Genomic DNA, 114229 nt, shown 5'->3' with positions numbered 1-114229 from the left:
GCAATGACGCCGGACCGGTACACGGTCTCGTTGCGGTCGTCGAACTCGCTGATGGCCTGGCACTGCCGGCCGTGGACCTTGACCAGGGCGTGACCGGAGTACATCTCCTCGACGTGTGCGCTCAGGCTGCCGGTGGAGTTCCACCGCCGTACGAAGTGCGGCTGCGCGCGCCGGGCGATGCTCCTCGTCACCAGCGCGGCCACGGGCACGGAGACGAGAGCGACGAGTGTGAGGACGGGGGAGACGATCAGCATCATCGTCAGGGTGCCGACCACGGTGAGAACCGCCGCGACGAGTCCGCCCAGTGACTGCTGGAGGGTCTGGGAGATGTTGTCGACGTCGTTGGTGATGCGTGACAGCACATCACCGCGCGGCTGCCGGTCGAAGTGGCTCAGCGGCAGCCGGGTTAGTTTCGTGGCTGAGCGCTCCCGCAGGCGGTGGGCGACGCGTTGAGAGATTTTCGTCGACAACTGGCCGCGGATCACGGCGAAGAAGACGGACACGAGGACCAAGGCGGTGACGACCAGCAGCAAACGGCCCACCGCGTCGTAGTCGACGCTCTGCGCGCCCGCCCCCTCGACGATGAGATCGGTGACCCGGCCGAGCAGCAGGGGCAGGGTCATGGTCGAAGCGATGGTCGCGATGCCTGCCAGAACCGTCGCGATCAGCAGCGCACGATCCGCCCGCATCTCCTGGAGCAGTCTCCGTCCAGAGGCCCGCAGATGCAGTGGCCTGTCCACGGGTGTGTCGGTCTTCCCTCTGCTCACGGCGCCTGCTTCTCGGTGAGCTGGGACAGGGAGATCTCCCGGTAGGTGGCGCTGGAGGCCATCAGTTCGGTGTGTGTGCCGACCTCCTCGACGCTGCCCTTGTCGAGGACCACGATGCGGTCGGCGTCGCGGATGGTGGATACGCGCTGGGCGACGATGACGACGGTGGCGCCGTGCAGAGTGGCTTTCAGGGCCGCGCGCAGCGCCTTCTCGGTGGTGTGGTCCAGGGCGGAGAAACAGTCGTCGAAGAGGTAGATGTCCGGTTGGGCGACCAGCGCGCGGGCGATGGACAGCCGCTGGCGCTGACCGCCGGAGACGTTGTGTCCGCCCTGGCCGATCGGAGTCCCGAGCCCCTGGGGCAGGGCCTCGACGAAGTGGCGGGCCTGAGCGGTCTCCAAGGCCCGCCAGAGACCGTCGTCATCGGCTGCGGGGTTTCCGTAGCGCAGGTTGGACGCGATCGTTCCGGAGAACAGATACGGCCTCTGCGGTACGTGGACGACGGCGCCGGCCAGGGCGGCAGGCGCCACGTCACGGACATCGACGCCGTTGACCAGGACGCGGCCCCGGTCCGGGTCGAACAGGCGCGGCACCAGATTCAGGAGTGTGGTCTTGCCGGCCCCGGTGGAACCGATGACGGCAACCGTCTCACCGGGGCGGGCCATGAGATCGACTCCGCGCAGTACCGGCTCGTCGGCACCGGGGTAGCGAACCTCCACGCCCCGGACGACCAGTGAGCCACCGCCTCGCGGGAGGGCTGCCGGCGCGGCGGGCGGCCGGACGCGGGTCTCGGTGTCGAGGACCTGTGCGATGCGCCGGGCGCAGACGACGGCCCGGGGCGCCATCATGAACGCCGTGGCGGCGATCAGCACGGAGTGGAGAATCTGCATCAGGTAGTGGAGGACGGCCAGAAGTGAACCGGCCTGCATCGCGCCGTCGTCGACCCGGTGCCCGGCGAACCACAGAACGGCGATGCTCGATCCGTCCGTCACCAGCATCATGGCCGGTTTCATGAGGGCCGTCAGCCCTCCCAGGCGCAGTGAGGCCTCGGTGAGGCCGGCGTTGGCGTCGGCGAACCGTGTCCGCTCGCGTTCCTCCTGAACGTAGGCGCGGATCACCCGGACACCCGAGATCTGTTCCCGCACCACGCGGTTGACCGTGTCGATACGACTCTGCAGGACCCGGGAGACGGGCCCCGTCCGCTTGATGAGCAGGAAAAGAACACCGGCCGGCACGGGCAGGATCGCCAACAGGAGCAGTGACGTCGGAACGTCATGGCGGAGGGCCAGGGCCAGACCCCCGACGCCCGTGACCGGGGCGACGGCCGCCGTCGTGAGCGTCGTGAGCACCAGCATCTCGATCTGCTGGACGTCGTTGGTCGTACGGGTGATCAGCGAGGGCGGGCCCAGACGGCCGACCTCATGGACGGACAGGTCCTGAACCTTGCGGAAGACCGCCGCGCGCAGATCGCGCCCCACCCCCGTCGAGACGCGAGCGCTGTAGTACACCGCGGCCACGGAGCACACGATCTGGACCAGGGTGACCGCGAGCATCACAGCACCGTTCCGCAGCACGTGGTCGCTGTCCCCGCGCGCCACACCGTTGTCGATGATGTCGGCGTTCAGGGCCGGCAGGTACAGCGTCGCGCAGGTCTGCGTCAGTTGCAGTGCCACGACCAGGGTGATGTCGCGGGCGTACGGGCGTAGACGTCTGCGTAAGAGTCGGAAAAGCATGGAAACCCCCCAAAAGAAGCCGTCGTTGCGACGACACTGAATGCCACTCAGGCGACTATGCCGCGTGAGGCAAAGTAAACCCAGTGGCATATTAATCCGAGAGGCGCAGGGCTACACTCGGCGGGATGGTGCCGGATCCCTCCCTCTCCCCCTCGTCGCGACTGCCGCTCCGCGAGCGCAAGAAACTGCGCACCCGCCATGCACTGGCGGCCACAGCACTGGAACTCTTCACGGAGCGGGGCTTCGACGACGTGACCCTGGGCGAGCTCGTCGACAGGGTCGAGATCTCCAAGCGGACCTTCTTCCGCCACTTCGCCTCGAAAGAGGACGTCGCGATCGCCGCCGAGGCGGAACTGTGGGACGCCTACTGTGAGGAGCTGGCACACACCGAGCTGGCCGGTTCCGTGGTCACGGCGCTGCATGCGACGCTCATCTCCACGATCAACGGCATGGGGGACGACTGGGAGCGGCGCTTCCTGGCCACGCGCCGGCTCATCGCGGGCACGGCCGCCCTGCGCGAGCGGAGCACCGTGCTGTCCTTCCAGGCGCAGGAACGCCTGGTCGAGGAACTGGAAAGGCGACTCGGCGTGGACAGTCGCTGGGACGTACGGCTGCGGCTCCTGGGCGAGTTCACGCTGGGCGCCTACCGCTGCGGGGCCAAGAACTGGTCAGCCGGGCGCGGCGAGGGGGGTGACACCGGATACGGTCGTCGTGTCACCCTCGCCCGCCGGGTGCAGGAGGCTTTCGACGGGATTCCCCACGCCCTGGACCTGACCGTCTCCCGCTGACCCCCGCGCCGCCGGAGAGGGCGAGAGGCTCCACGGCGACCCGGGGCCTCAGGGGCGGAGGAGCGCGGCTCCTCGGAACGCGTCAGGCCGGTACCCCGCGGCCGTGGCCCGGCAAGGTGTGCCTCATCCTGGACAACGAGAAGATCTCCGTACCCGGGGACCGGCCTCCGCGCGTCACCCTGACCGACGGGGCTGCCCGAAGCCGGCGGCGACGCCTTCGGCTCCCGGCAGGTGCGGCGCCTGCGCATCGAAACCCTCCCGGGCGCCTGTATCCGTCGCGCCCGTGAGGAAGCCGGCACCCCGGGTGGGCAGGACGGGAGGGCGCCTGGCTCCCGGGGCATACGGGGAACGGCTCAGGGACCGCGAGGTGGCGCTTCACCAGTCTCCAGGGTGCCGCCCGTCCGTCAGCATACCCTTACGCGACGTCAATGATGGGGGTGCCGGGAGGCACGTGCAGCCCTCTGTCTTCGCGGGGATTGGGCGATCGTTGTTCGCCTCTTGCCAGTCAACTCTTCCCTTGCGTTAGAGTAGTGTTGTTCGCCGACATAGTCGGTCCGCTTCCAAGAGCCGTTTCCAGGCGGGGCCCGCCCGGTCGTCCCGGTCACTGTTCGGGGGCGGAGGCAAAGCCGCCCGCCCGGGCTGCCCCGACCAGGGCGCCGCCGAAGAGCACGGCCGCGCTGACGTATTCCACACCTTGGGAGAGTCATGACCGCAGAGGTCACCCGCATCGAGATCGCCGGCCAACTGGCCGGACTCTTCACGAACGGTGCGGTGAGCAAGCACGACATGCTCATCGCTGCCGCCGGCGCCCGCTCGGAGGTCCTTCAGGTCCTCTCGGCGCTGCCCGACCGCCGCTACACCGAGCTGCGCCAGGTCTGGGAGGACCTGCCGCGGATTCCCGTCGGCGCTTGAGGGGGAGGGGCGAACCATGGCCTTGTTCATGCTCCAGTTCGCGAGTGGCGAGGACACCGTCATCGAGGCGGACGCAGCCGGGTGTACGGCCGCTGGAGAGATCGTGCTGGAACGCACTGAGCAGTACGGGCCCGCGGTCCGGCTGAAGACGTATCCCGCCGACTCGGTGACCGCGGTCTTCCGCCAGGCCCCGCTCGACGGCGGCGGCTACGGCTGGCTTCCCCAGCCCACGACCGGCACCTGGTGGTGCTACTGACGCGCCACGCCCCGTACGCCCAAGGGAAGGAACCTGATGGGGGTCTTTCTGCTGGAAATGACCGACGGCAGCGAGATGATCCTCACTGCGGGCCGCGCCACCCGCACGGAGACCGGCGACGTGGCCTTCGAGTACGTCGACGCCCGCGGGAACTGGTCGCCCAGTTGCACCGTTCACAGCGATCAGGTGAAGACCGCCTACGCGCGGCGCACCGGCGAGGACGGCCTGGGCCGCTGGGTACCGCAGCTGTCCGCGGGCCGCTGGTGGGCATACTGAACAGTACCCGCGGGGGTCATGCCGGTCTGCTGCCGAAGCTTGATCACGCCGGGGGAGCCGCGGTGAGGGGCGTCTGAAGGTGGAGGCGCAGGGCTTGTCGGCCCCGGCACGCCGTGCCCCCCGGGGGGCCTCGTGGACGTCGCATCGCGGTCAGGACATCGGCCGCCCGAACACCTCGACAGGCAGCTGCGACGTGTGGCCATGCCCTGGACCGTATCGGCATCCCCCTACATGGAGACGGAACGAGCCTGTGACCGAGCGACGACGAAGTACTACGGACGGAAAACCCGCCACGCCGCTTCCCCCGCAAGTGCGAGCCCTGCCCGAAGGAAGACTGCTGCAGTACTGGAGGCAACGCGAACGCCAGCATCTGCGCGATGTGTACGCCGGGCTGCGCATCAAGAAGTTTCCCGAGGACCTGCGCGTGCTCGAACACCTGCTGTGGCTCTCCCGCAGCCAGGTGGTCATCGAACTGGGGACGCACCTGGGCGGGTCCGCCCTGTGGTTCCGCGACCGTCTGCGCACCCTGGCCGCATACGGCCGAGTGCCCGAGAACATCCGCGTCGTCACCGTCGACCTGGCCCAGGACCGGGCTCAGGCGCTCCTTCAGGACGCGGACCCGTATTTCGCCAAGGACATCGTCCTCGTCGAAGGGGACATCACCGACCCCGGCGTCACCGGCGCTGTTTCCCAGCACCTTCCCGCCGACGCCCGGTGTCTGGTTGTCGAGGACACCGCCCATACGTACACCACCACCAGTGCAGCTCTGCGGCACTTCTCCCCATTCGTCGCAGCCGACGGTTACTTCGTCGTCGAGGACGGCATCGTCGATATTCCTCAGCTCTCTCCCCCCGGCCTGCCCGGTGGGGTCGTGCCGGCCATCCGCGACTGGCTCACCACGGACCAGGGACGGCATTTCCAGGTACGCCGAGACCTCGAGCTGTACGGCGTCACCTGCCATCCCCACGGCTGGCTCCAGCGCATCCGCCCCTGGCCCCCCGCGCCGTCACCACGGTGAGGGCATGCTCCTGACTCGCCTCTCAGGGCGCGGAGCGGCTTCGAACTCCGAGGGCGTGCCGGTCAGGGGAGGGGCAGGGACAGCGAGCGGTGGAGGTGGTAGCGCCCGCCGTGGGTGAGCCGTACACCGGGCGTGCCGGACATGATCTCGTGGGCCGTGTCGTGGTCGCCGGCTTCGCCGGCCTCCAGGTGTGCCTCGATGCCGGTCCACTCGGTGTAGAGGAGGACCCTGGTGCCGTCGGCACTGAGCAGGAAGTGCGCGGAGATCGCGCCGGGATGGCCGCCCGCCGCGGGCTGGACGGCGATGAGGCTGTCGACGAGGTGACGCTGCCGTTCGGGGCCGTCGACGTCGAAGGCGGCGGTGATCAGGCAGCCCGGAACGCGTGACTCGTCCTCCTCGGTCAGGCTGCGGTGGCGGCGGTAGTGGGGCGGGCCGGCGAGTGGGGCCGTGTAGCCGCCGCCGTGCAGGTACGCGTTGAGTGCCACGGTGTTGTTCCACTGGGCGAGCGTGAGTACGGTCTCGCCGTCCGTGCCGGCGAACCAGCTCACCGCGGCGAGGCCGTGTGGCGGGGGCACGCAGTCCAGTGCGTCCGCTTCCGCGTCGGTGACGAGCTGCTGCCGGTCGAAGTCTCCGGCATACCGGGTGCCGATCACGACGGTGCCGGTGCGAGCGAGGTCCGGGAAGGCGGTGGTGGTCAACACGGTCTCCCTGCGAGTGGGCGGCCGGGTCCCGACGATGATGCGGGGACGGGGCCATGGGCGTGAGCGGGGTCGTGGGCGGGCGGCCGCTTCATCGAGTTCTGCGGGGCAGGCGCCGGGTACGGGTGAGGGCCGGTGTCACATCACGCATTCGGCTTCGGTGTACCGCTCCTGCGGCACCGTCTTCAGCGTCTTCACGGCCTCCGCCAGTGGCACCATGACGATGTCGGTCCCCTGCAGGGCGGTCATCGAGCCGAACTCGCCACGGTGTACGGCATCCACGGCGTGCCATCCGAACCGCGTCGCCAGTACACGGTCGTAGGCGGTGGGGGTGCCGCCGCGCTGGACGTGACCGAGGATGACGGGCCGGGCCTCCTTGCCGAGCCTGCTCTCCAGCTCCACGGACAGCTGGCGGGCGATCCCGGCGAACCGCTCGTGCCCGTAGACGTCCTTGTCGCCCTCGTCGAAGTCCATGCTCCCGGGCCGGGGTTTGGCCCCCTCCGCCGCCACGACGATCGCGAACCGCTTGCCCGCTTCGAAGCGCTCACCGACCCGGGCGGCCAACTCGCCGATGTCGAAGGGCCGCTCGGGCACGACGATGGCGTGGGCGCCGGCGGCCATGCCCGCATGGAGCGCGATCCAGCCGGTGTGGCGGCCCATGACCTCCACGACCAGAACGCGCTGGTGGGACTCGGCGGTGGTCTTCAGCCGGTCCAGCGCCTCGGTCGCCACGCCCACAGCCGTGTCGAAGCCGAAGGTCACATCAGTGACCGCGATGTCGTTGTCGATGGTCTTGGGTACACCGACGATCGGCAGCCCGTTGTCGGAGAGCAGCCGGGCCGCCTTGAGAGTGCCCTCGCCGCCGATGGGGACGATCGCGTCGAGGCCGAGTTCGGCGAGGTGGCCCTTGGCGCGCTCGACGCCGTTGCGCAGGTGTTCGGGACGGACCCGGGAGGAGCCGAGGATGGTGCCGCCGCGGGCCAGGATGCCGCTGACGGCGTCGAGGTCGAGTTTGAGGTAGTCGCGTTCCAGGAGGCCCTTCCATCCGTCCCGGAAGCCGATGACCTCGTCGCCGTGGTCGACGACGGCGCGGTGTACGACAGACCGGATGACGGCGTTCAGGCCGGGGCAGTCGCCGCCGGACGTGAGGACACCCATACGCATAGTGTTACGGACTCCTGAAGCAGGGCCGGGCGGCCGACGGCGCGGTCGGCGCTCGCCCGTAGGCGGTCGAGGGGTGCCGCCGCCCCTCGGGGGAAGGAGGTGGCGGCACCTGGCGACGACGGCGGCCTGTCAGGGCCGCCTCGTAGCAACGATTGTCAATCTACCCTAACGTCAAGGTAGATTTGTAGTCCGGCAGGGACGCCGGACAGACGACGCGAGGCGGTGGGGCCGTGACCGGAAGGCTGATGCAGATCGGTGAGGTGTCCGAGCGTACGGGGCTGTCGTTGCGGACGATCCGCCACTACGAGAACGTCGGCGTGGTCGCCCCCAGCGAACGCAGCATGGGCGGCTTCCGCCTCTACACCGAGGCCGAGGTGCGCAGACTTGCGCTGGTGCGGCGAATGCGGCCGCTGGGCTTCTGCCTGGAAGACGTACGGGCCCTGCTGGAGCTCCTGGAGAAGCTGCCCGAGGACGGCGGGCCCCTGCCGGAGGACGACGGGCAGGCGCACGCGAAACTCGTGGCACGGTTGCGTGCGTACTGGGTCGAAGCGGACGCTCGGTGTGAGGACCTTCGCCGGCAACTGGGGCGGGCAGAGGAGTTCGCTCATTCCCTGCACGGCCACCTGGCCCGGGTCGTGGACGCTGTCACGGCAGCCGACCCCGTTGCGAAGACCGTGCGATGAGCGCGAGCAGCGGCTGTGCGGCTGTGCGGCGTCGAGGGCGGCCCGGAGACGTGGGTTCGCAATGATCAGTCCTCCGGACACGGGCCGGTGCGTGGCGCCCGGGGTGGCCGGCGTGGAAGGTGAGGGTCATGGCAGACGTGACGATGTGCCCCTCGTGCGGTGAGGACGAGGAACTGCGTGGTGAATCGGACGAGGGCGACATCAGGATCACCTGTCTGAGCTGCAACGCGCAGTGGATGCGCGGCGCACCGCGCTGTGCGAGCTGTGGCGGCCGGGACATCGTCCACCGTCCGCAGGCCATGACCCGCCACTCGCGCGGTACCCAGTTGTCCATCATCGGCTGGCGCGAACTGCCGCTGTGCCGGACCTGTGACGCCGGGGCGCTGGAGACCTCGATCACTCAGAACGTGCCCGTGCCGAGTGACTACGTCGCGGCCTGTCTGGGTGCGGTCCGCGGCCGGCCGGCGACTCCCGGGACGCCGCCGACCCCGCCCGCGTCCGCACCCAAGGCCACTCCGCCGTCCGCCCCGAAGCCCGTTCCCGAGGGGAAATCGGCTGCGCCGGCGAAGAGTTCACCGGCGCAGCGTACTTCGGCGCGTCCGCGGCAGAGTCGGCCGAAGACCATGCCCTCGCCCTCCATGGTGCCCACGGTCCGGCAGGCGATCGCCACCTTCATGACCGAGGCGTCCGGCCAGGCCGACGCCACCGCGATGCTGTTGCTGGGTACTCGCCTCGGGCCCCACAACCGGCTGAACGTGCTGGAGGAGGACGGCACGGCCGACCGGCTCGCCGACTGGTGCCACGGTCATTGGGGGGACGGCGGTGACGGTGCGCAGCGTGCCCTCGGCACGATCTGCCGCGCCATCGACTTCTGGGGTGCCCGAGGGTGGCTCGCCTCCGACCCGGCCGCAGGACTGCGTTCCCGGAACGACTGACGGTGTGGGGAGTCCGGGGCGGCCGTCAACCGGGCGCGCAAGATCTCACGACGGCGCACCGAAGGCCCTGCGGCGGAGGCCCGGGCTCCCACCCAGCCGCTCGATGCACGCTTCGGCGCAGAGCCCGGAGATCGCCCTCGTCGCCGTCCGGGACGAGAGGGCCGGCTTCCGGTGGTGGCGGATCGCATGTGGGGCAGGCCGGTTCGTGCGTCCGTTCGCCGGTCCATTTCCGGTGCTTGGTCGCCGCCCGGCACGCCCCCGCGCCCTCTGTTTCGAACATTTGGGCCGCTCCCGTGTGTGCGTTGCAGGTAGAAGGGGTCGCGCACATGGTTTACCTGCATTTCACCAGCCCGAACTCGCACTCTCTCCTAACGTCAGGGTAGAGTCTTGGGTGAGGGCAGCCGGGCTGTGAAGGGGCAGTCGAGGCGGTACCTCCAGAGCGTGGGCCCGCCCGACCGGGCCCCGTCGGATCCCCAAGACTTCCGGGCAACGATGCCCGACCGGCAGCCGTAGCGGCTGCTCCCTCATCCGGCAGGGCCCCCATCGAGGCCGGGCCGCCGGAGATTCCTCCCTTGTGGGGAGTCGAGTACAACGCGCGTGCGTCCGGCGTGGATGCGTGCGCCTGAACAGAAACGGTTGCATGTCTTCACCGCTGTCCCAAACTCCCAAGCTCCGCATGTCCAGGCCGGACTGGCTCGCCTCCCCGAAGGTCTTCCGCACCGAGGTGCTGGCCGGTCTGGTGGTCGCCCTGGCGCTGATCCCGGAGGCGATCTCCTTCTCGATCATCGCCGGGGTTGACCCGGCGGTCGGCCTGTTCGCGTCGTTCACGATGGCCGTGGTCATCTCGGTCGTGGGTGGCCGCAAGGCGATGATCTCGGCCGCGACCGGTGCGATGGCCCTGGTCATCGCGCCGCTGAACCACGAGTACGGCCTCGGCTACCTGATCGCCGCCGTCGTCCTCGGCGGTGTCTTTCAGATCGTCCTGGGCGCGCTGGGTGTGGCGAAGCTGATGCGGTTCGTCCCACGCTCGGTGATGGTCGGCTTCGTCAACGCGCTGGCCGTCCTGATCTTCATGGCCCAGGTTCCCGAGATGACGGACGTCCCCTGGGCCGTCTACCCGCTGATCATCGGCGGCCTGGCGCTGATGGTGCTGTTCCCGAAGATCACCAAGGCCGTTCCGGCACCCCTGGTGTCCATCGTCATCCTGACCGTGATCACCGTGGCGGCCGGGATCGCGGTGCCGAACGTCGGTGACAAGGGCGACCTGCCCTCCTCATTGCCGGTGCCGGGCCTGCCCGACGTTCCGCTCACCCTGGACACGCTGACCACCATCGCCCCCTACGCCTTCGCGTTCGCGCTGGTCGGTCTGATGGAGTCGCTGATGACGGCCAAGCTGGTCGACGACATCACCGACACCCACTCCAACAAGACCCGCGAGTCGCTCGGCCAGGGCGTCGCCAACGTCATCACCGGCCTCTTCGGCGGCATGGGCGGCTGCGCGATGATCGGCCAGACGATGATCAACGTGAAGACGTCCGGGGCCCGCACCCGGCTGTCGACCTTCCTCTCCGGCATCTTCCTGCTGCTGCTCGTGGTGGTGTTCGGTCCGGTCGTCTCCGACATCCCGATGGCCGCCCTGGTGGCCGTGATGCTCCTGGTGGCGTTCGCGACCTTCGACTGGCACTCCGTCCAGCCCGGGACCCTCAAGCGGATGCCGGTCGGGGAGACGATCGTCATGGCCGTTACCGTTGCGGTCGTTGTCGCCACCCACAACCTCGCCATCGGCGTGATCGCCGGCTGCATCACCGCGATGGTGATCTTCGCCAAGCGTGTCGCGCACCTCGCCGAGGTCACCGGTGTGGTCGACCCCGACGGGAACCAGGTCGTCTACGCGGTCACCGGCGAGCTGTTCTTCGCCTCGTCCAACGACCTCGTCTACCAGTTCGACTACAAGGACGACCCGGACGACGTGGTCATCGACCTGTCCGACGCCCACATCTGGGACGCCTCCACGGTCGCCGCCCTGGACGCGATCGAGACCAAGTACGCCCAGCGCGGCAAGAAGGTCACCATCACCGGCCTGAACAAGGCCAGCGCCGAGATGCACGACAAGCTGGCCGGCCAGCTCACCGGCAGCCACTGAGACCGGCCGCCCCCTCCCGCAGACCACGCAGAACGGGAGGGGGTGGTCCACTGTGTGCGGGCCGGGCCCGGAACCAAGCCCCGACCAGCTCCGGGCCCGTCCCGCGCGCATGCCCGTTGGACCGAGGGCCGTCTGTCCCGGCTCTGCGACACCGATCGCCCACGCGGTCGCGATGATGCCGCGGCGTACGCGGCTCCCCGCACGGGCCATCGCTCGGCCGGTCCTCCGCGGGTGGTGCACACCTGGAACCCTTGGAGTCCTGCCGTACGGACCACTGCGGCCGGCCACGCGAAAACACCTCGCAACCGCGGCCACCGGCTGTACGGCATCGCGACAGACTGGCCGCGGCCGGGCGTGAACAGGTGATGCGGCGGGCTGGGCGGCCCATTCGGTTTCCCCGACCGGGTCGACGCGCTGAGGGTGGTGGTTCCACCGATCGACACGGCGAGTGCTGCCTCTCGCCCTCCGTCCGCGGGTCCCTGGGCTTCGTACGCGGCTGAGGCCGTGGCGACCGGGAACGCGCACGGCTACGGCGCGTACACCTTGCCGAGTGACTTGTCCGTCAACCCTTCCGTAGCGTTAGAGTAGTGTCACTCGTCGACAACACCGTCGGCCTGCTTTCAAAGACCGTTCCCCGGTGGCGGCCAGGGTTGCGCTGGCTGCCGCTCGGGAACGGCGCCACAGCCGCCGGGCCGGGCTCCCGGCCCGCACCGTCGCTTTGTGCGCGGGTGAGCCGTCGGAGCTTCATCCGCTCGAGCGGTTGTCCACCTGCAGGCGGCGGTGGAGCGTGGTGGCGAAGTCCTCGGCCATGTCCAGACGGGCCCGCAGGGTCTCACAGCGTGCGTCGGTCACCTTGCGGTAGGAGTCCAGTCGCTCCCGCAGGCGCTGGAGTTCCTCACCCGCGGGCGGGTTCTCGGTGGCGGCGAGGCGGTCGGTGATATCCAGCAGGTCGCGCATCTCCTCCAGGGTGAAGTCCAGCGGCTTCATGCGTCGGACCACCATGAGGCGCTCGATGTCGGTTTCCGTGTACAGCCGGAAACCGCCCTTGCTGCGGGCCGAGGGAATCACCAGACCCACTTCCTCGTAGTGGCGGATGGTGCGCAGCGACAAACCGGTCCGCTCGGCCACCTCGCCGATCTGCATCTGCTGCTCGCTCATCGCCGAGCCTCTCTCTTGTCGTTCGCCAGATTTCGGAATGGTGAAATGAGTCCCTCCATGTGAGATCAATCACAAGGGCTTGGCGGGGTTTTGCCTGCGTTTCACAAGCCCTCCCTCTCAGTCTCCTGTGACGTCAGGGTAGGCTGCTGCCTGCTCGCCCCCGTCGTCCAGTCGGACGACAGGGGTGATGCTGCCGTAGTGCGGGCTCCGACCGGGTCCCGAACGGCCGCGAAGGCTTACGGGTAATGATGCCCGACCGGCAGCCAGAGGTTGCCGATCTTTCCGGCACTCGGCTCTCGCCTCGGCGCGGAGCCCGGCTGCCGGGGATTCCCACACCACTGCGGAATCGGTACGACGCTGTGCGTCCGGCGGCATGGACGCACACCTGAACAGAAACGGTTGCATGTCCTCATCGCTGCCCGCGGCCCCCGGGTTCCGTCTGTCCAAGCCCGACTGGCTCGCCTCCCCGAAGGTCTTCCGCACCGAGGTGCTGGCCGGTCTGGTGGTCGCCCTGGCGCTGATCCCGGAGGCGATCTCCTTCTCGATCATCGCCGGGGTTGACCCGGCGGTCGGCCTGTTCGCGTCGTTCACGATGGCCGTGGTCATCTCGGTCGTGGGTGGCCGCAAGGCGATGATCTCGGCCGCGACCGGTGCGATGGCCCTGGTCATCGCGCCGCTGAACCACGAGTACGGCCTCGGCTACCTGATCGCCGCCGTCGTCCTCGGCGGTGTCTTTCAGATCGTCCTGGGCGCGCTGGGTGTGGCGAAGCTGATGCGGTTCGTCCCACGCTCGGTGATGGTCGGCTTCGTCAACGCGCTGGCCGTCCTGATCTTCATGGCCCAGGTTCCCGAGATGACGGACGTCCCCTGGGCCGTCTACCCGCTCATCGTCGCCGGTCTGGCGCTGATGGTGTTCTTCCCGAAGGTCACCACGGTGGTCCCCGCTCCGCTGGTGTCCATCGTCGTCCTGACGGTGATCACCGTGGCGGCCGGGATCGCGGTGCCGAACGTCGGCGACAAGGGCGACCTGCCCTCCTCCCTGCCGGTGCCGGGCCTGCCCGACGTTCCGCTCACCCTGGACACGCTGACCACCATCGCCCCCTACGCCTTCGCGTTCGCGCTGGTCGGTCTGATGGAGTCGCTGATGACGGCCAAGCTGGTCGACGACATCACCGACACCCACTCCAACAAGACCCGCGAGTCGCTCGGCCAGGGCGCCGCCAACATCATCACCGGGCTCTTCGGCGGCATGGGCGGTTGTGCCATGATCGGCCAGACGATGATCAACGTGCGGGTGGCCGGAGCTCGGACGCGTCTGTCGACGTTCCTGTCCGGTGTGTTCCTGATGGTGCTGTGCATCGCCTTCGGACCAATCGTCTCCGACATCCCGATGGCCGCCCTGGTGGCCGTCATGATCATGGTGTCGGTGGCGACCTTCGACTGGCACTCCATCGCCCCGAAGACGCTCAAGCGGATGCCGGTCGGGGAGACGATCGTCATGGCCGTCACCGTCGCGGTCGTTGTCGCCACCCACAACCTCGCCATCGGCGTGATCGTCGGCTGCATCACCGCGATGGTGATCTTCGCCAAGCGTGTCGCGCACCTCGCCGAGGTCACCGGTGTGGTCGACCCCGACGGGAACCAGGTCGTCTACGCGGTCACCGGCGAGCTGTTCTTCGCCTCGTCCAACGACCTCGTCTACCAGTTCGACTACAAGGACGACCCGGACGACGTGGTCATCGACCTGTCCGACGCCCACATCTGGGACGCCTCCACGGTCGCCGCCCTGGACGCGATCGAGACCAAGTACGCCCAGCGCGGCAAGAAGGTCACCATCGTCAACCTGAACAAGCCCAGCGCCGACATGCACGGACGCCTCGCCGGCCAGCTGACCGGCAGCCACTGACCGGACCGGCCCGCCCTCTCCCGACCACGGACACTGCGGGGAGGGCGGTCGGCCCCCGCGTGGACGGGGCCCGCGACAGTGCCCGAAAGAACCGGAAACCGGTCCGCGTATCCGGTGCCGTGCCTCGGGGACGAGGAAGCGAACGTGAGGAGGAGCACTGAGCCGCACCGCCAAGCTTTTCCGTGGTCGAGCCGACTCCGCCGTGACGCCTCCCGGCCCCGCGTCCGGCGGGCGTTTCCACGGCTGGCGCATCGTCGCCTACAGCGCCCTCGCGATGGCGATGACCGCGCCCGGCCAGACCACCGGCGTCTCGGTCTTCATCGACCCCCTCATCGCCGACCTCGGCATCAGCCGCACCCAGGTGTCCACCGCCTACCTGACCGGAACCCTCGTCGGCGCCTGCGCCATGCCCATGGTCGGGCGGGCGGTCGACCGCCACGGCCCGCGCCGTGTGATCATCGTCGTGGCGGCCGTCTTCGGCACGATCCTGCTCGCCCTGTCCTTCGTCACCGGACTCGTCGGGCTGACGGCCGGATTCGTCGGCATCCGCATGGCCGGTCAGGGCGCGCTCTCCCTGGTGGCCACGACCACAGTGGCGTACTGGTTCGACAAGCGCCGCGGCCTGGCTCTCGGCGTCACCAGTGCCGTCGGCACCGCAGGGATCTCCCTCGCCCCCCTCCTGATCGAGCGCCTGGTCTCCGGATACGGCTGGCGCCAGGCATGGGCCATCGAAGGAATCGCCGTGTGGGCCGTCGTCCTCCCGCTCGCCCTGTTCGGCATCCGCGACCGCCCCGCCGACCTGAGCCAGCATGTGGACGGCATCCCCCCGGACGCGGACACCGACCCCGACGCCCCGCTGACCGGCTGGCCATTGCGCCGGGCCCTGCGGACGAGCGTCTTCTGGGCGGTCGTCGCCTGCCTGGCCGCCAGCAGCATGCTCACCACCGGCCTGAACTTCCACCAGATCGCCCTGCTCGGCGAACGCGGCCTCACTGCCACCGAGGCCGCCGCCAACTTCCTGCCCCAGACCGCCGCCGCCCTGCTCGTCACCCTCGCCGTAGGAACTCTCATCGACCGGTTGCCGCCCAAGGTCGTGCTGGCCGCGGCGATGGTGATCCTTGCGTGCGGTGTGCTGTCCGCCCTTCTGGTCTCGCCCGGCTGGACGGCGATCGGCTACGGCATCCTGCTCGGCGCCTCCGGTGGCCTTCTGCGTGTCGTCGAATCGGCGACCCTGCCCCGTTACTTCGGCACCGCCCACCTCGGTGCCATTCGAGGCACCGCCCACACCGTCACCATCGCCGCCAGTGCCTTCGGCCCGCTCGCCGTCTCCCTCGGCCACGACCTGACCGGCCACTACGGCCCCGCGCTCATCGCCCTCACCGCTGTGCCGGTACTGGCGGCCCTCGCCGTGCTCGTGGCCCGTGAGCCCGTGAGCGAGGGCTGACGCCCGCATCCCGGGGAACGGCCCCGTCCACCGTCTGTCGTTCATCCCGTCGTGCTCGCTGGGAACCGGGCCGTGTACAGGCGGAGGTACGTGCCGTCCCTGGCCGGCAGGTCGTGGTGGTTGCCCTGTGCGGCCAGGCCTCGGGCGCCCATGACGAGGATCATGTCGGCGCGCGGATGGTGGACCGGCGGCGGGACGGACACGGGTCTGTGCCGCGACCAGTGACGGAGACGTCTTTGAGGCGCTTTCCTCGACCAGCACGACCGACGGCACGGTGGTGCCCTCAAACCGGGGCGTCCTCCGGTTCGCGCCGCCGGGCCGTCAGTACCTTCACGGTCGTGCGGGCATGCTGGTCCTCGAACCGGACCCACCCGGTCGGCCGGCGACAGCCGCACGAAACCGGTCGGCGCATACCAGGGCTCCGTCGCGCGGACCCGCGGCAGCACTTCGCTGTCGATCTCCACGCCACAACTGGTCAGAAGCGTCAGCCGGGCCCTGCCGATCCGGGGCCTGCCGGCCCGGGTGAGCGTGCGCCACCACCCCCTGCGGACAGCGATCCCTTACCCCTCGAACTCCTGCCCGGTCACCAGGCCGGCCCCCTCGGATCCCGACGGCCAAGGGTACGACCGGCCGACCGTCTACCCTACTCTAACGTGACAGTAGATTCGACGCGGACATTCGAACCGGAGACGGCCTTGACGGACCTGCAGACGCGAGACGAAGAGCAAGAGCGGCAGTACCTGGCCGAGACGGTGCGCCTGCTGAAACGGGAACTGGAGCGGCTCGGCGCCTCCATCGACCGGACCGCCAGGACCATCCAGGAGCAGAAGGAGTTCATGTGGGAGAACTGGCGCGACATGGACTTCGCCGAGAAGGCGGCCATGCGCACCGAGGTCAACACCTCCGTCGGTGTGGGCGACAGTGTGGTGACGACGCGCCGTCACATGGAGCGCCTGCTGGAGTCGCCCTATTTCGGGCGCGTCGACTTCCGCAGGGCGGACGACGGAGATGGGAAGGGTCACTACATCGGCGTCCACGACTTCTCGGACCCGGAGACCCAGGAGATCCTGATCCACGACTGGCGAGCCCCGGTCTCCAGTCTCTACTACGACTTCGAGTCGGGTGCCGCGCACTTCGAGGCTCCGACAGGGACCGTCCATGGAACGATCACGGGTAAACGTCAGTACAAGATCGTGAACGATCGCCTTGAGTACATGTTCGACAGCGCGCTGACCATCGGCGACGAAGTGCTGCAGCGGGAGCTGAGCCAGTCCGCCGACGACAGGATGAAGAACATCGTCGCGACGATTCAGCGCGAGCAGAACGAGGTGATCCGCAACGAGACGGCGAAGGTGCTGATCCTGCAGGGCGTGGCGGGCTCCGGGAAGACGTCGATCGCCCTGCACCGGATGGCGTTCCTGCTCTATCGCTTCAAGGACTCCCTGTCGTCCGACAACGTCATGATCCTTTCCCCCAACAAGGTCTTCGGCGACTACATCGCAGGCGTCCTGCCCGAGCTGGGTGAGGAGCAGATCTCGGAGATCGACTTCGGGAAGATCGCCGACCGCTTCCTCGCCAAGGTGACGGAGTTCGAGACCTTCAGCGAGCAGGTGGTCAAGCTCCTCGACCGGGTGGACGAAGCGGCGGCCGAGCGGATGCGCTTCAAGGCGAGGCCGGAGTTCGTCACCCGGCTCGACGAGTGGCTCGCCGCTCGCGGGGACGAGGACTTCACCCCGCGGCAGATCGAGCAGAGGAACAAGCGCCTGTCGGAGCAATGGGTTGCGGAGGCCTTCGCGGCCTCGCGGGGCCTGCCCGTCTTCGCCCGGCTGGACCTGCTCGCCGAGAGCGCCGCGAGCAGGCTGCGACAGGAGGTGCTGGACAAGGGCGGCAAGTGGTCGGCGGCGGACAGCAACGGCATCCGCAAGCAGGTGCGCACCATGTTCCCGCACAAGGACGCGTTCGCCCTGTACAAGGCGTTCTACCAGGACCCTGGGCGCAAGGGCCTGTTCAAGCCGCTCAGCCGGAAGAAGATCGAGTACGCGGATGTCTTCCCGCTGGTCTACACCATGATCAGGACGTCCCGGCAGGAGGGCTACGGCCGCATCCGGCACCTCCTGGTGGACGAGATGCAGGACTACACGCCGATCCAGTACGCGGTGCTGCGTGAGCTGTTCTCCTGCAGGATGACCATCCTCGGGGACGCCAACCAGTCGGTGAACCCGCTCAGTTCCTCGTCGCTTCCGGTGATCCACGACATCTTCCCGGAGGCGGACTGCCTGGAGCTGTGCAAGAGCTACCGTTCCACGTCCGAGATCACGGATTTCGCCCAGCACATCTCGCGCAACGACAAGCTCGTCCCGATCGAGCGGCACGGGCTGCCGCCGCAGGTCGTCGCCGTCGCGGACCGGGAGGGAGAGGAGGCGGAGATCCTGGCGCTGGCCGAGCGGCACCGGCAGAGCGAGTACCGCTCCCTCGGCATCGTCTGCAAGACCGTCGCGCAGGCGCAGGAGCTGTACCGGGTCCTGTCGGCGGCGGGCGTCGAGCTGACCTTCCTCGATTACGAGAGCACGGAGTTCAACGCCGGCACGGTGATCACTTCGGCGCACATCGCCAAAGGGCTGGAGTTCGACACCGTGATCGTCCCGGGCGTGGACGACACGAACTACGCCAACGAGATGGACAAGTGCATGCTCTACATCGCCTGTACCAGGGCCATGCACGAACTCCACCTGACCCACAGCGGGCCGCTCTCGCGCTTCCTGGCGTTCACCGAACATCCCGGAAGCCGTCTCGGAGTTGCCGACCCCGAGACGGCCAGGACGCCCGATCGCAAGACCCCCGCACGAGTGGGCTGACCCCCGGCAAGGAGAGCGGTACCGGCATGTGCGTACCCCGCCTCAGGTGATGCTCGACGAACCCCTTCATCCACGAGCACAGAACACACTCGGACTGTCCCAGCACCACACAAGTGGGGCCGGCAGTCGCTGTGGGACGGTGATGACGAGTCTCCGTCCGCCTGGTCCTTTCCGGTGGCACGGTCCCCCTGGGGGAGAGCCTGGTGATCCTCGCGGTGATGTCCCTCGGCACTGCCGTCCACCGGGCTGAAAACGGTCGGAGCACTCGGAGGCACGTGGCCTGCACGGCCGTCGTGATGGTCGCCTGCGCCGTGACGAACGCCCGCGCCACGGCGACGTGGTCGGTCCCGGCAACGCCACCGCCCCACGCGCGGGCCACACCCTCTACGCCGGCCAGGCGGCCGACTTCCCTGTGCCCGCCTTCGTGCCGGAGTGCTTCGCCGTCGTCCACCCGGCCGACCTTTCCCGCTTCGAGCAGTTCCGGCGTGGCATTGCCCAGTTGAATGAGGAGGGCGTGGTCCAGGTACTCGCCTCCGGCCCGTACGGGGCCAAGCGCCGGTGCTCGCGACCGCGGGGCCGATGTCGTTCGGGGGCGTCAGCGCGCAGATGTCCGAGGCCTCCCCGACAGGCGACTCGACCATCTCGTCGCCGCCCACGAATAGGACTGCCGACGGCCTTGCCGACTGTCGCCGAGACCTTCTGAAGTGGCGCATGACCGTCGGCAGCGACCTGCGAGGCATGCACGATACCTCACGTGGTAGGAGAGTGTGCCATCCCCTGGCGGTCACCGGGCAGCGGTGGAGCACCTCCGTGGCGCTGCGGCCTTGGGAGCCGATGGAGCGAGCGGAAGGCGTGAGGGCTTGCCGAACCCCTTGGCAAAGCAAGGGTAAAGAGGCTGCTACGGTGTCTGATTGTCGGTCGCCTCGCTGTTCGGCAGGTGTTCCTGATGTCCCCGGTCGCTGAGTCGCGCCATCGCCACATGCCCTGTTTCCGTCGGCTTGGATACCGTCACCTGAAAATATCTCCCCTTACGAGAGGGACAACTTGTCGAACAGCGTTCCGAACGCCGTACCGTCCGCTTCCCGACCCCCGGAGCCGACGCCGATGCCAGGCGGCCCGTCTCCCGCCGGCAATGCGCGTGACGCGTTCTTCGACAACGCGAAGTACCTGCTGATCGTCCTGGTGGCCGTGGGGCACGCGTGGGAGCTCGTGGAGAGCACTCGCGCCACCAAGGCGCTGTACATCCTCGTCTACACCTTCCACATGCCGGCGTTCATCGTCATCTCCGGCTACCTGTCGCGCAGCTTCGCCGGCCGCCCCCGCCAGATCGGGCGGCTGCTCAGCGGCATCGTGGTTCCGTACGTGGTCTTCGAGACCGCCTACTCCCTCTTCCGGCGTCACGCCGCCGACGAACCCGACTTCGCCATCAGTCTGCTCGACCCCTTCCTGCTCACCTGGTTCCTCGCCGCGCTGTTCATCTGGCGGATCACCACGCCCCTGTGGCAGCAGCTGCGTCATCCGCTCGCCGTCGCCCTGGCCATCGCGGTGCTGGCCTCCGTCACCCCCGGCATCGGGGAGGACCTCAACCTGCAGCGGGTCCTGCAGTTCCTCCCGTTCTTCGTGCTGGGTCTGTGCCTGAAGCCCGAGCACTTCCGGCTCCTGGACCGCCGCGCGATCAGGATGCTGGCGATACCCGTCTTCGCCGGTGCGCTCGCCTTCGCGTACTGGGCGGCCACCCGCATGCGCACCGAGTGGTTCGCCCGGCGCTCCAGCGCGCAGGAGATCGGGGAACCGTGGTGGACCGGCGCCGTGATGACCCTCGCGCTGTTCGGCTGCTCCCTGCTGCTGACGGCCGCCTTCCTGGCCTGGGTCCCGCGCCGTCGCATGTGGTTCACGGTGCTCGGCGCCGGCACCATCTGCGGCTACCTGCTCCACGGCTTCCTGACCAAGGGGGCCAAGTACTCGGGCCTCATCGACGCCCACGACTGGCTGCACGACCCCGCCGGGAAGATCGTCCTCACCCTCGTCGCGGCCGCCGCCGTCACCCTGATGTGCACCCCGCCGGTGCGCCGTGTCCTTCGTCCGGTGACCGAGCCGGACCTGTCCTGGGCCCTCCGCCGGGACCCGGCCGAACGACCGGCCCAGAGGTGAACCGGCAGGCCGGGCGGGAGCGGCCGAGGACCCGCTGGTAGAACAGCGAGGGGGCGTCTTCCAGGATCACACCGCTCCAGATCCCAGGCCGGCCGGGAAGGGCGATCTTGCACGTGAGCGGCATGTCAAATGCGCTCCGAGGGTGTGTGCAACCTGTGCTGCTCGGGGGAACGCGAGAGCGGCGGGGAGGCGAGGGCTGTCGAGAAACTGTGCGGCGACCCCATGGACGGTGATATCCGGATCGTTTGCCTGAGCTGCAATACGCAGTGGATGCGAGGCGGGATGACCTGACCGTACGGGCGGCCCGCCTCGGCAACATCGTCGGCTTCACCGGTTTCGAAGGAGGGGCGGCGGGCCGGTCGCAGTGAGGGGTGGTGAACCCCCTCGCCGTACCCGTTCGGCGTGGCGGGAAGCAGGAGACGGACGGCCGAGTCGCCCGGCAGGACGACGCCGCGGACGACGGCCGCGTCCAGGGCGAGGCCGCACCAGTGGAGTTCGGTGGTGGCGCCGTACACGGTGTCCGGCGGGAGCGCGACGACGGCACGCACGCACTTGGACCCGGAGTCGGACACCACGCGCCGGCTCCGGGTCGGTGACTTGGCGCACCGGTACGGCCGATGCGGCGAGCAGGCTCGCGATCGGTACGAGGCGGCCGCGCGGTGACCTCGGGCGCGGCCGCGGGTGCCGCCGTCGGGATTACCCCGGCCGCCTCCCACGGCGCCGCCAGGCGTTCCTTACCGGGAGCCGAGCCGGTGTGCCCACCGTGAATGAAAACGACATCTATACTCATCTGAGCGTTGATCCGCGGAGCGGGATGCGGCAACCGGCGGCGGAGGGGCTGGGCTCCAGGGCTTCCCCGGTGCACGTGTCACCAACGGAGCCGCCGGTCTCCCGTGCCCCGACGCACCGGGCTGCCCGAACGGGACGACGCCGAGGGCGGGGAACGGAAGCGTGGAGAAGCAGGAATACGTGGAGGGCCGACGGGGCTCGGCCGCTGATGCGGTGCGTCTCGTCGTGCGCACCCTCGTGTACGTGGTGGTGGGCGGTGGCGCGTTCCTCGTGATCGCCACGGTCGTCTCGGTGCTCGGGCCGATGCTCGCCCTCGATCTCTACACCCCGCCGGTGGCCGCCTGGTGGACGGTGTTCACAGCGGTCGTCGTACAGGGGGTCCCCTTCCTGCTGCTCGGCACGCTGGTCTCGGCGGCCATCGGGGCCTTCGCGTCCGAGCGGATCCTCAGCCGGCTGCTGCCGCGCAGTCCGGCGCTCGCCGTTCCCGTCGCGGGCGCCGCCGGTGTCGTACTGCCCGGGTGCGAGTGTGCGTCCGTGCCGGTGGCCGGGAGCCTGATGCGGCGCGGGGTCGCTCCGGCGGCCGCGCTCGCCTTCCTCCTCTCGGCGCCCGCCATCAATCCGGTGGTGCTGGTCTCCACCTCCATCGCCTTCCCGGGCAACCCGGTCATGGTGCCGGCACGGTTCGTCGCGTCGCTCGCCACCGCCGTCGTCATGGGCTGGCTGTGGGTGCGGTTCGGGCGGGAGGAGTGGCTGCGACTGGCCGGGACACGTACGACGTCCGGGGGGTCCGGGTCCCGGTGGCAGGATTTCCGGACCGGACTGCAGCACGACTTCCTGCACGCGGGCGGCTTCCTGGTCGTCGGGGCGGCGGCCGCGGCGACGTTCAACATCGCCGTACCCCGGTCGGTGCTGGACGTCTTCACCGGGTCGGAGTGGCTGTCGGTGCTGCTGCTGGCCGTCCTGGCGGTGGTCCTGTGCGTGTGCAGCGAGGCCGACGCGTTCGTGGCCGCTTCGCTGAGCGGGTTCTCGCCGACGGCGCGGCTGGCTTTCATGGTCGTCGGGCCGATGGTGGACCTGAAACTGATGGCGTTGCAGGCGGGTACCTTCGGGCGGGCCTTCGCAGTGCGGTTCTCGGCGGCCACATGGGTCGTCGCGGTGGTGAGCAGTGTGCTCGTGGGGTGGTGGTTGCTGTGAGGCGCTACGGTCAGGCCCTGGTCCTGCTCCTGTGCGGGGGCGCGGTGCTGCGCATCTCGCTGTTCAGCGAGCTCTACCTGCGGTACGTGCAGCAGGGGCTGCGACCGTACCTGATCGCGTCGGGTGTGCTGCTGCTGGTCCTGGGGGGCGTCGGCGCGGTCGTCGCGGGAGGGGAAACCCGCGACGGAGACCGGCACGGGCACGAAGGCCGGCACGAGCACGCAGACGGGCACGACCACAGCCGCGGTCCCCGCGTCGCCCTGCTGCTCGTCGTCCCCGCGCTGGCCCTGCTGCTCTTCCCGCCGCCCGCCCTCGGCTCGTACAGCGCCGAGCGGGAGGCGGCCACGTACGCCGCTCAGGGCATCGGCACCTTCCCCGCCCTGCCCGGGGGCGACCCGGTCGACCTCACTCTCGGCGAGTTCACCTCCCGCGCCCTTTACGACAGTGGCCGGACGATGAGGAACCGCACGATCCGGATGACCGGTTTCGTCACCAGGGACGACGAGGGCACCTGGTACCTGACCCGGCTCCTCATCTCCTGCTGCGCCGCCGACGCACGGTCGGACAAGATCGAGATACGTGGGGCCGGCGCCCCTGCCGTCGACAGCTGGGTGTCCGTCACCGGCACCTGGGTGCCGGAGGGCGGGCTCGGCTCCGACGAGGCGTGGCCGCCCGTGCTCGCCGCCACCGATGTCAGGCACGTCGAACAGCCCGGGAATCCCTACGAGAAGCGATAGTTCCCGCAAAACGAGCGTCGTCGCCCGGCGGTGACGGGCCGGTGCTCCCCGGGCGGACAGCGGCGTCGCCCCGGGCGGCGCGCGACCGATGCGGCCCCTCAGGGACAAAGGTGCCGACACGCACCATGAACACCAAGATGGTGAGTACGAGGCCCTGTCCCCCGAGGCGACGGCGGGGACAGCGTGGCAGACACCGCACGAGCGCCCCCAGGAGGAGTCATGACTTCCACAAGCCGGCACGGCGACGCACTCGGGGCGGTTGTCGCAGGCGTCGACGGCTCCGCGTCGTCGCGGGCGGCGGTCCTGTGGGCGGCGGGGGAGGCCGAGAGGCGAGGACAGCATCTGAGGCTTGTCCTCGGGGCGGATCTGGACCGGCTCGGCCGCTTCGCCACGTTCGAGACGACCGAGCGCCTGCGAGAAGCGGGGGACGCGCATCTGGCCAAGGCACAAGAGGTGGTTCACGGGCGCTTCCCGGGACTGCCGGTGGAGCGCGAGCTGAGCAACAAGAACGCGGTGGCGGCTTTGCAGGAGGCGGCCGCACCCGATGCGACCGTCGTCGTCGGCAGCAGAGGCCTGGGGGGCTTCCCCGCTCTGTTGCTCGGCTCCGTGAGTCTGGCCGTCGCCGGGCATTCCTCCGTCCCGGTGGTCGTCGTACGAGGCCGGACCGACCGGCCCGGCACGGGAGTCGTGGCTGCCGCCGTCCGGGACGAGACGGACGCCGACTGGGTACGACGGGCGGCGGCCGAGGCGGAGCTGCGCGAGGGAGTGCTGCATCTGGTCAACGTGTGGAACCCCCTGTCCCACGTCGGGAACATGCTTCCCACGCTCGACGGCCCGGGCGACATCACCGAGCAGGCACGGGCCAGGACCGATGCCCTCGCTGCCGTGGTCCGCCGAAGCCACCCCGCCCTCACGGTCACCACCGAGGCCGACGCGGGCACCGCGACCGCCGCCGCGCTCATGGACGTGTCCGCTGGCGCCGATCTGCTGGTGATGGGGGTCCGGCGCCGGTTCACGGGCTCGGGGCCGGCCCTCGGCCGGCTGGGACACGCTGCTCTGCATCACGCCCGGTGTCCGGTCGAAATCGTGCCCCGGCCGGGTGAGCCGGACCAGGAGGAATCATGGCGGTAGCAGGTGTCCGCAACGAGATCCTCGTCGGAGTGGATCCGAAGGACTCATTCCGTCCGGCTCTCGCGTGGGCCGCTCGGCCGCCCTGCTGAGGGGTGGCGACGTGGGTCCTCTGCTGTCCGTACCGCCCCTGCACGGCACGCATCGTGTGGACGTCCGGCCCCACCACGAGACGCTGCGGGTGGAGGGCGAGGAAACCCTGTCGGCTGCCGTGGAGACGACAGGGGCCCTCGCCCCCCGACGTCGCGGTGACCGCGGTCCTGTTCGACGGCATGCCCGCCGCGGTGCTGTGCCAGGAGACGGAGGGACGCGCTGGTCTCGTCGTGGTCGGCTTCCGTGGGCTCACCCGCCCGGAGGAAGTGTTCAGCACCGGCTCGGTGGTCGTACCGGTCGGCGCGCGTGCGGGACTGTCCGGTGGTGGCCGTCCGGGAGGCGGGACACGCCGGACAGCCTCCTGAGGGACCGGTCGTCGGAGGCGACGGCAGCAGCAGTTCCCGGTCGGCCGCCGACTTCGCGGTCCGGGAGGCCGGCCTGCGCGGCGCGACCGTTCACGCCGTGTGGGTGCGGCCGCAGCACGTGGCCCGGCCGACCGGTCCCGGCGACGAGAGGGCCGGTCTTCTCGAGCGGTGTCGGCTGCTTGCGGAAACGGTGGCAGGGCTGGGGGAGCGGCATCCCGTCGTGGGGGTCACCCAGGAGGTTCCGCGTGGCCGCCCCGTTGAGGAACCCGCACGCGTCTCGGCGACGGCCCAGGCCGTCGTGGCGGGGCCGCCACGGGCGCGGTGGGTACAGCCGCATGAGGCCGGGGTCCGTCGTGCACGGGCTGCTCCACCGTGTCGAGTGTCCCGTCGTCGTGGTGCCCTCGGCATGAGGCGGTGCTCCTACCGGACCAGGACCCGCCCTGACCGTCGTGAGGAGGCGGGGCCTCCGTCACCTGCTGTCGCTGCCCTCCGTTCCGGACAGTGCGGCCCGGCCGGCCTCCAGACGGGCGACCGGTACGCGGAACGGGGAGCAGGAGACGTAATCGAGCCCGACGGTGTGGAAGAAGTGCACCGACTCGGGGTCTCCGCCGTGCTCACCGCAGACGCCGATCTTCAGGTCGGGCCGTGCGGCGCGGCCCTCGGCGACCGCGATCTCGACCAGGCGCCCCACGCCGTCGCGGTCGATCGTCTCGAACGGGGACACCTTGAAGATGCCCTTGTCGAGATAGGCGGAGAAGAAGGCCGCCTCGACGTCGTCGCGGGAGAAACCCCAAGTGGTCTGGGTCAGGTCATTGGTGCCGAAGGAGAAGAACTGAGCCTCCTCGGCGATGCGGCCCGCCGTGAGCGCGGCCCTGGGCAGCTCGATCATGGTGCCGACCGGGCACGCGAAGGGGACGCCGGACTCCCCGGCGACCTCGGCCAGGACCTGCTCCACCTCCTCGCGCACGAGCCGCAGCTCCTCGACCGTGTCGATCAGCGGCACCATGATCTCGGCCCGCGGATCACCGCCCGCCCGCTTGCGTGCCACGACCGCCTCGGCGATCGCCCGTGTCTGCATGGCGACCAGTCCCGGGGCCACCAGACCCAGGCGGACGCCGCGCAGGCCCAGCATCGGATTCTCCTCGTGCATGCGGTTGACGGCATCGAGCAGTTCGGCGTCGCGCGCGCCGGTCGGGGTGCCGTGTGCCTCGGCGGCGGCGATGCGCACGGCGAGTTCGGTGCGGTCGGGCAGGAACTCGTGCAGCGGCGGGTCGAGGAGACGGATGGTGACCGGCAGGCCGTCCATCGCCTCCAGGATGCCGACGAAGTCCTGCCGCTGCAGCGGCAGCAACGCGTCGAGGGCATGTTCCCGTTGGGCGTCGGTGCGGGCCAGGATCATCGCCTCGACCAGCTGCCGGCGATCGCCGAGGAACATGTGCTCCGTACGGCACAGGCCGACGCCCTCGGCCCCGAAACGGCGGGCACGGGCGGCGTCCTCGGGGGTGTCCGCGTTCGCCCGGACCCCCAACCGGCGTACGCCGTCGGCCCGCTGCACGGAGCGGGCCACGGCGTTCACCAGCCCGGCCGAGCGCTCGCCGGTCTCGAAGTACCGCATCACGGCGGAGTCGACCAGCGGGGCGGCGCCGGGGTGGACGGCGCCCTCGGAGCCGTCCACGGAGATGACGGTGCCTTCTTCGACGGTGACGTCACCCACGGTGAAGCGCCGCCCCCGCGCGTCGACGACGATCCCCTCGGCGCCGCACACGCACACCTTGCCCATGCCGCGGGCGACCACTGCCGCATGGCTGGTCTTGCCGCCGCGGGAGGTCAGCACGGCCTGGGCGGCGACCATGCCGGGCAGGTCGTCGGGGGTGGTCTCCTCACGCACGAGGACGACCCGCTCCCCGGCGGCGGCCCGCCGGACCGCTTCGGCGGAGTCGAACACCGCGGCGCCCACGGCGGCGCCGGGCGAGGCCGGGATTCCGTGCGCGAGCGCGTCACCGAGGGCCGAGGCGTCGAACCGGGGGAACATCAGCCGGGCCAGCTCGTCCCCGCCGACCCGCGCCAGAGCCTCGTCGGAACTGATGAGCCCCTCGTCGGACAGCTCGGCGGCGATGGTGAACGCGGCCTCGGCGGTGCGCTTGCCGACCCGGGTCTGCAGCATCCACAGCCGGCCGCGTTCGATGGTGAACTCGATGTCGCACAGGTCGCGGTAGCGGGTCTCCAACGTTGCCGTGTGGTCGCGCAGCCGGGCGAACGCCTCGGGGTTCAGGCGGCCGAGCTCGTCCAGCGGCATGGTGTTGCGGATGCCCGCGACGACGTCCTCGCCCTGGGCGTTGGGCAGGTAGTCGCCGTACAGGCCGGCCCGGCCCGTGGCCGGGTCGCGGGTGAAGGCGACGCCGCTGCCGGAGTCGGGGCCGAGGTTGCCGAAGACCATGGTCTGCACGTTGACCGCGGTGCCGAGGCCGTCGGGGATGTGCTCACGGCGGCGGTACAGGCGGGCACGTTCGACGTTCCAGGACTCGAACACGGCCAGGACCGCCCGGCGCAGCTGCTCGGCCGGGGACTGCGGGAAGGACTCACCCGTCTCCCTGCGGATCAGCTCCTTGTAGGACTCGACGAGCCCGGCCAGATCGGCCGCGTCCAGCCCCAGGTCGTCGCCCGCGCCGCGGTCCTCCTTGAGACGGGCCATGGCCTCCCCGAACAGCGAGCCGTCGACACCCATGACGATGGTGCCGAACATCTGTACGAGTCGGCGGTAGGAGTCCCAGGCGAAGCGCTCGTTGCCGGAGGACCTCGCGAGGCCCAGGACGGAGTCCTCGTTGAGGCCGATGTCCAGGATCGTCTCCATCATGCCCGGCATGGAGAAGCGGGCCCCGGACCGGACGGACAGCAGCAGCGGGTCGTCCGGCTGTCCCAGCCGCCGCCCGGCGGCCCGCTCCAGGGTGGTCAGATGATCGGAGATCTCGCGGGCGAGGCCGGCCGGCTCACTGCCGGTGGCGAGGAACGTGCGGCAGGCCTCGGTACTGACGGTGAACCCGGGCGGAACCGGCAGGCCGAGGCGGGTCATCTCGGCCAGGTTGGCACCCTTGCCGCCGAGCAGGTCGGCCATGCCGCGGCCGCCCTCGGTGAACGCGTACACGTAACGGACCATGACGATGCGCTTCCTTCCGATTGCGGCCGGGACACCTCTCGAAGACGACGCGTGCCTCGATCCGCCCGCCCGGGACCCGCGACACCAGCATCCACTGCGATGAGGTGCGGCGGCAGGTGCTGGACGTCCTCGTGGGTGAGGCCGACCGGCCCCGGCGCGGGGCCGCCACCGGGTCCGGCCGTGCGGACAGCCGGCTCCTGAGACCGTCTCCGCGGACACCGGCGTGCTCCATGTGGTCCAGGCGTGCAGCCTTCGAACTGACTGATGACGCCCTGGTGGTGGGGCACACGCAGCCGTCGGGACACCTCCTCCCACTTCAGGAGTTCGTCGCCGTCCAGCCCCATGCGGTCGAACAGTTCCTCCCGGTGCCACGAGGGAAGCCGTCGCACGAGGTCCAGGGCACGGCCGAGGACCCAGGCAGCGGTGACGTTGGTGTACGCGTTGTCGTCCAGGCCGGGCCGGGCGGAGCCCGGGCAGCCGTCGTGGTACTCGTCGGGGCCCATCACGCCACGGATGCGGTAACGGCCCGTCCCGGGGGCGAACTCCGCCGTGTCCGCCCAGAAGCGGGCGATGTGCAGCAGCATCTCCGCTCCCTCGGTGTGGAGGAACTCGGTGTCGCCGGTAGCCTCGCAGTACTGCCACACGTTGTAGGCGACGGCCGAGCCGACGTGGTGCTGAAGCCGGGAGACCTCCGGAAAGTGCAGGTTCAGGTACGGCAGCACGAACAGCTCGTCCCAGAACACATGTCCCCGGTACGCCTCGCCGTGCAGCCCTCGGGCGGGCACTCCCACGTCCAGTTCCGCGGTGTGCGGTGTGCGGTGACAGCGTCTGCAGGACGTGGAACTGGTGCAGGCGCAGGACGCGACCGGCCTCGCCGGGCACCTCGACCTGCGCCCGCCGCCACAACTGCTCCCAGGCGGCGGCGTGGGAGGCCATGAGTGCGGGGAAGTCCGGGGCCACGGTCACCCGGTCCACGGCCGCGTCGAGCGGATTGGAGATGGCTCTGCCACGTGAGGTGTGCAGCGCCACGGTCTTCTCCACGGCGACGGCCCGGCCCGGGGCGACGCGGACCACGAGGCGGTGCGCGGCACGCTGGGAGGCGGGGCGCAACTCCGAAGAGACGGGCCGCTGCCCGGGGACGACGGTCCGGGCCGCCATGACGACCGCGATGTCGGAGGCGCTGGTGCGGCAGCGCAGCCACACCCTGTCGGGCTCCTCCCTCCCCGTTTCCACCTGCGTCAGGTGACGGCGGTTGAGAGCCCGGTAACGGTGTACGTTGCCGTTGATCACACCGCCGTCCAGGGCGGGCTCGATTTCGATCTCTCCCGACCAGTCCTCGGCCGTGAAGACCGTCCGCGGCGCGGCCGGATGAGGGTGCCTCATGTGGACGAGGCGGATCTGCTCCACACCCACGACTCCCGCGTCGTCCCGGTAGCGGAGCGTGCGGGTCAGCGTGCGGCGGCGCAGGTCCAGAGTGTGCCGGTGGTCGAGCAGGGCGCAGGTGTCCGGGGAGAACCACGGCCCCCAAGGTCCCTCGGCGGGACGGCAACGGAACCGCAGGAGAAGCCAGTTCGGCAGGTTGACCAGATCCTCGTTGGTCACCCGCTCCCCCGCCACGGTCGACTCCAGCCGGTTGTAGCAGCCGGCTGCGTAGGTACCCGGGCAGTGCACCACGCCCGCTCCGCTCTCGGGCACCGCGCCGCGGGTGGCGAAGCAGCCGTTGCCGAGGGTGCACAGCGCTTCACGCAACAGTTCGGCAGCGGGGTCGTACCCCTCGTACTCCCACGTCCACTCCGGCATCCGCGGCACTCCCTCCTCTTTTCCCACGAGGTGGCCCACGGGCCGGTGCTCAGGCTCGCTGGGGGACCACGGCGACCGGGCACTCGGAGTGATGCAGCAGGGCGTGGGCGGTGCGGCCGAGTTGCAGACCGAAGTGGCCGCGCCGCCTCACGGCGCCGACGACGACCAAGTCGGCCTCGGCTGCCGCGTCCAGGAGAACCCGGTGGGCGGGTCCTTCGACCGGCCTGCGGCGGACCTCGACCCGGGGGTGGTCCCGTACCCCCTCGTGCAGCGCGTCGGTGAGGTTGGCCGAGGCGCGTTCCTCACGGGCACCGGCGGCATCGTCAGCGAGGAGGGGATGGTCCACGTGCTCGTGAGCCGGGCGGCGCCAGGCCCGCACGGCATCGAGGGCACAGCCGCGTGCCTCGGCCTCCCGGAAGGCGAACCGTACTGCGCCCGAGCCCGTGGTCGAGTCGCCGACCCCGACCACCACCCGACCGAAGAGGCCCTGCCGGCTGCGCTCCGAGCCGCGGACGACGAGGACCGGACACAACGCGCGGGCCGCCACCGTGAGGCTGACCGAGCCCAGCAGCAGCCCGGCCATCTCGCCTCGGCCGCGTGAGCCGGTGACCAGGGCGAATGCCTCGCGCCCCGCCTGCAGCAGCGCGGACACGGCATCGTCGGGCAGCACATCGCCCGACACCTTCACCTCGGGATCGCGCAGCCGGGCACGTTCCAGGCTCGAGGCGATGATGTGCTGCGCCATGACCTGTTCGGCGGGGCGATCGGTCCTGAGTGAGGGGCGGGTTCCTTCGTAGCGTTCCCACAAGGAGGCGTGGATGAGGCGCACGGGCACGCCGAGGCGTGCCGCCTCGTCCACCGCCCAGTCCACTGCCTGAAGGCTGCAGTCCGACCCGTCGACGCCTGTGACCAGCGGGGGTTCCATGATGTCCCTCACCTTCCGTCCTGTGCGGGCGATGGCAGACCTCCTGCCAATACGGTCGCACTGCCCGTGCACCGCCGCAGCCGCAGCGACCTGCCGAAAGTCTTCCCGACCTTGAGGCGTGCCACCACCGAGGCCGGCGAACAGGCCCGGCGGTTCGCGAAGAGCCGGCCCGAAGGCGCGTCAGGGCTGGATGTCGAGGACGTCCGGCACCGGTCGGCGTGGTGTGACGGGGCCTGTGGGGCCGTATCCGAGGCGCAGCACGATCTGCGTGTGGCCTGTGCCCGACACGGGGTCGCGCAGGGGCCAGCGCAGGTCCCCCCACTCGAGGGCCTGGGTGGCGAAGGAACCGGACAGACCCTCCAGAGTGGCCAGCAGCAGGACGCGCTCCATGGCCTGCCCGGCACCCAGCCAGTCCTCGGGGTCGTCACGGACCGTGCTGAGGACGGCCAGCTGCGGCGTCCGTTCGAACTCGGCGCTGCCACGGCCCGCCACCGGCCTGGGCCCCGCGAAGTCACGCATGGGGGCCTTGCCGCCCCGTTTGCGTGGTCCGAAGGCGTAACCGGGCACCCCGTCCGAGGTCCTCTCCCCGGACGGGGCGTCGATGCGGGTCCATCGCGCCAGGTCCTCGTCGCTGCCGCGGTCGGCGAGGTTGCGTGCCTCGGCCTCCTCGAGCAGCCGCAGCACCTCATCGAGGTGCCACGAGGACGGGAAGGCCAGCATCGCTCCCTCATGGCGTGCGGCGCCGACGAGGGCGGCGCGCACCTCCTGGGGTATCTCCGTCTCGTCGAACGGGAAGCGGCTGCTGTGCCTTCGGGAAATCGCCGGATACAGGGTGGCGAGATCGCTTTCACCGCTCCCGGGGCCGGTCAGCCGCACCGAGGCGAGCAGTGCCGGGTCGGCCGGGTCGGGCAGCAGGCGGGTCACCGGGAGCAGGCCCTCGTGGGCCGCCGCGACCCGCAGGTTCAGCAGAGCGGCGCCGCAGCCGAGGTGCAGGGCGCGGCTGTCGGGGTCGGCGTGCGGCAGGACGCGGTCGGGATCCGCTCGCAGGTGGAGGGTGCGGCTGCCCCGGGCGTAGCGCAAGCGCCACGGCTGGACGTTGTGCATCGACGGCGCGGCAGCGGCGTCGCGGGCCAGGGCGGCCACACGCTCGTCGGACAGCGGTTCCGGTTCGGGGCGCTGGTTCACCGGGGCCTTCCTTCGCCGGGTCCTGTGGTTCGGATCGGGGGGCGGGCCGGGGCCGGGCTCGCGGGCCCGGGCGGCGGAACGCGAGCTGTGCGAAGGCGCCGCTCACCGGTCGGCCGGAGTGATGCGGCGTCCGGTCAGGCTGGTGGGCCGGATCGACACCCACATCTCGCGTTCGTCCCCGGCCCACGGAGCGGTGTGGGCGTTTTCGTTCAGCCGCCGTATGCCGTCGGGGTCCGTGACCCGCCGCGCGGGGCCGACGGCGAGCACGCTCCAGCCCTGGCTCATGGCCTCGTCCATGTGGTCGACCTCGAAGGCGGTGTCCGATCCCACGGCCGCCGCGGGTACGGAGCCGGGGGAGGTCCGGAAGACGATCGCGTCGTCGACGACGTCGTAGTTCACCGGGACGACCGCCGGGCCGTCCGTGGTCGACACCGCGACGCGCCCCACCCCGTGCGTGGACAGCAGGGTGCGGCATTCCTCGGGGCCGAGGTCCAGGAGCCGGGGGTGGGCGAGCGCTGTTCCCCGGCCCGGTGGCATGTCGGTGCCGCCGCCGCGCAGGGCGTGGACCGTGGTGTTCAGTGCCGAGGCCAGGTTGACGAGCGTCGCCATGCTCGGATCGGCCTGGTGTTCCTCGAGGTACGCGAGGTACTCGGGCGCCATCCTGGCGCGGCGGGCCGTCTCGGCCCGGGTCAGACCCTGGCGCGCGCGTTCGGTGGCCACTCGCCGGCCGAGGTCGCCGGAGTGGGGTGCGCCGGCCGGCGGGGGCGTACCGGAGCCGGCACCCGGCCCGGCCGCGCCCTGCGGGCGGGACGGTTCCCGGGCCGTGGACGGTTCCCGGGCGGTTGCGGGCTCGTGTCCCGGACGCAGGATGTGAGCGTCGGATCCGGGAAACACGAGCGTCACCGCCTGCGTGTCCGACCAGCGCACGTCGTACGGGGGTGTCCCGTCCTTGTGGTGGAGCCCGACGATCTCACCGTCGCGCCTGGTGGCGCCGGTCGCCGGGCTTTCGATGACGAGGTGGTCGCCGAGGTGAGCTCGCATGATCGCCGCCCTTTGCTCAGAATCTTGCCATGTCCAACGTGCCACGCGTGCCGTTCGGCGGCTTGGGCCATCCGGCCTCCGGTACACGCACCGTGAGAACTCCGTCGCCCGGCCTCCCCGCGAGGTGCCCCGGCCGCTTCGCCCCCGTCGGTCACGTGGGCCAGCCGGAGACCGGGCGGGAGACCGGTCCCGATGCGCCCATGCCCTCGATGTCGCGCCCGGCGGCGTCCACCAACTGCCGGCCGAGGTCTTCCATGGCCCGGCCCGCCGCCAGTTCGTCGCCGATCTCCGGCACCTCCATGTCCGCCGGATTGCGGTGCGCGGCTCCGTGGCCGGTAAGCACCGTGCTTCCGGTATCGACCACCGCGCGCGCCTTCGTCGTTCCCTCGTCCTCGAAGAGGTGGAGACGAACCTTCCATTCCACGGTGTGCGGCATCGCTGTCCTCCTCGGCTCGGTGCGGACCGGACGGGGTTCGCCCAGGCCTCCCGGGTGGCACGTCCGGCGCCGACGTGTCCTCCCCGACGCGGTCCCGGACCCCGTCCGGCGAGTGTGCTCAAGGGACCGGAGAGCGCCGCCCTGGACGCGACGGGGCCCAGGATTCCCCGCGCTCGCCGAGGACGGACCCTTCACCGGTGCGCTGCCCGTTCCGCATCGTCGTCTCCAGCAGTGGCCCGCCGGCACCTCCGCCGGGAGAGTCCCATCACCGGCCGACCGTCGTATTCACCATCTTGTACGCGGAGTCCCCGTACGGCACGTCGGCCGAGACACCGACGCGAGTGCCGGCCGCTTCTCCGGTCACCGCCGAACACCGGGAACTTCGGTCACGGGACCGTCCGTCCTGGTGGGGCGGCCCTTCGAGCCTTGAGGGGGCCTTGCGCTGTGCCCGCCCGGGTCGCGCGGCCCGGCACCGCACCTCGCCGCGTTGCCACAGAGCCCTGGCAGCTCCGCCACGAGGGCTCTGTGGCGCCCTGCGATGCTTCCCCCCTGCCTGAAAGGCGTGGGCGGTACCCCCGGCACCGGACACGCGACCTCATCGGGCGCTCACAGTGCAAGGACCCCTGAGAGGCCGGCCCGTCGGCGCGTTGCCGGGGATGCGTTGTCATATCTGCGGCACGACCACGACCGGACACGGCGCGTGATGCAGCACGGCGTGATTGATCAGTCCGAGTTGCAGGCCGGAGTGCCCATGCCGCTTACCGGCCCCCACGACGAGCAGATCCGCGTCCGACGCGGCCGCCAACAGCGCGTGCCGTGCCGGGCCCTCGACCACCCGGCGGCTCACGGGGATGCCCCGGTACTGCTCCGCAGGGCCCCGCAGGGCGTCGTCGAGCACCTGCGCCGGCGGGCGCCGATGGGCCTCGAGGGCGTACCACGCGCCGGGCGGAGGTTCCGAGGGTGTGCCGACCGGCGCACTCCAGGCGTGTACCGCCACCAGCTCACAGCGCCGTACGTGCGCCTCGCGGAACGCGAACCCCACAGCGGTATCGCTTCCCTCGCCGTCCTCGACGCCCACGACGAGGTTCCCGAACCCGCCTTCCCGGTGTTCCGCCGAGCCCCGCACCACCACGACCGGGCAGTCGGCCCGCGCCGCCACTGCCAGACCGACCGAGCCCAGGAGCAGCCCGGCAAGGTCGCCCTGCCCTCTGGAGCCGAGCACCAGCGCGAACGCGTTGCGCCCCTTGCCGATCAGGGCGGAGGCGGCGTCCTCACGCAGTACCTCGCTCGACAGCCGTACCGCGGCGGCACCCCGCCCGGCACGCTCCGAGGCGGCGTTGAGCACGTCGGACGCCTCCTGATCCGGTGCCGCCGCGTGCACCAGGTGGAGGGGGAGCGTGTGCCGGGCCGCCTCGGCGACAGCCCGGTCCACCGCCTCCAGGCTCGCCTCGGACCCGTCGATGCCGACCACCAGGGGAATCGTCACCGCTCATGTCTCCTCTCGTCCCGGCACTCCGTCCATCCAGGTTCCGCCCCTCCACGGCTCCGCGTGCGCCGCGGGAAGGCAGGGGGTACTCCTCGACTGAGCAGAAGCGCCGTGCGCGGTGGACCGGCGCTTTCGGACGGGCGGACCCCTTCACCGTCATCCCAGCTTCTTACGAGACGGAGGCACGCGCCATGGAGCCAGCGATCACCGCCGGCCCCGGCGGCTCACCCGGGAGTTCTGCCGCCGGCGGCCGGGCCGCCGACGAAGCCCGGGCCGCCATCCACCCAGCACGCCGCCCTGCCGCGGTCGTCCCCCATGACTGAGGCGGACGACACCGCGTCGTTGCCGCGCGCAGAGATGCGTGAGACCCACACCGCGATCGTGTTCCTCGTCGGCGACCACGCCTACAAGATCAAGAAACCGGTCGATCTGAAGTTCCTGGACTACACCAGCGTGGAGGCCCGCCGGACCGCCTGCGAACGCGAGGTCGCTCTCAACCGTCGCTTCGCCGCGGACGTCTACCTGGGCCTGGGAGAGATCCGCAGCCCGCAGACGGAAGCACCCGAACCGATGGTCGTGATGCGCCGCATGCCGGCGGACCGCCGCCTGTCCCGGCTGGTACGCGAGGAGGCCGTCCTCGACGACATGCTCCGGGCCGTGGCCCGGCAGCTTGCCGCACACCACACGGACGCGCCCCGCAGCCCGGAGGTGGATGAACAGGGAACCCGGGACGCGTTGTCCTCCCGATGGGAAGCGAGCTTCGCACAGGTCCACGCCCTGGCCGACGAGCTCGCCCTCCCCGACGGCACGGACGAGGTCGAGCGGCTGGTGCGCCGTTATCTCGCAGGCCGCGAGCGCCTGTTCGACACACGCGTTGCGCAAGGACGGATCGTCGACGGCCACGGCGACCTGCGCGCCGAGGACGTCTTCTGCCTCGACGACGGCCCCCGCATCCTGGACTGCCTGGAGTTCGACGACCACCTTCGCCATCTCGACGGCCTCGACGACGCCGCCTTCCTCGCCATGGACCTGGAACAACTCGGCGCCCCGAATGCCGCGGCGTACTTTCTCGCCCAGTACAGCGAGTACTCCGGCGACCTGGTGACCCCGTCCCTGTGGCACCACTACGTCGCCTACCGCGCGTTCGTCCGCGCCAAGGTCTCCCTGATCCAAGCACGCCAGGGGGTCCCGGCCGCCGAGGTGACGTCCCGGAGACTGGTCACGGGGACGCTGCGTCATCTGCGCGCCTCCGCCGTCGGGCTGACACTCGTCGGGGGGCTTTTGGGCAGTGGGAAGTCCACGCTCTCCGGTGCCCTGGCCGACCGTCTGGGGGTGACGCTGCTCAGCAGCGACCGCCTGCGCAAGGAGTTGGCGGGCATCCCTGCCGAGCAGTCCGCGGCGGCCGACCACGGCGAGGGGCTGTACACGCCGGAGTGGACCGCGAGGACCTACACCGCCCTGCTGGACCGTGCGTCCACCCTGCTGTCCTCGGGCGAGTCCGTCGTCCTGGACGCCACCTGGTCGGACGCGGGACAACGCGAAGCCGCCCTGCGCGTGGCCGAACGCACCAGCGCAGACCTGGTGGCCCTGTACTGCCGGGTGCCCGGCGACGTATCAGCGGCCCGCCTCGGCTCCCGCACCCCCGGCGCGTCGGCATCCGATGCCGACCTCGCCGTTGCCACCGCCATGGCGGCCGAGGAATCACCGTGGCCCGAGGCCGTCACGGTCGACACCAGCGGTCCCCTGGAGACCGCGGTCGTCCAGGCGTTGGCAGCCGTACGCCCGTGGGACACCGGCCCCACGCCGGTCTTCCGCCGCCCCTGCATGCTGCCGGACTGACGAGACAGAGGGGAGCGACCCGGGCTCTCCGCGTTGCCCGCGAGCCCTTCGAAGGCGACAGTGGAGTGAGGCAGCGAGGGAGTGAGCAACGATGCGAGGACTCGTCCATCACGGTCCTGCACAGACCTCCTGGGACACGATCCCGGATCCCGTGATCGAGGAGGACACCGACGCGATCGTACGCGTCGACGCGACCACCATCTGCGGAAGCGATCTGCACATCCAGCGGGGAGACCTCCCCGAGGTCAAACCAGGGACGGTCCTCGGCCACGAGGCCGTGGGCGAAGTGGTGGAAGTCGGCCGCGGGGTGCACAACCGGCGGCCCGGACATCAGGTGATCGTGTCGTCCGTCTCGGCCTGCGGACACTGCCCGATGTGCCGCGCCAGCATGTACGGACAGTGTCACGGCGGCGGCGGATGGATCCTGGGAAACATGGTCAACGGGACGCAGGCCGAGTTCGTCCGCGTTCCCTTCGCCGACTCCTCCACGCATCGCCGGCCCTCCTCCCTTCCCCTGGGCGACGCGGTCCTGCTCGCCGAGCTCCTCCCCACCGCCTACGAGGTCGGGGTGCGCAACGGACATGTGGGCCCGGGGGACACAGTCGTCGTGGTGGGCGCGGGTCCCGTAGGGCTCGCCGCGGTCGTCGTCGCCCGCCTCTACTCGCCTCGCCGGATCATCGCGGTGGACCTGTCCTCCTCCCGGCTGGAAGCCGCCACACGCCTGGGTGCCGACGCCGCTGAACTGCCCGGGCGGTTGATCGCCGACCTGTCCGAGGGGCCGGGGGCCGACGTGGTCATCGAGGCCGCCGGCGATCCGGAAAGCTTCCTCCTGTCCACACGTGTCGTGCGCGCGGGAGGGCACATCGCCAACATCGGCATGCCCGGCAGCCCGGTCACGCTGCATCTGGAGGCTCTGTGGCGTAAGAACCTGACGATCAGCACCGGCCAGGTCGACACGTTCTCCACGCCGTGGCTGCTCGACCTCGTGGCCGTCGGACGCATCTCGGTCTCCCCCCTCGTCACCCACACCTTCGGCCTCGACCGGATGGAGGACGCGTACGAGGTCTTTTCCCGCGGCCCGGACACCGGAGCCCTCAAAGTCGTGCTGTACCGCGAGGCGTAGGCGCCGTCCCGGCAGCCGTATCCCTGATCTCCCCGTTCTCCTTCTCGCCTCTTGGGGGTTCTTGCACTATGAGCGACCTCATCGGGCGGGCATAGTGCGAGGACCCCTTAGGTCCGGGGGACCGCACGCGCCGCCGACACCACGGTGGTCTTCCGCCCGGATGCCGCCACCGGCGACGCGCGCGTCCCGCCCACCGGCGCAGGGCCGCACTGCACTTCGCTCCCCGGACCCACCGCGTCGCCGCGGTGGACTGCCCGGACGCGACGCGGGAGGGCGAATACGCGGACCCGGCCCCGTGCCCCGCTCGGATGCCGCTGATGGGCCGACCGGCCCGAGCGGTCCCCCACCCCGTCGGACAAGCTGGATGTACGGGGAGATTCCGGCACCGTGCCGGAGCCCGGTAGAGAGCGGAGGAGTGGCATGAAGGGCTACGTTTTCCACGGTCCCGGACAGGCCTCGTGGGAGGAGGTCCCGGACCCGGGCGTCAAGGAGTCCACCGACGTGATCGTCCGCGTCGACGCGGTGACCATCTGCGGGACGGATCTGCACATCCTCAAGGGCGACGTGCCCGAGGTGCGGCCCGGCACCGTACTGGGGCACGAGGCGGTCGGCGAGATCGTCGAGGTGGGCGGTGACGTGCGCACGGTGCGCCCAGGAGACCGGGTGCTGGTCTCCTGCATCAGCGCCTGCGGGCGGTGCCGCTACTGCCGGGAGGGTGTGTACGGCCAGTGCCGTGGAGGCGGAGGCTGGATTCTCGGTCACCTGGTCGACGGCACCCAGGCCGAATACGTCCGCGTCCCGTACGCCGACCTGTCCGTGCATCCGCTGCCCAGCGCGGTGACCAGTCAGGACGGCGTGCTGCTGGCGGACATCTTCCCCACCGCCTACGAAGTGGGCGTCCTCAACGGGAAGGTGAAGCCCGGGGACACCGTGGTCGTCGTCGGGGCCGGCCCCATCGGGCTGGCGGCCGTCGCGATGGCCCGTTTCTTCACGCCCGAGCGGATTGTCGCCGTGGACCTGACCGCCTCCCGGCTCGAAGTCGCGAGGAGCCTGGGCGCGGACGCGGTGGCCGACGCCCGTGAGGACCCCGAGCAGCTGGTCGCCGACCTCACCGGAGGGCTCGGCGCCGATGTCGTCATCGAGGCGGTCGGTGTGCCGGAGACGTTCGAGCAGTGCACGCGCATGGTGCGGCCCGGCGGGCACGTGGCCAATGTCGGTGTGCACGGCAAGCCCGCGACCCTGCACCTGGAAGACCTGTGGATCAAGAACGTGACCATCACCACGGGGCTCGTGGACACCCACTCCACGCCGACCCTGCTGCGGATGGCGTCCGCCGGTCGGCTGCCGGCGTCACAGCTGGTCACTCACACCTTCCCGCTGGACCGCATGGAGGAGGCCTACGGCGTCTTCGGCAACGCCGCCGAGACCGGTGCCCTCAAGATCGTGCTCGGCGGTCAACCGCACGACGTCGTCGCGGTGCGGACGACCTGAGGGGCCGGCGGCTTCCTCACCGTACCGGCGCTGGCGGGCCTCCTCGGCCTGCGGATGCGGCACGCGGTGGCGCGGCGCACGGTCCGGGCGGACTAGGCCAGGGACAGGAACAGTTTCTCCAGCCGGGCGCGCATCTGCTCGCTGTCCTCGCCGCTTCTGCGACCGGACTCGATGTCGGCCACGCACTGCTGCAGACCGGTCGCGATGATGGCGAAACCGGCCCGGTCGAGTGCGCGGGAGGCGGCGGCGAGCTGGGTGACGACGTCCTCGCAGTCGCGGCCCTCCTCGATCATCCGGATCACACCGGAGATCTGCCCCTGCGCACGGCGCAGGCGGTTCAGTACGGACCTGAGGTCCGCGCCCTCGAGTTCCAGTTCCACGGCCACTCCTCGAAAAATACCCCTAGGGGTACTCTACGTCCCGGTTCGGGACGGTGTCGACCATCAAGGATCCCTCATGCCGTGACCGGCCCTCTCCTCCCCGTCACCCTCGGAGCCCGCCACGTGAACGCCCGGCTCCACGAATTCACCGCCATCGACGTGTGCACGCCCGCCGAACAGACCTCCGGCCACCTGCCCGGCGCCCTGAACGCCCCCGGACAGGCTGGAGCACGGAACGCCAAGTCCGCTTCACAGCCGGGATGCCGGCGCTCCTCGGCTTCGTGTTCGGCCTGCTCGCGCACCCGGCCCCCAGCTCCCCGCAGCGGGTATCGCGGCCGGCCCGGTCTTCTGCGCGGTCGCTGAAATTTGTTGCATCACGCGCTCAGGGCGCCCGTGCCAAGGTCATGGGCGCCGTGGAGCTGCGCCGGTGTCGGCTGAGCCCGGAAGAAGCCCGCTGAGCCGAGTGGGACCGTGCCGACCGCTCCGGTCGACGAGGACGGGGGAGTCGCACAGGCCCGTGACGGATCACTGCGACGGGGCATTACGAGCGTGCAGGACGAGCCCGGCCGACGGCGGCTACCGCTCCTGCTCGCGCGGGACCACCAGGACCGGGCAGCGCGCATGGTGGAGGACGCCCTGGCTGACGGAGCCCAGCAGCATGCCACCGAACCCGCCCCGCCCGCGTGTACCCACGACCAGGCCGACCGCGTGTGCGGAAGCCTCGGTCAGCCTGTCCACCGGGTGTCCCTTCACGACCTCGTGGTGCAGCTCCACCTCGGGGCGGGCGGCGGTGTGCCCGGCCACCGTTTCGGCCAGCAGCCGACGGCACTCCTGAAGCGCCGCGTGCTCGTCCAGGACCCCGAGCAGCGGGGGATGCCACACGTACAGCGCGCGCAGGGCCGCACCGTGCAGAGAAGCCTCCTCGAAGGCGAAGTCGACGGCGGCCGCCGCGTGCGGGCTGCCGTCGACGCCGACCACCAGGTACGGCGGTTGCCGGGTGGTGTGCTCCGGCTCGCGCAGGACGACCACCGGGCACGCCGCGTGGGCGGTCAGCGGCAGTGCGACCGCGGCCGAGCCGAACAGTTGCCGTGGGGCGCCGAGATGGCGGGATCCGACGACGACCTGGGAGGCATGGTGCGTGTGCTCGGCCAGGACCCAGGCGGGGTGCCCCTCGGCCAGCTCCGTGGAGCATTCCACACCGGGACGGCGCGACCCGACGAAGGCGACGGCACGCTCGAGCACGTCGCTGCCCGCGGTGTGCAGTTCCTCCCTCCACTTCTCCCATGAAGGGAGGCTGCCCTCCTGCCGGTATCCGGGAACCGGTTCGCCCTGCGCGTACACGAGCACCAGAGGAAGGTGGCGACGGTCCGCCTCGTCGGCGGCCCAGGCGAGCGCCAGGCGCTTGTCCGGATCGGGATCGACACCGACCACGATCGGTTTGCGTCCGTCAGTACGCATCGTCAGTACCTCCAGAAAGGAGTGGTCCGGTTGTTTCGGCCGTCCGAGGGCCGGGCCGGGTCTCATTCCCGCACCATTGCGACGGGGCCGGCCTCCTGCGTACCACCAAGCCGCTCACGCTCCTCCTGCCGCTCGGACGGTTGTGTGCACCGGGTTCCGGCCCGATCAGGCTGCGCCGTGAACGGGGACCGGGGCGAGGGCCGGACGGTGCACGGTCATGTGGCGGTGGTTCCGGCCGGTGCCCTCCTGCCCTTGCGCGCAACCGTGATCGTTTCCCGCCGCGGCGAGCCTCAAGGGGACCTTCGGACCGTGATGTGGACTATTGGGCTCCAGAATCCCGGCGGCGAGGCGGCGAGGCGGCGAATTGGGAAGTGACCGGTTTTCGCGGTGGAACGAGCCGGCAAGGAGCCGAGACGAAAATGGAAACGCGCTGGGGGCGCACGGTCGACGTCACCCGTTTCGCCCCATGGGGCGCGTCGTTGTGGACACGTCGTGCGCACCACACGACGAGGGCGGGCCCGGGGTTTCGCCGACGGCCGGGGAAGTCCGGAGCGGCCGAGGTGGTGCCGATCGCGGGTGACGCTTTCGGGATCCGGATTCGCGGCCGTGTCCTGACCGTCGGCCAGCCGCTGTCCGGCGGAGGAAAGGACATCGCGCCCACACCCGTGGAGCTCTTCGTGGCGGCGGTCACCTCCTGCACGGCGCACTACGCGGGCCGCTGTCTCGACCGCCACGGTGTGAGCCGGGACGGCTTGTCCGTCCGTGCGGAGTTCGGCATCGCCGACGACGGGCCGGCCCCGGGGCGGCTCCCTCGCCCTGGCCGCTCCGGCCCCCGCCCTGCCGCCGCGGCCGGCCGTTCTGCGCGCGGTGGTCTCACACCGCACACGGTCACGAACACACGGGCGCTGGTCCCGGAGGTGGTGCTGGAAGTCCGGTGCGATGCCGGCCAGGTGACCGCCGGGGACACGGAGGCAGACTCGGCATGAGTGCCGGTCACCGGCCGGACTCCTGTTCCGGGCCGACCACGGTGACGGGGCAGGCCGCGTGCTGGGAACAGCGCTGGCTGACCGAGCCCAGCATCGCCCGGGCGAAGCCGCCTCGGCCACGGCGCCCCACGACGAGGAGCTCGGCTCCCTGCGAGGCCTGGATCAGCACCTCCGACGGGTCGCCCTCGACGAGGTGTTCCCTCAGCCCCGGCGGACGCTCGCTCCGAAAGACGGTGCGCAACTCCTCCGCGAAGCGCTCTTGGGCCTGCCGCAGGTCGAACTCGGGATCGCTCGCCGGCCCGCTCCAGCCCGTGGCGGACGGCGTGTCCCAGGCGTGGATCGCCTCCACGACACCGCCGACGGTACGGGCGTATCGGTCCGCCCACCGCAGAGCCGCGTGGGACGAAGACGATCCGTCCACGCCCACGACCACCCGAGGTGCCGGATCTGAGGACTGCATGGTCACCTCACTCAGCTGTCGTTGTCTGCGCATCTCCACGCTGCCGGGAACGACGCCGACGCGCCAGTGGAGCTGTCTGTCGGCCACGGTCGGTCCGCTCCTGAGCGGACCGACAGGTACGGGCGGGGGAGTGGAACCGGGCTGATCGGTATCCGTATCGAAGCCCCCGGGAACGGTACCCGTCTGGTGCGGGCGAGCCCGGCCGCCCACGCCCGCCGTTCATTCGAATGGTGTGCCGGCATCATCCGTCCACTCGGAGTTCCCCGGCGATGGCTGTCGCCCAGCCGTCGACGGCACGCCAGTCCCGGAAGTCGCCGAACCGGCCGCCCACCAGGCGAAACAGCAGACGTCCGGTACGGGGCAGCTGGTTCCCTTCGACGACACCGGAGAACAGGCGGTGGCTCCGGTACCCCAGACCTGGCGGCAGGCCTTCCTCGATCGCCGACAGCTCCTCGGCGGCCATACGACGCCATGGTCCGCGCAGCGCCGCGGGCATCCCGACGCTGAAGATCCACACGGGGCGGGGGGCGAGTACATCCAGGTTGTCCCGCACGAACCGCCTGGCCGGCGGCAGCCAGCTCTGTCCGTGTACGGCGCTGCCGAGGACGAACGAGCGGTAGGCGTCGGCGTCCTCCACCTCGGCCATGGGCCTTGCCTCGGCCTCCCGCCCTGCGCGGTTCAGGACGGCGGCCGTCCTCCCGGCGATCGTCCGGGTGGAACCGTACGTGGTCGCGTATCCGACGAGGACGTCCATGTGGACTCACCTTTGCGTCCCGGTGGGTGTGTTTCCCGGTCCTGCGGTGGGCCACGCCACGAGACCGGGCATCGCGGAGACCGGGGCTGGGGCGGAGTCATGCCGACTCCGACGGTTCGCGACCGCCCTGGTCGAGCCGGAAGGGGGGATACGTGTCAGTGAGCAGGGCCGCGTAGGCGGCCACGCGCAGCACCCAGCGGTTCAGCCCGAGCACCAGATCGAACAGACCGCGCGGGTAGCGTCCGGTGGCGGCCAGGGAGACACCGGCGAACAGGGTGAGCAGTCCGATGAGACCACCGCTGAACCAGCCCACGCGGACGCCGCCGAGGAAGAAGCCCAGGACCAGGTAGTGCGGGACGGCCAGGAACCACCACTTCACCAGGACGAGGCCGCGGGAGAGCTCCCGGGGGTACGTCAGTTCCCAGCGCGCCGGGTAGTCGGGGACGTCGGCGAGCGTGAACGGCGGATAGCGGTCGGTGCCCAGAGCACCGTATGCGTAATAGGCCACTCGCCAGCTCCACCGCAGTACACCGGTGTTGAAATCGAAGAGGGGCCTCGGGTAGCGACCGGTGAGGAGGATCGCGAAGAAGGCCGCCACGCTCACCCCCGCGAAGGCCACCCACAGGAAGACCAGGACGACGTAGTGCGGGAGGGCGAGCACCCATTTGATCAGCCACAGCCAGCGGGACAGCGGTACGTCGAGGACCGCTGTCAGCCGGGCGGGGTGGCCGGGCCGTGCCACCAGGGGGGAAGCCGCCGAGGACATGGAGTGCGAGCTCATGGGGACCGGTCCCTTCGGATGCCGTCGGCCGCGCCGGCCTCGCTGGGCGCGTGGTGGGGCGGTGCCGGTGGAACGGCGCCACGCCTCCCCACGGGTTCCGGGCCCCGCCCGGGTCCCCGGGCGGGGCCCGGTCGAAACGGCGGCGGAGGAAGGCGGAGCGGCAGGGCGATCACATGCCGCGCTGCTCGCGGCCCACGACCTGCCCGAAGAAGGCCGTGGCGCACGTGACGAGGCCGTCGGCGTGCAGTAGCAGTACCCGATTCCCGGCTGGGATCTCAGCGACGACCGTCCCTGCCCCGCGCGGTGGACCTGTCGTCCTGGAGCGGTGGAACCGGGCTGCCTCAACGACATCCGGTGTGCCGGGTGCGTCGGGCTGACGTGTCGAGGTCTTGATCCTCCAGACCCGGGTATCCGCGGTCGTGCAGGCGAACGACCACACCGAGGAGGAGACGATGAGCACGGTGAAGGAAGCGGTGGACGTCGAGGTTCCCGTCCACACCGCCTACAACCAGTGGACGCAGTTCGAGAAGTTCCCGGCCTTCATGGAAGGCGTGGAGGAGGTGCGGCAGCTCGACGACCGGCACGACCGCTGGGTCACCAGCATCGGCGGGGTGCGGCGCGAGTTCGACACCGAGATCGTCGACCAGCTGCGGGACGACCGGATCACCTGGCGGTCCGTCAACGGCGAGACACGGCAGCGGGGATCGGTCAGGTTCGAGCGGCTGGACGACACCCGTACCCGGGTCGAGCTCACCATGGAGGTCGATCCCTCCGGGGTGGCCGAGAAGGGCGCGGACATGCTCGGCATCATCGACCGCCGGGTCAAGGGAGACCTGCGCCGCTTCAAGGACTTCATCGAGGGCAGTGGTGGCGAGACGGGTGCCTGGCGTGGACGGATCCGGCCGGAGAATCCTGGGTCCACCCTCTGAAGACCCGAGGGGCGCCCGGCGGAGGAGCTCCTTTGCCGTCATCGGCCATCGACCGGCCGGCCGAGCCGCCCGGCCGGTCGTGCCGGTGCCCGGCGGCGCGCCGGGATGTCACGTGACCAGGGTCACCAGCATGCCGATCAGCCCGATCGCCACCAGCGCCACCACGACCATGATCAGAGCCAGCGACATCGCTCCCCAGCCCTTGCGCAGTTCGGGCGGCTCCGGATGGGAGATGCCATAGGTACCTCCTTCGGCGGGTGGCGTCTCACCGGGCGGCACCTCGCCGCCTGGTTCGACCCCCGGGGTTCGCCTCGGGTCGGGATCAGGAGTCGTCATGACGGACACTCCTTTCGGGGCTCGGGTGAGGACGTATGACGTGACGTGTCACTGGTGGGGCCGAGTGGTGCTGACGCCCTCGGTCACCGCACATACCACCAGGTCGCGGTCACTGACATGCCGAGTCATGGGACCGTCCCTCCATGGTGCGGGCGGTGGATTCACCGCCCGCCCGGCCCGAGTACCCGTAAGCGGCTGTTCCCCACGCTGTCGGCCACCCGGAAACGGCGGGTCCGGCGGCCCGGACGTCGCGCGGGGTTCCCGCCACCCGTGGAGACACCGCGGACCGGGCGTACCGCCTGTCGTTTCGCCCAGCCCGGACGGGGTAGGGCAGGCCCAATGAGGGTCAGCGTGGTGGACACGGGGTCGAACACGGTCCGTCTGGTGGTCGCGGACGTGGAGGGCGGCGTTCCGTTGCCGGTGCACACGGCGAAGTGGAAGCTGCGCCTGTCCGAACAGACCGAGGCGGACGGCACCATCGGCGACAGCGCGCTGGAGCAGATGGCCGAGGCGGTGGCCGGGGCGGGGCGTACGGCGCGGCGTTGGAAGGCGGCGGAGCCCCTGGCGTTCGGCACCGCCATCGTGCGTAACGCACCCAACCGCGCCGAGGTGCTGCGCTTCGTGCGTCAGGAGACCGGCATACCGATGTGCACGCTCGCGGGGGAGACCGAAGCCGAACTGACGTTCCTGGCGGCTCGCCGGTGGCTGGGCTGGCGCGCCGGCCCGCTGGTCCTCCTCGACATCGGGGGCGGCTCACTGGAAGTGGCCTTCGGACGAGGTCGTTTACCCGAGTTCGCCGCTTCCCTCCCGCTCGGCGCGGGTCGCCTGACCCGTGAGTTGTTCCCCGTGGAGGACGCGCCCACCGACGCCGAGCTGAAAACCCTCCGCCGCAGGGTTCGCCATGTGCTGCGGGACGTGGCGGCCCGGATCCGGTGGGAGCGCCCGGCAACCGCCGCACTCACCTCCCGTACCTTCCAGCAGCTGGCCCGCCTCTGTGGCGCCGCCCCAGGACGCCAAGGTCCGTTCAGTCACCGGAGCATGGACCGCGGGGACCTCCGCGAGGCCATCGGTGTCCTCGCCGCGCTCCCGGTGGACGAACGCGCGCAGCTGCCGGGCATCACCGCGCCCCGGGCCGCACAGAGTCTGGCCGGAGCGGTGGTCGGCCACACCGCGCTGAAAGTCATGGGACTGCGCGAGGCCACGGTCTGCCCGTGGGCCATCCGCGAGGGTGTCATGCTGCGCTGTATCGAGGACGGCCCCGACTGGTGGACGGAGATCGCCCAGAACTCCGATGCCTTCGCAGCGCAGAAGGACACCCTCCGCCTCGCCGCCGGTCCACTGGCCGGCTGAGCCGGGGAAGGCCGCGCAGAACCCCCGGCGTGGCACCGGTCGGTCCGGCGGTGTGCGGCGAACTCGCCTCCGGTCCCTCCATCAACGGGTGTGAGCAGTTGAGGTGCAGGAGATCCCGGTGAGATCGACCTCGCTGGGGTTCTCCCGGCTTCTCCGGGCGTTGCTTCTCCGGGCGTCCGGCCTGGCCGGAACCGAAACCGGTGTTCTCCTCGTCGGTTGCCGCGGATTCGGGCCGGCGACCGGATGGTCCGACGCTTCCGGGGCCTGCGGACGGCGTCGCGCCACTTGCTGTGGTGGCGGCCGATGCGCTGCGGGTGTCGATGCCGTGGATTGCGGCCCACTGGTGCACGGTCCGGCTCAGCCGGGTGACCCTGGGTGTCAGGTACAGCCCCGGATCCAGGAGCCGAGGTGAGCGACGATCGCGAGGTTCGTGCTCGACGCCTATGCGCCGGCCCGTGAGGCGGCCGATCCGGAGGCCGCGGTGGACGAGATCTCCCGGATGACCGAGGCGGCCTGGGAGGCCACCTGCCCCTCTCGACGTGCGTGAGGAACGGTTCCTCCCGGCAGGACAGGGGCCGGTCGGGCATGAGGAGCTTCGGCTTGCCCGTCGGGACGGTGTTGACTTCCCGGACACGGCGTTCGGCGCGCTCGGCCGTGGACCGGCTCCAGCGGCCGTCCGTTGCGCTCTGCCCAGCCTTGGGGGGTCGCCTTCGGAGCCGGTGCCCGGAGCGATCGTGCTCGTGATCGCGTTCTTCCCGAGTTGCCCCCCGGGGCGGCGAAGCCCGGGCCTGCGCGGGATACGACGAACGGCCCAACGGGTCGGGTGTGCCGGTCGTCAGTCCTCGCCGTCGTCCTTGGTGGCGTCGGGGTCGCGGAAGGGCCGCAGGCCCTGGCCCGGCCTGCCGGTCTTGATGCCGAACCGGTAGCGGCCCAGGAAGTCGAGGTGCCGGTCCTTGAACGGGGAGAGCCGGGCGACGTCCGGGTACGTCTCGTGCTCGGCGACCGGGCCCAGCTTCTCGGTGAGGAGCTTCGACGTCTTGGCCAGGAGGCGGGCTGCCCTCCCCGGTTGCGGCATCATCGCAGGCCGCTCCCGGTCCGACGCCCGCCGCGCGGGGCTGACCAGCCGGTTCGCCGTCAATACCGCGGACAACCGGTGGCAAGGGGCTGCGACAAGCGGTCAAGGTGCGGGGCGGCGGCGGTCCTCGTTCCGCTTCCGGGTGGCCGCCGGCGACGGCACGCCCGCGGGCCTGCTCCGAACCGGTGAGATGAGACGGGCGGGACGTGGCCGTACGCCGAGATCGCGGTGATCGGTGCTTGTCTGGTCGTCTCAGCATCCAATCGCACAAGGAGCGCCGCCGTGCCGTCACAGAATGCGGACATCTCGTACACCGTGCCCGGGATGAGCACCCAGGACAGCCAGCACATCAGCGATTTGCTGCAGACGCGTCTGCACGCCCTCAACGACCTCCACCTGACGCTCAAGCACGTCCACTGGAACGTCGTGGGGCCGCACTTCATCGCCGTGCACGAGATGATCGACCCCCAGGTCGACAAGGTCCGTTCCATGACCGACGACCTCGCCGAGCGGATCTCCACACTCGGCGGACAGCCCAACGGCACCCCGGGCGCACTGGTGGACCGGCGCACCTGGAACGACTACTCGATCGGCCGGGCGGAAGCGATCGAGCACCTCGGGGCCCTCGATCTGGTGTACACCGCCGTCGTCAAGGACCACCGTGAGGCCATGCAGGCCACCGAGACGTCCGATCCGGTCACCCAGGACATGCTCATCGAGCAGTTGCGGGGACTGGAACTCTTCCAGTGGTTCGTCCGCGCGCACCTGGAGTCCAGCGGTGGCAAGCTCAGCACCCGCGGTGCCACCACGGAGACCGGCGCCGCCAGTCAGGCGGCGGACCAGGCGCGCAGCCAGCCGTGACGTCCCCGGGGGTCGCACCGGCCCGGATCACAGGCTCCCGGGGTGTCGGCCGGGTGTCAGCCGCTCCTGCCGGGCCGCTTCGCGGCACGATGCCGCCTCAACCCCCAGATGACCGCGGCCACGGCGGAAGCACCCAGCACAAGACGAGCCGCCCGGGCGACGGCGTCCTCGGGGGTGCCGGTGCGGTGTCCGCATGTGGGTACCACGCGAAGTGTGCGGTCGGCCCCCGCGGACGGTGGTGGGGCGGTCTCCCCCGCCGGGGACAACTCCCGCGTGATCCGTTGCCAGACCTGCTCCGGGTGGGCGGCCGGCAGGTCCGGCTCCTCGACGCTGCGTGCGGCGGCCACGACACGTGCCATCCGGCCCAGTTCCTTCCTGCACCGGATGCATACGGCGATGTGCCGCAGAGCACTGGCGTCGTCGCTCGAAAAGCCGTTCCCCAGTGCCAGCTCCACCAGGTGCGCGGGCTCGACGTGGTCCACCACAACCTCCTGTTCCCCGCGTTCCGCCTTCTGTTTCCCCGCCCGTACCGGGCGAGGGCCCGCACACGGATGCGTGCTCCCGCTCATTCCCGGACCGGCTCCGCCGTGACGACCACGTTGGCCAGGTAGCCGCCCTGGTCGGGGACGAACGGAGGCGCGCAGGTGATGAGCGTGAGAACCGGGGGACCGGTCCGGCGGAAGGCGGAGGACGGAAGGTCGTCCTTCGGTACCGTCGTACGCGCGACGACCCGGTAGACAGCCGGTCCGGCGTCGGCGCGGCGCACCTCCACCCGGTCTCCGGGCCGTACGCCGGAGAGTGCCGCGAACTCACCGAGGGCGCCCGACTCGCTGTCCACGTGTCCGACGAGCACGGCTGAGCCCCGAGAGCTTCCGGGCGCCGGGCCGAAGCGGTACCACCCGGCTACGGTGGGATTCGAGGGGATCGCCAGTGCGCCCTGCTCCGTGACGCCGACCGGCCGTACCGGGGCGTCGAGACCCACGTCGGGCACCAGGACGCGCCGGGGCGGTGGAAGCGGGCGCTCGGGGTGATGACCCGGATCCGGGCCTGTCGCGGTGGAACCGGGGTGCTCGGCCGGTCCGGCGGCCCGGGCCGGCACCGCCGGACCGAAGTCGGGCGGGGGAGCCGCCCGGTCCGCCGGGGAGGCCGCCAGGGTGAGGACCCCCGCCAGGGCGGAGGCCGTCACCGCGAGACCGCCGAGTCGTCGCCCCTTCTCAGCCACGCCGGCCCACTGCCCGGCGTGCCATCAGGAAGCCGCCGGCCAGTGTGACCATGCCGCCCGCGGCGGCCCAGGCCAGCCACTGGTCGGAGGAGTTCGTGGCGACGGCGGCGCCGTTGCCGCCCGCGTCGACGGCGTTGGGTGCCGATTCCATGCCGCTGAGTGTCTGGGTCGCCAGCGCCAGGTTGTCGTCGTCGGCGCTGCCCCAGGCGTAGACGATGCTGCTCGTGCCCTCCTCGAGGTTCAGGTCGGCCGGGCCGATCGCCACGGTCTCGGTGCCGGCCAGCACGACGTCGGCCGAAACGGTGCCGGAGTCGACCACGGTGGTGTCCTCCTTCGGGTTCTCCAGGCCCTTGAAGACCGGCTGCTCGCCCGCCCGGACATCCACGGCCGGGGCGGCTGCGACGTGACGCACCGTCAGTCGTGTCTGGCCGGCGTCCACCTCCGAGACGTCGTTGACGAACGCCGTCAGCTGGGGCTCGCCGTCGGCGGAGAGATGGGCCGCGACGGTGGCGTTCGCCCCGGCCGGCACCTCGATCTCCTTCTCGACGGCAGGGGTGCCGTCGGGGCCCTGGCCGGCTTCGAAGACCTGGATGTCGTAGGTGCCCGCGTCGAGGGCCTGCGGGTCGGTCACGGTGCCGGGCTCGAAGTCGCCGAGCAGTTCCTCACCGTTGGCGTAGACGTCGACGGTCAGGCCGGGAACGCCGTGGAAGACGGACACCATGGCCGGGTCGTCGGCGGAGGGGGCCGCCATGGCGGGTGCGGTGACGCCGAGGACCAGTGCGCAGGCGCCGGCCGAGGCGGCGAGAGTGAGGGGGATTCGGGAGGTCATGAGGATCGTCCCTTCGTCGAGAGGTTCCGCCGGTTTGCGGTATCTCATCCGTGTTTCGCGCACGGGTGCCGTCGTGGATGCGCGGGGCAGGGAATTCCTGTGCGGCTAGTGACCTGAGTCGGAGATTCGTCGGCGGTAGGCGGCGGACTCGTCGGAGAGGCCCTGCTCCATCGCCTCGCGCAGCCGGTGCAGGCCGCGTCGGGTGTGGCTCTTCACGGTGCCCAGGGGCATTCCGGTGCGTTCGGAGATCTGGGCCTGGGTCAGGTCTTCGTAGAACGCCATGCACAGAACCTCGCGCTGGTGGTGCGGCAGACGGGACAGGGCGTCGACCAGGAGCACCCGGTCCAGGACGTCGTCCGGGGCACTGGCCTCCCGGCGGTGCGAACCGGCGTCGTGCGCCATCGAATCGATCACTGTGAGACGTTTCGTCCTGGCTGCCAGGGCGTCGACGATCTTCCGGCGTGTGATGCCGACCAGCCAGGCGCCGAGCGGCCCCCGCTCCGGACGGAAGCCGGTCCGTCCGCGCCAGGCGCCGAGGAACACCTGCTGGGTCACGTCCTCGGCCTCGTGGGTGTCGCCGAGCGACCGGGTGGCCATGGTGTGGACGAGTGAGCCCCAGCGCAGATAGACGGCTGCGAACGCGTTCTCGTCCGCGGCTCGCAGGCCACGGGCCAGTTCGTCCTCGTACGGGGTCCTCTGCGCGGCCGGGGAGTGGTCATCGGTGGATCGCGTGTTCGTCGTGCTCATGGCACGTTCCTCCTGCCGTGGAAGCAGTGCGGGGCGCAGGGCCGCCTGTGGAGCGGACCAGGCGGGCGTGTGCCGTGACGGCCGGGCGCGTACTGCCCAGTGTTGTGAGCCGAAACGACGCACACAACACGCGTCGGTTGTGCGTCGTAAGGTGAAGGTGTGGGAGTGAACGAGAACGATGCCGACCGAGCGGGTGCGCGGCGCGGTGGCGGGCTGACCACCGGTGAGGTGGCGCGGCGCCTCGGGGTGGCGCCCACCACGGTCCGGTCGTGGGACCGCCGCTACGGCCTCGGCCCCACCGCGCACACCGGTGGCCGCCACCGCCGCTGGACAGCAGAGGATCTGGCCCGGCTGGAGCGGATGTGCGCCCTGACGACGACCGGGCTGCCGCCCGCCGAGGCCGCCCGCCTGGCGCTCGGCGAGGCAGGTCCAAACGCGGCACCGCGTGATCCAAACGCGGCACCGCGTGAGAGGAAGGCCGCTTCCGTACCGCGACCGGCGGCCCGCGCCGGCAGACGGGCCGGCACCGGTCTGCGGCTGGGGGACGTGCGCCAGGAGTGCAGGGGAGTAGCCCGTGCGGCCCTGCGCCTCGACGCCGCCGCTCTCGACGAGCTGCTGAGGGCCGTGATCGAGGAGCACGGCCTGGTCACGGCGTGGACGGAGGTGATCATGCCTACGCTGCAGGCGGCCGGCCGCAAGTGGGAGATTTCCGGAGAGAGGTATGTCGAGGTCGAGCACTTCCTGTCCTGGCACGTCTCGGGTGCTCTCCGGCGCCACGCGCCGCCCGTGGCCGCCGTCCGGTCCGGTGCCACCACGGTGCTCGCCTGTGTTCCCGCGGAGAACCACACGCTGCCGCTGGAGGTACTGGCGGCCGCACTGGCCGAACGTGGCCTTCCCGTGCGCATGTTCGGCGGCGCGCTGCCCGTCGAGTCGCTCGTGACCGCCGTACGCAGGACCGGTCCGGCCGTGGTGGGGTTGTGGGCGCAGTCCCGTACCACGGCGAGCCGACCGCTGGCCCAGCATGTCGCGGCGATCGAGTGGGGTGTGCGCGGAGCCCGCCGGAAGCCGCTCGTCCTGACACTCGGGCCCGGCTGGGCCGGGCAGACCGTGCCGAGGTCGCCGCATCCGCCGGGACTGGCCGAGGCCGTCGCGGCGGTGGAGTCGGTCGTGCTCAGGTGATGTGACTCAGCCTGTCGGGTAGGTGATCGCGGTGGCGCCTGGTCTCGCCGGACGGAACGTGCTCGGGTGGACCGCGTGAGGGTCCGGTCCGGTCGTCCGCGAACGACGGACCGCGAACGACACGTTCCGTGCCGCAGGGAGCGCCGCAGGGAGCGCCGCAGGGAGCGCCGCAGGGCGAAGCCCCACTCCAGTCGTACAGAGGTTCGCGTCCAGGGAATCGAAGGACGTCGAAGGAAGAGGAACATGACCACTCAACACGGTCGGAGCCCCGACACGGTCGTCGTCGGAGCGGGTCTCGCCGGTCTGGCCTGCGCTCTGGACCTGTGCCGCGCCGGGCGGCGTGTGGCGCTGCTGGAGGCCTCCGACGGTGTGGGCGGCCGGATGCGCACGGACCGGCGCGAGGGTTTCCTGCTGGACCGGGGATTCCAGGTGTTCAACACCTCGTATCCGCAGGTGAAACGGCGCCTGGACCTGCGGAGTCTACGGCTGAGGCCGTTCACCCCGGGCATCATCGCGCACACTTCGACGGGGCCCGTGCGCCTCGCCGACCCGACCCGGCGGCCGAAGGGAGCGGGGGCGCTGCTGCCCGGGAGGGCCCTGCCGGCCCGCGACCTGGCCGCGCTGGCCGCGCTCACCGCGCGGGACGCCCTCCTGCCCGCCCGCTCCCTCAAACACCGTCCGGACCGCTCCACCGCCGCCGCCCTGACCCGCGCCGGGCTGTCGGCCGCGACGGTTGCCGAGATCATGCGCCCGTTCCTGTCCGGCGTCTTCCTGGAGGACCGGATGGAGACCTCGGCGCGCTTCTTCCATCTGGTCTGGCGGAGCATGGCCAGGGGAACGCTCTGCCTGCCCGCCGACGGCATCGGCGCCGTGCCGGCCCAACTGGCTGCCGGCCTCCCCGAGGGCGTGCTCCGGCTGCAGACGCCCGTCGCCGGGGTCACTGCCTCGGGGGTGCTTCTGGCGGACGGCCGTGAGCTGCCGGCCACGTCCGTCGTGGTGGCGACGGAGGCTGCCGCCGCGGCCCGTCTGCTGCCGGGCCTGGCCGTGCCGGACGGCCGTACGGTCACGACGTACTACCACGCGCCGGCGCGCACCCCCCTGGCCGAGCCGACCCTGGTCGTGGACGCCACCGGCGGGGTGCTGAACACCTGTGTGCTGAGCGAGGTCGCTCCCGCCTACGCGTCGTCCGGCACCGTGCTGGTCTCCAGTTCCGTACTGGGCGAGGACCGGCCCGGGGCGGATGAGGCCGTGCTCCGGCGCCTGGCCGAGTTGTACGGCACGGACACGAGCGGCTGGCGCCAGGTCGCCGTGTACACCGTCGAGGGGGCGCTGCCCGTGATGGAGCCGCCCTGGCCGCTGAGCCGCCCCACGCGGTTCGCCCCGGGCCGGTACGTCTGCGGAGACCACCGGGCGACCGGTTCGGTGCAAGGCGCGCTGGCCTCGGGCACACGGGCCGCCCGGGAGGTGCTCCGCGACCCGGTGCCCGGCTGACGGCCGGGCGTACCGTTTCCGCCGCATCCACCGGCGGCCGGTTTACGGAACACACGGTGGAGAAGCAGAGCTGGTGATCTGCCCCTGCGATCGGGAGCGAGACGTGAACCTCAATGGCGCGCGCGTGCTGGTGGCCGGCGCCACCGGTGTCCTCGGCCAAGCCCTCACCGCGGAACTGGCCGGCAGGGGGGCGCGCCCGGCCCTCGCCGGCCGTGATCCGGCCCGCCTGGCCCGGGCCGCCCAGGCGTACCCGGACGCTCCGACCTTCCTGTTCGACGCCTACGACCCCGCGTCCTGCGCCCGCGCCGTTCATGGCGCAGCGGCCGAACGGGGCGGGCTGGACGCCGTCGTGACGGCCTTCGGGTCGGTTGCCTTCGGCCGGGCGGAGGAGGTCGGCGACGAAGTCGCGGAGTACCTGATGGCGGTCAACGTCCTCGCCCCCGCCGCCTTCTTCCGTGCCGCGCTCGCCGTCATGGAACCCGGGTCCGCGATCGCCGCCGTCACCGGCGTGGTCGCGGAGCGTCCGCAGGCGGGCATGGTCGACTACAGCGCCTCCAAAGCCGCGCTGAGCGCCTGGCTCGGCGCTGCGCGCCGCGAGGCACGAACCGTCGGCATCCGGGTCCTGGAGATCCGGCCCGGCCATCTCGACACCGGCTTCGCGGACCGGTCCGTAGCGGGCACGGCCCCGCCGATGCCCGAAGGGGGCGACCCCCGCCAGGTCGTCGCAGCCGTCGCCGACGCGCTGGAAGCGGACGCCGAACTGCTGCGCACGGCCACGGACGGGACACTCCTCGTCGAACGGCGCGCCAGGTGAGCCGACCTTCCCACGCACCCGGTGAGACGTCCGACGTGGTCATCGTCGGCGGTGGCGCGTCCGGGCTCAGCCTCGCGCACCGACTGGCGGCGTCCGGTGCCTCCACCACCGTCACCCTGGTGGAGGCACCGGACGGTCCGTGCCGGCCCCCCGAGCGGACCTGGTGCTACTGGGATCAGGGCACGGGCGACTACGACCAGGCGGTCAGCGCCTCCTGGTCCCTGCTGCGCGTCCACGGCGCCGACGGCGACGCGATCACCCTGAACCCGGCTCCGCTGCGCTACCGCATGCTCCGGTCCACGGAGTTCGAACGGCTGGTGCACGCCCTGCTGGCCCGTTCCCCCGGCGCACACGTCCTGCGCGCGACGGCGGACACGGTACGCGACACGGCCCACGGAGCGGAGGTCCGCTGCACGACCCCCGACGGCCGTGCACTGACACTGCGTGCCCGCCACGTGTTCGACTCCCGCCCGCGGCGCACCCTGCCACCGGCCCGGACACAGCTGATGCAGCACTTCCGTGGCTGGTTCGTGCGCACGGACGCGGACCGGTTCGATCCCGCGGTGGCCGACCTGATGGACTTCCGGGTACCGCAGCCGCGCCACGGGCTCGCCTTCGGCTACGTACTGCCGCTGGCACCGGACCGAGCGCTCGTCGAGTACACCGAGTTCTCCCGCGCTCCGCTGACCGCCGAGGTCTACGACGCGGCGCTGGCCGGCTACAGCCGCGACATCCTGAAGCTCGGTGCGCTCACGGTGGAATCGACGGAGCAGGGCGTCATTCCCATGACGGACGCGCGCTTCGCCCGCCGGACCGGGCCCGCCGTCTTCCGGATCGGGACGGCGGGCGGCGCGACCCGCCCGGCGACCGGCTACACCTTCGCCGCCGTGCAGCGGCAGAGCCGGGCCATCGCCACCGCCCTGCGCGACGGACGGGCGGTCGCACCCCCACCGCACGGACGGCGGGCGCTCGCCATGGACGCGGTGTTGCTGCGGGCCCTGGACACGGGCCGGATCGACGGCCCCGACTTCTTCACCGGCCTCTTCCGCCGGATCCCGCCGGAACGTCTGCTGCGGTTCCTGGACGGGGCCACCTCGCCCTGGGAGGAGTGGGGCATCGGGCTGCGCGCCCCCGTCGGCCCCATGCTGCGGACCGCCGTCGAACTCCCCTTTCTGTCCCGCCGATCCCACCCCGACCCACGAATCGGAGACAGGCACCGATGACACTGCTGCGCGACCACGATCTGGCCCGCGCCTTCGACCACGCCTCGCACACCTACGACCGCCTCACGGCCCTCAACCCCGGCTACCGCACCGACCTCCTGCGTTCAGCGCGACGGCTCCGACTGCCCCGGGCCGGCGCAGGTCTGCATGTCCTCGACCTCGGCTGCGGCACCGGCACCTCCACCCGGGCCCTGCTGCGGGCCGCGCCCCGCGCCCGGATCACGGCCGTCGACGCCTCGTCGGGCATGCTGCGGCGCGCACGGGCCAAACCGTGGCCGGGCCGAGTCCGCTTCCAGCACCTGACGGCCGAGGAGGTGGCCAGGACAGGGGAGGAACCGTACGACGCGGTCTTCGCCGCCTACCTGTTTCGCAACGTCACCGACCCGGACGGTGTCCTGACGTCCGTCCGGTCCCTGCTGCGACCGGGCGGCCGGCTCGTCGTCCACGAGTACAGCCTCAGCGGCTCGGCCGCCCACCGGGCTCTGTGGACGGCCGTGTGTCGGGGGATGATCGTTCCCGCGGGAACGCTCAGCGGCAACGGCGCTCTCTACCGGCACCTGTGGCGAAGCGTCATCGACTTCGACACCGCCCCCGCCTTCACCACGCGTCTGACGGCCGCCGGGTTCACCGGCGTGCGTGCCGCCCCCGTCGCCGGATGGCAGACCGGCATCGTGCACACCTTCCTGGCCCGCAACGGTCTGGCCGCGGCAGCGGAGTACGCCCGGTGACCGCCCCCCGCCGCACGGCTCGACGAGGGCGCGACCGCAAGGCCGAGATCATGATGCCCACGCCCGGCCGGGACCGGTTCGCACCCGGCGACGCTCCGTCCGTAGCCGTGGCCGGCGGAGGTGTCGCCGGTCTCGCAGCGGCCACGCTGCTGGCCGAACGGGGCGCTCGTGTGACCCTCTACGAACGGGAGGAGTCGCTCGGCGGCCGTCTCGCGGGCCGGCGCACCCGCCTTGCCGACGGGTCCGAGGCGACCATGAGCCGCGGCTTCCACGCCTTCTTCCGTCAGTACTACAACCTGCGTGGCCTCCTGCGGCGGACCGATCCAGGTCTCGACCGTCTCCGGCCGCTGCCCGACTACCCGCTGCGGCACAGCGGCGGGCTGACCGACAGCTTCGCCCGGGTCCCGCGCACACCACCGTTCAGCGCCCTCGGGTTCGTCGCCCTCAGCCCCACCTTCGGCTGGCGCGACCTCGGCGCCATGGACGCACGGGCCGCGCTGCCCCTGTTCGACGTCCGCGTGCCCGAGGTCTACGAACGCTTCGACTCGATCAGCGCGACCCGTTTCCTGGAACGCGTCCGCTTCCCCGAAGCCGCGCACCATCTCGCGTTCGAGGTGTTCTCGCGCAGCTTCTTCGCCGACCCGCGCGAACTGTCCGCCGCGGAACTGCTGCTGATGTTCCACATCTACTTCCTCGGCTCCGCGGAGGGCCTGCTCTTCGACGTGCCGAGCGAACCCTTTCCACAGGCACTGTGGGAGCCGCTCGGCGACTACCTCCAGCGCCTCGGAGTCGATGTCCGTACCGGTACACCCGTACGCGGCGTCGACCCCCGCGACGGCGGGGGTGTCCAGGTGCGGACCGACACCGTCGCCGACCGGTACGAGGCGGCCGTTCTCGCCCTCGACCCCGGAGCGCTGAAGGGGGTCGTCGCGGCGTCACCCGGCCTGGGCACCGCCGCCTGGCGCGAGGACGTCGCCGCCCTGGGCACCGCCCCGCCCTTCCTCGTCTCCCGGCTCTGGCTGGACCGGCCGGTCCGCGCCGACCGCCCCGGATTCCTCGGCACCAGCGGATACGACGGCCTCGACAACATCAGCGTCCTGGAACGCTACGAGGGGGAGGCCGCGCGATGGGCCGCCCGGACCGGCGGCTCGGTGGTGGAACTGCACGCCTACGCCGTCGCCGCCGAGGCGAAACCGGACACGGTGCAAAACCGCCTCCTCGACAGCCTGCGCCAGGTCTATCCGGAAACACGGAGCGCGCGGGTCCTGGACGCCCGGCACGAGTGGCGTTCCGACTGCCCGCTCTTCCCGGTCGGCTCCTACGCCCGGCGGCCCACCGTGGTGACACCCCACCCCCGGGTGACCCTGGCCGGTGACGCGATCGGCTGCGACCTTCCGGTGGCCCTGATGGAACGCGCCGCCACCACCGGATTCCTGGCGGCCGGCGCCCTTCTCGCCGACTGGGGCGTCCGGGGCCAGGTGCTGTGGACGGTTCCCCGCACGGGCCGTTCCCCCGTGCTGCGGGCGATCGGCGCGCTCGCCGGGCACTGAGTCCCCGGCCACGGGCCCCGTCCCGGTACGGCGAGCGCGACTGCGCCGGCCACCGGCCGTGTTCACCCGGGGAACCGCCCGGTGCTGCGCAGCCTCCAGCGCTGCTCGGCGTAGGCCAGATCGTCGCGCCACAGCCGGGCGGCCGTCCGGCGCATCAGCGGGCGCAGCGCGGGCGCGGCGGCCCGTGCCAGTGCGAAGCCCCGCCGGTCCGAGGCGGCGACGACCGCCTCGATCACCGCGGTCCGCGGCCGCTCGTCCGCCTCGCCGGTCAGCGGCGTGGCATGAGTCTCCACCACGGACGTGGTCCCCTCGCCCTCGGTGATGCGCATGACGACGGTGCGCGGCTCCGGAGCGGTGAACTCCGCCCGGACCGGTACCACCAGACGGCCGGTCACCCGGAAGGAGACATCGACGACGAAGACGTCGTCCTCCTCGCCCCGCGGCGGCCGGGCCACCGTCAGGTCCACGAACGAGTAGGGATGGAACCACGAACCGTGCCACGGGTCGAGCCGGTTGGCGACCACGTCCTGCGGTTCGCACCGCCCGACCGCCGTGAACACGGCGTCCACCGCGCTGCCCGCCACCGGCCGTACCGGCACGAAGGGGCGCTCCGACGGTTCTTCGCCGCCGACCGGGTCGAGGCGGACCCACACCAGTACGCCGTCGTCGTGCACCGGGTACGGATCCCAGCCGGGGAACGGCCCGCCGTCCAGGGCCAGTCCGTGCCAGTGGCACACCAGTTCGCCGCACACCACCCGGCTGTCCCGCAACGGCGCACCGAGGTGCGGGCAGACACCCGGCCCCGCGCGCAGCTCTCCCGTGCCCGACCGCCACACCACGACCTCGATGCCGCCCACCGTACTGCCGTACGGGCGGCCACCGGCACGCACGTCCCGGGAGGCACCGACGACGAACCAGTTGCCGGACGGACGGGCGGACGCCCGCTTCAGCGCGTCGGCGATCAGCGCCGGGCGTGCCTCCCGCCAGGTCGGGGTCTGTGCCGCCCAGTGCGAGCGGCCACGTCGCCGCAACGGTGGTGTCCAGCCGGCCCGGTCCCTTCGGTCACTCACCGCACGGGTCCTTTCCTCCGGAGTGCCGCGTCGCCCGCCCGGGGCACCGCGTGTGAGGCGCGGGTGCGCCACCGCGCGCCGGCGATCTGTACGGCTCCCGCGACGGCCGTCGCCGTACGACGTCCCCGCGACACCACCGCACGACGGTGCAGCACCGAGTACCCCTGATCCGCGATCGCGTCGAGGATGCCGCCGTAGAGCGTGAACGCGGTGCGGATGCAGGGACGCGTCCGGGGGTCGAGCATGGCGATGCCGGGTTCCGCTGCCCGGTACACCTTCCGTGTCATGGCCTCGGCGGCGACGAGCGCCGCGCGGATGCGCGGGTCACGACGCCCGGTGCGGCGGCTCCACTCCAGCAGCGGACGGTCCACGCCGTGCGTGGCGAGCAGGTCCGCCGGCAGGTAGACGCGGCCCCGGTCCAGGTCCTCTCCCACGTCCCGCAGGAAGTTGGTGAGCTGGAACGCCTCCCCCAGGGCCGCCGCGTGCGGCGCCGCCTCCTCCCGGGGTACGACCGTGCCCAGCACCGGCAGCATCTGCAACCCGATCACCGCGGCCGAGCCGTGCATGTAGGTCCGCAGGTCGCCGTAGGTCGGATAGTCCGTGACGTGCAGGTCACTGAGCATCGAGCCCAGGAAGTCGGCGAACAGGACGTGCTCGATGCCGTACCGGTCGGCGGTGTCGGCCACGGCACGGACCACGGGTTCGGTCCCGCCACCGGTGCGCAGTCCGTGCGCCAGGTCACTCTCCAGGCGCCGTAGCAGCCGGTCACGTTCCTGTGGCGTCCGGCGTCCGTCGAGGTCGTCCACGATGTCGTCCGCCCAGCGGGCGAAGCCGTACAGCGCGTGTACCGCGGACCGGCGTTCCACGGGGAGAAGACGGGTGGCCAGGAAGTAGGTCCTGCCGTGCCGGGCGTTGAGCCGCCGGCACTCGGTGTAGGCGGCGCGCAGGGCGGGATCGGTGATCTTGGCGGCATCCAGTTCACGACGGGTCATGGACACCTTCCGCGGTCGGGGCGACGGCACGGGTGGAGCGCGACGCCGGACGGGCGCGGCCGGCGTAACGGTTCCGGAGGCCACCGGTGACGCGTGCGGCGGCGAGCTTGCCGCTGACGAGCACTGTCGGCACGCCGACACCGGGGGTGGTGCCGCAGCCGGCCAGCACGACGTTCTCGAGGCCGCGCACCAGATTGCGTGGCCGGAACGGGCCGGTCTGGGCGAAGGTGTGGGAGACCGAGAAGGGGCTGCCCGCAGCATGCCCCTGTGCCGCCCAGTCCAGCGGGGTCACCAGCATTTCCTCCTGGACACTGCCGGCGAATCCTTCCAGGCCCCGCCGCTCCATCTCGGCGACCAGGCTGTCGCGGTAACGCGGCCCCAGGTCCCGCCAGGCGGCGGCGGAGGGACCGACCTCGGTGTTCGGGCAGGGAGCCAGTACGTAGTGCAGGTGCCTGCCGGGCGGCGCCAGGCCCGGATCGTGCGCCGTCGGCCGGGTGATCAGCAGGGACGGATCGCTCATCAACCGCCCCTCGACGGTCAACTCGTCGAAAGTACGTTCCCAGGCCGCGCCGAAGGAGAGGGTGTGATGGGCGAGACCGGGCCAGGTGCGGTCGGTCCCGGCGTGCAGGATCACGGCGGACGGCGAGTGACGCAGCCGTACCGGGCGGCGCGGGGCGCGTCCCAGCAGCCGGTGAGCAGCGGGCAGCTCGCAGGTCAGCACGACCGCGTCGCACGGGATCCGTTCGCCCGACGCCAGCCGTACGGCACGTACCCGCCCGGCAGAGCGTTCCAGAGCGGTCGCTTCGGCCGACCAGTGGAACGCGGCACCCGCGCCGGCTGCCGCGTCCGCCATGCCGCGAGGCAGCGCGTGCATGCCGCCCCTGGGGAACCAGACGCCGGCCACGGTGTCCATGTAGGCGATCACCGCATAGGCCGCGAGAGCCCGTGCGGGCGCGACACCGGCGTACAGGGCCTGGAAGGAGAAGACCCGGCGCAGACGCTCGTCGGAGAGGAAGCGGCCGATGCGCCTGTCCAGCCGTCCGAACCCGCCCAGCGCCGCCAGACGGGCCAGGTCCGGGTGCAGAAGCCGGAAGGGCGAGTCGAAGTTCGTGTCGATGAAGCGCCGCATCTGGGCCCGGTACAGCCGCTCGAGCCAGTCCCGCAGCCCGCGGTAGCCCGCCGCCTCGGCCGGTCCGGCGAACCGCCGCACCTCCGCCTCCATCGCCTCGCCGTCGGTGTGGACGTCGAGCGACGTCCCGTCCGCGAAACACGCTCGGTAAGCCGGGTGGAGCGCCATCAGTTCGACGTGGCGGGAGAGGCTGTCGCCCACGGCGGCGAAGGCCTCGTCGGCCAGGTGCGGCATGGTCAGCACCGTGGGGCCGGTGTCCATCTCATAGCCGCCGAGGCGCAGGCGGCCGGCTCGGCCGCCTGGCCCGGGGTCCCGTTCGACGACCGTCACCCTGCGGCCGGCGCCCAGCAGATGCAGGGCACATGCGAGGCCGGACAGCCCGGCACCCACCACGACGACGTGGTCCGTCGCCCCCGGTACCGTTCTCACGCGGCCTCCCCGGCACGCTCCAGTGCGACGCCCGACGCCCGCGAGACCAGCGCGGTGAAGTCCCGCCGTACGGCGGGTTCGGCGCCGGTCCTCGCGAAGTGCCGCAGGCTCGTCGTCGCCAGCTCCGAGATCCTTCTCTCCACGGCGGCCCGCGCCCCGGTCCGTTCCAGCGCCGCCCGCATACGTTCCACGCTCTCGGCCGGCCGGCAGACCGCGCCGGGGGCGAGTGCTTCGGTGTCCCTCTTGTCACCAGAGGCGTCGGCGAGCCTCAGGCCGACGGCGAGCAGGTAGGTGAGCTTGCGCGTCCGCAGGTCGTCGCCGGCCGGTTTGCCCGTCAGGGCCGAGTCGCCGAAGGCGCCGAGGAGGTCGTCGCGGAGCTGGAAGGCCAGACCCGCACACCGCCCGGCGGAGCGCAGCGCGTCCAGGGCGTGGGCCTGGGCGCCGGCCAGGGACGCGCCCAGGGCCAGCGGGCGCTCCACCGTGTACAGGGCGCTCTTGAGCGTGGCGATGCTCAAGGCCTCGTCGACGCAGGACGACCCGGACGCCTGGGCGTGGATGTCCCGGTACTGCCCGGCGACCATCTCGCCGCGCATGGCGCGCCACTCGTGGTACAGCCGCGGGCCGTGCGGGGAGCCGAGTGCCGTCTCGGTGAGCAGGTCGTCCGCCCAGGCCAGGGCCAGATCGCCGGCCAGTACCGCGGCGGAGGTCGCGAACGCCTCGGGCGAACCGTTCATGCGTGCGGCGCGGTGCATGCGGGCGAGGTCCACGTGCACCGCCGGCGCGCCCCGGCGCAGCGACGACCCGTCCATCAGGTCGTCGTGAATGAGAGCGCATGCCTGGACGAGTTCGAGGGCCGCGCCGGTGCGCAGTACGGCCGTCGCGTCGCCCGAACCGCCCGCGGCCCGCCACCCGCACCACGCGAACGCCGTACGCAGCCGCTTCCCGCCCCGCCGGACGAACGCGGTGACCCGGCCGGCGACATCACGGGCGAAGACCGGATCCACTTCACGGGCCCGGCACAGCCCTTCGTCGAGGACATGCTCGAGCTCCGCCTCGACGGCCCGGACGGCGTCGAGGGCGGTGAGCGGGCCGTTGACGGGCCCAACCGGTTCGGCCGCGGTGGGCCGCAGTTCAAGCATGCACAACCCCTTCTCACTCTCGGTCACCTGCACACCAGTGCTTCCGCCGGGTGCCCCGGTGCGGATGCGCTGATTCCTGCCCGGTGCGGAGCCTGTCCTGGAGGCCAGTCACTTCATTGGCGTAACCGGTGGGGAGGGTCGTCCCCCGGGGGGCGACGGGTCCCCTGACGACCGCTTACTCGGGCCACGCGGAGTTCCGGACGACGTCGACGAAGTCGGTACGGCGGAATCCGGGGACGAAGTGCTCCAGGACGTCCGCGTTCACCGTGCCGAAGGTGGTGTCCGGGCGGTGCCTGAACCCGTCGGTGAAGGCCTGGAGGATCTGCCGCTTGAAGTCCGGGCGGGGATGGGCGGCGGTGACCTCGGCGATCTGGGCCGGAGTGAGGCGGGTGAGGTTCAGGCCGAGCACATCGGTCTCCACGCCCGCCGTGGTCGCGGCGATCTCGGGCGCCAGCTTGTAGGGCACCTCCGGCGTCGTGTGCAGGGCGACGGCCGTCCAGACCGTGTCCGCGTCGGCCTGGGACAGGCCGTGGGCCAGCAGGAACGCGCGGGCCTGGTCGGCACCGTCCATCTCGAACCGCTGGTCGTCACCGCGGTACGGTGCCACCAGACCGGTGTCGTGGAACAGCGCCGCCACATAGAGCAGCTCAGGGTCGGGCCGGAGCCCCAGCACCGCGGCCTGCAGACTGCCGAACAGGAACACCCGGCGGGAATGGTCGAAGAGCAGCGGCGGTGTCGTGGTGCGGATCATCTCCGTCGCGGACCGGACCAGCTCGCTGTCGGGGATCTCCACACCAGCGATCTTCTCACCCATGGCTGCCTCCTCGACGGTGGTGGAACTGCCGGCTCCTCCACCATCCGTCCCCCGGGGCCCCTGCGTTCGCTACCGGTTGGTTGAAAAACCCTTCGAAATGGTCATCCCTGCCGCGGAGCGTGTCGCTCGCCGGGGACCGCCGGCACCGTCGGCGCCTCAGCCGATGCGAGCTCCCGCGCCGCCGACACGGACGCGCGGATCACCCGCGCGCAGCGTCACCGTGAGCTCGCCGGGACGGCCCAGGTCCTCGCCCTGGTGCAGGGTGAGGACGGCGTCCTCGGGGACCAGGCCCAGCTCACGGGCGTACGCACCGAACGCGGCGGCCGCGGCGCCGGTCGCCGGGTCCTCGACGACGCCGCCGACGGGGAAGGGGTCACGGACGTGGAAGACGGTGGCCGACTCACGCCACACCAAGTGGACCGTGGTCAGGTCCCAGCGGTGCATCAGGGCTTCCAGGCGCGCGAAGTCGTACGCGAGATCGGCGAGGCGGGCACGCGTGGCCGCCGCGAGGACGAGATGCCGGGCGCCGGCGAAGGCGATACGGGGCGGGAAGCCGGGATCGAGGTCGGTGGCCGGCCAGCGGAGCGCGGCGAGTGCCTCCGCGAGAGCGTCGGCGTCGACCTCCTCGATGCGCGGCTCGACGCTGGTGAGCGTGGCCCTGACCGTCCCGCCCTCCTCGGCCACCTCCACCGGCACGATGCCCGCCCGCGTCGCGAACAACAGCTCCCCGGGGCCTGTCCGCTCGGCGAGTGCGACGGCGGTCGCGACGGTGGCGTGCCCGCAGAACGGCACCTCGGCCCTGGGGCTGAAGTAGCGGATGCCGTACGCCCGGCCCTCCTGGCCGCCGAGGCCCTCCAAAGGCGCGGTCAGGAACGCGGACTCCGAGTACCCGAGGCCGGCGGCGATGGCCAGCATGTCGCTGTCGTCCAGGCCGGTGGCGTCCAGAACGACACCGGCGGGGTTTCCGCCGTCGGGGGTGCTCGAGAAGGCGGTGTATCGCAACACCTCGGGCCGCGGCGCATTCTTCGTCATGCTCGCGGCAACGCGGGGCGGGCCCGCGTCCATTCCCGGACGCGGGTGGAGCCGCGACCGGTCATTCCAGGAGGGCCGCGACCAGGGTGGCGAACTCGTCCGGGGCGGCGAGGCGGATGCCGAGCTGTTCGGCCTTGGCGCGCTTGGAGCCGGCTCCTTCTCCGGCGACCACGAGGGTGGTCTTCCTGGAGACGCTGGAGGAGGAGCGGCCGCCGGCCCGTTCGATGAGTTCGTTCATCTCGTTGCGGGAAAGCCTCTCCAGGCTGCCGGTCATCGCGCCGGTGACCACCACCGTCATGTCGGCCAGCGGACGGTGCGCCCCGACCGCCCCGGCCGTGTCCCGGCCGTCGGGAACGGCGCCGGCGGCCGGGGGCGGGGTGGCTCCGGGCTCGGTCATGTTGACACCCGCCGCGACGAGTTTGTCGATCAGCGGGGCGAGTTCGGCGAGTTCGGCGACGATCGAGGGTGCCTTCTCGGGCCCGATGCCCTCGACCCGCTGCATCGTTTCGGCGTCGGCGGCGCGGATGTTGTCCATGGTGGCGAAGTACCGGGCGATGCGCCGGGACATGGACCGGCCGGTGCCGCGGACGCCGAGCGCGCAGAGCACCCGCGACAACGGCTGTTCCTTGGCCCTGGCGATCGCCGCGAGCAGGTTGTCGGTGCTGGTCTCGCCCATCCGGTCCAGGCCGAGCAACCGGTCGCGCCCGAGGGCGAACACATCGGCGAGATCGGAGACGAGCCCCGCGTCGACCAGCTGGACGACGCGGGTGGCTCCCAGGCCCTCGATGTCGAGCTGGTCGCGGCCCGCGGCATAGGAGAGCGAGGCGACCAGATGGCAGTTGCGGCCCTGCGCGCACCGCCAGCGTTCCCCGCTGGTGTCGATGTCCGACCCGCAGCGTGGGCACTGCTCGGGAAAGACGACGGGCTGTTCCTCGCCGGTGCGCAGATGGGCGACCGGGGCCTCGATGCGGGGGATGACGTCACCGGCGCGGTGGACCATGACGTGGTCGCCGAGCCGCAGATCGCGGCGGGTGATGTCGGCCGGGTTGTGCAGGGTGGCGTAGGTGATGGTGGAGCCGTCGACGACCACGGGTTCGAGGACTCCGCGCGGGGCGATGATGCCGGTCCGCCCGACGTTCCACTCCACCTCCAGCAGCCGGGTGATCCTCTCCACGGCAGGCAGCTTGTACGCGATCGCCCACCGGGGCGCGCGGGACCCGGAACCGGCGTCACGCCGGTCGGCGGCCAGGTCGGCCTTGATCACGATTCCGTCGATGCCGAACGGCAACTCGGCCCGTATCCCGGCGATTTCCTTCACCCGGGCCAGGACCTCCTCCGGTGACTCGGCCACGGAGTCCGGGACCATGGTCGCGGCGCTGGTGTGCACACCGAGCTCGGCGGCCAGGCTCATCAGGTCGCTGTGCGCGAGCTCCGTCAGCCGTGCGGCAAGAGGGCCGTCGGTGTCGGGCAGTGGCAGCAGTCCGTAGCCGAAGAACGTCATCGGCACCGTGTAGAGCCGCTCCCGCGCCCGCAGAGTGCCCGCGGCCGCGTTGCGCGGATTGGCGAACGGCTGACCGCCGTGGCCCGTGCGGGCCTCGTTCGCGTACTCGAACTGGGCGGCCGTCATCAGGACTTCACCGCGCACCTCCACGGTGACCGGCTCGGCCAGCCGCTCGGGCAGCCCCACCACGGTGCCGATCGCGTGCGAGACGTCCTCACCGGCCGTCCCGTTCCCTCGGGTGATCAGCCGGGTGAGGCGACCACCGCTGTACCGGGCGACGATCGCGAGCCCGTCCAGCTTCGGGCCCACACCGAAGCGGGTGACCTCACGGCCGATGCGCCGGGTCAGGGACGCCGTCCACGCCGTGAACTCCTCCGCCGAGAACACGTTGTCGAGGCTGAGCATCGGCACCGTGTGCGGTACGTCGCCCTCCACCGCGCCGCCGGCCACCTTGCCGGTGGGGGAGTCGGGCAGCACTCCGTCCGGGTGCTCCGTCTCCCAGGCGGCGATCCCGCGTACCAGCCGGTCGTAGGTGTCGTCGTCCAACGGCGAGGTGCCGCCCTCGTAATAGGCGGCCGCCGCGCTCACGGCGTTCTCGACCGCCTGCGCGTATGCGGCGGCGTCCACGATCACTGCTGCGGGAGTAGTCATGACCGGCATCATGCCGCCCACCACTGACAACGGGCCCGGACGCCGGCCCGCACCTCATCGTCCCGAGGTCACGGCCGGGTCCGGGCCGCTGAACCGGGAGCGGTGCGGCGTCAAGTGCCCCCGTGTGCGGTCAGCGTGGTTCCCGGATGCCGTCGATGATGCGGGTCCAGTTGTCGCCGCCGTGCCCGTCATCGATCGCGCGCCGGTAGTGGGACTGCACGGCCAGGGGGAGCGCGAGGTCGAGGCCGAGTGACGTGCTGGTCTCCACGATGTGGTCGGACGTCGCCCCCATCATGGTGACCGTGCTGAGGTCCCCGGGGTGTTCTCCGGCGTCCAGCGCGGCGCCGGGGTCGTCCTCGCCGGCCTTCAGGATGCCGCCGACCGAGTCGGCGGAGGAGAGCAGCTCCGGCAGCGCTTCCGCGGCCTTCATCCCTGCGGTGCCCAGCATCGCGGTGGCGTGCATCAGTCCGGACAGGGTGGTGAGGAACAACGCGAGCTGGGCTTGGTACATCATCTGGGCGAGGCCCGGGTCCTCGCCCAGGTGCTTCGGCGCGCCGAGCAGCGTCAACGCCGCCAGATGTCTCTCCAGTACCTCGTGGCGGCCGCTGTAGTAGACATGGGCAGCCTCCGTGCCGACCATCGGCGCGGGGGCCATGACACCACCGGTGAGGAAGGCCGCGTCGTGGCCCGCCGCCCAGGCCGCCGCCTCGCGGGTGCGGTCGGGGGTGTCGGAACTCAGGTTGACCAGTGTCCGGCCGGCGAGCGATTCGGTGGCGCCGGCGAGAACGTCGTACATCGCCCGGTAGTCGGTGAGACTGAGGATCACGAGGTCACTCGCTTCGACCGCCTCGCGGGGTGTCGTCGCGAGTGTCGCTCCGTCGGCGACGACACCGTCGGCCCGGCCGGCGGTGCGGTTCCAGACGGTGACCGGGTGGCCGGCGGTGAGAAGGGTACGGGTCATCGCCTGCCCCATCGGGCCGAGCCCGATCACGGTGACGGCGCTGTCCTGCCTGGTGGTGTGGTTCAGTCGTTCGTTCACCCCTCCATGGTCCAAGGGCGCCACTACGCTCGGAAGTACCCACTGTTTACTGCGGTACTTACCTTTTCGTAAGGGGGATCGGCGATGGCCAGGGCGCCGAGGAACGGGCCTTACATCTGTGGCATCGATGCCGCGCTCGACGTCGTGAGCGGCAAGTGGAAGGGGCTGATCCTCTGGGAACTCGACGCCCACGGCGTACGCCGCTTCGCCGAGCTCCGGCGCGGTCTGCCGGGAGTGAGCGAGAAGATGCTGACGCAGCACCTGCGGGAGATGGAGGAGGACGGGCTCGTGCACCGGCGGGTCCATGCCGAGGTGCCGCCGCGGGTGGAGTACTCCCTCACCGAGCACGGGCGCACGCTCAATCAAGCGCTCGGACCGCTCGGCGCCTGGGGAGCCGAGCGGATGCGGCGCGAAGGGGCCGAAGCGGCCGGCGTGGCAGAGGCCCCGCACGGCTGAGCGACCCCGGTGACCCGCTCGCCGTTCCCGTCACCCGACGTGGGTGATCATGCGCAGGGCGGCCGTGACGATGTCCCCCAGGGGCGGGCCCGCCGTCGGGTCGGGCCGTAGGGCCCAGTCCTCCACCGCGATGCGCAGCGCGGTGTTCAGTACGCCCGCCTCCACGCGGACCGCGAGGTCGTCGGCGGGGCGGCCGGTGCGGTCGGCGATCATCGCGGCGAACTCTGCCTCGGCGTCGTGGTGCGCCTCCAGCCATACGGCACGCAGTCCCGGTTCGTCCCGGCACAGCCGTACCAGGTCGCGCAGCGCCCCCGGATCCTGCTCCGCGCCCTCGCCGTGATGAGCGTGCAGGACGGACTCGGCGAGCGGGGCCGTGCCGTTGTGGTCCCGCACCTCCCGTGCCAGGGCCTCCAGACCGGTGGTGAGCAGGGGGCGGACGCACTCCTCCTTCGAGCGGAAGTACCGCCACAGGGTGCGGGTGGAGATCCCCGCGGCGGAGGCGATGTCCTCCGCGGTGGTCGCCGCCACACCCTGCGCGACGAACAGCCGCACCGCCTCCTCGGCGATCTCGCCGCGCGTCTCGGCGCGCCGTCGCTCCGTCAACGGCGGCCGCCCCGTGCCAGCACCGACTCGTCCGGTCATGCGCACCCCCTTCGCTCGCTGCGCACAGTCTATTTTGTGTCGCGCCATGCCGTAATGGCGCACCATGTCTTTCTGTCGCGATGTGACAATAAGCGGTACGCTGATCCACGTCGGCGAACGCCGGCAGACCGTCGGCACATCGACATGTCCGTACGCCGAGCAGAGTCGAGCAGAGGAGTTCTCATGGGTGCCACATCCGGTGCGGGGTTGTCCGGCAAGAGCGTCGTCGTCACCGGGGCCGCCTCCGGCATCGGCCGTGCGGCCGCGCTGCGGTTCGCCGCGGAGGGGGCGAAGGTCGTCGTCGCCGACCTGAACGGCGACGGAGCCGGGAGCGTCGTCGACGAGATCCGGTCGGCAGGCGGCACGGCGGTCGCCGTCGGGGGAGACCTGAGCGACGGCGCGGTGGTCGACGCGGTCGTGGCCGCCGCGGTCGACGCCTTCGGCGGGGTCGACGTCCTGGTCAACAACGCGGGTGTCATGGACAGCATGTCCGCACCGCTGGACGTCACCGACGCCGAATGGGAGCGGGTCCTGCGGATCAATCTCACCGCGCCGTTCCTGCTGACGCGGGCCGTTCTGCCGCACATGCTCGCCGCCGGCGGCGGAGCCGTCGTCAACACCGCCTCCGAGGCGGCGCTGCGCGGCAGCGCCGCGGGCACCGCGTACACCGTCTCCAAGCACGGTGTCCTCGGCCTCACCCGCTCCCTCGCCGTGATGTACCGGGATCAGGGCATCCGCGCCAACGCCATCGTGCCGGGCGGCACGATGACCGGTATCTCGACCGGTCTCGAGATCGACCGGGAGGCCCACGGGCCGGCCGTCGTCGGCCGGTACATGGTCAACATGGGCCGCCTCAGCGAAGCGGAGGAGCAGGCCGCCGCCATCGTCTTCCTCGCCTCCGACGCCGCGAGCAGCATCAACGGCGTCGTCCTGCCGGTGGACAACGGCTGGTCGGCGGTCTGACTCGACCCGGTCCCGGGGCCGCCTGGTTCCAAAGCCGCCCCGCTCCCGGGGCCGTCCGGACCGGTCCCCTCGGCCGGCGCGGCTACTCCCGCCGTCGTACGCGGCGGGACGGCGCGGCTCGTACGGTGTTCGTGACGACCTTCGACCGTCTGCCCGCCCGCCTGCGGACGCTGCCCCGGGGACCGTGGACGTCCTGGTGGTGGCCGTCGTCGGGCTTTTCACCGCGTCCGGACGCGACGGTGAACGAACCCGGCCCTCGCCCATGAATGGATCAAGTTCCGCAGCGTCCGTTCGCTCGTGTCCACGATGCTCGCGACAGCCCTCGTCCCCGTACCGGGCGCCGTGTTCGTCGCGGCGACGGGCACCTGCTGCCGGTCGCCGGGTACACGGCGGCGCTGCTCCTGCTCGCGGCCGGGACGCTCCGCGGCCGGGACGCGTGACCACCGGCGCCGGATCGCCCCGTCGGCCGGCCCGCCCCGGACACCGGCGTGCGCGCGCCGGCCGAGGCCGCCCTCGCGTGGTCCGGGGCCCGGCCGGGCCCCGGACCACGCGAGGGCACGGCCCGCCAAAGACACGGTGCGGGTGCTACGGCACCCCGAGTTCGAACAGGACGTATCCCGCGTACGACCCGGAGGCCAGCGCCGCCGTGCCGAGCACGGCGGCCAGGGAGGGCAGCCGGAGACGGCGCATGGCCAGGGCGAGCGGGATCAGGAGGGGGAACAGGGGGAGGAGATAGCGCGAGACATTGCCGAAGTACTGCTGGGTGCCCATCACCATCAGGTACGACAGCACCGTGTACACGACGAGCACGGCGGGTGGGCGCAGCCGGACCAGCAGCACGGTGAGGACCGGCACGAGCAGGACCACCCCGACACCGATGACGTCCTCGAAAGGCATTGCGAACAGATAGTCGAAATGGCCCACGGGGACCGAGGTCAGGACGTCCAGGCTGTGCCGGCCGTAGTCGAACGTGTGGCCCCACGCGCCGTCCTGGAGCTTGCTGTACCCGCCCCAGTCGCCCATGCGGTGGCCGACCCAGCCGAGGTAGCCGAGCGTCCCCAGCGGGGCGATCGCCACTGCGAGCAGCGGACGACGGATGCCCTCCCGCCGTCGGCACACCGCGACCAGCCCGGCGACGGCGAGGGCCGCGACCAGGGTGACGGCGGTCGGCCGGGCGAGCCCGGCGAAGAACGTGAGCAGCCCGGCGACGAGCCAGCGGCGGGTCATGACGGCGTAGCAGGCCCACACGGCCAGGGCCGTGTACAGGGACTCGGAGTACACCGCCCACTCGGCGCCGGAACCCGGCCACACCGCCCACAGGCCGACGGCGGCCAGACCGGCCCGCCGTCCGCCCAGCCGGGCCGTGACCGCGTGGATCCCGAGTGCCGCGACGAACGAGCAGACGACCGAGACGGCCATTCCGGCGCCGTACGGGCCGAGCCCCGTGACCTCCGAGACCAGCCGTATCAGCGTCGGGTAGAGCGGGAAGAACGCCGCCGAGTTGCCCTTCAAAGTGATCATGCCGGTGGCGCCGGGGACGGGCTCCAGGGCCGGGTCGTAGCCGTGCAGGGCGATCTGCTGGTACCACCAGCCGTCCCAGCTGCCCAGCACGTCCCAGGTGTGGTCGCCGCCGCCGAAGCGGGGATGTTTCTCGCGGAAGTCGCCGGCCGAGTCGAGCAGGTACATGAAGACGGCGAACCCCACGAGTTTCAGTACGCCGTACGTCGCGAGGACGGGCCCGTGGCGCGCGACGGCACGCCGCAGCCGCTCCCGAGGGCTTTGGCCGGCGTCCACCGGAGGGGAGACGTCGGGCCAGGGCGTCGGACGCGGCGCCCGGTCCGCGGGGCCTGACGGGCCTGCCGGGTGGCCGGTCCGGACGGTGCTGCTCATGAGGCGGAGGGTCCTGTCGTACGGCGGGCGCTGCGGCCGGGGAACACCCAGGCCCGAAGGAGGAGGAAGCGCAGCAGGGTCGCGGCGAGGTTGGCGAGGACCAGGGCCGGCAGTTCCGCGCCGGGACCGGCCCCGGGGGCGACGCGGTGCAGGACGGCGAGCGCCCCGCTGGTGAGCGCGAGGCCGACCAGGAAAGCGGCCAGCCCTTTGAGCTGGTGTCCGAGCACCCCGTGCCGGCCGCGCACCCCGAAGGTCAGCCGCCGGTTCGCGGCCGTGTTGGCGACCGTGCCGGCCAGCAGGGCGAGCGCGTTGGCGGCCTGGGCGCCGGTGAAGGCCCGGAGCGCGGTGTAGAGGAGCAGGTGGCACAGGGTGCTGGCGGCACCGACTGCGGCGAAGCGCAGCAGCTGACCGGCCAGGCCGGGCGGCAACTCCGCCACCCGCTCGAGACCCCCGCCCCGGCGCAGCGCCGTCAGCGGCAGCCGGCCGCCGGCCAGGGCACGCCCCAGCCGGGCCATGCCGCGCAGGTCCGCCAGCGCCGTGGACACGATGTGGACCCGGCTGTCGGGATCGTCGACCCAGTCGACCGGCACCTCGTGGATGCGCAGGCCGGCCCGCTCGGCGATCACCAGGAGTTCGGTGTCGAAGAACCACTCCCGGTCCTCCACCAGCGGCAGCAACTGCTCCGCGACGTCCCGGCGTACGGCTTTGAAGCCGCACTGAGCGTCGGAGAACCCCACGGCGAGGGTGCCGCGCAACAGGCCGTTGTAGCAGCGGGAGACGATCTCCCGTTTCGGTCCGCGCACGACCTGGGAGCCGCGCGCCAGCCGGGTGCCGATCGCGAGGTCCGAATGCCCGGAGATCAGCGGGGCGACGAGTGGCAGCAGGGCCGCGAGATCGGTGGACAGGTCCACGTCCAGGTACGCGAGCACCGGGGCCCTGGACCCGGACCAGGCGGTGTGCAGCGCCCGCCCGCGCCCCTTCTCGGACAGCCGGATCCAGCACGTACCGGGCAGTTCCCGGGCCAGCCGGGCGGCGATCCGAGGGGTGGCGTCGGTGCTGGCGTTGTCGGCGACGGTGATCCGGAAGGAGTACGGGAACGTCTCCACGAGATGTGCGTGGAGCCGCCGGACGCACCGCTCCAGATCCTTCTCCTCGTTGTGCACGGGAACGACCACGTCGAGTACGGGGTCCGGGCGCCCGTCGTCGCTGTCCCTGTCGTCGTTGTCGGCCGGTGCCGGCCGCCTGGCGGTTCTCATGGCTGGTTCACGGTCGCTTTCCGGCGTACGGGATGATCCCTCATTTTGAGGCGGGCATGCCAATACGCTCGTGATGGTGGTCGGAGCGAAGGTCCCGGGACCGGACGGCGCCCCGGGCGGGGCGGTGCTGCGCGCTGCTGCGGCTACCCGCTTCCGGCCGACTCGGAGCCGGCCGGGAAGGAGGGCGAGGGCGGAGGCTCGGAGGTGGGCGGAGGCGAAGCCGGCGCCGAGGTCGCGGGGGGCGAGGAAGGCACCGACGTCGGCTCGCGCCCGCTCGCCGTGGTGGGCGGTGAGGTCGAGGTCGGCGAGCTGTCCCCCGGGGCCCTGGTGCCGGCGTCCGTGGTGACGGGCGGGCTCATGGGCGGGTGGGAGGTGCTGGTGGCCGAGCTCGTCGCCGGTGGAGTGGGCGTCGAGGTCACCGGGGGTGACGTCGGACTGGTCGCGGGCAGCGGACGGTGATCGGCGGGCGGCCGGGAGTCGGGGCCGGGGCCGGGCAGCAGGGCGAGGCCGGCGCTGAGCCCGGCCACCGCCAGGGCCGAGCCGCCCGCCCGCCACAGTGTCCGGGACCGGTGACGGGCCCGGATGCCCTGGTGCAGCCGCTCCCGCTGCTCGGAGTCGAAGGGGGTCTGCTGCCGGGGGCCGCGCATCATGTGCGTCAGCTCCCGCTCGAAGTCGTCCATCGGTTCTCCCCTCACCCCACGGGCCTGACGGCGTCGGACAGGATCTGCCGCAGTCGCGCCACGCCCCGCGACGCGTGGGACCGGGCGGTGCCCACCGGGCAGCCGAGGGCCCGTGCCACCTGGGCCTCGGGCAGGTCCTCGCAGTAACGCAGCACCACCGCGGCCCGCTGCCGGGGCGGCAACAGGGCCAGCGCGGCCTCCAGGCGCGAGCGTTCCGCCACGACCGAGGACACATCGCCCGGCTCGGGGCGGTCGGGCAGCTGGTCCACCGGACGCTCACCCCACCAGCGCCTCCGGGCGGAACGGGCCGCCAGCCGCACGAGCACCTGACGGACGTACGCGTCCGGCGCCTGCTCGGCGACCTTCGGCCAGGCGAACCACAGCTTCACCAGGGCCTCCTGCACCAGGTCCTCGGCACGCTGCCGGTCGCCGCCGGTGAGCAGACGCGCGACATGGAGCAGCGCCCCCCAGCGGGCAGCCACGAACTCGTCGAAGCCGTCTGCCCGAAACCGCTCCATCCTCACCGTCCCGTCCGTTCAAACCCCTACACCCGGACAAAGACGCTGGACCCCGCCCCACGATGCACCCGGGGGCTGTGATCCACACCACTCCGGAGCAAACGAAAGAGCGGGCCACGGCTTCACGACCGCGTCACGCGGTCGTAAAGCCGTGGCCCGCTCCGGAGCGCGCGAGGCGCAGGGCGGTGCCGGACAGGTCAGCCCTCCGTACGGTTGCCCTTCGGCTTGCCCCGCTGGTCGGGGGTGCCGTGCGGTGGCGGACTGGACGGCTGCGGCGAGGTGGCGGGTGAGACGGGGGAGCCCGTGCGGCCCGCGCCCTGCTCGGGGCGCAGTGCCCCCGGGTCCCCCGACGTCGGCTCGGCACCCGCGCGCAACTGCTCCAGACGGGCTGCCAGCAACCCGGTCACCGGGAGCCGGTCGCCATGCGAACGCTCGTAGGCCAGGAGTTCCTCGACCTCGTCCGCGGACAGCGCGCGCACACGGCTCTCCAGGCTGCCGATCGGCAGGTGGTCGTAGTCGGGCAGCGGCAGGGTCTCGCGTGCGGGGTCTGCCATGGTTCTCACTTCCCTGTTCACGGTGTTCACGGTGGCTGCGTGGGGCCACGGTGGCGTTCTCGGCAGGAGGACGGCGGGCTCGCCGGCGGTCAGCGGCGCCCCGGCCCACCACTACCGAACGCGCCGCTGCCGCCCTCCTCCCAGCGGGGCCGTTCCTGCGAGGCCCCGGGGCGGCTGCCGGAGTTTCCTCCGTGCAGGTCGTGCGGCGTCAGGCGGTCGTCGCTTCTGGGCATCTCGTCGGGCTCCCGGTACTCCCGGGTCTCACGGACCGGGCCCCCCTCGGGCATCCGGGGCTGCTCGTCGGGGCGTGGCCTGGGCGAGTCACCCTCCCTGACCCGTTTGCTGCCGAACGCGAACAAGCCGATCAGCAGACCCACGACCAGCACGGCTGCCACAACGAGGCCGATGCCCATGACCCCGCGGCTCGCGGCGAGGTCGGCTGCTTCCATCCACGGGGTGTCCGTCGCGGTGTTCGTCATGGCTCGCGGGTACCCCCGGTCCCCCCGGTGAACCCGCCGGGCCGGTACTTGGGAACGGCGGGTTTCACCGTCCGCGGTGGTGGCTACCCGCGCTGAGTGACGACGACATCCGAGCAGGAGCTGTACCGGTACCTCGAGGACCGGTTCGGCTGTGCGCAGGCGTGCGCGGAGTGCTCGCGGGCCTGCGCGGTGCGGGCGGGCCTGGTGGATCCCGGCGGCGGCACGGCCCAGGAACTCGTGCGGCGAAAGGGCGTCATCTGCGCGGAGGTGTGCGACGCGACCAGCCGCGTGCTGTCCGAGGGCAACCAGGCGGACGAGGAGACCGTCCGGGTCCAGGTCGAATGGTGCCGGCAGGTGTGCCTCGAGGGCGCGCACGCCTTCGACGGGCACCCCGGCGCGGAACGCACGGCCGAGGCGTGCCGGACCTGCGCGCAGGCCTGTACGGACTTCCTCGGCACACTGACTTCCTCGGCGCACTGACGTCACACACGTGCGGGGCACCGTACAAAATCGGGTGAGACATCGTCATACTGGACGGGTCGGGGAGGGCGTGTCGGACACTCACGGGGGCGGACGATGGGGGACAGCAGGCTGATCCACGGCCGGTACCGGCTGGTCGATCCGATCGGGCGGGGCGGCATGGGGGAGGTGTGGCGGGCGCGCGACGAGTCGCTCGGCAGAGAGGTCGCGGTGAAGTGCCTCAAGCCGGTGGGCGCGCAGCACGACCACGCGTTCGGCCGGGTGCTGCGCGAGCGCTTCCGGCGGGAGGCCCGGGTGGCGGCGTCCCTGCAGCACCGCGGGATCACCGTCGTGCACGACTTCGGTGAGTACGACGGTGTGCTGTACCTGGTGATGGAACTGCTCCAGGGCCGTGACCTCAGTCGCCTCCTGGAGGAGAACAAGCAGCACCCGCTGCCGGTCGACGAGGTGGTGGAGATCGCCGAGCAGGTCGCCGCCGCTCTCGCCTACACCCATGACCAGGGCATCGTGCACCGGGACCTGAAGCCCGCCAACATCGTGCGGCTCGCCGACGGCACGGTGAAGATCTGCGACTTCGGCATCGCCCGCCTCGGCCGTGACATCGGGTTCACCTCCCGGCTGACCGGCACCGGCGTCGCGATGGGAACCCCGCACTACATGTCGCCGGAGCAGATCAGCGGGACCGACGTCGACCGGCGCAGCGACCTGTACTCCTTCGGTTGCGTGCTCTACGAGATCGCCACCGGGGTACCGCCGTTCGACCTCGACGACGCGTGGGCGATCCTCGTCGGGCACCGTGACACCCCGCCCCGGCCGCCGCGCGGCCACCGCGCCGAACTGCCCGAGCGCCTGGAGCGGATCATCCTCGACCTGCTGGCCAAGGAGCCCGGCAGGCGCCCCGACAGCGCACGCGAACTGGCCCGCCGCGTCGGCGCGTTGCGGGCCGCGCCGGCCCCGCAGCCGGTGCCGGCCGCGGGCCGGGCGGTCGAGGCGGTCCCGGCGGCGGCTTCGGCCGTGGCCCCGGTCGCGGTGCCGTACTGGCCGGAGCCCGCCGGTCCGTCCGTCGCGGGTGACCGTGCCGCACCGCCGCGCTGGGCCGTCCGGCCCGAGCCGGTGGACAGCGCGCCCCGGCTGCCCTCCTGGACGCGCGGCATGACCTCCGGCCGCAAGGCGGCCGTCGCCGGACCGCGCAGCACCCCGCCAAACCCGGCGGGCGGGCTCTCCGGCGAGTGGATCGCCCGCCCCGCGACCGGCCACGACGGCCCGCCCCCGCCGGACGAGCGGCCCGTCCCGGCGCCCGAGGCGGTGGCCGCGCTGGCCGCACGGCACAACGCCGGACTGAGCCTCGGCCGCCTCGGCCGCTGGACGGAGGCGGGGGAGGTGCACCGGGCGGTGGCGGCGGAGCGGGCCCACCTCCTGGGCCCGGACCACCCCGACAGCCTCGCCAGCCGTTACGAGGCCGCCTTCGCCCTCAGTCGCACCGGTCGTGCCGCCGACGCGCTGCGCGAGTACAAGCGTGTGGCCGGGACCCGCATCCGCGCGCTCGGCTCCGAGCACCCCGACACGCTCGCCGCCCGCCAGGAAATGGCATACGTACTCGCCCAGCTGGGCCGCCCCTTCGACGCCCACCAGGTGTACCTGTCGGTGCTCTCGGCCCGCGAGCGCACCATGGGCGCGGAGCACCCCGACACCCTGCGCTGCCGGCACAACCTCGCCTTCAACCTCAACAGGCTCGGCCGCCTGGAGGACTCGTACAGCATGGCGTGCGAGGTGGCCGCCGCCCGCGCCCGGGTGCTCGGCCCCGAGCACCCGGACACTCTGGTCACCCGCTACGAAGTCGCTTACGCCCTGGGTCGGCTGGGGCGGTGGGCGGAGGCCCTGGAGGCCTACCGGGAGGTCGCCGAGGCCCGCGCGCGGGCGCTCGGCCCGGACCACGCCGACACGCTCGCCGCCCGCTACGAGATCGGCATCGGACTCGGCCGGCTCGGCCGCACCGCACAGGCTCTCGACCTCTACCGCGGCCTGGTCGACGACCGCACCCGGGTCCAGGGGCCCACCCACCCCGAGACCCTGCGTGCCCGGCACGGCCTGGGCGTCAGCCTCGGCAGGCTCGGCCGCTGGGCCGAGGCCCTCGCCGAGTCCCGCGCGGTGTGCGCGGTGCGCGAGAGCGTCCTCGGCGCCGACCATCCGGACACCCTGGTCAGCCGCCGCGAGGTCGCCGTCGGCCTGGGCTGGCTGGGCCGCTGGGCGGACGCGCTCACCGAGTACCGCCGGGTGGCAGAGGCCCGTGAGCGCCTCCTCGGCACGGACCACGGCGACACCCTCGCCGCCCGCAACGACGAGGCCCAGTGCCTGGAGCGACTCGGGCTCAAGGACGTGGCCGCCGGGCCGCACCGCGAGGTGGCCGCACCGCGGCAGCAACGGGCGGTGGGCGGAGTGTGAGGGGCGGCGAGGGGCGGGCGGCGGGCACGGGAGCGGAAGGCATGCCGGTGCGCCGGGGAGACCGGCGCGGTCTCCGCGCAGGGCGTCGCCCGCCGCCTGGTCGGCACGGATCTTCACATGTTACGAAGAACCATGACCGCACACGAGGCAACCGGAACCCGGACATACGACGCCGTCATCGTCGGCGGGGGCCACAACGGCCTTGTCGCCGCCGCCTATCTCGCGCGGGCCGAACGCTCCGTGCTGGTGCTGGAGCGGCTGGACCACACGGGCGGGGCGGCGGTGTCCACCCGTCCCTTCGCCGGTGTCGACGCCCGGCTGTCCCGGTACTCGTACCTGGTCAGCCTGCTGCCCCGGAAGATCGTCCGGGAGCTGGGGCTCGACTTCCGGGTACGCTCCCGCACCGTCTCCTCGTACACCCCCGCCGAACGCGACGGCCGGCCCACCGGGCTGCTGGTCGGCGGCGGTGAGCGGCGCACCCGGGAGGCGTTCGCCCGGCTCACCGGATCCGACCGCGAGTACCGGGCCTGGCAGCGCTTCTACGGCATGACCGGCCGCGTCGCCGAGCGTGTCTTTCCCACCCTCACCGGGCCGCTGCCCACACGGGAGGAGTTGCGCCGCACCGTCGACGACGAGGAGGCCTGGCGAACCCTGTTCGAGGAACCGATCGGTGTCGCCGTCGAGGAGAACTTCACCGACGACCTCGTACGGGGCGTGGTCCTCACCGACGCCCTCATCGGCACCTTCGCCGACGCCCACGACCCCACGCTCGAGCAGAACCGCTGCTTCCTCTACCACGTCATCGGCGGCGGCACCGGCGACTGGGACGTGCCGGTCGGCGGCATGGGCGCGCTCACCGACGCGCTGGCCGCCGCCGCGCGCGACGCGGGCGCAGTCATCGCCACCGGCCACGAGGTGATACGCATCGACACGGACGGCCGCACCGCCGAGGTCACCCACCGCACGGCCGGCGGCGAGGGCGTCACCGCCGCCCGGCACGTCCTGGTGAACGCCTCCCCGCGAGAACTGGCCGCACTGACCGGCGACGCGCACCCGGCCCCGGCCGAGGGCGCCCAGCTGAAGGTGAACATGCTGCTCACCCGGCTGCCGAGGCTGCGTGACAGCTCCGTCGACCCGCGTGAGGCGTTCGCCGGAACCTTCCACATCGCCGAGGGATACGGGCAGCTGGCCGCCGCGCACGCCCAGGCAGCCGCCGGTGAACTGCCGGCCGCCCCGCCCTCCGAGATCTACTGCCACTCGCTCACCGACCCGACGATCCTCGGTCCGGAGCTCGCAGCCCAGGGCTACCAGACGCTCACCCTCTTCGGCCTGCACACCCCGGCCCGGCTGTTCGCCCACGACAACGACGCCGTGTGCGAGGAACTCCTCACCGCGACGCTCGCCCAGCTCGACGCCCATCTGGCCGAACCGATCGCCGACTGCCTGGCGACCGACGCCGACGGACGCCCGTGCCTGGAGGCGAAGACCCCGCTCGACCTGGACCGCGACCTCGGGCTGCCCGGCGGGAACATCTTCCACCGCGCCCTGGCCTGGCCCCACACCCAGGACGGCACCGGCCGCTGGGGGGTGGAGACCCGGCACGCCAACGTCCTGTTGTGCGGCGCGGGCGCGGTGCGCGGGGGAGGGGTGAGCGGGATACCGGGACACAACGCGGCGATGGCGGTGCTGGAGGCGAGCTGACGGGACGACCGGATCGGGCGCGGGTCGTTCAGTCGGCCGACCGGGTCCATCCCGCCGCTCGCACCCGTGCCGCGTCCGCCGGACGGGCCTCGTCGAACAGAACGCCGCTGCCCGCCCGGACGCGTATTCCGTCCACGTAGGCTCCGCGCCCGACATACAGCCGGTCCGTCGCGTACCGCCAGCGCAGGGTGAGGCTCCGCGCGGTGGGCAGGGCGGCGGTGAGGCCGTGCCAGACCCGGCCCGACCAGCCCGTGGCGGTACCCGTCGCATGCTGCTCGGGCGCCTCGTCCCGGCGCTCGGTGACGAACGGCACCGGCTGCCAGGCCGTACCGCCGTCCGTCGTGGCCTCCAGAGTGAGGAGGTCGGCGTGCGGCTCGGTGTCCCACCACAGGGCGCAGCGCAGCCGTGCGCCGCCGGACGACGTGTCCAGCGCGGGCAGCGTGAGCGTCGCCGTCGTCGAACCGGCCATCCCGGAGAACCAGGACGTCCGCCCGCCCCGTCCTCCCCGCCCTTCACGCCCCGGCGCCGGCCCGACCGGCACCGCGCGGGCCAGCTGGTTCGCGGCGGCCACCCGGGGAGCTGAGCCGGAGCGCCAACTACGCACCGGATGAACAGAGTTGCCCAGGACGACGAGGAACGAGTCGGTCGTCGGGTCGAGCACCAGCGAGGTGCCGGTGAACCCGGTGTGGCCCGCCGTGCGCGGGGTGGCCATCGCGCCCATGTACCAGTGCTGGTAGAGCTCGAAGCCCAGGCCGTGCTCGTCCCCGGGAAAGCCGGTGTTGAAGTCGGTGAACATCAGCTCCACCGACTCCGGTCCCAGGACGCGTGCCCGGCCGTAGCCGCCGCCGTTGAGCAGGGCCCGCCCGAGGACCGCCAGGTCCCAGGCGCAGGAGAACACGCCCGCGTGGCCGGCGACCCCGCCCAGGCTGTAGGCGTTCTCGTCGTGCACCTCGCCCCACACCAGCCCCCGGTCGAGGCCGGACCAGGGCGGGCGGGCGTCCTCGGTGGCGGCGATCCCCGGCTTCCACGAGGCGGGCGGGTTGTAGCGGGTGCGGTCCATGCCCAGCGGGCCGGTGATCTCCTCCCGCAGGAGGACGTCCAGGGTGCGGCCGGTGACCTTCTCGAGCACCAGCTGGAGCGAGATCAGGTTCAGGTCCGAGTACAGATACGCCGTCCCGGGCGGGACGGCGGGTGGCTCGTCGAGGACGAGCCGGACACGCTCCTCGTACGTGGGCGCCTGGTGGAGCGGGATCCAGGCAGGAAAACCCGAAGTGTGCGTGAGCAGGTGACGGACGGTCACGTCCTCCTTGCCGGCGCGGCCGAAGTCCGGCAGGTACGAGGAGACGGTCGCCTCCAGTTCCAGCGCGCCCCGCTCGATCTGCTGCACCGCGAGGATGGAGGTGAACAGCTTGGAGACCGAGGCCAGGTCGAAGACGGTGTCCTCGGTCATGGGGATCTGCCGGTCCGCCGGGAACTCGACGCCGGTGTCGGTCTTCTCGTCGTACGCCTGGTAGCGCACCGCCATGCCGATGGGCCGGTGCAGGGCCACGGTGCCGCCGCGCCCGGCGAGCAGCACCGCACCGGCGTACCAGGGGTGTTCGGGCGACGGTCCGAGGAACACCTCGGCGTCGGCGACGAGTTGGTCCAGATGGCCGGCGAGCAGTCCGGCCCGCCGGGCCGACCCGTGCCGCAGGGTCGGGTGCCCGCCACCGCCCGCCGATGCCGCCGATGCCGCCGAAGGCGGTGTGGCAGCCGCGGCCGGACCGGCCGGAAGGGAGGCGAAGACCAGAGCGCCGCCCAAGGACATCGCACGAGCACCGAGTTGACGGCGTGTGATACCGCTCGCAGCTGTGTCCGCCCTCGTCCCGTCGTCCACCATGGAGGTTCCTCCCGTGCCGTGGCCGCGGCGGGCGGCCTGAAAGATTCTTTCGGGATCGCCTTGCGGGGCGAGACTTTCCTGTCAGGTGCGGGATGTGTCAATGGGGCGCGCGGGACCGTGCCGTCGAACCGGCCCCGGCCGGGAGCCGGGTCCCGCCCGGTGTGACGACCGCTCACCACCGGGCGGGACCCGTGCGGATCAACGCTCGCGCACGCGGACCACCCTCAGCTCCGGCGAGGACCGGATGTCCTTCTCGCAGAAGCGGGACGTCACCCACCGCTCACCCGAGAACAGCCGCGTCTGGTCGCTGGAGTACGGCGAGTTCGGGTTCGACGACTGGGAGTACGTCAGCAGCGTCCGGGCCACCGGGCACCCGCTGCCGTCCCAGCCGACGGCCTGGACGTAGCTGGACCCGGTCGACACCTCGGTGTACCCGCGGGCCGGGTCCCACCGTGCCTCGACCTTGTTCCAGACGCCCAGCGACTCCGTACCGCCGGGCACGGCGATCCGCTTGCCGCCACGCTCCACGAACTGGTGCTCACCGAGCCGGGAACCGAGCGCGATGCCCGCCGCCCGCAGCTCGGTGACGGTGTCCGCGAGGGCCGTGGCGAAGGCGGGAAGGGCGGTGTCGAGACCGCGCGGGGTACGGACCGGATCGTCGGCCGAGAACGGTACCTTCCACAGCCGCGCCCCCGGGGCCGCCGCCGTGAGCCTTCGCCAGAACCGGTCGAAGAGCAGTGCGCCCCGGCTGCCGGTGTCCATGGTGCGGTCCCACCCGGCGAGCACTGCACACGCCTGCCGTACGTCCACCTCCTTGCCGTCCGTGCCCCGAGCGGTGCCGTCCGGCAGTGCGGTGCAGGCCTTCGCCACGTCGTCGCCGGCGAGGTCGGCCGCGGGCACCCGGTTGGCGAACTGCTGCCGCTCGAGGTCCCGTACGGTCAGGCCGCCCCGGTCCGCCATCGCGGCGACGTCCTCCAGGGCGCCCCGGGTGCGCGTCGAGCGTTCGGTGCCGATCGTGCCGAAGACCCGCTCGTAGCCGGTCAGCGGCCGGTCGGCGTTGGACAGCCACGCACTGTCGTTGGAGTTCTCCGCGTACGGCGAGTCCTTCAGGGTGGGCATCCGGGACTGGCCGAAGATGCCCGGCTGCACGGCGTCCCGGTCACGGCCGAGGGCGCAGTCCCCGCGTGAACCGTCCAGGACCGCGAGCCCCGACGAGGGGTAGGTGGCCCGGCCGAGCGCCGTCGAACAGCGCTGCGCGAGTTCGTCGGTGATGCGGGGAAGCACCTGCGACTGGGTGAACAGGGTGCGGCCCCGGGAGTCGGCGGCGATCGTGTTGACCCAGGGCAGCCCCTGGGTGCGGCGCAGTGTGGTGAGGACGTCGTCGGTGCCGCGAGCCCGGCTGAAGCCCAGTCCGGTGTCGGCGGCACGCAGGTTGGCGGCGTTGGGATCGTTCAGCGCGTACGCCGTGGTGCCCGTCCAGGGCAGGGGAAGCGAGGCACCGAGCGAGGTGACGACGGGGCCGTGGCGGGTCCACCACTGGCTGCGGGTCACCGGGGCGCCGTTCGCCACCGGCACCGTGACCGTGCGTTTGCGCATCCGTTCCCGTTTGCCGTCGACCAGATAGACCGTCGGGTCGGCCGGGTCGAGCGTCAGCTGATGGAGGTTGAGCGTGACACCGGTGGCGACGGTGTGGCTCCACGCCACGTGCGCGTTGTGGCCTATGGACACGGCCACCGTGCCGAGAAGGGAACCGCCCGCCACGTTCAGCTCGCCGGGGATGGTCTGCTGCGACTGCCAGAACCGGCGGCCGCCCTGCCAGGGATAGTGCGGGTTGCCGAGCAGCAGGCCGCGTCCGTTCGCCGTGGTACCACCGCTGAAGGCGACCGCGTTGGAGCCCATGTCGGCGCTGTCGGTGGCGAACAGCTCACCAGCGGCCCGCGCGGCCGCCTCGGGCGGGGGTGACGGAGCCGCCCCCGCCGGGGAGCGTGAACCCTCCGCCGCACCCGGCCCGGCCGAAGCCGGAGGCCGGGCGGCCGTGATGCCGTCCACGGCCCGCCCCTGTCCGCCGAGCACGGCGATCGCGAATCCCCGCGCGGCCACGTCCAGCGTGGTCACCGGCCGCACCCAGTCGGCGTTGCGGCAGGCCGGGTCGGTGATCCGGTTCTGCTTCAGCCAGGCGTTGTACCCGGCCGCGAAGCCCCGCATCAGCTCCTTCACCGAACGGCTCGGCCCACTCGGCGCGGGCCGCGCGAGCAGCTTCTCCACCGTGCCGGCCTCCCGCACCCCCCGGAAGTACAGGTCACTGGAGAGGTTGGTGCCGGCCGAGGACAACGAGAAGCCGGGCGCGGCGTTCGGCCCGAAGAACCGCGAGCGGTCTCCGCGGACCGTCACGAAACCGTCGGCCAGCGTGCACACCTGGTCGGCGGCCTGCGCCCAGCCGTTGCCGAAGCCGAGGTTCGCGTAGTCCTTCGCGACGATGTGCGCAATACCGTGCTCGGTGTAGCGGACCACGGCGGACAGGCCGCGGTGGGACGGATGTTCCTGACGGCCCGGCTGCTCGGCGGCAACGGCCGGCAGCGTGGCACCCATGGTCAACAGGGTCACAGCCGCGACGGCCGAACGTCTCGGACGTAAACGCATCGTGCCTCCCGACATCACTGGGGGAAAGGGCGGTTGAGGGTAACAGTGGGCATCCTCACCGGTCGGGGTCGTGAGCCGGGCCGTTCGCACGGCCTGCCGCCGACCGGCCCGGTGTCTTGACCTCCCCGGCCGGTGAACCGAGGATCGACTTCCATGACGCCCGGACACGCCAGCACGGTTGACGGACTCCTGCGACGCAGCGCCCGCCGCACCCCGGCACGGATCGCCGTCGAGTACGGCGACCGCACCTGGACGTACGAAGAGCTCGACACCGCCGTCTCCCGCGCGGCGAGCGTCCTGCTCGGCGCGGGACCGTCCCCCGGCGACCGGGTCGGCGCCTACGGACACAACTCCGACGCCTACCTGATCGGCTTCCTCGCCTGCGCCCGCGCCGGCCTGGTGCACGTACCCGTCAACCAGAACCTGACCGGCGACGACCTCGCCTACCTCGTCGGCCAGTCCGGCAGCGGCCTGGTCCTCGCCGACCCCGGCCTCGCCGGGCGGCTCCCGGAGGGCGTACGGACGCTGCCCCTGCGCGACGCCGACGGCTCGCTGCTCGACCTGCTGGCCGAGGCACCCTCCTACGACGGCCCCGAGCCGCGCTCCGAGGATCTGGTGCAGCTGCTCTACACCTCCGGCACCACCGCCCGGCCCAAGGGCGCGATGATGACCCACCGTGCCCTGGTGCACGAGTACCTGAGCGCCATCACCGCTCTCGACCTCCAGGCGGGCGACCTCCCCGTGCACGCGCTGCCGCTCTACCACTCGGCGCAGATGCACGTCTTCCTGCTGCCCTACCTCGCGGTCGGGGCGACCAACGTCATCCTCGACGCGCCCGACGGGGACCGGATCCTCGACCTCGTCGAGGCGGGCCGCGCGGACAGCCTGTTCGCCCCGCCCACGGTCTGGATCGGCCTGACCGACCGCCCCGACTTCGCGACCCGGGACCTGAGCGGACTGCGCAAGGCGTACTACGGGGCGTCGATCATGCCGGTGCCGGTCCTGGAGCGGCTGACCCGGCGGCTGCCGGACCTGGCCGTCTACAACTGCTTCGGGCAGAGCGAGATCGGCCCGCTGGCGACCGTCCTCGCCCCCGACGAGCACAAGGGGCGCATGGACTCCTGCGGGCGGCCCGTGCTGTTCGTGGACGCGCGGGTGGCCGACGAGGACGGCAAGGACGTACCCGACGGGACACCCGGTGAGATCGTCTACCGGTCGCCGCAGCTGTGCGAGGGGTACTGGGACAAGCCCGAGGAGACCGCCGAGGCCTTCCGGGACGGCTGGTTCCACTCCGGGGACCTCGCGGTGCGGGACGCCCACGGCTACTTCACGATCGTCGACCGGGTGAAGGACGTCATCAACTCCGGTGGCGTCCTGGTCGCCTCGCGGGAGGTCGAGGACGCGCTGTACACGCACGAGGCGGTCGCCGAGACGGCCGTGATCGGCCTTCCCGACGACCGCTGGGTGGAGGCCGTCACGGCGGTCGTCGTCGCGCGCGGCGGGACGACGGAGGAGGAACTGATCGCGCACGCGCGCGAGCGGCTCTCGTCCTTCAAGGCGCCCAAGAGGGTGCTGTTCGTGGACGAGCTGCCGCGCAACGCCAGTGGGAAGATCCTCAAACGGGAGCTGCGCGACCGCTTCACCGGGTGAGCGCGGTGCCCGGCCCGGCGTGGACCGGCGCGGAGCGGTGCGGAGTGGTGCGGAGTGGTGCGGTCGGAGGTCCACGATGCGCGGGATCCTGCCCACCGAGCGCTCCAGCGTCTCCGGATCGACGATCTCCACCCCGACCGACACCCCGATACCGTCCTTCACGGCCGTCCCGACGGACCGGGCCGCCGCCGCGCGGGTGGCGGCGGCCGCGTCCGGCCGGGCCTCGGCGCCAGCCCGACCCCGCCCAGGGCAAGGTCCGGTGCGTACTTCTTCCGCGCGTCGGGGACGCCGTGAACGGGAGGGGGAGGGGGAGGGGCGCGGGACGGGGCCGGGGGCCCTGCGCTCAGCCGGTGGGGCCGGACGGGCCGCCGCTCCCGATACGGTTTCCACCGCCGCTCTTGCCGCCCCGTGGCCCGTACGCGGTCATGAAGCGGTCGCGGAACTCGTCCATGCCCCAGGCCGGGGCGTCGGACGCGGGCTTGAGGCCGTCGGTCCAGTTCCAGTCGGCCACCCGGTCCAGGACCTCCTCGTCGCGGGCGACGATGGTGACCGGCACATCCTTGTCGGTGCTGCCGGCGGTGACGGCCGGCACCGGCTGGTGGTCGCCGAGAAAGACCAGGACCGTGTCCTCGTCGCCGTACCGCTCCATCCACTCGGTCAGGCTGCGCAGCGAGTACTCGATGGACTTGCGGTACTCGGTGCGCACCTTCTCCGGGTCCTGCCAGACCTCCGCGGGGTCGGTGCCCTCCTTCTTGATCTCGTGGAACACGGAGCCGTCGCCGAGGTCGTCCCAGTCGATCATGCGGGCGTTGGGGGACCACGGGTTGTGGCTGGAGGCGAGGATGATCTCCGCCATGATCGGCTCACGGTCCTCCCTGCCGTGCTCCAGACGCTCGAAGGCCTCCATGCTGAACTGGTCGGGCACCGGCGTCCAGCTGAAGTACGGGCCCCGGTAGCCGAGGTGCTCGGAGTCGTAGATGTGGTCCAGGCCGAAGTACCTGCCCTCCGGCCAGGCCCGCCGTACCCCGGGCACGATGCCGACGGTGCGCCAGTCGCCGGTCTTGCGGAAGTAGTTGGTGAGGGTCATGCGGTCGCTGGTGGTGAGGCTGCGGTAACGCTGCTGGTTCTTGATCCACAGGCCGGACAGGAAGGTGGAGTGGGCGAGCCAGCTGCCCGCGCCCGTCACCGGCGACCTGAGCCAGCCGCTGCGCGACTCGAAACCGGCGGCCTTCAGGGAACCGGTGCCCTCCTTCAGTACCGCGTCGATCGGCTCCGCCATCGCGGGATCGTCGATCGCGACCCGGCCGTAGCTCTCGATGAAGGTGAACAGGACGTCCTTGCCGCGCAGCCCGGTGAACAACTGGTCCGGCGGCGTGTCCGCGAAGGCGTCGACGGCGGCCTGCTGCTCGAAGACCCGTGCGTCCCTGAGCCCTGCTCGCACCTGCTCCAGGCGGTTGGCCAGCATCTCCGCGTTGCCCTTGGTGGCGAGCGGGACACCGGTGATCTGCACGCCCAGGGTGACACAGGTGATCCATGCGACGCCGAGGACCAGGGTGGTGCGGGCGGCGGACGCACGGTGGCGGACCATCAGGTTCGTGATCCGCACCGCCGCCAGCGTCATCAGTACCAGCAGGGCGACGAACAGGACGATCACGCCGATCACGGCGAGGATCTGTCCGCCCCGGCCGAACGACTCCCGGACGAACTCGGCCGCGTCGTCGAACAGGATCCAGTCGAGCACCAGGTCGAACGGCCGGGCCAGTACCTGGTGGAACCCCATGTCCACCATCTTGAGGACGGTGAACAGACCGAGGAGGACGCCCGAGACCACCGCCGTGATCCGCCGGGGCCTCGGCGGCAGCGCGAGCAGCAGCGTCGCCAGCAGGACGCCCTCGGCCGGGATGCGGAAGAACACCTCGGGGGACAGCCGCTCCACGCGGTTCGGTACGAGGAGCGCGAACAACAGCAGCGTTCCGGCCAGGACGGTCGTCCCGACGGTGACAGCACGGGCCGCGCGGGGGTGGTCGCGGCGCCAGCGGTCCCGTCGCGTGGCTGCCGGGCCGTCGGGGGTCTTCTCGGAGGACCCGGGCGTGTCGGTGGGGGCGGTGGTGCGGTCAGTGGTTCCGGTCGGGCCGTCGGCCGGGTCCGCTCCGCTCCCGGTGTGGTCCGACAGCTGACGGGAGCGTGTGAAGAGCTGCACCCGGGGTCCTTCCGTGCGGTACTACGAGGGCATGGCACACCGGGCCCGCGCACGGGCCTGCCACCACCAGTACGTTCGCACGTCATCGTGCGTTCAGCCGCGCGCTCCGGAGCCCGCGGACCGAACTCCGCGGCCCGGAACCCGTTGTCCGGTGACGGTCGCGCCGTGCCCGTCCGGACCTGCGCCACTGCCGCATCCGGACGGAACCCGAGGGGCCGCCCGACCTCGTCCGGACGCGTCTTCCCGCCCGCCGGGTGGGAAGACGCCGAAATCCGCGGCAACCCGCACGTCCACGTGTCCGGCGGTGTCCTCTCCCACCCGTGCGGCTGGTAGGCGGCGAGCCCCGGCCTCCTGACCCGCCCGTGTCACCTGGTGGAAAGGGACCCCTCACATGACCTGTCGGCGGCCGGAACCGATGGCTAGGCTGGCCGCGGACGACGGAAATCGGGAGGAGCACGGACGTGGCCGAAAGCACCACCCAGCAACGACCGCTCACCGGCTGGGACAAGCCCGACCTGGATCTGAGCAACGCACAGTGGCAGTCAGGCAGCCGGGGTCTGGGAGATGTCCAGATCGCCTTCGTGGAGGGCTTCATCGCCATGCGGAACAGCGGCCGCCCACAGAGCCCTTCCCTGATCTTCACCCCGGCCGAATGGGGCGCCTTCGTGTCGGGAGCCCGGGAGGGGGAGTTCGACCTGACGTGAGCCGGGGCGTACGGCTTCGCGGCGCACGCGCCCGGGCCTGCCGGCCGGTGAGCGGAAGGGCCGCCGGACAGGTGTCGCCGCCGATCTTCTGGACACATGACCAGGGATACCCTTCCGGGACCGGGCCCTGAGCCAGGCCGGCCCGGGAAACGTGAGGGCCGTGGTCCGGAAGTGAGGAACCCCATGAGCACCCAGCCGGTCGTCGCGGCGGTCGACGGTTCGGACGACAGCCTGCGCGCCCTGGAGTGGGCCCTCGACGCCGCACACCGGCGCCAGGCTCCGCTGCGGGTGGCGCACGTACGTCAGTACGCCCTCTGGGGCCGGCCCGACGAGGGGCCCGCCGGACCGCCCGCCCCCGAGGACGACCCGGTCATCGGTTTGGTCCGCGGCCGGCTGGAGGGACGGACCGGCCTTCCAGCCGTCGACTTCGCAGCCCTGGACGGCGCTCCCGGTGCCGTCCTGCCCGAACTGGGGTCCACCGCGCAACTGCTGGTGCTCGGCTCCCGGGGCCGCGGCGGCTTCGCCAGCCTGCTGCTCGGCTCCAACTCCCTTGCCGCGGCCCGGGACGCCGAATGCCCCGTCGTCGTGGTGCCCCGGCCCGGACGGGACGCCCACACGCCCGCCGAGCCCGCCGAGCCCGCCGGAGCCGGTTTCGGGGTCGTCGTCGGCGTGAACGTCGACAGCCCCGACGAGGCCACCCTCGCCTTCGCCTTCCGTGAGGCTGCCCTGCGCGGCGCCGTGGTCCGGGTCGTGGCCGCCTATCCGTGGCCCCTGCAGACCTGGATACTGCCGGGGGAGATGCCCGCCCCGCAGATCGACCAGGGCGCCGTCGAGCACGAGGCCCGCGTCCTCGCCGATGGCTTCCTCGCCCCGCACCGCGAACGGCACCCCGAGGTCACCGCCGAGGTCCGGGTGCTGCCCGGGGACGCCGCCGGGCACCTGGTCGAGGCCTCCGAGGGCGCAGACCTGGTCGTCCTGGGACGCCACCGGCGACGCCTGCTGGCACCGGCCCGCATGATGGGCTCCGTCACCCAGGCCGTCCTGCTCCACGCGGCGAGCCCCGTCGCGGTGGTTCCGCCGACGCCCCCGCAGGAGTAGTCCAGAGGGAGCCGGGCACCACGTCGGCCACAGGCCCGACGGGGTGGCGTGGCGGGGTTGCCCGGCCGTCCGCCCGCGGGTCCGGGCACGTACCATGGCGGCATGTCGTTCCTCCGCCGCCGCAGCGCCACTCCCGCCGGACCCGACTTCGACGTCCTGGCCATGGACCCGGGCGACTGGCCCGGGAATCTGGGCGCCGGACTGCTGCCCGCCCCTGACGGTACCTGCCAGGGCGTCTTCCTGCGCTACGACCTGTTCGGCGGTCGCGGCCCCGCGATGATCATCGGCAATCTGCCGGAGGGCTCCCCGGCCCGCGAGGTTTCCGAGGGCGAGGTCCCCTTCGAGGTCGCGCAGCTGCTGCTGGCGCTGGAGAACGACGAGGAGGTCACCGTCGTCGGCACCGAGGACGTGCCCGTCATGCAGGGTGACAACCTGCTCATCGTGCGCCGGGTGAAGCTCTCCGAGAGCCGGATCTCCTGTGTGCAGTTCGACCGCAGCGACAACGTGCTGGTCACCATCGCAGCCTGGGACCGTCCCATCACCGACGACCTGTACACCCTCCTCAAGCCGCTGCCCGCCGAACTGTTCCAGCAGGGCTGACCGGCCCCGCCCGCCGGCGGGAGACAGAGCGCCGGGAACGAGGGCCGCAACCGGGTGCCGGGGACGGCCGCCGCTACGCCTGCTCCACCGTCACGCCCGCCGCCCGCACGAGGGCGACCCGGTGGCCGAACCGGATCTGGTGTACGGCTCCCTGCCCCTGATCACCTGGTGCGAGGACCGGTCGAAGGCCACCGCGTACAGGTACTCACCGTGCACCCCGCCCCCGGTGACGTACTGCCAACCCCTCGGCAGCGTGTACGGCAGAGGGGACACCTCCTGTGCGGGTATCCCCTCCGGGTAGGCGCGTCCGTACACCGGCACGGAGCCCGGACCCTTCCTCGGAGTCACCACCCGGCCCGCGGCGGGCACCGACGGCCGGCGCACGGCCGGGACGGGTGGGGGATCCTCGCAACGCGTCTCCTGGGACGACCGGGCGGGGCGGGCCGTGCGAGCCGTAGGACCGGGCGGGTGACTCGTACGGGGCCTGCGGGAGCGACTGTGCCACCGGTCGGCCGATGACCCGTCAATCATGCCCAGAAGGGGTGCAATTGCCCTGTCATCCGGGGTTCACGGGACTTTCGTGGCGGCGGCCCGGAAACCGGCGGGGGACGCGCCGGGGACGTGTGAAGGCCTGCGGTGCTTCCCGGTACGGGAAGCACCGCAGGCCTTCACACGTCCCCGGAGGGTCAGCGCGTGCCGACTGCCGCGCGCACGGCCTTGCGGGCCATCTGGCAGTCGTCGTGCAGTCGCCGCAGCAGCAGCCGCTGCTCCTCGCCGGACGGCAGCGCGCCCCGCTGGGCCGCGTTCGGCGCCGCAGGGGGCTCGTGCATCGAACGCTGTACGGCCGTCTCGTAGGTGCGGATCTCACGCGTCAGCACCAGCATCAGGTTCACGAGGAACGCGTCGCGTGAGGCAGGGCCCGCCGACTGCGCGATCTGGCTGATCTGCCGGCGCGCCACCGGCGCGTCCCCGAGGACCGCCCACAGCGTCGCCAGGTCGTAGCCCGGCAGGTACCAGCCCGCGTGCTCCCAGTCCACCAGCACGGGACCGGCCGGCGAGATCAGGATGTTGGAGAGCAGCGCGTCGCCGTGACAGAACTGGCCCATGCCCTGGCGCCCGGCAGCCTGCGCGATGCCGTGCAGCAGCTTCTGCAGGTCATCCATGTCCCGGTCGGTGAGAAGCCCCAGCTCGTGGTAGCGGGCGATGCGCGCCGCGTAGTCCAGCGGGGAGTCGAACGTACCGGCGGGCGGGCGCCACGCGTTCAACCGGCAGATCGCGCCGAGTGCCGCCCTGATGTCCGCCCGCGGCGGTGCCTCCACCGGGTGCCGTTGCAGGGCCGCCACCCTGCCGGGCATCCGCTCGATGACCAGGGTGCAGTTGTCCGGGTCCGCCGCGATCAGCCGGGGCGCCCGCGCCGGCGGGCGGTGCCGGACGAACGAGCGGTAGACCGCTATCTCGTGCCGGAACCGCTCGGACCAGGCGGGCGAGTGGTCCGTTAAGCATTTGGCCACCGCGGTGCTCCGGCCTGTCGTACCCACCAGGAGAACGGACCGGCCACTGCGGCGCAGCACCTGGGCCGGCGCGAACTCCGGGCAGATGCGGTGCACCGACGCGATCGCCGAGCGTAACTGGGCGCCCTGGGGGCCGGAGAGGTCGAGCCGCCCGCTGAGCTGCTGGGGGCCGACACCCGGGGCGCGCCGTGTCCTGCCCGCACCGAGCACGGGGGCCGCCTGGCGCGCGGGGGCGAGGTAGGGGCCGCTGTCCGACGAACGCGGGCGGAGCGGCCGGGGCGGTGCGGACACGGAGGACGATGCTGCGTACATGGGCGATACAGATCCCTTCGTGTGCCTGCGACGTCAGCGCACCACACGGCCCGGTCGCCCAGGCGCATCCTGGGGAATGCCCCGGCGGAGACCGGGTCGTGGTGGCGCATTCCTACTCGACACCCGTCGACCCCTGGCACACCATCTGGCGGACCCTGGCGAACCCTGGCGAATAGTCGCCCGGCATCTTTCACCGGGCTACTGTCAACTCAGCCGAGAACCTGGGGGCTTGACGTGAGCGGACAACCCAACACCCGGCTCTCGGACCTGTTCGGCCTGGCCGGCTGGTCCAAGGGCGAACTCGCGAGGCTGGTCAACCGGCAGGCGGCGGCCATGGGCCATCCCCAGCTGGCGACCGACACCTCCCGGGTGCGGCGGTGGATCGACACGGGAGAGATCCCGCGCGATCCCGTACCGCGGGTGCTGGCGGCCCTGTTCACCGAGCGTCTCGGCCGTGTCGTGACCATCGAGGATCTCGGTCTGGTCCGGCACGGGCGTACGGGGAAACGGCAGAGCGGCGGGAAGACGGAACATCCCGACGGAGTGCCGTGGGCGCCCGAGCGGACAGCCGAGGTCCTCACCGAATTCACGGGAATGGACCTCATGCTCAACCGACGAGGCCTAGTGGGCGCGGGCGCCGCGCTCGCCGCGGGATCCGCACTCACCGGCGCCATGCACGACTGGCTGCACACCGACCCCGCCCTGACCGCAGAGGCTCACCGACCCGACCGCCCGGCGCACGCCGACGCCGCCGGAATCGACCGCTACGAGGCCGCCCCCATCGGGTCCCAGGAGATCGAGGGACTCGAACGCTCCGTGGAGGTGTTCCGCGCCTGGGACGCCGCCCGGGGCGGCGGCCTCCAGCGCAAGGCGGTGGTCGGCCAGCTCAACGAGGTGGGCGGCATGCTCGCCTACCACCACCCACCTCATCTCCAGCGGCGCCTGTGGGGCGTCGCCGCCAACCTCGCCGTCCTCGCCGGGTGGATGTCGCACGACGTAGGCCTGGAACCCACGGCGCAGAAGTACTTCGTCATCGCCACGCACGCCGCCAGGGAGGGCGGTGACCGGCCGCGCGCGGGGGAGGCACTGTCCCGCGCGGCCCGCCAGATGGTTCACCTGGGCCGGCCCGACGACGCCCTGGACCTGCTGAAACTCGCCCACTCGGGCTCGGGTGAGGAAGTACTGCCGCGCACCCGCGCGATGTTCCACACCATCGAGGCCTGGGCGCAGGCGTCCATGGGCAGGGGACAGGCGATGCGCCGCACCCTGGGCCGGGCCGAGGACCTGTTCGTCTCCGACCGGGGGAGGGACCGGGAGCCGCCGGACTGGATGCAGATCTTCAAGGACGAGGATCTGTACGGCATGCACGCCCTGGCCTACCGCACGCTGGCCGAGTTCGAACCGGATGCGGCGGTGCACGCCCAGCACTACGCGGAGAAGGCGCTGTCCCTGCGCATCGACGGCCGGGAGCGGTCGAAGATCTTCGACCATCTCTCCATGGCCTCCGCCTGCTTCATCGCCGACGATCCGGAACAGGCCGACCGGTACGCGCGGCTCGCGCTGATGTCCATGGGCTCCAACTCCTCGCGCCGCACCTGGGACCGGCTGCGCGAGATGTACCGGCTCACCGCCGAGTACTCCTCGTATCCCAGGATCCAGGAACTGCGGGAGGAGATCAGGGTGGCCCTGCCGAACCCCAGGGGCAAGGGGGGCGACAGCGCACGGGCGTAGGCGGACCGGGTCGCTCCACCCACGGGGCGTACGAGGTGGTACGAGCCCTCTGAGTCCTACGAGGCCACCCGGGCGACGAGCACACAGGCATCGTCCTCGCGTCCTCTGTCCCCGAACTCCCGCAGGACGGCCAGCAGGCAGTCCTGCGCGGTACGGCTCTCCGTGAACTGTGGTGCCAGGCCGGCCAGCCGGCGCACGGATGCGGCCCCGGACCGTCCGGGCACCAGCCCGTCGGTGTACAGCAGCAGCAGATCGCCGGCCTCGAGGGTCTCCTCGGCCTGCCCGTAGGGAGCTGCCGGGGCGACACCCAGCCGGACGCCGCCCGGGGCGTCCAGCGCGCGCCCCGTTCCGCCGCGGAACAGCAGCGGGACGGGGTGTCCGGCCTGCGCCCACGCCAGGGAGCGGCTCTCGGGCCGGTAGCGCAGACAGAGGCCGCTGCCGAGGGCGGCCTGCCCGGTGGCGTCCAGTAACCGGTTGAGGCAGGTCATCAGAGGTCCGGGCTCGGTGCCGGACATCGCCATGCCGCGCATGGCACCGAGCAGCATCGACATGCCCGAGGCCACGCCGACGCCCTGCCCGGTCAGCCCTCCGACACTGAGCAGGGTGGTGCCGTCGGGCAGTTCGAGGGCGTCGTACCAGTCCCTGCCGGCTGCCGCGCCCGTCGCCGACGGGAGGTGCCGGGCTGCGACGTCGAGGGCCCGGGGCCCCCTTCGCGGGAGCCGCAGGGAGCCGCGCCACGCGGGCAGCACGGCTTCCTGCAGCTCGCCCGCGAGCCGGTGCTCGGTCCGCGCCGCGTCCTGTCCCCGGTGGTGCAGCGAGTCACGGGTCTCACTGACCGCCCGTCGGCACCGGCGCAGTTCGCTGACGTCCCGCAGCACGGCCCACATCGAGGCGGTGCTGCCGTCGGTCCCGAGGACCGGTTCGCCCATCATGTGCACGGTCCGGACGCTGCCGTCCGGGCGTATCAGCCGGAACTCCCCGTCGATGGGCCGGGCGTCGACGAGACAGCCCGTGACCATTGCCGTCAGCCTCGGCCGGTCCTCGTCGTGCACCAGCGACGGCAGTTCGTCGAGGGTGAGCGGCGGGGTGGCCGGGTCGCGGTCCAGGATGCGGTACAGCTCGCCGGACCAACTGGCCTCGTCCGTCAGCAGGTTCCACTCGGCACTGCCGACCCGGCTGAGCAGGGCGTCCTGCCTCGGCGCGGGCGCCGTGGTGGGACACAGGGCCGGCCCGGCGGAAGCGGCCGGCGCGGGGACGGGCAGCGGGCCGTCCCGCAACTGCGCCAAGTGCTCGTCCAGCTCGTCGAGCTGGTGCAGCGCCAGGTCGTACAGGGCGCGCTGCCAGCGGTCCCGCGGGTCCGAGGTGTCCGCCGGGGTGCCGCGCCGCACGGCGTCCACATCGCCCTTGAGCCGCCGGGTCTGCGAGATGAGCGCGTCGACCGGGCCGCGTCCTGGCGGCTGGGCTGCTGAGCGGTCCGCGGAGAGGTGGGGCGGCATGACGGCACTCCGATGTGGGACGGTTCGGGCCAGGGTCGGACGGAGGGACCGTTACGACTGTTGCACAGCCCGCCATGCCCTGTAAGGGATTCGGCAAGACACCTTGAGGCCGTGCCCTTGGCATATGTCACCGTCTTCGCGGGATTACTCAAGGGTATGTGCCGGGCGTCGGGATGTTCGGTCAACTCCCATGGACAGTATGCAACTTGATGAGGGTCACGATCTGCGTTTCCCGCACGTGCGCATGTTCGACGGATGGGTGTTCGTTTGCGGAAGCGATCTCTACGGTCTCCGTCCCGGGGCGTCCGACCGGATTTTGGCCGGGCGCCCCGGGACGGGCAGCGGGCTCCTCCCGGCAGGTCGCGCGACACCCCCTGGGGCCCGCCGCCCGCGGACGCCCCTCAGTACCGCAGTACGCCCGCGATCCGGTCCGCGTCCCCGAGAGTGCCGTCCGGGACGAAGCGGACCTCGGCTCCCGTCTCCAGGCACTGCTCGACCAGCTCGTCCACGATGTCCTCGAGGGCGTCCATGTCGCCGGGCTCGGCGGCGACCAGATGCTCGCCCGCCTCGCGCACCGTCACCCGGAAGTTCTCCTCGACGGCCAGTAGTTGGACCCGGCCGTCCCGGGTGTTCCGCCACAGTTCGTCGACCCCGGCCGCGAACCTCTTGCGTCCGCGTGCCGTCTCCAGTGCCCCGACGACGGCCTCCGCGCTCTTGCGGGCCTCGCTCTCGAGCGCGGGGCGCAGGGCCTGCCACACCGCGTCGGGCGTGCCGTGCGCGAGACCGCCGTGCTGGACGTGCACCGCGTCCCGGGTCACGCTGCCGGTCTCGCCCAGCAGGGACAGCGCCGCAGGCTCCCCGGTGACGTACAGGGGCCGCGGACGCCCGCGCAGAACGGCGGCCATCGCGGTGTCGGCGTCGCGCAGGAACCGCCGAGTGCCTTCGTCCCGGAAGGCGCTCGGCTGATCGCCGACCCGCTCCAGACGCTCGGGGTCGAAGTTCTCCTCGGTCCGGGTCAGCGGGAAGCCTCCGGCGAGTTCCTCGGTGACCCGGTCCGCGCCGCCGTTCCACAGCGTGACCCGGTCCGGGGAGACGGACAGCACCCAGAAGGGGCGCTCCGCCCTGTGGGCGGACACCAGGTTGCGGGTGAGGAAGGTGTCCGAGAGCACCACACGCTCCGGCACCGGACGGGCGAGCGACCACACCTGGTGCTCGCCCGGAGCGGCGAAGATGACCAGGCCGTCCTCGGCGTGCGTCAGATCGACCTCGGTCAGGGCCTGGTCGAGCTGCAGTTCCACCTCTCCGCGCCGGTCCCTGGTGACCGCGGGATCGGCTTCCAGCTGTTTCTTGGCCCTGGCCACCACATTGCGCAGCCGGACCGGATCCTGGGCGTTGAGGGGCTCGCGCCGGTGCGTCGGTGTCAGCACCGACACCGCGGGGTAGGGGCGCGGGCGGCGAAGTCCGGCAAGGGTCGTGGGACTCAGATCGTGCTCCATGACAGCACCATAGAGCCGAATCGCGGATAGGGCATTTGGGGCATTGTTGCGCCGTCCGGGTGTGGGCTCACGGGCGGGTGTCCTCCTCGCCGCCGCAGGAGCTGCCGCTGGGCGGCAGGGTGCCGTAGAGAAGGAAGTCGTCGACCGCGCGATGGACGCATTCGGACGATCCGTAGCCGGTGTGACCCTCGCCCCGGTTGTCCAGCACCACCGCGGACGGGCCGAGCCGCTCGGCCGTCTCCACCGTCCACCGGTACGGTGTGGCCGGGTCGCCCCGGGTGCCGACCAGCAGCATCTTCGGCGTGTCGAGGTCCTTGACCTCCTCGCGGATGAAGTCGGTCCCCTCGGGACGGCCGTGGCACATCAGGACCTGGGCGAGCCGGTAGCGGCCGAAGACCGGCGAGGCCTCCTCGTATGCGGTGCGCAGCCGGGCGAGGTCCCGGGTCACCTGCTCGGCGGCCGGGCGGTCGGGATCGTCCGCGCAGTTCACCGCCATCAGCGCGGCCGGCAGGTTGTCCAGGGGCACCTCCTCCTCGTCGACGAGCGGATCGTCGGCGCGGTGCGGCAGGGGGAGCCTCACCCCGCCGGTGGCGAAGGCCTCCACCCCGCGGGTGTCCCCGTCCTCCATCAGCTCCGCGAGAGCCCGCTGCAGCAAGGGCCACAGTTCTTTGCTGTAGAGGCCCTGGCCCAGGGCGACCGCGAGGTCCTGGCCGGTGAACTCGTAGCCGAAGTCCGTCGGTACGGGGTCCTCGTCGAGGGAGTTGACCAGTTTCACGACCAACTCCCTTGCCCCGCGCGGGTCCTGGCTGAACGGGCAGGCGATGTCCTCGGTGCACCAGGTCAGGAAGTGCTCGAGAGCGGTCTGCTGGCCCCGTACGCTCGCCAGCCCCTGTTCCGCCAGCGGATCGGTCAGCGTGTCCACCCCGTCCAGCACGAACCGGCCCACCTTTTCGGGGAACCGGGCCGCGTACACCGCGGCCAGCCGGGTTCCGTAGGAGAACCCCAGGTAGTTGAGCTTCTCGTCGCCGAGCACCTGCCGCATGACGTCCAGGTCGCGTGCGACGTTCACGGTACCGATGTGCGGCAGGACCGGGCCCGAGTGCTCGGCGCACTCGGCGGCCACCTCGCGCAGCTGGGCCAGCGTCTTCCGCGGATCGGACATGTCGCCGCCGCCGGTGGCCTCCAGCGCCTGACCGGTGGCCTCCGTGCCGCAGCTGACCGGTGAGGAGCGGCCGACGCCGCGCGGGTCGAAGGACACCACGTCGTACTCGTCGGTGAGGCCCATGAACTCCTTGCCGCCGTGGGCGAGTCCGAGCACGCCCGAGCCGCCCGGTCCGCCGAAGTTCAGCACCACCGAGCCGCGGGGCTCACCCGTGCCGCGGTAACGGGCGAGGGCCAGGTCGAGGGCGCCCTTGCCCGGGTCGGCGTAGTCGACCGGGACGGTCATCTTCCCGCACTGCAGGTCCTCGGGCAGGTCCGTGCCCTCGCACGCCGACCACGTGATCTTCTGGTCGTGGAACCGCTCGAGGCCCCTGTCGTCGTCGGCGGCCGCCGGGAGCCCCGCGCCCAGCAGGGCCAGCCCGACCGCTCCGGTGACCGCGCAGCGTCGGAACGAAAGTCGCATGGAGAGCTTGACCGGCATCGATGCCTCCAGGGGCGCCCCACAGCGGACCGGGAACCGACGCCCTCGATCACGATACGGGGGGCTCGTCGGCCGCGCCTGTCGGCCGGAGGTGTTCCGCGGCGCCCGGCCCGGTACTCCGGAGCCCTCAGCGGCACGCGTCTGTTCGGCGACCGGTACCCGGGTCCGAACGGCGGGCGCTCCACGGAGTGAACGGCGGGCCGCCCCCCGGGGCGGTCGCAGGGAACACCGTCCAGCTCCCGGTGCACACCCCGGTGAACGCCTGCGGGAACACGGTGAACGTGGTGGGCCACCCCAACCCGGCCGCGGGCGACACCTGCGGTCAACGAGGGGGCGGACGAGCGGGGCGGGCACGAGGGGGCCCACGGGTCCTCGGGCGGTGCCGCAGCCGACCGCGGCAAGCGGGGCTCCCCGGGAGTGGTGTCCGGCAACGGGGTGCAGCTGCCCGTCGACCTTTCCGTCAACGTGAGTGGGAACGGTGTGAACGTGGCGGTGTGGGCAACCCCGCCGTCGGCAACGAATCCACGAACACCTCGAAGGACGAGCCCGGCGGCACCGGCGCCCGAGCCGACCGGACCGCTCCCCGCCCGCCCCGGCCCCCGGGCCGCACGCCGCCGCCCCCGTCGGCTCGAGCACCCCCGCCGAAACGGCCGTGGACCAGCCACTCCCGGTCCTCGCCGCCGGAGCGGTGCTCTTCCCCGGCGGGGCCGCCCTGCACCGCCGCTCCCGGCCGGGGCCCGGGCTGCGGCCGGAGGGACACCGCCCGTCGGCGGTACCCCCGCCCCCGGTCACCGGTCAGCCGCCCGCACGGTGGAACCTGTAATGCAGTTCCCGCACAGCCTCCGTCAGCTCGGGGACGGGCCCTTCCACGCTCAGGCCGGGGGCGATCTCCTTCACGGGCAGTGTCCGTACCGGCGGCGCGGGCACGCCCAGCTCGGCGAGCCAGGACCCCAGCTGGGCGGAGGAGGCGACGTACACGATCCGGCCGAGGCCCACCCAGGCGTGTGCGGCGGCGCACATCGGGCAGTGTTCGCCGGAGGTGTACACGGTGGCGGAGGCCCGCTCCCCGGGTGTCATCCGGGCCGCCGCCCAGCGCGCCAGTTCGAACTCGGGGTGCCGGGTACGGTCCCCGGAGGCCACCCGGTTGCGGTCCTCGGCGAGGACGGTGCCGTCGCCTGCCACCAGGACCGAACCGAACGGCTCGTCCCCGGCCGCCAGTGCCTCGCCGGCCAGTTCCACGCAGCGGCGCAGGCAGGGCAGTTCCGTGTCCTTCACGACCATGGTGTGGCCTCTCTCGCGGGGAGCAGGTCGACGCCACCCTGCGCACGGGCATCGTTCGGACGCGACGCCGCCCTGTCGCCCGGTCCGGGCATCCCGGTCCTCGCAGGCCTGTTTTTGTGGGCGTGTGAACGGGGCCGGTGGCCGCACCCTCGTGGTGCCTCCCACCGGACCTCTCCCGGACCCGTGGTTCCCTCGTCCGTCCGTGTCCGTCCGCCCGCCCGTACGTGCTTGCCCGTGCCGACGGTCCTTGGCGTCAGCGGCGGGCCTTCACCCGGTCCAGCGCGGCCACACCGAAGGCGGCGAGGCCGATCTGGATGAGCCACTCGACCCAGTCGACGCCCTTGGTGTCGGCCACTCCGAACGCCGCGGCGATCGCCGAGCCGATGAGCGCGGCGACGATTCCGACGAGAATCGTCCACAGAACGCCGATGCGCTGGCGGCCCGGGACCACGAGTCGGCCCAGAACGCCGATGACTATGCCGATGACGATGGCACTGATGACGCCGCCGACTTCCATCTCGCCCCTCCTTCCGGGAACCTCCGCTGCAGAGCTTGTGCCCACAGCCGGCGGGGGCAGTCCCCCGATGCCCGGGCCCAGACAGGGAAAGGCCGGGCCGCGGTGGACGCGGCCCGGCCCGACGGCTCCCTTCCCGAAATGCCCTGCAGGGATCCCGGGCCTGTCGTTTGGATCACGCCGGGCCGACGGGATCCGGCACCGCACCCCGCTCCCTGGTCCGGCGGCCTGATCCGAACGAACGACCTCAGGTCCTCGGGGCGCTCCTGGACGCCGTGACGGCGCACATGACGCCGAGCGCCAGGGTCAGGGCACCGATGATGATGTTGTTCCAGATGACGCCCGCGTCCGGATCGGTACCGACGATCCACGGCGAGACGATCATCCACACGCCGAGGGCGCACATGGCTCCGCTGAGGCCGTACATGCGCGCCGGCGCGGCGGTGAAGCCGAGGGCGAGCAGGCCGATCGCGATGCCGACGATCAGGTTGTGGGGCACGAGCGCGGGCTGGCTCGTCGTGTAGTGGAGTATCCAGGGGGACACCGCACAGTAGAGGCCGAGCAGGAACACCGGTCCGTCCACCAGGACCACGTCACGACCGCCGAGCATACGGTCGTACCGTGCCTGCATTTCCGGAGCATCGGGGTGGCCCGCGATGTCACCACGGGGCTGCGAGACGTTGGCCATGGGTCGTCTCCTTCGACTGACAGGCCTCACCGCTTCTGGGGTGGTATGCGGCAAGCGCCATTCAGGGTCATTCTGCGCTTATTTTCCCTTTATGTGTAGAGGTTGATGCCTGTAGTCGCCGAGCGAGCCTTCAGGCCTTCGTGCGCGTCGTGCGCGACGGGCTCGGCGGATCTTCCGGGGTGGAGGCGGCGGGGCCGGTTCGTCCGACCGGTCTACACCCTTGACTGGTACAGACCAATGCGGTTGAGTGTGCCCGACACCCCCACCACGGCCGCCCCCACCCCGTGGCCGGCTCCGCCGGCGCGTGCGGCGAGACCCCGCTCGGGCATGTTGTCGCCCGGGAGCGGCCGTGTCCCGCAAAGGAGTTGATCCCTTGACGAGACGCCGCATCTCCTCCGTCCTGGCTGCCGTCGTCATCGCCGTCGGCGCCCCCGTGCTGCTCCCCGCCGCGACCGCTTCGGCCGCCCCCGCCCCGGCGGCCGCCGCGTGTTCCAGCTATCCGAACTGGGTGGCCGGGCAGTGGTACAACGCCGGTGACATCGTCCGCTACACCGACGGCCGGGCCTACATCGCCGAGCACGGCAACCCGGGCTACGACCCCGTCATCAGCACCTGGTACTGGGAGCCGTACTCCTGTGACAACGGCCCCGGAACGCCGGTCGGCAACTTCGTCGTGACCGAGGCGCAGTTCAACCAGATGTTCCCGAACAGGAACCCCTTCTACACCTACAGAGGTCTCACCGCCGCCCTGAGCGCCTACCCCGGCTTCGCCAACACGGGCAGCGACACGGTGAAGAAGCAGGAGGCCGCCGCCTTCCTCGCCAACGCCGGCCACGAAACCGGCGGTCTGGTCCACGTGGTGGAGCAGAACACCGCCAACTACCCGCACTACTGCGACTGGAACCGGCCCTACGGCTGCCCGGCCGGCCAGGCCGCCTACTACGGTCGCGGGCCGATCCAGCTGAGCTGGAACTTCAACTACAAGGCCGCGGGCGACGCGTTGGGCCTCGACCTGCTGGGCAACCCCTGGCTGGTGCAGAACGACTCCTCCGTGGCCTGGAAGACGGCGCTGTGGTACTGGAACACCCAGACCGGTCCCGGTTCCATGACCCCCCACAACGCCATGGTGAACCAGGCCGGTTTCGGCCAGACGATCCGCAGCATCAACGGCTCCCTGGAGTGCGACGGCCGCAACCCCGCGCAGGTGCAGAGCAGGGTGACCAAATACCAGCAGTTCACCCAGATCCTCGGAACGTCACCCGGCGGCAACCTGTACTGCTGACGCAGGACGGGCGGACATGATGTCATGCCCCTGACCATCTGTGATCCGGTCGCGTGCCGTCCACGTTCCCCGCGTACGTGGACGGCGCGCGGCCGTCCTTTGGACCGAAGGGCACCCGTCATGCGCACCCCCCACGCCCTGCTCGCCACGACCGTCATGACGACCGCGCTGGTCGCGGCGGCCGTGACGCCCACCCCCGCCGCCGGGGCCGACGCGGTACCCGGGCCCGGCACCTTCTACGTGCAGAGCGCCGCCACCGGACTCAACGCCGCCGACAACGCCGGAGCCGTCGAACAGCACCGGCCCCGTGGCAACGAGGACCACCAGCAGTGGAACCTGAGGGCCGACGGTGCCACCCATCTCCTGGAGAACGCGGACGTTCCGGGCACCTGCCTCGGCCGCACCGGCGACCGGGCCAGGACCGTCCCCTGTGCCGGCGCCGACGCGGCCTGGGTCATCGCCCCCGCCGCTGCCGACCGGTTCACGCTCGCCGTCCCCGGCACCGACCGGCGTCTCGCGGTCGCCCCCAGGCCCTCCGGTGCCAACCACCCCGTCCAACTCACCGTCGCCGGAGGCTCCCCGGACCTGGCCCACTGGTATCTCACCCCGGTCTCTCCCGCCACCCGGCCCATGCCGCCCCAGGGCAGCCGCACCCTGGACCAGGTCACCTTCCTCACCTCGCACAACGCCTACGCCAACGGAGTCGACGGCGGTTTCGCCCCGCCCTTCGTCAACCTCTTCCCCAACCAGACGCGCGGCATCGAACGCCAACTCGCCGACGGCGTACGCGGATTCATGCTGGACATCCATCAGACCCCGGACGGCGCGATCCTCTGCCACAACAGCTGCACCCTGGTCGGCAGGCCCGTCGCGCTCCGGGTCGACCTCCAGCGCATGGTCGACTTCCTCGAGACCCGTCCCGACCAGGTCGTCACCGTGTTCCTGGAGGACTACGTCGACCCGGGTGTGCTGCGCGCCGAACTCGCCCGCGTCGACGGCCTGTCGGACGTGCTCTACCGGCCGGACCGCACCGGCGTACGGGAGAACGGCTGGCCGACGATGGCGGACCTGACCGCCGCCGGAAAGCGCCTGCTGATCTTCAGTGACCGCAGCCGCTCCGCCGACCAGTCCACCGGGCTGACCCGGGACAGCTTCGGCGTCATGTACCAGCGCGAGTGGACCGTCGAGAACCACTGGTCCATGGGCTCGGGCGTCGGCGCCTCCGACTGGTCCTGTTACAGCCGTTGGTACGACGCCGGTACCAACATCCCGCTCACCCGCACCGAGCCGGGGTTCCGTCCCCTCTTCGTCATGAACCACTTCCGGGACGCCCCGGTCGCCGGCACGGCCGGCACGGACAACGGCAAGCTCGCCGACCGTGCCCGCAGGTTCTGCCAGCCCGCCGCCCGCAAGAAGCCCAACTTCCTCGCCGTGGACCGCTACGACCTCGGCAACCCGGCGGCCGCCGTCGACGCCCTCAACACGTACGTGTATCCGTAACCCGGTGCGGGGCGAGGAGGGCCGATACGGGTCCGGCGCCACAACGCCCCTTACACCAGCCAGGTTCCGTCCCGCATGAGATGCCGCTTCGGCAGTTCGTGTTCCTCGCACCAGGCCTGCACCGCCCGGGGGCGTACCCGGAAGAACGCGTAGTCGGCCCGGTCCACGCGCGGATCCCAGCCGGTCTTCCGCCGGAACGCCTCCGCCGCCACCGGCGGCACCTCCCGCGCGTCGTACGTCTCCACCCCGCCGTCGATCAGGACGACGTCCCGCGTGTCGCCGAACGCCAGCCGGGTCCGGCCGCCCTCCCGCAGATTGCGGCCGGTGGGGCCGGCCGGCCGGGTCGCCAGCCAGACGGCCTCGCCGTCCCACATGAACCACAGCGGCACCAGGCAGGGCAGTCCCCCGGCGTCCGCCGAGGCCACCCAGATGTCCGTCTCCCGTTCCAGGCGGTCCAGGACATCCCTTCTGCGCTGCTCCCGGCTCCGCTGCGGTGGCTCGGTGATCTTCATGGGCTGACGGTAGCCGAGCGCCCTGCCCGGGCGCCTCGGACCGACGTCGTAGGTCCTCGGACCCAGGACCGGGGCGTTGTCGGGAGCGGGACTGGCGCACATCGACGTTTTACGTATAACCTCTGCCGGTCGATCCCACCCACCGCTTTTCCAAGGAGGCCCCGATGAGACGTGTCGCCCTGGTCACCCTGGTCGTCGACGACTACGACGAGGCGATCCGCTTCTACACCGAGGCCCTCGGGTTCCACCTGGCCGAGGACACGCCCCGGCCCGACGGCTCCCGTTGGGTCGTCGTCGAACCGGACGCGGGGGCCGCCGGCACCGGCCTGCTGCTGGCACGTGCCAAGGGCGACGACCAGCGTGCCCGGATCGGTGACCAGACCGGTGGGCGCGTCGGTTTCTTCCTGCACACCGACGACTTCGACCGCGACCACGCCCGGATGACGGCCTCGGGCGTGACCTTCCTGGAGAGACCGCGCCACGAGCCGTACGGCACGGTCGCCGTCTTCCAGGACCTCTACGGCAACCGCTGGGACCTGCTCCAGCCCGCCGGCTGACCCCGCACTCCGACACCGACTTCACCACCGACACCGACTTCACCACCGATACCGAACCGCCGAGGAACGTCCGCCCATGACCGCGCCCCGCATCACCCCCGACACCGAGACCCTCCGCCGGCTGCCCAAGGCCGTGCTGCACGACCACCTCGACGGCGGACTGCGTCCCGCCACCGTGGTGGAGCTGGCGGACGCGATCGGTCACACCCTGCCCACCACCGACCCGGACGAGCTCGCCGCCTGGTACGTCGAGGCCGCCGGCTCCGGTGACCTGGTGCGCTACATAGCCACCTTCGAGCACACCCTCGCCGTCATGCAGACCCGCGAGGGCCTGCTGCGCACCGCCGAGGAGTACGTGCTCGACCTCGCCGCCGACGGTGTCGTCTACGGCGAGGTCCGCTACGCCCCCGAGCTGATGACGAGGGGCGGACTGGCCCTGCCCGAGGTGGTCGAGGCCGTGCAGGAGGGCCTCGCGGCCGGCATGGCCGGGGCCGCCGCCGCGGGGACGCCGGTGCGGGTCGGGACGCTGCTGTGCGGCATGCGGATGTTCGACCGGACGCGGGAGATCGCCGACCTGGTGGTGGCGTTCCGGGACGCCGGGGTCGTCGGCTTCGACATCGCCGGTGCCGAGGACGGCTTCCCCGCCGCCGACCACCTGGACGCCTTCGAGCACCTGCGCCGCGAGAGCGTGCCCTTCACCATCCACGCCGGCGAGGCCCACGGCCTGCCCAGCATCCACCAGGCCGTCCAGCTGTGCGGCGCCCAGCGCATCGGTCACGGCGTGCGGATCACCGAGGACATCGTCGACGGCAAGCTCGGCCGGCTCGCGGGCTGGGTCCGCGACCGCCGGATCGCGCTGGAGATGTGCCCCACCTCCAACCTCCAGACGGGCGCCGCCGCTTCGATCGCCACGCACCCCGTCACCGCGCTGAAGGACCTCGGCTTCCGGGTCACCCTCAACACCGACAACCGGCTCGTCTCCGGCACCACCATGACCCGTGAGATGTCCCTGCTGGTGGAGCAGGCCGGCTGGACCGTCGAGGACCTGCGGACCGTCACGGTCAACGCCGTCAAGAGCGCGTTCCTCCCGTTCGACGAGCGCAACGCCCTGCTCCGGGACGTGGTCCTGCCCGGTTACGACTCCGTACGCTGAAGAAGCCCTCGCACGTAGGCGGCCTGTCCGGCGTGCTGGAGATCGTCGGACAGGACGCTGACCAGGCGCACCCCCAGGCTCACCGGCGGATCCCAGCGCTCGTCCACGACGCGCGCCAGGTCCTTGGCGGCCAGTGCGCGCAGGGCGTCCAGCGTCTGCTCGTGCACCGCGTCGTAGTAGCCGGTGAGCAGGCGGCCCGAGTCGACCCGTACCCCGGCGACCTGCTCCGGGGTATGGCCGTATCCGGTGTCGTGGCGGGGCAGACCGAGCGCGAACCGCTTCTCGAAGCCCTGGGTGAGCCACACCTGGTCGAGCCCGAAGGCGTCCGCGACATGGTCGTCCTGGATCCGGGTGAGGTGCCAGACGAGCCAGGTGATGGAGTTGGTGCCCGGGACCGGAGGGGTGTTCAGGGCGTCGGGGCCGAGCCCGGTCACGGCGGCGTGGACCTCTTCGCGGATGCGGCCGTAGGCGTCGATGAGGATGTCCTTGGCAGGCATGGGACCACCCTCGCGCATCCCGTCCCGGCACGCGCCCGGTGGAGCCGCCCCCGCACGCGCGCCGCCCTTGCACCCGCACGGTCGTCCCTACGCCTCCCCGCTGTCCAGCAGAGCCATCAGCGCCCGCGCCGCCGGGCTGGTGGCCTCTTCCGCCGGGACCAGGACCACGCTCTCGTACACCGACTCACCGGTGTCCTCCAGCGGCAGCGCGGTCAGCGCCGCACGCTTGTGCCGGAAGTGCTGGGGGACGACGGCGATACCGAGGTTCTCGTCGACCAGGTCCAGCAGGCTGTGCACGTCGTTCACCTCCAGCGCGACCGTGCGCCGTACGCCGGCGGCGGCGAACGCGGTGTCGGTGGCGCGGCGCGGGCCCCAGTCGGGGTGGAAGTCCACGAACACCTCACCGCCCAGATCGTGCGGGGTCAACGGCTCCCCGGCCCGCGCCAGCCGGTGATCGGGATGGCAGAGCACGGTCATCGGCTCACTGGTGAGCGCCACCGACCGCAACTGGTCGGGGTCCGCGTGGGTCCGGTAGGCGAAGGCCAGGTCGAGGCGACCCGCCGCGACCTCCTCCGCCAGCGCCGCCGAGCCCCACTGCCGCAGCCGGATCTCCACATCCGGATGGCGCCGCCGGAAATCGGCCAGCAGATCCGCCAGGTCCACCCCGGCGATGCACTGCTCGGCGCCCAGGGCGAGCGTGCCCCGCAGCACCCCCTGCACCGCGGCCACCGCCTCGTGCGCCGCCCGTACCTGTGCCAGGATCCGCTCGGCCTCCACCAGCAGCGCCCGCCCGGCCTCCGTGAGCGTCACCCGCCGGGTGGTCCGTACGAACAACGGTGCCTGCAGCTCGCGCTCCAGGGAGCGGATCGACGCCGACAGGCCCGACTGGGAGACCAGCAGCCGCTCCGCCGCCCGGGTGAAGTGCTGGTCCTCGGCGACGGCGACGAAGTGCTGAAGGTGACGCAGTTCCATGATTGAGAAGCGTATCCGCTGAATTCCATCGGATTCTTCTGTTGGACCGCTGCACGTGGACCGCGACAGAGTGGAACCCCGGTCCCGATCCCGGTCCCGGGGCCACGAAACCGGACACCCGTGCCCGCCTTTGCGCCAACCTCTCTGGAGTCGCGTTGTACACCCCACACCCCGACCGTTACGCGGACCTGCCCTACCGGCGCACCGGACGCAGCGGCCTGAAGCTTCCCGCGCTCTCGCTCGGCCTGTGGCACAACTTCGGTCCCGACCGCCCCGCCGAGACCCAGCGCGCCATCCTGCGCCGCGCCTTCGACCTCGGCGTCACCCACTTCGACCTCGCCAACAACTACGGTCCGCCCCCCGGCGCCGCCGAGTCCGCCCTCGGCGAGGCCCTGCGCGCGGACTTCGCGCCTTACCGCGACGAGCTGGTGATCTCCACCAAGGCCGGCTACCTGATGTGGCCCGGTCCGTACGGCGAATGGGGCTCGCGCAAGTCCCTGCTGTCCTCGCTGGACCAGAGCCTCGGCCGGATGGGCCTCGACCACGTCGACATCTTCTACTCGCACCGCTTCGACCCCGACACTCCGCTGGAGGAGACGATGGGGGCCCTGCACTCGGCGGTCCAGCAGGGCAAGGCGCTGTACGTCGGCGTGTCCAACTACTCCGCGGAGCAGACCCGCGACGCCGCCCGCATCCTCGGCGAGCTGGGCACCCCGCTGCTGATCCACCAGCCCCGCTACTCGATGCTCGACCGGCGCCCGGAGGACGAGGGCCTGCTGGACGCCCTGGACGAGCTCCAGGTCGGCTCCATCGCCTACTCCCCGCTGGAACAGGGTCTGCTGACCGCCCGCTACCTCGACGGCATCCCCGAGGACTCCCGCGCCGCGAGTGACAGCCCGTTCCTGAACACCGACGCCGTCACCGGTGAGCTGGTGGAACGGCTGCGCACGCTGAACGAGATCGCCGAGTCCCGCGGCCAGACCCTCGCGCAGATGGCGCTCGCCTGGGTGCTGCGCGGCACACGCGTGACCTCGGCCCTGGTCGGGGCGAGCAGCCCGCGGCAGCTGGAGGACAGCGTGGCGGCCACCCGCAACCTCGAATTCGGCGCGGACGAACTGGCCCGCATCGACGCCGTCGTCAAGCAGTAGGACCGCGCCCGGTCAGATCCCTCCCGGCCGCGCCGTCATGACGGCGCGGCCGGCGCCGTGCCGGGCCCGCTCCTTGGCGTGCCATGCCCACTTGCCGCCGCGCCGTACGCCGCAAACGCACCATTCCGGCCAACAGGGGGGGGCGAATATGCCAGGAGAGTGGCCGGAAAGGCATGGTGACAGTGATTCGGCGGTGAACATACTCGACAACGAGAGCGCTTCACCCCGCGCGACGGCGCCCTCACGCACCGCACGCGACCCACCGGAGAGCCGGCCCGGTCGGCCGACGGGCAACGCAACCGGGGGAGGCGATCGTGCACGACGAGTTCCTGTGTCACGTCACGGCGTACGGAGTCTGCGACGGCCGCCGCATCGGTGTACCCCTCGGCACGTACCGCGCCCCCACCCTGGCCCTCGCCCTGTGGTGGCTGCGCGACCGCGCCTCCTGGATCGCCGAGCGGCTCGACCCGCGGCCCGAGGCCGAGCACTTACCCCCGGGCGCGCTCGTCCCCGTCGCCGACGGCGTGCCCGACGTACCCGCCGTGCTGCGTGCCTGGTGCGGCGACGTCGCCCGGCAGGAGGAGATGGCCGAGGCCCTGGCGGCCGGACGGATGGTGCGCCTCGCCACCGGCGACGACACCACCGAGTACGAACTCCTGGCCGAATCCGTGGACGCCCTGCGCATGCAGCGCGCGGCCCCGGTGCTGGGTGTCCCCGTCGCCTGACCGCCATCGCCCCGCCCCGCCCCCACCCGTCATGCCGGGCATTCGAACGGACCAATCGGTAGAATCCAGGCATGGTCGAGCGGCCGGTCGCACCGGAGCTCCTCGTGGAGACCGACAGCGGCTCCACCCTGATGAGCCCGGGCCGCGACTACCACGTCGGACGCGACCCGTTGAGCGACATCGTCATGGACGACGCCCGGGTCTCCTGGCATCACGCGGTGCTCCATCCCGAAGACGGCCACTGGACCATCGAGGACGAGCACAGCACCAACGGCACCTACACCGACGGCCACCGCGTGCACGTGAGGGACGTCGGACCCGGCAGTGTCATCCGCTTCGGCAGTCCCCGGGACGGACCGAGCGCCGTCCTCATGGACCGGCCGCCGCCGCCCGCCTCCGAGCGCCTCTCCGCCGTGTCGAGCCCCGCCCTGACCGGCACCTACCGGCGGCCCACCACCGTACGGCCGCTGCCCACCCGCACCGTCCGCGTCGGCCGCGCGGCCGACAACGACCTGGTCATCGCCGACCTCGTGGTCTCCCGCCGGCACGCCGAACTGCGGGCGTTGTCCGACGGGACGTACGAGATCGCCGACCTCGGCAGCCACAACGGCACCTATCTCAACGGTTCGCCCGTCACCAACGCCCCGGTCGGCCCCGGTGACATCGTCGGTATCGGCCACTTCGGGTTCTGCCTCGTCGGTGACGAACTCCAGGAGTACGTCGACACCGGCGAGGTCTCCCTCGACGTGCAGGACCTCACCGTCGCCGTGGACCGCGGCCGCAAGACCCTGCTCGACCACGTGTCGTTCCCGGTGGGGGAGAAGTGCCTGCTCGCCGTGGTCGGCCCGAGCGGCGCCGGCAAGTCCACGCTGCTGGGCGCCCTCACCGGACAGCGCCCCGCCGATCACGGCACCGTCCTCTACGACGGCCGCGACCTCTACCGCGACTACGCCGAACTGCGCCAGCGCATCGGCCTCGTCCCGCAGGACGACATCCTGCACACCCAGCTCACCGTCCGCAGCGCCCTGTCCTACGCCGCCGAACTCCGCTTCCCGCAGGACACGGCCAAGGCCGAACGCCGTGCCCGGGTCGAGGAGGTCATCCGTGAACTCGGCCTGGAACAGCGGGCGGAGCAGCCCGTGCACAGCCTCTCCGGGGGCCAGCGCAAACGCGTCAGTGTCGCCCTGGAACTCCTCACCAAGCCCTCCCTGCTGTTCCTCGACGAGCCGACCTCCGGTCTGGACCCGGGGATGGACCGCTCGGTGATGCACATGCTGCGCGCGCTGGCGGACGACGGCCGCACCGTCATCGTCGTCACCCACAGCGTGCTCAGCCTGGACGTGTGCGACCGGCTCCTGATGCTCGCCCCCAAAGGGCGCGTCGCCTACTACGGACCGCCCGAGGACGCCCTCGCGTTCTTCGGGTTCGAACAGTGGCCGGAGGCCTTCGAGGCCTTCGAACGCGACCAGGACCGCGACTGGGCGGGCGACTACCGCGACTCGCCCTTCCACGGCCGGTACATCACCGACGCCACCGCCCAGCCCCGGCAGCAGCGGGCCGCCCCGGTCGCCGTCGCCCCGCCGCCCCGGCCGCGCAGCCGCACCGCGCAGCTCGGCACCCTCGTACGCCGGTACACCGCCGCGCTCGGCGCGGACCGCACCTTCCTCGCCGTCATGATCGCGCTGCCCTTCGTGATGGGCGCGATGGCCCGCGCCCTGGCCGGCGGTGCCCTGACCCAGGGCACCGCGATGAACACCCTGCTCATCCTGTGCGTCGGCGCCGTCCTCACGGGTGCCGCCAACGCCGTACGGGAACTCGTCAAGGAGCGCCCGATCCACCGGCGCGAACGGGCCGTAGGCCTGTCCAGATCGGCGTACCTGATGTCGAAGATCATCGTGCTGGGCACGGTCACCGTGCTGCAGGCGGTGGTGCTCACCCTGGTCGCCCTGCTCGGGGTCGACCTCGACGCACCCGGTGGCGAAGGCGTGCTGATGCCGCCCCTGGCGGAGATCACGGTGGCCGTGGCCCTGCTCGGCCTCACCGCCATGATGCTCGGCCTGCTCGTCTCCGCGCTGGTGCGCAAGGAAGAGGTGACGATGCCGCTGCTGGTGCTGCTGGCCATCGTCCAGGTCGTCTTCTGCGGTGCCCTGCTGAAACTGGACGGCGTGCCCGTTCTCGAGCAGCTGGCCTGGCTGGTGCCCTCCCGCTGGGCGTTCGGCGCGATGGCCGGCACCGTGGACCTGGCCGCGACCACCCCGGGGGAGACCACGGCGGACCCGCTCTTCCAGCACTCCCCGGGAGTGTGGCTGCTCAATGTGGCGATGCTGCTGGTTCTTTCGGCGCTGTTCGCGTTCGCCGTGTCACGGCTGCTGCGCCGCCACGAACCCGCCGTGATGCGGAGGTAACCGGCCCATGACAACCCCGTCCACGCCCGGCTTCCGGCCCACCCATGTCGTGCCGGGCGACGGCATGCCGGCCTGGGAGGCGCCCGACCCCGCGGGCCCCACCGTCGGCCTCGATCCGCTGCTGCCGGTACGACTGGTCGAGCGGCGCGGGGACTGGGGGCAGGTGCTGTGCTCCAACGGCTGGTCGGCCTGGGTCGACGGCCGCCTGCTGGTCGCGGTGCCCCAGGACCCGCCCGCCTCCGAAGCACCCCTGTCCCGCACCGCCGACCCCCGGCCGCTGCTCACCCGGGCCGAGGAGGCCCTGGCCGGTTACCGGGCCGCCGTCGAGGCACGGTACGGCGGTCTTGACGGCGAGGGCTTTCGCGCACGCACCCGAGGCCTGCGCGTCGGCCTCGTCGTCGACGGGGAGTCCCTGTGGCTCTACGACCCCGACCGCGGCCGCTGGGTCTACACCGACGGCACCCGGCCGCACACCTACGCCGTCGACGAACCGCCCCGCGCCGCCGAGGCCCCGGAAGCCGCCGGGCACGCCCCCACCCAGGCCGTTCCCGGCGAGCCCACCCGGTCCGTACCCGCCGAACCCACCCGCGTCGTCACCCCGGGCCCCTCCCCGGACCGTGACGTCCGATGACGCACGACACCGGCCTCTTCGCCGGCCGGCCCTCCGAGCTGACGGGGCAGCAGGTCGCGGGCTACCTCATCGAGCGTGAGATCGGCCGTGGCGGCATGGCCGTCGTCTACCGCGCCCGGGACCTGCGTCTGGACCGCACCGTCGCCCTGAAACTGCTCGCCCCGGAACTCGCCCGCAACGACACCTTCCGCCGCCGCTTCACCCATGAGTCCCGCACGGCCGCCGCCATCGACCACCCGCACATCGTCCCCGTCTTCGAGGCCGGGGAGACGGACGGCATCCTCTACATCGCCATGCGCTACGTCGAGGGCAGCGATCTGCGTCATCTCCTCGACCGCGAGGGGCCACTGCCGTCCCGCACCGCGTTGCGCATCGCCGCGCAGGTGGCCTCGGCGCTCGACGCCGCCCACGAGCACGGCCTGGTCCACCGGGACGTCAAGCCCGGAAACATCCTGGTCGCCCGCGGCACCGACAGCGACCACCCCGAGCACGTCTATCTCACCGACTTCGGCCTGACCAAGAAGTCCCTGTCCCTGACGGGGTTCACCACCGTCGGCCAGTTCGTCGGCACCCTCGACTACGTGGCCCCGGAACAGATCTCGGGGCGTCCGGTCGACGCCCGCTGCGACGTCTACGGGTTCGCCTGCGTCGTCCACGAGACCCTCGCCGGTCATCCGCCCTTCCGCCGGGACGACGACATGGCCCTGCTCTGGGCCCACCAGTAC

101 protein-coding genes and 5 pseudogenes (2 of these 106 only partly in view) are annotated in these 114229 nt (G+C 71.8%); 53 read left to right on the top strand and 53 right to left on the bottom strand.

Features of this window, described 5'->3' with window-relative positions:
- Both ACWZEH_RS02340 and ACWZEH_RS02335 read right to left on the bottom strand, forming a co-directional pair.
- Positions 1 to 767, bottom strand: partial view of an ABC transporter ATP-binding protein gene (locus tag ACWZEH_RS02340; protein ID WP_456195287.1) — the 5' end (the start) only. It extends 1042 nt beyond the left edge of the window; only the first 767 of its 1809 coding nucleotides appear in the window; it begins with the start codon at positions 765 to 767; its stop codon lies beyond the left edge, outside the window.
- Positions 764 to 2497: an ABC transporter ATP-binding protein gene (locus ACWZEH_RS02335; RefSeq protein ID WP_456195286.1), complete on the bottom strand. Its 1734-nt coding sequence runs from the start codon at positions 2495 to 2497 to the stop codon at positions 764 to 766. The genes ACWZEH_RS02340 and ACWZEH_RS02335 overlap by 4 nt, the downstream gene beginning before the upstream one ends.
- A 125-nt stretch (positions 2498 to 2622) precedes the next feature.
- Between ACWZEH_RS02335 and ACWZEH_RS02330 the strand changes: the two genes are divergently transcribed.
- From ACWZEH_RS02330 to ACWZEH_RS02310, 5 genes are all read left to right on the top strand, one after another.
- Complete coding sequence (locus tag ACWZEH_RS02330) at positions 2623 to 3285, top strand: TetR family transcriptional regulator (RefSeq protein WP_456195285.1); 663 nt, start codon at positions 2623 to 2625, stop codon at positions 3283 to 3285.
- Positions 3286 to 3990: 705 nt separating this feature from the next.
- Positions 3991 to 4197, top strand: a complete 207-nt coding sequence (locus ACWZEH_RS02325) for a hypothetical protein (RefSeq protein WP_456195284.1) — start codon at positions 3991 to 3993, stop codon at positions 4195 to 4197.
- A gap of 16 nt (positions 4198 to 4213) precedes the next feature.
- A complete protein-coding gene (locus ACWZEH_RS02320; RefSeq protein ID WP_456195283.1) occupies positions 4214 to 4453 on the top strand; it encodes a hypothetical protein in 240 nt (79 codons plus the stop codon).
- A gap of 36 nt (positions 4454 to 4489) precedes the next feature.
- Positions 4490 to 4729, top strand: coding sequence for a hypothetical protein (locus ACWZEH_RS02315; protein WP_456195282.1), 240 nt, complete (start codon positions 4490 to 4492; stop codon positions 4727 to 4729).
- Positions 4730 to 5039: 310 nt separating this feature from the next.
- A complete protein-coding gene (locus ACWZEH_RS02310) occupies positions 5040 to 5747 on the top strand; it encodes a CmcI family methyltransferase (RefSeq protein WP_456195281.1) in 708 nt (235 codons plus the stop codon).
- Between the two features lie 62 nt (positions 5748 to 5809).
- Here ACWZEH_RS02310 and ACWZEH_RS02305 read toward each other — a convergent pair whose 3' ends face one another.
- Complete coding sequence (locus ACWZEH_RS02305) at positions 5810 to 6445, bottom strand: hypothetical protein (RefSeq protein ID WP_456195280.1); 636 nt, start codon at positions 6443 to 6445, stop codon at positions 5810 to 5812.
- A 138-nt stretch (positions 6446 to 6583) separates the two neighbouring features.
- Positions 6584 to 7609, bottom strand: a complete 1026-nt coding sequence (locus ACWZEH_RS02300; protein ID WP_456195279.1) for a 6-phosphofructokinase — start codon at positions 7607 to 7609, stop codon at positions 6584 to 6586.
- Between the two features lie 230 nt (positions 7610 to 7839).
- On the opposite strand from ACWZEH_RS02300, the gene ACWZEH_RS02295 reads away from it, so the two are divergent.
- From ACWZEH_RS02295 to ACWZEH_RS02285, 3 genes are all read left to right on the top strand, one after another.
- Entirely contained in the window at positions 7840 to 8292 is a 453-nt protein-coding gene (locus tag ACWZEH_RS02295; RefSeq protein ID WP_456195278.1) for a MerR family transcriptional regulator, read from the top strand.
- A gap of 128 nt (positions 8293 to 8420) precedes the next feature.
- Positions 8421 to 9227, top strand: a complete 807-nt coding sequence (locus ACWZEH_RS02290) for a hypothetical protein (protein ID WP_456195277.1) — start codon at positions 8421 to 8423, stop codon at positions 9225 to 9227.
- A 640-nt stretch (positions 9228 to 9867) separates the two neighbouring features.
- Entirely contained in the window at positions 9868 to 11370 is a 1503-nt protein-coding gene (locus ACWZEH_RS02285) for a SulP family inorganic anion transporter (protein WP_456195276.1), read from the top strand.
- A gap of 744 nt (positions 11371 to 12114) precedes the next feature.
- On the opposite strand, the gene ACWZEH_RS02280 is transcribed toward ACWZEH_RS02285, so the two are convergent.
- The gene (locus ACWZEH_RS02280) at positions 12115 to 12528 is read right to left on the bottom strand and encodes a MerR family transcriptional regulator (RefSeq protein WP_456195275.1); all 414 of its coding nucleotides are present in this window, start codon (positions 12526 to 12528) and stop codon (positions 12115 to 12117) included.
- Positions 12529 to 12931: 403 nt separating this feature from the next.
- Here ACWZEH_RS02280 and ACWZEH_RS02275 point away from each other — a divergent pair, with 403 nt between their 5' ends.
- From ACWZEH_RS02275 to ACWZEH_RS02255, 5 genes are all read left to right on the top strand, one after another.
- Positions 12932 to 14434, top strand: a complete 1503-nt coding sequence (locus tag ACWZEH_RS02275) for a SulP family inorganic anion transporter (protein WP_456195274.1) — start codon at positions 12932 to 12934, stop codon at positions 14432 to 14434.
- A 202-nt stretch (positions 14435 to 14636) separates the two neighbouring features.
- Positions 14637 to 15878, top strand: coding sequence for an MFS transporter (locus ACWZEH_RS02270; protein ID WP_456195273.1), 1242 nt, complete (start codon positions 14637 to 14639; stop codon positions 15876 to 15878).
- Positions 15879 to 16573: 695 nt separating this feature from the next.
- The gene (locus ACWZEH_RS02265) at positions 16574 to 18733 is read left to right on the top strand and encodes a HelD family protein (RefSeq protein ID WP_456195272.1); all 2160 of its coding nucleotides are present in this window, start codon (positions 16574 to 16576) and stop codon (positions 18731 to 18733) included.
- Between the two features lie 337 nt (positions 18734 to 19070).
- Positions 19071 to 19436 carry a hypothetical protein gene (locus ACWZEH_RS02260; protein WP_456195271.1) on the top strand — a complete coding sequence of 122 codons (366 nt, stop codon included), beginning with the start codon at positions 19071 to 19073 and terminating at the stop codon, positions 19434 to 19436.
- Positions 19437 to 19837: 401 nt separating this feature from the next.
- Positions 19838 to 20884 carry an acyltransferase family protein gene (locus tag ACWZEH_RS02255; protein WP_456195270.1) on the top strand — a complete coding sequence of 349 codons (1047 nt, stop codon included), beginning with the start codon at positions 19838 to 19840 and terminating at the stop codon, positions 20882 to 20884.
- A 125-nt stretch (positions 20885 to 21009) separates the two neighbouring features.
- Here ACWZEH_RS02255 and ACWZEH_RS02250 read toward each other — a convergent pair whose 3' ends face one another.
- On the bottom strand, positions 21010 to 21459 hold the full coding sequence (locus ACWZEH_RS02250; protein ID WP_456195269.1) for a hypothetical protein: 450 nt from the start codon (positions 21457 to 21459) through the stop codon (positions 21010 to 21012).
- Positions 21460 to 21835: 376 nt separating this feature from the next.
- Here ACWZEH_RS02250 and ACWZEH_RS02245 point away from each other — a divergent pair, with 376 nt between their 5' ends.
- The 5 genes and pseudogenes from ACWZEH_RS02245 to ACWZEH_RS02225 all read left to right on the top strand — a co-directional run.
- Positions 21836 to 22867 carry a permease gene (locus ACWZEH_RS02245; RefSeq protein WP_456195268.1) on the top strand — a complete coding sequence of 344 codons (1032 nt, stop codon included), beginning with the start codon at positions 21836 to 21838 and terminating at the stop codon, positions 22865 to 22867.
- The gene (locus ACWZEH_RS02240) at positions 22864 to 23604 is read left to right on the top strand and encodes a TIGR03943 family putative permease subunit (protein WP_456195267.1); all 741 of its coding nucleotides are present in this window, start codon (positions 22864 to 22866) and stop codon (positions 23602 to 23604) included. Before ACWZEH_RS02245 ends, ACWZEH_RS02240 begins: the two co-directional genes overlap by 4 nt.
- 219 nt (positions 23605 to 23823) lie before the next feature.
- Complete coding sequence (locus tag ACWZEH_RS02235; RefSeq protein WP_456195266.1) at positions 23824 to 24735, top strand: universal stress protein; 912 nt, start codon at positions 23824 to 23826, stop codon at positions 24733 to 24735.
- A gap of 245 nt (positions 24736 to 24980) precedes the next feature.
- Positions 24981 to 25190, top strand: a complete 210-nt coding sequence (locus ACWZEH_RS02230; protein ID WP_456195265.1) for a hypothetical protein — start codon at positions 24981 to 24983, stop codon at positions 25188 to 25190.
- Positions 25132 to 25416, top strand: a pseudogene (locus ACWZEH_RS02225) (universal stress protein); the annotation flags it as partial. The gene ACWZEH_RS02230 and the pseudogene ACWZEH_RS02225, both read left to right, overlap by 59 nt.
- Before the next feature lie 243 nt (positions 25417 to 25659).
- Here the strand turns inward: ACWZEH_RS02225 and ppdK are convergent.
- The 7 genes and pseudogenes from ppdK to ACWZEH_RS02190 all read right to left on the bottom strand — a co-directional run bounded on the left by ppdK (position 25660) and on the right by ACWZEH_RS02190 (position 35217).
- Positions 25660 to 28344, bottom strand: a complete 2685-nt coding sequence (gene ppdK, locus ACWZEH_RS02220; RefSeq protein ID WP_456195263.1) for a pyruvate, phosphate dikinase — start codon at positions 28342 to 28344, stop codon at positions 25660 to 25662.
- Positions 28345 to 28592: 248 nt separating this feature from the next.
- Positions 28593 to 30144, bottom strand: a pseudogene (locus tag ACWZEH_RS02215) (glycoside hydrolase family 65 protein); the annotation flags it as partial.
- 49 nt (positions 30145 to 30193) lie between these two features.
- Positions 30194 to 31069: a universal stress protein gene (locus tag ACWZEH_RS02210; protein WP_456195262.1), complete on the bottom strand. Its 876-nt coding sequence runs from the start codon at positions 31067 to 31069 to the stop codon at positions 30194 to 30196.
- Between the two features lie 180 nt (positions 31070 to 31249).
- Positions 31250 to 32254: an Acg family FMN-binding oxidoreductase gene (locus ACWZEH_RS02205; protein ID WP_456195261.1), complete on the bottom strand. Its 1005-nt coding sequence runs from the start codon at positions 32252 to 32254 to the stop codon at positions 31250 to 31252.
- A 102-nt stretch (positions 32255 to 32356) separates the two neighbouring features.
- The gene (locus ACWZEH_RS02200; protein ID WP_456195260.1) at positions 32357 to 33295 is read right to left on the bottom strand and encodes a pyridoxamine 5'-phosphate oxidase family protein; all 939 of its coding nucleotides are present in this window, start codon (positions 33293 to 33295) and stop codon (positions 32357 to 32359) included.
- A 151-nt stretch (positions 33296 to 33446) separates the two neighbouring features.
- Complete coding sequence (locus tag ACWZEH_RS02195) at positions 33447 to 33731, bottom strand: DUF1876 domain-containing protein (RefSeq protein ID WP_456195259.1); 285 nt, start codon at positions 33729 to 33731, stop codon at positions 33447 to 33449.
- Positions 33732 to 34395: 664 nt separating this feature from the next.
- The gene (locus tag ACWZEH_RS02190) at positions 34396 to 35217 is read right to left on the bottom strand and encodes a universal stress protein (RefSeq protein WP_456195258.1); all 822 of its coding nucleotides are present in this window, start codon (positions 35215 to 35217) and stop codon (positions 34396 to 34398) included.
- 357 nt (positions 35218 to 35574) lie between these two features.
- Between ACWZEH_RS02190 and ACWZEH_RS02185 the strand changes: the two genes are divergently transcribed.
- The 3 genes from ACWZEH_RS02185 (at position 35575) to ACWZEH_RS02175 (ending at position 39670) form a co-directional block, all read left to right on the top strand.
- Positions 35575 to 37056, top strand: coding sequence for a bifunctional aminoglycoside phosphotransferase/ATP-binding protein (locus ACWZEH_RS02185; RefSeq protein ID WP_456200026.1), 1482 nt, complete (start codon positions 35575 to 35577; stop codon positions 37054 to 37056).
- Between the two features lie 91 nt (positions 37057 to 37147).
- Positions 37148 to 38179, top strand: a complete 1032-nt coding sequence (locus ACWZEH_RS02180; RefSeq protein WP_456195256.1) for an alcohol dehydrogenase catalytic domain-containing protein — start codon at positions 37148 to 37150, stop codon at positions 38177 to 38179.
- A gap of 420 nt (positions 38180 to 38599) precedes the next feature.
- Entirely contained in the window at positions 38600 to 39670 is a 1071-nt protein-coding gene (locus ACWZEH_RS02175) for a zinc-dependent alcohol dehydrogenase family protein (protein ID WP_456195255.1), read from the top strand.
- A 92-nt stretch (positions 39671 to 39762) separates the two neighbouring features.
- Here the strand turns inward: ACWZEH_RS02175 and ACWZEH_RS02170 are convergent, their stop codons facing one another.
- Positions 39763 to 40050: a metal-sensitive transcriptional regulator gene (locus ACWZEH_RS02170; RefSeq protein ID WP_456195254.1), complete on the bottom strand. Its 288-nt coding sequence runs from the start codon at positions 40048 to 40050 to the stop codon at positions 39763 to 39765.
- Positions 40051 to 40626: 576 nt separating this feature from the next.
- A complete protein-coding gene (locus ACWZEH_RS02165) occupies positions 40627 to 41508 on the bottom strand; it encodes a universal stress protein (RefSeq protein WP_456195253.1) in 882 nt (293 codons plus the stop codon).
- Between the two features lie 419 nt (positions 41509 to 41927).
- On the opposite strand from ACWZEH_RS02165, the gene ACWZEH_RS02160 reads away from it, so the two are divergent.
- The gene (locus tag ACWZEH_RS02160; protein WP_456195252.1) at positions 41928 to 42494 is read left to right on the top strand and encodes an OsmC family protein; all 567 of its coding nucleotides are present in this window, start codon (positions 41928 to 41930) and stop codon (positions 42492 to 42494) included.
- Between the two features lie 7 nt (positions 42495 to 42501).
- Here ACWZEH_RS02160 and ACWZEH_RS02155 read toward each other — a convergent pair whose 3' ends face one another.
- The 3 genes from ACWZEH_RS02155 to ACWZEH_RS02145 form a co-directional block, all read right to left on the bottom strand.
- Positions 42502 to 42954 (bottom strand): universal stress protein, encoded by a 453-nt coding sequence (locus ACWZEH_RS02155; RefSeq protein WP_456200025.1) that lies wholly within the window; start codon positions 42952 to 42954, stop codon positions 42502 to 42504.
- 241 nt (positions 42955 to 43195) lie between these two features.
- Positions 43196 to 43708: a flavodoxin domain-containing protein gene (locus tag ACWZEH_RS02150; RefSeq protein ID WP_456195251.1), complete on the bottom strand. Its 513-nt coding sequence runs from the start codon at positions 43706 to 43708 to the stop codon at positions 43196 to 43198.
- Between the two features lie 97 nt (positions 43709 to 43805).
- Complete coding sequence (locus ACWZEH_RS02145) at positions 43806 to 44489, bottom strand: DUF4389 domain-containing protein (RefSeq protein ID WP_456195250.1); 684 nt, start codon at positions 44487 to 44489, stop codon at positions 43806 to 43808.
- 452 nt (positions 44490 to 44941) lie between these two features.
- On the opposite strand from ACWZEH_RS02145, the gene ACWZEH_RS02140 reads away from it, so the two are divergent.
- On the top strand, positions 44942 to 45418 hold the full coding sequence (locus tag ACWZEH_RS02140) for an SRPBCC family protein (RefSeq protein WP_456195249.1): 477 nt from the start codon (positions 44942 to 44944) through the stop codon (positions 45416 to 45418).
- Positions 45419 to 45526: 108 nt separating this feature from the next.
- Here ACWZEH_RS02140 and ACWZEH_RS02135 read toward each other — a convergent pair whose 3' ends face one another.
- Positions 45527 to 45754 carry a DUF6480 family protein gene (locus tag ACWZEH_RS02135; protein WP_456195248.1) on the bottom strand — a complete coding sequence of 76 codons (228 nt, stop codon included), beginning with the start codon at positions 45752 to 45754 and terminating at the stop codon, positions 45527 to 45529.
- A gap of 339 nt (positions 45755 to 46093) precedes the next feature.
- On the opposite strand from ACWZEH_RS02135, the gene ACWZEH_RS02130 reads away from it, so the two are divergent.
- Positions 46094 to 47104, top strand: coding sequence for a Ppx/GppA family phosphatase (locus ACWZEH_RS02130; RefSeq protein ID WP_456195247.1), 1011 nt, complete (start codon positions 46094 to 46096; stop codon positions 47102 to 47104).
- 415 nt (positions 47105 to 47519) lie between these two features.
- Positions 47520 to 47651: pseudogene (locus ACWZEH_RS02125) on the top strand (TetR/AcrR family transcriptional regulator); the annotation flags it as partial.
- A gap of 288 nt (positions 47652 to 47939) precedes the next feature.
- On the opposite strand, the gene ACWZEH_RS02120 reads toward ACWZEH_RS02125, so the two are convergent.
- Positions 47940 to 48182, bottom strand: a complete 243-nt coding sequence (locus ACWZEH_RS02120; protein WP_456195246.1) for a hypothetical protein — start codon at positions 48180 to 48182, stop codon at positions 47940 to 47942.
- A gap of 279 nt (positions 48183 to 48461) precedes the next feature.
- Here ACWZEH_RS02120 and ACWZEH_RS02115 point away from each other — a divergent pair, with 279 nt between their 5' ends.
- On the top strand, positions 48462 to 49040 hold the full coding sequence (locus ACWZEH_RS02115) for a Dps family protein (protein ID WP_456195245.1): 579 nt from the start codon (positions 48462 to 48464) through the stop codon (positions 49038 to 49040).
- Positions 49041 to 49096: 56 nt separating this feature from the next.
- On the opposite strand, the gene ACWZEH_RS02110 is transcribed toward ACWZEH_RS02115, so the two are convergent.
- The 4 genes from ACWZEH_RS02110 to ACWZEH_RS02095 form a co-directional block, all read right to left on the bottom strand.
- On the bottom strand, positions 49097 to 49522 hold the full coding sequence (locus tag ACWZEH_RS02110) for a hypothetical protein (protein ID WP_456195244.1): 426 nt from the start codon (positions 49520 to 49522) through the stop codon (positions 49097 to 49099).
- 83 nt (positions 49523 to 49605) lie between these two features.
- Positions 49606 to 50262 carry a class F sortase gene (locus ACWZEH_RS02105; protein ID WP_456195243.1) on the bottom strand — a complete coding sequence of 219 codons (657 nt, stop codon included), beginning with the start codon at positions 50260 to 50262 and terminating at the stop codon, positions 49606 to 49608.
- Positions 50255 to 51091: a DUF4397 domain-containing protein gene (locus ACWZEH_RS02100; protein WP_456195242.1), complete on the bottom strand. Its 837-nt coding sequence runs from the start codon at positions 51089 to 51091 to the stop codon at positions 50255 to 50257. Before ACWZEH_RS02100 ends, ACWZEH_RS02105 begins: the two co-directional genes overlap by 8 nt.
- Positions 51092 to 51196: 105 nt before the next feature.
- Positions 51197 to 51838 (bottom strand): sigma-70 family RNA polymerase sigma factor, encoded by a 642-nt coding sequence (locus tag ACWZEH_RS02095; RefSeq protein ID WP_456195241.1) that lies wholly within the window; start codon positions 51836 to 51838, stop codon positions 51197 to 51199.
- Positions 51839 to 52003: 165 nt separating this feature from the next.
- Between ACWZEH_RS02095 and ACWZEH_RS02090 the strand changes: the two genes are divergently transcribed.
- From ACWZEH_RS02090 to ACWZEH_RS02065, 6 genes are all read left to right on the top strand, one after another.
- Positions 52004 to 53017 (top strand): MerR family transcriptional regulator, encoded by a 1014-nt coding sequence (locus ACWZEH_RS02090; protein ID WP_456195240.1) that lies wholly within the window; start codon positions 52004 to 52006, stop codon positions 53015 to 53017.
- A gap of 243 nt (positions 53018 to 53260) precedes the next feature.
- Complete coding sequence (locus ACWZEH_RS02085) at positions 53261 to 54508, top strand: NAD(P)/FAD-dependent oxidoreductase (protein ID WP_456195239.1); 1248 nt, start codon at positions 53261 to 53263, stop codon at positions 54506 to 54508.
- Positions 54509 to 54611: 103 nt separating this feature from the next.
- The gene (locus ACWZEH_RS02080; RefSeq protein WP_456195238.1) at positions 54612 to 55322 is read left to right on the top strand and encodes an SDR family NAD(P)-dependent oxidoreductase; all 711 of its coding nucleotides are present in this window, start codon (positions 54612 to 54614) and stop codon (positions 55320 to 55322) included.
- The gene (locus tag ACWZEH_RS02075; RefSeq protein WP_456195237.1) at positions 55319 to 56545 is read left to right on the top strand and encodes a lycopene cyclase family protein; all 1227 of its coding nucleotides are present in this window, start codon (positions 55319 to 55321) and stop codon (positions 56543 to 56545) included. Before ACWZEH_RS02080 ends, ACWZEH_RS02075 begins: the two co-directional genes overlap by 4 nt.
- Positions 56542 to 57273: a methyltransferase domain-containing protein gene (locus ACWZEH_RS02070; RefSeq protein WP_456195236.1), complete on the top strand. Its 732-nt coding sequence runs from the start codon at positions 56542 to 56544 to the stop codon at positions 57271 to 57273. The genes ACWZEH_RS02075 and ACWZEH_RS02070 overlap by 4 nt, the downstream gene beginning before the upstream one ends.
- A 50-nt stretch (positions 57274 to 57323) precedes the next feature.
- Positions 57324 to 58823 (top strand): FAD-dependent oxidoreductase, encoded by a 1500-nt coding sequence (locus tag ACWZEH_RS02065; RefSeq protein ID WP_456200023.1) that lies wholly within the window; start codon positions 57324 to 57326, stop codon positions 58821 to 58823.
- Positions 58824 to 58885: 62 nt separating this feature from the next.
- Here ACWZEH_RS02065 and ACWZEH_RS02060 read toward each other — a convergent pair whose 3' ends face one another.
- From ACWZEH_RS02060 to ACWZEH_RS02025, 8 genes are all read right to left on the bottom strand, one after another.
- Positions 58886 to 59893 (bottom strand): DUF5914 domain-containing protein, encoded by a 1008-nt coding sequence (locus tag ACWZEH_RS02060; protein ID WP_456195235.1) that lies wholly within the window; start codon positions 59891 to 59893, stop codon positions 58886 to 58888.
- Complete coding sequence (locus tag ACWZEH_RS02055; protein WP_456195234.1) at positions 59890 to 60885, bottom strand: phytoene/squalene synthase family protein; 996 nt, start codon at positions 60883 to 60885, stop codon at positions 59890 to 59892. The genes ACWZEH_RS02060 and ACWZEH_RS02055 overlap by 4 nt, the downstream gene beginning before the upstream one ends.
- Positions 60872 to 62443 (bottom strand): phytoene desaturase family protein, encoded by a 1572-nt coding sequence (gene crtI, locus ACWZEH_RS02050; RefSeq protein ID WP_456195233.1) that lies wholly within the window; start codon positions 62441 to 62443, stop codon positions 60872 to 60874. Before crtI ends, ACWZEH_RS02055 begins: the two co-directional genes overlap by 14 nt.
- Positions 62440 to 63582, bottom strand: coding sequence for a polyprenyl synthetase family protein (locus ACWZEH_RS02045; RefSeq protein ID WP_456195232.1), 1143 nt, complete (start codon positions 63580 to 63582; stop codon positions 62440 to 62442). The genes crtI and ACWZEH_RS02045 overlap by 4 nt, the downstream gene beginning before the upstream one ends.
- A 175-nt stretch (positions 63583 to 63757) precedes the next feature.
- Entirely contained in the window at positions 63758 to 64396 is a 639-nt protein-coding gene (locus ACWZEH_RS02040) for an HD domain-containing protein (protein WP_456195231.1), read from the bottom strand.
- 156 nt (positions 64397 to 64552) lie between these two features.
- A complete protein-coding gene (locus ACWZEH_RS02035) occupies positions 64553 to 65428 on the bottom strand; it encodes a PhzF family phenazine biosynthesis protein (RefSeq protein ID WP_456195230.1) in 876 nt (291 codons plus the stop codon).
- 61 nt (positions 65429 to 65489) lie between these two features.
- Positions 65490 to 67580 (bottom strand): NAD-dependent DNA ligase LigA, encoded by a 2091-nt coding sequence (gene ligA, locus ACWZEH_RS02030; RefSeq protein WP_456195229.1) that lies wholly within the window; start codon positions 67578 to 67580, stop codon positions 65490 to 65492.
- A gap of 130 nt (positions 67581 to 67710) precedes the next feature.
- The gene (locus tag ACWZEH_RS02025) at positions 67711 to 68619 is read right to left on the bottom strand and encodes an NAD(P)-dependent oxidoreductase (RefSeq protein ID WP_456195228.1); all 909 of its coding nucleotides are present in this window, start codon (positions 68617 to 68619) and stop codon (positions 67711 to 67713) included.
- A gap of 84 nt (positions 68620 to 68703) precedes the next feature.
- Between ACWZEH_RS02025 and ACWZEH_RS02020 the strand changes: the two genes are divergently transcribed.
- A complete protein-coding gene (locus ACWZEH_RS02020; RefSeq protein ID WP_456195227.1) occupies positions 68704 to 69075 on the top strand; it encodes a winged helix-turn-helix transcriptional regulator in 372 nt (123 codons plus the stop codon).
- Between the two features lie 30 nt (positions 69076 to 69105).
- Here the strand turns inward: ACWZEH_RS02020 and ACWZEH_RS02015 are convergent, their stop codons facing one another.
- Positions 69106 to 69717, bottom strand: coding sequence for a TetR/AcrR family transcriptional regulator (locus ACWZEH_RS02015; RefSeq protein ID WP_456195226.1), 612 nt, complete (start codon positions 69715 to 69717; stop codon positions 69106 to 69108).
- 183 nt (positions 69718 to 69900) lie between these two features.
- On the opposite strand from ACWZEH_RS02015, the gene ACWZEH_RS02010 reads away from it, so the two are divergent.
- Positions 69901 to 70680 carry an SDR family NAD(P)-dependent oxidoreductase gene (locus tag ACWZEH_RS02010; RefSeq protein WP_456195225.1) on the top strand — a complete coding sequence of 260 codons (780 nt, stop codon included), beginning with the start codon at positions 69901 to 69903 and terminating at the stop codon, positions 70678 to 70680.
- Between the two features lie 585 nt (positions 70681 to 71265).
- Here the strand turns inward: ACWZEH_RS02010 and ACWZEH_RS02005 are convergent.
- On the bottom strand, positions 71266 to 72570 hold the full coding sequence (locus ACWZEH_RS02005) for a hypothetical protein (RefSeq protein WP_456195224.1): 1305 nt from the start codon (positions 72568 to 72570) through the stop codon (positions 71266 to 71268).
- Positions 72567 to 73826 carry a bifunctional glycosyltransferase family 2/GtrA family protein gene (locus ACWZEH_RS02000; protein ID WP_456195223.1) on the bottom strand — a complete coding sequence of 420 codons (1260 nt, stop codon included), beginning with the start codon at positions 73824 to 73826 and terminating at the stop codon, positions 72567 to 72569. Before ACWZEH_RS02000 ends, ACWZEH_RS02005 begins: the two co-directional genes overlap by 4 nt.
- Positions 73827 to 74030: 204 nt before the next feature.
- Between ACWZEH_RS02000 and ACWZEH_RS01995 the strand changes: the two genes are divergently transcribed.
- Positions 74031 to 74285 carry a hypothetical protein gene (locus ACWZEH_RS01995; protein ID WP_456195222.1) on the top strand — a complete coding sequence of 85 codons (255 nt, stop codon included), beginning with the start codon at positions 74031 to 74033 and terminating at the stop codon, positions 74283 to 74285.
- 232 nt (positions 74286 to 74517) lie between these two features.
- Here ACWZEH_RS01995 and ACWZEH_RS01990 read toward each other — a convergent pair whose 3' ends face one another.
- The 3 genes from ACWZEH_RS01990 to ACWZEH_RS01980 form a co-directional block, all read right to left on the bottom strand.
- Positions 74518 to 75024 carry a SigE family RNA polymerase sigma factor gene (locus ACWZEH_RS01990; protein WP_456195221.1) on the bottom strand — a complete coding sequence of 169 codons (507 nt, stop codon included), beginning with the start codon at positions 75022 to 75024 and terminating at the stop codon, positions 74518 to 74520.
- A gap of 197 nt (positions 75025 to 75221) precedes the next feature.
- Positions 75222 to 75578: a DUF8129 domain-containing protein gene (locus tag ACWZEH_RS01985; RefSeq protein ID WP_456195220.1), complete on the bottom strand. Its 357-nt coding sequence runs from the start codon at positions 75576 to 75578 to the stop codon at positions 75222 to 75224.
- An 89-nt stretch (positions 75579 to 75667) separates the two neighbouring features.
- Positions 75668 to 76057, bottom strand: coding sequence for a DUF6479 family protein (locus ACWZEH_RS01980; RefSeq protein ID WP_456195219.1), 390 nt, complete (start codon positions 76055 to 76057; stop codon positions 75668 to 75670).
- 96 nt (positions 76058 to 76153) lie between these two features.
- Here ACWZEH_RS01980 and ACWZEH_RS01975 point away from each other — a divergent pair, with 96 nt between their 5' ends.
- The 3 genes from ACWZEH_RS01975 (at position 76154) to ACWZEH_RS01965 (ending at position 80680) form a co-directional block, all read left to right on the top strand.
- Entirely contained in the window at positions 76154 to 76537 is a 384-nt protein-coding gene (locus ACWZEH_RS01975; RefSeq protein ID WP_456195218.1) for a four-helix bundle copper-binding protein, read from the top strand.
- 96 nt (positions 76538 to 76633) lie between these two features.
- A complete protein-coding gene (locus ACWZEH_RS01970; protein ID WP_456195217.1) occupies positions 76634 to 78979 on the top strand; it encodes a serine/threonine-protein kinase in 2346 nt (781 codons plus the stop codon).
- Between the two features lie 132 nt (positions 78980 to 79111).
- On the top strand, positions 79112 to 80680 hold the full coding sequence (locus ACWZEH_RS01965; RefSeq protein WP_456195216.1) for a phytoene desaturase family protein: 1569 nt from the start codon (positions 79112 to 79114) through the stop codon (positions 80678 to 80680).
- Positions 80681 to 80708: 28 nt separating this feature from the next.
- Here the strand turns inward: ACWZEH_RS01965 and ACWZEH_RS01960 are convergent, their stop codons facing one another.
- Together ACWZEH_RS01960 and ACWZEH_RS01955 are read right to left on the bottom strand one after the other, a co-directional pair.
- The gene (locus ACWZEH_RS01960; RefSeq protein WP_456195215.1) at positions 80709 to 82559 is read right to left on the bottom strand and encodes a serine hydrolase domain-containing protein; all 1851 of its coding nucleotides are present in this window, start codon (positions 82557 to 82559) and stop codon (positions 80709 to 80711) included.
- 198 nt (positions 82560 to 82757) lie between these two features.
- Positions 82758 to 85199, bottom strand: a complete 2442-nt coding sequence (locus ACWZEH_RS01955; RefSeq protein WP_456200022.1) for a penicillin acylase family protein — start codon at positions 85197 to 85199, stop codon at positions 82758 to 82760.
- 153 nt (positions 85200 to 85352) lie between these two features.
- Here ACWZEH_RS01955 and ACWZEH_RS01950 point away from each other — a divergent pair, with 153 nt between their 5' ends.
- Positions 85353 to 86849, top strand: a complete 1497-nt coding sequence (locus ACWZEH_RS01950) for an acyl-CoA synthetase (protein WP_456195214.1) — start codon at positions 85353 to 85355, stop codon at positions 86847 to 86849.
- 63 nt (positions 86850 to 86912) lie between these two features.
- Here the strand turns inward: ACWZEH_RS01950 and ACWZEH_RS01945 are convergent.
- Positions 86913 to 87077, bottom strand: a pseudogene (locus tag ACWZEH_RS01945) (acyl-CoA synthetase family protein); the annotation flags it as partial.
- A gap of 115 nt (positions 87078 to 87192) precedes the next feature.
- Positions 87193 to 89049: an alkaline phosphatase family protein gene (locus ACWZEH_RS01940; RefSeq protein ID WP_456195213.1), complete on the bottom strand. Its 1857-nt coding sequence runs from the start codon at positions 89047 to 89049 to the stop codon at positions 87193 to 87195.
- A 461-nt stretch (positions 89050 to 89510) separates the two neighbouring features.
- On the opposite strand from ACWZEH_RS01940, the gene ACWZEH_RS01935 reads away from it, so the two are divergent.
- From ACWZEH_RS01935 to ACWZEH_RS01925, 3 genes are all read left to right on the top strand, one after another.
- Positions 89511 to 89753, top strand: a complete 243-nt coding sequence (locus ACWZEH_RS01935; RefSeq protein ID WP_456195212.1) for a DUF397 domain-containing protein — start codon at positions 89511 to 89513, stop codon at positions 89751 to 89753.
- A gap of 183 nt (positions 89754 to 89936) precedes the next feature.
- The gene (locus ACWZEH_RS01930; protein ID WP_456195211.1) at positions 89937 to 90851 is read left to right on the top strand and encodes a universal stress protein; all 915 of its coding nucleotides are present in this window, start codon (positions 89937 to 89939) and stop codon (positions 90849 to 90851) included.
- A gap of 102 nt (positions 90852 to 90953) precedes the next feature.
- Positions 90954 to 91451, top strand: a complete 498-nt coding sequence (locus ACWZEH_RS01925) for a hypothetical protein (protein WP_456195210.1) — start codon at positions 90954 to 90956, stop codon at positions 91449 to 91451.
- Positions 91452 to 91541: 90 nt separating this feature from the next.
- On the opposite strand, the gene ACWZEH_RS01920 is transcribed toward ACWZEH_RS01925, so the two are convergent.
- Positions 91542 to 91772, bottom strand: coding sequence for a hypothetical protein (locus ACWZEH_RS01920; protein WP_456195209.1), 231 nt, complete (start codon positions 91770 to 91772; stop codon positions 91542 to 91544).
- A gap of 365 nt (positions 91773 to 92137) precedes the next feature.
- A complete protein-coding gene (locus ACWZEH_RS01915; protein WP_456195208.1) occupies positions 92138 to 93274 on the bottom strand; it encodes an aminoglycoside phosphotransferase family protein in 1137 nt (378 codons plus the stop codon).
- A 234-nt stretch (positions 93275 to 93508) separates the two neighbouring features.
- On the opposite strand from ACWZEH_RS01915, the gene ACWZEH_RS01910 reads away from it, so the two are divergent.
- Complete coding sequence (locus ACWZEH_RS01910) at positions 93509 to 95005, top strand: DNA-binding protein NsdB (protein WP_456195207.1); 1497 nt, start codon at positions 93509 to 93511, stop codon at positions 95003 to 95005.
- A 56-nt stretch (positions 95006 to 95061) separates the two neighbouring features.
- Here the strand turns inward: ACWZEH_RS01910 and ACWZEH_RS01905 are convergent, their stop codons facing one another.
- From ACWZEH_RS01905 to ACWZEH_RS01895, 3 genes are all read right to left on the bottom strand, one after another.
- Positions 95062 to 96501, bottom strand: a complete 1440-nt coding sequence (locus tag ACWZEH_RS01905) for a PP2C family protein-serine/threonine phosphatase (protein ID WP_456195206.1) — start codon at positions 96499 to 96501, stop codon at positions 95062 to 95064.
- Between the two features lie 401 nt (positions 96502 to 96902).
- Positions 96903 to 97997, bottom strand: a complete 1095-nt coding sequence (locus ACWZEH_RS01900; RefSeq protein ID WP_456195205.1) for a baeRF3 domain-containing protein — start codon at positions 97995 to 97997, stop codon at positions 96903 to 96905.
- Positions 97998 to 98064: 67 nt separating this feature from the next.
- Positions 98065 to 99639, bottom strand: a complete 1575-nt coding sequence (locus ACWZEH_RS01895; protein ID WP_456195204.1) for an alpha/beta hydrolase — start codon at positions 99637 to 99639, stop codon at positions 98065 to 98067.
- A gap of 2 nt (positions 99640 to 99641) precedes the next feature.
- Between ACWZEH_RS01895 and ACWZEH_RS01890 the strand changes: the two are divergent.
- Positions 99642 to 99908: pseudogene (locus ACWZEH_RS01890) on the top strand (chaplin family protein); the annotation flags it as partial.
- A gap of 526 nt (positions 99909 to 100434) precedes the next feature.
- Here ACWZEH_RS01890 and ACWZEH_RS01885 read toward each other — a convergent pair.
- The 3 genes from ACWZEH_RS01885 to ACWZEH_RS01875 form a co-directional block, all read right to left on the bottom strand.
- Positions 100435 to 100920, bottom strand: coding sequence for a nucleoside deaminase (locus tag ACWZEH_RS01885; RefSeq protein ID WP_456195203.1), 486 nt, complete (start codon positions 100918 to 100920; stop codon positions 100435 to 100437).
- A gap of 253 nt (positions 100921 to 101173) precedes the next feature.
- Complete coding sequence (locus ACWZEH_RS01880) at positions 101174 to 101437, bottom strand: GlsB/YeaQ/YmgE family stress response membrane protein (protein ID WP_456195202.1); 264 nt, start codon at positions 101435 to 101437, stop codon at positions 101174 to 101176.
- A gap of 244 nt (positions 101438 to 101681) precedes the next feature.
- Complete coding sequence (locus tag ACWZEH_RS01875; protein WP_456195201.1) at positions 101682 to 102122, bottom strand: SPW repeat protein; 441 nt, start codon at positions 102120 to 102122, stop codon at positions 101682 to 101684.
- A 373-nt stretch (positions 102123 to 102495) separates the two neighbouring features.
- Between ACWZEH_RS01875 and ACWZEH_RS01870 the strand changes: the two genes are divergently transcribed.
- Positions 102496 to 103404 carry a glycoside hydrolase family 19 protein gene (locus tag ACWZEH_RS01870; RefSeq protein ID WP_456195200.1) on the top strand — a complete coding sequence of 303 codons (909 nt, stop codon included), beginning with the start codon at positions 102496 to 102498 and terminating at the stop codon, positions 103402 to 103404.
- A gap of 120 nt (positions 103405 to 103524) precedes the next feature.
- Positions 103525 to 104904: a phosphoinositide-specific phospholipase C-related protein gene (locus ACWZEH_RS01865; RefSeq protein WP_456195199.1), complete on the top strand. Its 1380-nt coding sequence runs from the start codon at positions 103525 to 103527 to the stop codon at positions 104902 to 104904.
- 50 nt (positions 104905 to 104954) lie between these two features.
- On the opposite strand, the gene ACWZEH_RS01860 is transcribed toward ACWZEH_RS01865, so the two are convergent.
- Entirely contained in the window at positions 104955 to 105416 is a 462-nt protein-coding gene (locus tag ACWZEH_RS01860; RefSeq protein WP_456195198.1) for a pyridoxamine 5'-phosphate oxidase family protein, read from the bottom strand.
- Between the two features lie 164 nt (positions 105417 to 105580).
- On the opposite strand from ACWZEH_RS01860, the gene ACWZEH_RS01855 reads away from it, so the two are divergent.
- Both ACWZEH_RS01855 and ACWZEH_RS01850 read left to right on the top strand, forming a co-directional pair.
- On the top strand, positions 105581 to 105973 hold the full coding sequence (locus ACWZEH_RS01855; RefSeq protein ID WP_456195197.1) for a VOC family protein: 393 nt from the start codon (positions 105581 to 105583) through the stop codon (positions 105971 to 105973).
- Positions 105974 to 106049: 76 nt separating this feature from the next.
- Positions 106050 to 107126 carry an adenosine deaminase gene (locus ACWZEH_RS01850; RefSeq protein ID WP_456195196.1) on the top strand — a complete coding sequence of 359 codons (1077 nt, stop codon included), beginning with the start codon at positions 106050 to 106052 and terminating at the stop codon, positions 107124 to 107126.
- Here the strand turns inward: ACWZEH_RS01850 and ACWZEH_RS01845 are convergent.
- Both ACWZEH_RS01845 and ACWZEH_RS01840 read right to left on the bottom strand, forming a co-directional pair.
- Positions 107108 to 107623 (bottom strand): mycothiol transferase, encoded by a 516-nt coding sequence (locus tag ACWZEH_RS01845; protein WP_456195195.1) that lies wholly within the window; start codon positions 107621 to 107623, stop codon positions 107108 to 107110. The two genes, ACWZEH_RS01850 and ACWZEH_RS01845, sit on opposite strands and share 19 nt — an antisense overlap.
- 87 nt (positions 107624 to 107710) lie before the next feature.
- Entirely contained in the window at positions 107711 to 108595 is an 885-nt protein-coding gene (locus ACWZEH_RS01840) for a LysR family transcriptional regulator (protein WP_456195194.1), read from the bottom strand.
- Positions 108596 to 108750: 155 nt separating this feature from the next.
- Between ACWZEH_RS01840 and mgrA the strand changes: the two genes are divergently transcribed.
- From mgrA to ACWZEH_RS01815, 5 genes are all read left to right on the top strand, one after another.
- A complete protein-coding gene (gene mgrA, locus ACWZEH_RS01835) occupies positions 108751 to 109743 on the top strand; it encodes an L-glyceraldehyde 3-phosphate reductase (protein WP_456195193.1) in 993 nt (330 codons plus the stop codon).
- Between the two features lie 314 nt (positions 109744 to 110057).
- On the top strand, positions 110058 to 110468 hold the full coding sequence (locus ACWZEH_RS01830) for a hypothetical protein (RefSeq protein ID WP_456195192.1): 411 nt from the start codon (positions 110058 to 110060) through the stop codon (positions 110466 to 110468).
- A gap of 71 nt (positions 110469 to 110539) precedes the next feature.
- A complete protein-coding gene (locus ACWZEH_RS01825) occupies positions 110540 to 112873 on the top strand; it encodes an ABC transporter ATP-binding protein/permease (protein ID WP_456195191.1) in 2334 nt (777 codons plus the stop codon).
- Between the two features lie 7 nt (positions 112874 to 112880).
- The gene (locus ACWZEH_RS01820; RefSeq protein WP_456195190.1) at positions 112881 to 113504 is read left to right on the top strand and encodes an SH3 domain-containing protein; all 624 of its coding nucleotides are present in this window, start codon (positions 112881 to 112883) and stop codon (positions 113502 to 113504) included.
- Positions 113501 to 114229, top strand: the 5' portion of a protein-coding gene (locus ACWZEH_RS01815) for a serine/threonine-protein kinase (protein ID WP_456195189.1). The gene runs 381 nt beyond the window's last position; the window shows 729 of its 1110 coding nt (coding positions 1-729); the start codon lies at positions 113501 to 113503; the stop codon falls past the right edge of the window. Before ACWZEH_RS01820 ends, ACWZEH_RS01815 begins: the two co-directional genes overlap by 4 nt.

This window comes from Streptomyces yamdrokensis (genome assembly GCF_053890455.1).
The sequence above is the reverse complement of the archived record's forward strand: the minus strand, read 5'-3'. Positions and strand labels throughout refer to the sequence as shown.

Coding starts and splice junctions, on each gene's coding strand:
- ACWZEH_RS02335 (WP_456195286.1), bottom strand. CDS start 2,497: ATGCTTTTCCGACTCTTACGCAGACGTCTACGCCCGTACGCCCGCGAC.
- ACWZEH_RS02330 (WP_456195285.1), top strand. CDS start 2,623: ATGGTGCCGGATCCCTCCCTCTCCCCCTCGTCGCGACTGCCGCTCCGC.
- ACWZEH_RS02325 (WP_456195284.1), top strand. CDS start 3,991: ATGACCGCAGAGGTCACCCGCATCGAGATCGCCGGCCAACTGGCCGGA.
- ACWZEH_RS02320 (WP_456195283.1), top strand. CDS start 4,214: ATGGCCTTGTTCATGCTCCAGTTCGCGAGTGGCGAGGACACCGTCATC.
- ACWZEH_RS02315 (WP_456195282.1), top strand. CDS start 4,490: ATGGGGGTCTTTCTGCTGGAAATGACCGACGGCAGCGAGATGATCCTC.
- ACWZEH_RS02300 (WP_456195279.1), bottom strand. CDS start 7,609: ATGCGTATGGGTGTCCTCACGTCCGGCGGCGACTGCCCCGGCCTGAAC.
- ACWZEH_RS02290 (WP_456195277.1), top strand. CDS start 8,421: ATGGCAGACGTGACGATGTGCCCCTCGTGCGGTGAGGACGAGGAACTG.
- ACWZEH_RS02285 (WP_456195276.1), top strand. CDS start 9,868: ATGTCTTCACCGCTGTCCCAAACTCCCAAGCTCCGCATGTCCAGGCCG.
- ACWZEH_RS02280 (WP_456195275.1), bottom strand. CDS start 12,528: ATGAGCGAGCAGCAGATGCAGATCGGCGAGGTGGCCGAGCGGACCGGT.
- ACWZEH_RS02275 (WP_456195274.1), top strand. CDS start 12,932: ATGTCCTCATCGCTGCCCGCGGCCCCCGGGTTCCGTCTGTCCAAGCCC.
- ACWZEH_RS02255 (WP_456195270.1), top strand. CDS start 19,838: ATGCCAGGCGGCCCGTCTCCCGCCGGCAATGCGCGTGACGCGTTCTTC.
- ACWZEH_RS02235 (WP_456195266.1), top strand. CDS start 23,824: ATGACTTCCACAAGCCGGCACGGCGACGCACTCGGGGCGGTTGTCGCA.
- ppdK (WP_456195263.1), bottom strand. CDS start 28,344: ATGGTCCGTTACGTGTACGCGTTCACCGAGGGCGGCCGCGGCATGGCC.
- ACWZEH_RS02210 (WP_456195262.1), bottom strand. CDS start 31,069: ATGGAACCCCCGCTGGTCACAGGCGTCGACGGGTCGGACTGCAGCCTT.
- ACWZEH_RS02200 (WP_456195260.1), bottom strand. CDS start 33,295: ATGCGAGCTCACCTCGGCGACCACCTCGTCATCGAAAGCCCGGCGACC.
- ACWZEH_RS02195 (WP_456195259.1), bottom strand. CDS start 33,731: ATGCCGCACACCGTGGAATGGAAGGTTCGTCTCCACCTCTTCGAGGAC.
- ACWZEH_RS02185 (WP_456200026.1), top strand. CDS start 35,575: ATGCGTGAGACCCACACCGCGATCGTGTTCCTCGTCGGCGACCACGCC.
- ACWZEH_RS02180 (WP_456195256.1), top strand. CDS start 37,148: ATGCGAGGACTCGTCCATCACGGTCCTGCACAGACCTCCTGGGACACG.
- ACWZEH_RS02175 (WP_456195255.1), top strand. CDS start 38,600: ATGAAGGGCTACGTTTTCCACGGTCCCGGACAGGCCTCGTGGGAGGAG.
- ACWZEH_RS02165 (WP_456195253.1), bottom strand. CDS start 41,508: ATGCGTACTGACGGACGCAAACCGATCGTGGTCGGTGTCGATCCCGAT.
- ACWZEH_RS02160 (WP_456195252.1), top strand. CDS start 41,928: ATGGAAACGCGCTGGGGGCGCACGGTCGACGTCACCCGTTTCGCCCCA.
- ACWZEH_RS02155 (WP_456200025.1), bottom strand. CDS start 42,954: ATGCAGTCCTCAGATCCGGCACCTCGGGTGGTCGTGGGCGTGGACGGA.
- ACWZEH_RS02150 (WP_456195251.1), bottom strand. CDS start 43,708: ATGGACGTCCTCGTCGGATACGCGACCACGTACGGTTCCACCCGGACG.
- ACWZEH_RS02145 (WP_456195250.1), bottom strand. CDS start 44,489: ATGAGCTCGCACTCCATGTCCTCGGCGGCTTCCCCCCTGGTGGCACGG.
- ACWZEH_RS02140 (WP_456195249.1), top strand. CDS start 44,942: ATGAGCACGGTGAAGGAAGCGGTGGACGTCGAGGTTCCCGTCCACACC.
- ACWZEH_RS02135 (WP_456195248.1), bottom strand. CDS start 45,754: ATGACGACTCCTGATCCCGACCCGAGGCGAACCCCGGGGGTCGAACCA.
- ACWZEH_RS02130 (WP_456195247.1), top strand. CDS start 46,094: ATGAGGGTCAGCGTGGTGGACACGGGGTCGAACACGGTCCGTCTGGTG.
- ACWZEH_RS02120 (WP_456195246.1), bottom strand. CDS start 48,182: ATGATGCCGCAACCGGGGAGGGCAGCCCGCCTCCTGGCCAAGACGTCG.
- ACWZEH_RS02100 (WP_456195242.1), bottom strand. CDS start 51,091: ATGACCTCCCGAATCCCCCTCACTCTCGCCGCCTCGGCCGGCGCCTGC.
- ACWZEH_RS02095 (WP_456195241.1), bottom strand. CDS start 51,838: ATGAGCACGACGAACACGCGATCCACCGATGACCACTCCCCGGCCGCG.
- ACWZEH_RS02085 (WP_456195239.1), top strand. CDS start 53,261: ATGACCACTCAACACGGTCGGAGCCCCGACACGGTCGTCGTCGGAGCG.
- ACWZEH_RS02070 (WP_456195236.1), top strand. CDS start 56,542: ATGACACTGCTGCGCGACCACGATCTGGCCCGCGCCTTCGACCACGCC.
- ACWZEH_RS02065 (WP_456200023.1), top strand. CDS start 57,324: ATGATGCCCACGCCCGGCCGGGACCGGTTCGCACCCGGCGACGCTCCG.
- ACWZEH_RS02055 (WP_456195234.1), bottom strand. CDS start 60,885: ATGACCCGTCGTGAACTGGATGCCGCCAAGATCACCGATCCCGCCCTG.
- ACWZEH_RS02045 (WP_456195232.1), bottom strand. CDS start 63,582: ATGCTTGAACTGCGGCCCACCGCGGCCGAACCGGTTGGGCCCGTCAAC.
- ACWZEH_RS02040 (WP_456195231.1), bottom strand. CDS start 64,396: ATGGGTGAGAAGATCGCTGGTGTGGAGATCCCCGACAGCGAGCTGGTC.
- ACWZEH_RS02035 (WP_456195230.1), bottom strand. CDS start 65,428: ATGACGAAGAATGCGCCGCGGCCCGAGGTGTTGCGATACACCGCCTTC.
- ligA (WP_456195229.1), bottom strand. CDS start 67,580: ATGACTACTCCCGCAGCAGTGATCGTGGACGCCGCCGCATACGCGCAG.
- ACWZEH_RS02020 (WP_456195227.1), top strand. CDS start 68,704: ATGGCCAGGGCGCCGAGGAACGGGCCTTACATCTGTGGCATCGATGCC.
- ACWZEH_RS02015 (WP_456195226.1), bottom strand. CDS start 69,717: ATGACCGGACGAGTCGGTGCTGGCACGGGGCGGCCGCCGTTGACGGAG.
- ACWZEH_RS02010 (WP_456195225.1), top strand. CDS start 69,901: ATGGGTGCCACATCCGGTGCGGGGTTGTCCGGCAAGAGCGTCGTCGTC.
- ACWZEH_RS02005 (WP_456195224.1), bottom strand. CDS start 72,570: ATGAGCAGCACCGTCCGGACCGGCCACCCGGCAGGCCCGTCAGGCCCC.
- ACWZEH_RS02000 (WP_456195223.1), bottom strand. CDS start 73,826: ATGAGAACCGCCAGGCGGCCGGCACCGGCCGACAACGACGACAGGGAC.
- ACWZEH_RS01990 (WP_456195221.1), bottom strand. CDS start 75,024: ATGGAGCGGTTTCGGGCAGACGGCTTCGACGAGTTCGTGGCTGCCCGC.
- ACWZEH_RS01985 (WP_456195220.1), bottom strand. CDS start 75,578: ATGGCAGACCCCGCACGCGAGACCCTGCCGCTGCCCGACTACGACCAC.
- ACWZEH_RS01980 (WP_456195219.1), bottom strand. CDS start 76,057: ATGACGAACACCGCGACGGACACCCCGTGGATGGAAGCAGCCGACCTC.
- ACWZEH_RS01970 (WP_456195217.1), top strand. CDS start 76,634: ATGGGGGACAGCAGGCTGATCCACGGCCGGTACCGGCTGGTCGATCCG.
- ACWZEH_RS01965 (WP_456195216.1), top strand. CDS start 79,112: ATGACCGCACACGAGGCAACCGGAACCCGGACATACGACGCCGTCATC.
- ACWZEH_RS01960 (WP_456195215.1), bottom strand. CDS start 82,559: ATGGTGGACGACGGGACGAGGGCGGACACAGCTGCGAGCGGTATCACA.
- ACWZEH_RS01955 (WP_456200022.1), bottom strand. CDS start 85,199: ATGCGTTTACGTCCGAGACGTTCGGCCGTCGCGGCTGTGACCCTGTTG.
- ACWZEH_RS01950 (WP_456195214.1), top strand. CDS start 85,353: ATGACGCCCGGACACGCCAGCACGGTTGACGGACTCCTGCGACGCAGC.
- ACWZEH_RS01930 (WP_456195211.1), top strand. CDS start 89,937: ATGAGCACCCAGCCGGTCGTCGCGGCGGTCGACGGTTCGGACGACAGC.
- ACWZEH_RS01925 (WP_456195210.1), top strand. CDS start 90,954: ATGTCGTTCCTCCGCCGCCGCAGCGCCACTCCCGCCGGACCCGACTTC.
- ACWZEH_RS01915 (WP_456195208.1), bottom strand. CDS start 93,274: ATGTACGCAGCATCGTCCTCCGTGTCCGCACCGCCCCGGCCGCTCCGC.
- ACWZEH_RS01905 (WP_456195206.1), bottom strand. CDS start 96,501: ATGCCGCCCCACCTCTCCGCGGACCGCTCAGCAGCCCAGCCGCCAGGA.
- ACWZEH_RS01900 (WP_456195205.1), bottom strand. CDS start 97,997: ATGGAGCACGATCTGAGTCCCACGACCCTTGCCGGACTTCGCCGCCCG.
- ACWZEH_RS01895 (WP_456195204.1), bottom strand. CDS start 99,639: ATGCCGGTCAAGCTCTCCATGCGACTTTCGTTCCGACGCTGCGCGGTC.
- ACWZEH_RS01885 (WP_456195203.1), bottom strand. CDS start 100,920: ATGGTCGTGAAGGACACGGAACTGCCCTGCCTGCGCCGCTGCGTGGAA.
- ACWZEH_RS01880 (WP_456195202.1), bottom strand. CDS start 101,437: ATGGAAGTCGGCGGCGTCATCAGTGCCATCGTCATCGGCATAGTCATC.
- ACWZEH_RS01875 (WP_456195201.1), bottom strand. CDS start 102,122: ATGGCCAACGTCTCGCAGCCCCGTGGTGACATCGCGGGCCACCCCGAT.
- ACWZEH_RS01865 (WP_456195199.1), top strand. CDS start 103,525: ATGCGCACCCCCCACGCCCTGCTCGCCACGACCGTCATGACGACCGCG.
- ACWZEH_RS01860 (WP_456195198.1), bottom strand. CDS start 105,416: ATGAAGATCACCGAGCCACCGCAGCGGAGCCGGGAGCAGCGCAGAAGG.
- ACWZEH_RS01855 (WP_456195197.1), top strand. CDS start 105,581: ATGAGACGTGTCGCCCTGGTCACCCTGGTCGTCGACGACTACGACGAG.
- ACWZEH_RS01850 (WP_456195196.1), top strand. CDS start 106,050: ATGACCGCGCCCCGCATCACCCCCGACACCGAGACCCTCCGCCGGCTG.
- ACWZEH_RS01845 (WP_456195195.1), bottom strand. CDS start 107,623: ATGCCTGCCAAGGACATCCTCATCGACGCCTACGGCCGCATCCGCGAA.
- ACWZEH_RS01840 (WP_456195194.1), bottom strand. CDS start 108,595: ATGGAACTGCGTCACCTTCAGCACTTCGTCGCCGTCGCCGAGGACCAG.
- ACWZEH_RS01825 (WP_456195191.1), top strand. CDS start 110,540: ATGGTCGAGCGGCCGGTCGCACCGGAGCTCCTCGTGGAGACCGACAGC.
- ACWZEH_RS01820 (WP_456195190.1), top strand. CDS start 112,881: ATGACAACCCCGTCCACGCCCGGCTTCCGGCCCACCCATGTCGTGCCG.